General features: G+C 69.5%; 97 protein-coding genes and 4 pseudogenes (2 of these 101 running past the window's edge). 50 read left to right on the top strand and 51 right to left on the bottom strand.

Annotated elements, in window-relative coordinates:
- The 5 genes from WS78_RS14090 to WS78_RS14070 all read right to left on the bottom strand — a co-directional run.
- Window positions 1-1103: the beginning of a bifunctional diguanylate cyclase/phosphodiesterase gene (locus WS78_RS14090; RefSeq protein WP_059574704.1), read on the bottom strand. 1258 nt of this gene lie to the left of the window's left edge; only the first 1103 of its 2361 coding nucleotides appear in the window; the start codon lies at window positions 1101-1103; its stop codon lies off the left edge, out of view.
- A 218-nt stretch (window positions 1104-1321) separates the two neighbouring features.
- Window positions 1322-2215, bottom strand: a complete 894-nt coding sequence (locus WS78_RS14085; RefSeq protein ID WP_038748716.1) for a PhzF family phenazine biosynthesis protein — start codon at window positions 2213-2215, stop codon at window positions 1322-1324.
- Between the two features lie 4 nt (window positions 2216-2219).
- Window positions 2220-2678, bottom strand: a complete 459-nt coding sequence (locus WS78_RS14080) for a RidA family protein (RefSeq protein WP_038748714.1) — start codon at window positions 2676-2678, stop codon at window positions 2220-2222.
- Between the two features lie 60 nt (window positions 2679-2738).
- The gene (locus WS78_RS14075) at window positions 2739-3920 is read right to left on the bottom strand and encodes an aminotransferase-like domain-containing protein (RefSeq protein ID WP_038748712.1); all 1182 of its coding nucleotides are present in this window, start codon (window positions 3918-3920) and stop codon (window positions 2739-2741) included.
- Between the two features lie 58 nt (window positions 3921-3978).
- Complete coding sequence (locus tag WS78_RS14070; protein WP_038748710.1) at window positions 3979-4887, bottom strand: DMT family transporter; 909 nt, start codon at window positions 4885-4887, stop codon at window positions 3979-3981.
- 298 nt (window positions 4888-5185) lie between these two features.
- Between WS78_RS14070 and WS78_RS14060 the strand changes: the two genes are divergently transcribed.
- The 7 genes from WS78_RS14060 (at window position 5186) to mctP (ending at window position 12901) form a co-directional block, all read left to right on the top strand.
- Complete coding sequence (locus WS78_RS14060; protein WP_059574701.1) at window positions 5186-6637, top strand: aminotransferase-like domain-containing protein; 1452 nt, start codon at window positions 5186-5188, stop codon at window positions 6635-6637.
- 132 nt (window positions 6638-6769) lie between these two features.
- Complete coding sequence (htpG, locus tag WS78_RS14055; RefSeq protein ID WP_038748705.1) at window positions 6770-8668, top strand: molecular chaperone HtpG; 1899 nt, start codon at window positions 6770-6772, stop codon at window positions 8666-8668.
- Window positions 8668-9270: a chorismate--pyruvate lyase family protein gene (locus WS78_RS14050; RefSeq protein WP_197419449.1), complete on the top strand. Its 603-nt coding sequence runs from the start codon at window positions 8668-8670 to the stop codon at window positions 9268-9270. The genes htpG and WS78_RS14050 overlap by 1 nt, the downstream gene beginning before the upstream one ends.
- Window positions 9270-9746 carry a DNA-deoxyinosine glycosylase gene (locus WS78_RS14045; protein WP_059574839.1) on the top strand — a complete coding sequence of 159 codons (477 nt, stop codon included), beginning with the start codon at window positions 9270-9272 and terminating at the stop codon, window positions 9744-9746. Before WS78_RS14050 ends, WS78_RS14045 begins: the two co-directional genes overlap by 1 nt.
- 199 nt (window positions 9747-9945) lie before the next feature.
- Window positions 9946-10869 carry a class I SAM-dependent methyltransferase gene (locus tag WS78_RS14040; RefSeq protein ID WP_059574700.1) on the top strand — a complete coding sequence of 308 codons (924 nt, stop codon included), beginning with the start codon at window positions 9946-9948 and terminating at the stop codon, window positions 10867-10869.
- A gap of 245 nt (window positions 10870-11114) precedes the next feature.
- Window positions 11115-11354 (top strand): DUF3311 domain-containing protein, encoded by a 240-nt coding sequence (locus WS78_RS14035; RefSeq protein WP_059574697.1) that lies wholly within the window; start codon window positions 11115-11117, stop codon window positions 11352-11354.
- The gene (mctP, locus tag WS78_RS14030) at window positions 11351-12901 is read left to right on the top strand and encodes a monocarboxylate uptake permease MctP (RefSeq protein WP_038748699.1); all 1551 of its coding nucleotides are present in this window, start codon (window positions 11351-11353) and stop codon (window positions 12899-12901) included. The genes WS78_RS14035 and mctP overlap by 4 nt, the downstream gene beginning before the upstream one ends.
- A gap of 118 nt (window positions 12902-13019) precedes the next feature.
- Here the strand turns inward: mctP and WS78_RS14025 are convergent, their stop codons facing one another.
- From WS78_RS14025 to WS78_RS14005, 5 genes are all read right to left on the bottom strand, one after another.
- On the bottom strand, window positions 13020-13454 hold the full coding sequence (locus WS78_RS14025) for a VOC family protein (RefSeq protein WP_038748697.1): 435 nt from the start codon (window positions 13452-13454) through the stop codon (window positions 13020-13022).
- A gap of 350 nt (window positions 13455-13804) precedes the next feature.
- Window positions 13805-14758, bottom strand: a complete 954-nt coding sequence (gene tal, locus WS78_RS14020; RefSeq protein ID WP_059574696.1) for a transaldolase — start codon at window positions 14756-14758, stop codon at window positions 13805-13807.
- Between the two features lie 281 nt (window positions 14759-15039).
- The gene (locus WS78_RS14015; protein ID WP_059574694.1) at window positions 15040-16257 is read right to left on the bottom strand and encodes a benzoate/H(+) symporter BenE family transporter; all 1218 of its coding nucleotides are present in this window, start codon (window positions 16255-16257) and stop codon (window positions 15040-15042) included.
- 61 nt (window positions 16258-16318) lie between these two features.
- On the bottom strand, window positions 16319-17494 hold the full coding sequence (locus WS78_RS14010) for a vWA domain-containing protein (protein WP_038748692.1): 1176 nt from the start codon (window positions 17492-17494) through the stop codon (window positions 16319-16321).
- 122 nt (window positions 17495-17616) lie between these two features.
- Window positions 17617-18459, bottom strand: a complete 843-nt coding sequence (locus WS78_RS14005) for an AAA family ATPase (RefSeq protein WP_038748690.1) — start codon at window positions 18457-18459, stop codon at window positions 17617-17619.
- A gap of 233 nt (window positions 18460-18692) precedes the next feature.
- On the opposite strand from WS78_RS14005, the gene WS78_RS14000 reads away from it, so the two are divergent.
- Both WS78_RS14000 and WS78_RS13995 read left to right on the top strand, forming a co-directional pair.
- Entirely contained in the window at window positions 18693-19052 is a 360-nt protein-coding gene (locus WS78_RS14000; protein WP_038748688.1) for a c-type cytochrome, read from the top strand.
- A gap of 40 nt (window positions 19053-19092) precedes the next feature.
- Window positions 19093-19461, top strand: a complete 369-nt coding sequence (locus WS78_RS13995) for a c-type cytochrome (protein WP_038748686.1) — start codon at window positions 19093-19095, stop codon at window positions 19459-19461.
- Window positions 19462-19950: 489 nt separating this feature from the next.
- Here the strand turns inward: WS78_RS13995 and WS78_RS13990 are convergent, their stop codons facing one another.
- Window positions 19951-20385: a DUF1841 family protein gene (locus tag WS78_RS13990; protein ID WP_038748684.1), complete on the bottom strand. Its 435-nt coding sequence runs from the start codon at window positions 20383-20385 to the stop codon at window positions 19951-19953.
- 393 nt (window positions 20386-20778) lie between these two features.
- On the opposite strand from WS78_RS13990, the gene WS78_RS13985 reads away from it, so the two are divergent.
- Window positions 20779-21711, top strand: coding sequence for a DMT family transporter (locus WS78_RS13985; RefSeq protein ID WP_038748682.1), 933 nt, complete (start codon window positions 20779-20781; stop codon window positions 21709-21711).
- Window positions 21712-22467: 756 nt separating this feature from the next.
- On the opposite strand, the gene nth is transcribed toward WS78_RS13985, so the two are convergent.
- Complete coding sequence (nth, locus tag WS78_RS13975; RefSeq protein ID WP_038748677.1) at window positions 22468-23112, bottom strand: endonuclease III; 645 nt, start codon at window positions 23110-23112, stop codon at window positions 22468-22470.
- Window positions 23113-23116: 4 nt separating this feature from the next.
- A complete protein-coding gene (gene rsxB, locus WS78_RS13970; RefSeq protein WP_059574690.1) occupies window positions 23117-24019 on the bottom strand; it encodes an electron transport complex subunit RsxB in 903 nt (300 codons plus the stop codon).
- A gap of 257 nt (window positions 24020-24276) precedes the next feature.
- Between rsxB and bspR the strand changes: the two genes are divergently transcribed.
- Entirely contained in the window at window positions 24277-24909 is a 633-nt protein-coding gene (gene bspR / locus WS78_RS13965) for a T3SS transcriptional regulator BspR (protein ID WP_038748673.1), read from the top strand.
- Window positions 24910-25052: 143 nt separating this feature from the next.
- On the opposite strand, the gene WS78_RS13960 is transcribed toward bspR, so the two are convergent.
- Both WS78_RS13960 and WS78_RS13955 read right to left on the bottom strand, forming a co-directional pair.
- A complete protein-coding gene (locus WS78_RS13960) occupies window positions 25053-26531 on the bottom strand; it encodes a polyhydroxyalkanoate depolymerase (protein WP_059574688.1) in 1479 nt (492 codons plus the stop codon).
- A gap of 218 nt (window positions 26532-26749) precedes the next feature.
- Window positions 26750-28582 (bottom strand): glycoside hydrolase family 15 protein, encoded by a 1833-nt coding sequence (locus WS78_RS13955; RefSeq protein ID WP_038748670.1) that lies wholly within the window; start codon window positions 28580-28582, stop codon window positions 26750-26752.
- On the opposite strand from WS78_RS13955, the pseudogene WS78_RS38355 reads away from it, so the two are divergent.
- Window positions 28538-28763 (top strand): annotated as a pseudogene (locus WS78_RS38355) (hypothetical protein). The gene WS78_RS13955 and the pseudogene WS78_RS38355 sit on opposite strands and share 45 nt — an antisense overlap.
- 56 nt (window positions 28764-28819) lie before the next feature.
- On the top strand, window positions 28820-29995 hold the full coding sequence (locus tag WS78_RS13945) for a lactonase family protein (protein ID WP_038748668.1): 1176 nt from the start codon (window positions 28820-28822) through the stop codon (window positions 29993-29995).
- 194 nt (window positions 29996-30189) lie between these two features.
- Here the strand turns inward: WS78_RS13945 and WS78_RS38525 are convergent.
- Window positions 30190-32262 (bottom strand): annotated as a pseudogene (locus WS78_RS38525) (DNA translocase FtsK); the annotation flags it as partial.
- 115 nt (window positions 32263-32377) lie between these two features.
- Here WS78_RS38525 and WS78_RS38520 point away from each other — a divergent pair.
- Window positions 32378-34546: a hypothetical protein gene (locus WS78_RS38520; RefSeq protein ID WP_156437516.1), complete on the top strand. Its 2169-nt coding sequence runs from the start codon at window positions 32378-32380 to the stop codon at window positions 34544-34546.
- Between the two features lie 578 nt (window positions 34547-35124).
- Here WS78_RS38520 and WS78_RS38515 read toward each other — a convergent pair.
- Both WS78_RS38515 and WS78_RS13935 read right to left on the bottom strand, forming a co-directional pair.
- Window positions 35125-36003, bottom strand: a pseudogene (locus tag WS78_RS38515) (DNA translocase FtsK); the annotation flags it as partial.
- Between the two features lie 175 nt (window positions 36004-36178).
- Window positions 36179-36727, bottom strand: a complete 549-nt coding sequence (locus tag WS78_RS13935) for an META domain-containing protein (RefSeq protein ID WP_038748664.1) — start codon at window positions 36725-36727, stop codon at window positions 36179-36181.
- Window positions 36728-37469: 742 nt separating this feature from the next.
- Here WS78_RS13935 and purT point away from each other — a divergent pair.
- From purT to WS78_RS13900, 4 genes are all read left to right on the top strand, one after another.
- Window positions 37470-38684 carry a formate-dependent phosphoribosylglycinamide formyltransferase gene (gene purT / locus WS78_RS13920; protein WP_038748661.1) on the top strand — a complete coding sequence of 405 codons (1215 nt, stop codon included), beginning with the start codon at window positions 37470-37472 and terminating at the stop codon, window positions 38682-38684.
- A 173-nt stretch (window positions 38685-38857) separates the two neighbouring features.
- Window positions 38858-39022: a DUF6726 family protein gene (locus WS78_RS13915; RefSeq protein ID WP_038748659.1), complete on the top strand. Its 165-nt coding sequence runs from the start codon at window positions 38858-38860 to the stop codon at window positions 39020-39022.
- A 55-nt stretch (window positions 39023-39077) separates the two neighbouring features.
- The gene (locus WS78_RS13910) at window positions 39078-39464 is read left to right on the top strand and encodes an MliC family protein (RefSeq protein WP_038748657.1); all 387 of its coding nucleotides are present in this window, start codon (window positions 39078-39080) and stop codon (window positions 39462-39464) included.
- Between the two features lie 537 nt (window positions 39465-40001).
- Complete coding sequence (locus tag WS78_RS13900) at window positions 40002-41450, top strand: DEAD/DEAH box helicase (RefSeq protein WP_059574683.1); 1449 nt, start codon at window positions 40002-40004, stop codon at window positions 41448-41450.
- Between the two features lie 306 nt (window positions 41451-41756).
- On the opposite strand, the gene gluQRS is transcribed toward WS78_RS13900, so the two are convergent.
- Both gluQRS and WS78_RS13890 read right to left on the bottom strand, forming a co-directional pair.
- Window positions 41757-42650: a tRNA glutamyl-Q(34) synthetase GluQRS gene (gluQRS, locus tag WS78_RS13895; protein WP_059574681.1), complete on the bottom strand. Its 894-nt coding sequence runs from the start codon at window positions 42648-42650 to the stop codon at window positions 41757-41759.
- A gap of 31 nt (window positions 42651-42681) precedes the next feature.
- Entirely contained in the window at window positions 42682-43563 is an 882-nt protein-coding gene (locus tag WS78_RS13890) for a sulfurtransferase (protein WP_038748651.1), read from the bottom strand.
- A 540-nt stretch (window positions 43564-44103) separates the two neighbouring features.
- On the opposite strand from WS78_RS13890, the gene dnaE reads away from it, so the two are divergent.
- The 7 genes from dnaE to rfaQ all read left to right on the top strand — a co-directional run bounded on the left by dnaE (window position 44104) and on the right by rfaQ (window position 55864).
- Window positions 44104-47628, top strand: a complete 3525-nt coding sequence (gene dnaE / locus WS78_RS13880) for a DNA polymerase III subunit alpha (RefSeq protein WP_059574678.1) — start codon at window positions 44104-44106, stop codon at window positions 47626-47628.
- 36 nt (window positions 47629-47664) lie between these two features.
- Complete coding sequence (gene msbA, locus WS78_RS13875) at window positions 47665-49455, top strand: lipid A export permease/ATP-binding protein MsbA (RefSeq protein ID WP_038754830.1); 1791 nt, start codon at window positions 47665-47667, stop codon at window positions 49453-49455.
- Between the two features lie 50 nt (window positions 49456-49505).
- Entirely contained in the window at window positions 49506-50597 is a 1092-nt protein-coding gene (locus WS78_RS13870; RefSeq protein WP_038754827.1) for a glycosyltransferase family 4 protein, read from the top strand.
- A 317-nt stretch (window positions 50598-50914) separates the two neighbouring features.
- Entirely contained in the window at window positions 50915-52060 is a 1146-nt protein-coding gene (locus tag WS78_RS13865; protein ID WP_059574676.1) for a glycosyltransferase family 9 protein, read from the top strand.
- Window positions 52057-53355: an O-antigen ligase family protein gene (locus WS78_RS13860; protein WP_059574675.1), complete on the top strand. Its 1299-nt coding sequence runs from the start codon at window positions 52057-52059 to the stop codon at window positions 53353-53355. Before WS78_RS13865 ends, WS78_RS13860 begins: the two co-directional genes overlap by 4 nt.
- Window positions 53352-54605: a glycosyltransferase gene (locus tag WS78_RS13855; protein WP_059574672.1), complete on the top strand. Its 1254-nt coding sequence runs from the start codon at window positions 53352-53354 to the stop codon at window positions 54603-54605. Before WS78_RS13860 ends, WS78_RS13855 begins: the two co-directional genes overlap by 4 nt.
- 86 nt (window positions 54606-54691) lie before the next feature.
- Window positions 54692-55864, top strand: a complete 1173-nt coding sequence (gene rfaQ, locus WS78_RS13850) for a putative lipopolysaccharide heptosyltransferase III (RefSeq protein ID WP_038754816.1) — start codon at window positions 54692-54694, stop codon at window positions 55862-55864.
- Between the two features lie 491 nt (window positions 55865-56355).
- Here the strand turns inward: rfaQ and WS78_RS13845 are convergent, their stop codons facing one another.
- Window positions 56356-57120: a glycosyltransferase family 2 protein gene (locus WS78_RS13845; protein WP_038754813.1), complete on the bottom strand. Its 765-nt coding sequence runs from the start codon at window positions 57118-57120 to the stop codon at window positions 56356-56358.
- Window positions 57121-57615: 495 nt separating this feature from the next.
- Here WS78_RS13845 and WS78_RS13840 point away from each other — a divergent pair, with 495 nt between their 5' ends.
- Window positions 57616-58008 (top strand): RcnB family protein, encoded by a 393-nt coding sequence (locus WS78_RS13840; protein ID WP_038754811.1) that lies wholly within the window; start codon window positions 57616-57618, stop codon window positions 58006-58008.
- Between the two features lie 267 nt (window positions 58009-58275).
- Here WS78_RS13840 and WS78_RS13835 read toward each other — a convergent pair whose 3' ends face one another.
- The 6 genes from WS78_RS13835 to WS78_RS13805 form a co-directional block, all read right to left on the bottom strand.
- A complete protein-coding gene (locus WS78_RS13835; RefSeq protein WP_052145211.1) occupies window positions 58276-58833 on the bottom strand; it encodes an FUSC family protein in 558 nt (185 codons plus the stop codon).
- Between the two features lie 267 nt (window positions 58834-59100).
- Window positions 59101-60363 (bottom strand): MFS transporter, encoded by a 1263-nt coding sequence (locus WS78_RS13830; protein WP_038754805.1) that lies wholly within the window; start codon window positions 60361-60363, stop codon window positions 59101-59103.
- Complete coding sequence (locus WS78_RS13825) at window positions 60360-61334, bottom strand: hypothetical protein (protein WP_038754836.1); 975 nt, start codon at window positions 61332-61334, stop codon at window positions 60360-60362. Before WS78_RS13825 ends, WS78_RS13830 begins: the two co-directional genes overlap by 4 nt.
- Before the next feature lie 669 nt (window positions 61335-62003).
- Window positions 62004-62456: a carboxymuconolactone decarboxylase family protein gene (locus tag WS78_RS13815; RefSeq protein ID WP_038753158.1), complete on the bottom strand. Its 453-nt coding sequence runs from the start codon at window positions 62454-62456 to the stop codon at window positions 62004-62006.
- A gap of 456 nt (window positions 62457-62912) precedes the next feature.
- On the bottom strand, window positions 62913-63806 hold the full coding sequence (locus tag WS78_RS13810; protein WP_059574670.1) for an RNA polymerase sigma-70 factor: 894 nt from the start codon (window positions 63804-63806) through the stop codon (window positions 62913-62915).
- Between the two features lie 152 nt (window positions 63807-63958).
- Window positions 63959-64945: a LysR family transcriptional regulator gene (locus WS78_RS13805; RefSeq protein WP_052145168.1), complete on the bottom strand. Its 987-nt coding sequence runs from the start codon at window positions 64943-64945 to the stop codon at window positions 63959-63961.
- A gap of 109 nt (window positions 64946-65054) precedes the next feature.
- On the opposite strand from WS78_RS13805, the gene WS78_RS13800 reads away from it, so the two are divergent.
- Complete coding sequence (locus WS78_RS13800; protein WP_059574668.1) at window positions 65055-66287, top strand: MFS transporter; 1233 nt, start codon at window positions 65055-65057, stop codon at window positions 66285-66287.
- Between the two features lie 280 nt (window positions 66288-66567).
- Here WS78_RS13800 and WS78_RS13795 read toward each other — a convergent pair whose 3' ends face one another.
- A complete protein-coding gene (locus WS78_RS13795; protein ID WP_059574666.1) occupies window positions 66568-66861 on the bottom strand; it encodes a hypothetical protein in 294 nt (97 codons plus the stop codon).
- 229 nt (window positions 66862-67090) lie between these two features.
- On the opposite strand from WS78_RS13795, the gene WS78_RS35870 reads away from it, so the two are divergent.
- A complete protein-coding gene (locus tag WS78_RS35870) occupies window positions 67091-67543 on the top strand; it encodes a hypothetical protein (RefSeq protein ID WP_156437506.1) in 453 nt (150 codons plus the stop codon).
- Between the two features lie 58 nt (window positions 67544-67601).
- Window positions 67602-67925 (top strand): hypothetical protein, encoded by a 324-nt coding sequence (locus WS78_RS13790; protein ID WP_226377149.1) that lies wholly within the window; start codon window positions 67602-67604, stop codon window positions 67923-67925.
- A gap of 154 nt (window positions 67926-68079) precedes the next feature.
- Here WS78_RS13790 and WS78_RS13785 read toward each other — a convergent pair whose 3' ends face one another.
- On the bottom strand, window positions 68080-68595 hold the full coding sequence (locus WS78_RS13785) for a hypothetical protein (protein ID WP_038753150.1): 516 nt from the start codon (window positions 68593-68595) through the stop codon (window positions 68080-68082).
- 351 nt (window positions 68596-68946) lie between these two features.
- Window positions 68947-69093, bottom strand: coding sequence for a hypothetical protein (locus WS78_RS35865; RefSeq protein ID WP_156437505.1), 147 nt, complete (start codon window positions 69091-69093; stop codon window positions 68947-68949).
- Between the two features lie 496 nt (window positions 69094-69589).
- Here WS78_RS35865 and plcR point away from each other — a divergent pair, with 496 nt between their 5' ends.
- Together plcR and WS78_RS13775 are read left to right on the top strand one after the other, a co-directional pair.
- A complete protein-coding gene (gene plcR / locus WS78_RS13780) occupies window positions 69590-70306 on the top strand; it encodes a phospholipase C accessory protein PlcR (RefSeq protein ID WP_059574664.1) in 717 nt (238 codons plus the stop codon).
- Between the two features lie 57 nt (window positions 70307-70363).
- Window positions 70364-71752, top strand: a complete 1389-nt coding sequence (locus tag WS78_RS13775) for a pectin acetylesterase-family hydrolase (RefSeq protein ID WP_059574662.1) — start codon at window positions 70364-70366, stop codon at window positions 71750-71752.
- Window positions 71753-72194: 442 nt separating this feature from the next.
- On the opposite strand, the gene WS78_RS13770 is transcribed toward WS78_RS13775, so the two are convergent.
- The 11 genes and pseudogenes from WS78_RS13770 to upp form a co-directional block, all read right to left on the bottom strand.
- Complete coding sequence (locus tag WS78_RS13770) at window positions 72195-73583, bottom strand: nucleobase:cation symporter-2 family protein (protein ID WP_038753145.1); 1389 nt, start codon at window positions 73581-73583, stop codon at window positions 72195-72197.
- 180 nt (window positions 73584-73763) lie between these two features.
- Window positions 73764-74301, bottom strand: a pseudogene (locus tag WS78_RS13765) (GNAT family N-acetyltransferase).
- Window positions 74302-74550: 249 nt separating this feature from the next.
- Entirely contained in the window at window positions 74551-76014 is a 1464-nt protein-coding gene (rng, locus tag WS78_RS13755) for a ribonuclease G (protein WP_059574660.1), read from the bottom strand.
- Window positions 76015-76030: 16 nt separating this feature from the next.
- Window positions 76031-76663, bottom strand: coding sequence for a Maf family protein (locus WS78_RS13750; protein WP_059574658.1), 633 nt, complete (start codon window positions 76661-76663; stop codon window positions 76031-76033).
- A gap of 49 nt (window positions 76664-76712) precedes the next feature.
- Window positions 76713-77183 (bottom strand): 23S rRNA (pseudouridine(1915)-N(3))-methyltransferase RlmH, encoded by a 471-nt coding sequence (rlmH, locus tag WS78_RS13745; protein ID WP_038753137.1) that lies wholly within the window; start codon window positions 77181-77183, stop codon window positions 76713-76715.
- 88 nt (window positions 77184-77271) lie between these two features.
- Window positions 77272-77736 (bottom strand): ribosome silencing factor, encoded by a 465-nt coding sequence (rsfS, locus tag WS78_RS13740; RefSeq protein ID WP_038753135.1) that lies wholly within the window; start codon window positions 77734-77736, stop codon window positions 77272-77274.
- A 4-nt stretch (window positions 77737-77740) separates the two neighbouring features.
- Window positions 77741-78493, bottom strand: coding sequence for a nicotinate-nucleotide adenylyltransferase (locus WS78_RS13735; RefSeq protein ID WP_038753133.1), 753 nt, complete (start codon window positions 78491-78493; stop codon window positions 77741-77743).
- Window positions 78490-79413, bottom strand: a complete 924-nt coding sequence (gene hemF / locus WS78_RS13730; RefSeq protein WP_059574656.1) for an oxygen-dependent coproporphyrinogen oxidase — start codon at window positions 79411-79413, stop codon at window positions 78490-78492. The genes WS78_RS13735 and hemF overlap by 4 nt, the downstream gene beginning before the upstream one ends.
- Before the next feature lie 127 nt (window positions 79414-79540).
- Window positions 79541-80818 carry a phosphoribosylamine--glycine ligase gene (gene purD, locus WS78_RS13725; RefSeq protein WP_038753128.1) on the bottom strand — a complete coding sequence of 426 codons (1278 nt, stop codon included), beginning with the start codon at window positions 80816-80818 and terminating at the stop codon, window positions 79541-79543.
- Window positions 80819-80925: 107 nt separating this feature from the next.
- A complete protein-coding gene (locus WS78_RS13720; RefSeq protein ID WP_038753127.1) occupies window positions 80926-81654 on the bottom strand; it encodes a YebC/PmpR family DNA-binding transcriptional regulator in 729 nt (242 codons plus the stop codon).
- Between the two features lie 308 nt (window positions 81655-81962).
- Window positions 81963-82613, bottom strand: a complete 651-nt coding sequence (gene upp / locus WS78_RS13710; protein ID WP_038753126.1) for a uracil phosphoribosyltransferase — start codon at window positions 82611-82613, stop codon at window positions 81963-81965.
- A gap of 237 nt (window positions 82614-82850) precedes the next feature.
- On the opposite strand from upp, the gene WS78_RS13705 reads away from it, so the two are divergent.
- From WS78_RS13705 to WS78_RS13615, 19 genes are all read left to right on the top strand, one after another.
- Window positions 82851-83630, top strand: coding sequence for an SDR family oxidoreductase (locus WS78_RS13705; RefSeq protein WP_038753124.1), 780 nt, complete (start codon window positions 82851-82853; stop codon window positions 83628-83630).
- A gap of 193 nt (window positions 83631-83823) precedes the next feature.
- Window positions 83824-84216: a methylglyoxal synthase gene (locus tag WS78_RS13700; RefSeq protein WP_038753122.1), complete on the top strand. Its 393-nt coding sequence runs from the start codon at window positions 83824-83826 to the stop codon at window positions 84214-84216.
- Window positions 84217-84931: 715 nt separating this feature from the next.
- Window positions 84932-85906, top strand: a complete 975-nt coding sequence (locus WS78_RS13695) for a quinone oxidoreductase family protein (protein WP_059574655.1) — start codon at window positions 84932-84934, stop codon at window positions 85904-85906.
- 436 nt (window positions 85907-86342) lie between these two features.
- A complete protein-coding gene (kdpF, locus tag WS78_RS13690; protein ID WP_038753116.1) occupies window positions 86343-86435 on the top strand; it encodes a K(+)-transporting ATPase subunit F in 93 nt (30 codons plus the stop codon).
- Window positions 86432-88240: a potassium-transporting ATPase subunit KdpA gene (kdpA, locus tag WS78_RS13685; protein ID WP_059574653.1), complete on the top strand. Its 1809-nt coding sequence runs from the start codon at window positions 86432-86434 to the stop codon at window positions 88238-88240. Before kdpF ends, kdpA begins: the two co-directional genes overlap by 4 nt.
- A 67-nt stretch (window positions 88241-88307) precedes the next feature.
- Window positions 88308-90419 (top strand): potassium-transporting ATPase subunit KdpB, encoded by a 2112-nt coding sequence (gene kdpB, locus WS78_RS13680; protein WP_059574650.1) that lies wholly within the window; start codon window positions 88308-88310, stop codon window positions 90417-90419.
- A 12-nt stretch (window positions 90420-90431) separates the two neighbouring features.
- Window positions 90432-91013: a potassium-transporting ATPase subunit KdpC gene (gene kdpC, locus WS78_RS13675; RefSeq protein ID WP_059574647.1), complete on the top strand. Its 582-nt coding sequence runs from the start codon at window positions 90432-90434 to the stop codon at window positions 91011-91013.
- Between the two features lie 258 nt (window positions 91014-91271).
- Entirely contained in the window at window positions 91272-94394 is a 3123-nt protein-coding gene (locus WS78_RS13670) for a DUF4118 domain-containing protein (protein ID WP_059574645.1), read from the top strand.
- On the top strand, window positions 94387-95085 hold the full coding sequence (gene kdpE / locus WS78_RS13665; RefSeq protein WP_038747356.1) for a two-component system response regulator KdpE: 699 nt from the start codon (window positions 94387-94389) through the stop codon (window positions 95083-95085). Before WS78_RS13670 ends, kdpE begins: the two co-directional genes overlap by 8 nt.
- 289 nt (window positions 95086-95374) lie before the next feature.
- On the top strand, window positions 95375-95671 hold the full coding sequence (locus WS78_RS13660) for a putative hemolysin (RefSeq protein WP_038747354.1): 297 nt from the start codon (window positions 95375-95377) through the stop codon (window positions 95669-95671).
- Window positions 95672-95869: 198 nt separating this feature from the next.
- Window positions 95870-96190: a quaternary ammonium compound efflux SMR transporter SugE gene (gene sugE, locus WS78_RS13655; RefSeq protein ID WP_038747351.1), complete on the top strand. Its 321-nt coding sequence runs from the start codon at window positions 95870-95872 to the stop codon at window positions 96188-96190.
- Between the two features lie 191 nt (window positions 96191-96381).
- The gene (locus WS78_RS13650) at window positions 96382-96999 is read left to right on the top strand and encodes a DUF4126 domain-containing protein (RefSeq protein ID WP_038747348.1); all 618 of its coding nucleotides are present in this window, start codon (window positions 96382-96384) and stop codon (window positions 96997-96999) included.
- Entirely contained in the window at window positions 96996-99614 is a 2619-nt protein-coding gene (locus tag WS78_RS13645) for an ABC transporter permease (protein ID WP_059574644.1), read from the top strand. The genes WS78_RS13650 and WS78_RS13645 overlap by 4 nt, the downstream gene beginning before the upstream one ends.
- Before the next feature lie 71 nt (window positions 99615-99685).
- Window positions 99686-100096 (top strand): group II truncated hemoglobin, encoded by a 411-nt coding sequence (locus tag WS78_RS13640; protein ID WP_038747342.1) that lies wholly within the window; start codon window positions 99686-99688, stop codon window positions 100094-100096.
- A 112-nt stretch (window positions 100097-100208) separates the two neighbouring features.
- Complete coding sequence (locus WS78_RS13635; protein WP_038747339.1) at window positions 100209-100940, top strand: alanyl-tRNA editing protein; 732 nt, start codon at window positions 100209-100211, stop codon at window positions 100938-100940.
- Complete coding sequence (locus WS78_RS13630; protein ID WP_038747336.1) at window positions 100937-101563, top strand: DUF924 family protein; 627 nt, start codon at window positions 100937-100939, stop codon at window positions 101561-101563. The genes WS78_RS13635 and WS78_RS13630 overlap by 4 nt, the downstream gene beginning before the upstream one ends.
- Window positions 101564-101826: 263 nt before the next feature.
- Window positions 101827-103221, top strand: a complete 1395-nt coding sequence (locus WS78_RS13625) for an amidase (protein ID WP_038747333.1) — start codon at window positions 101827-101829, stop codon at window positions 103219-103221.
- A 156-nt stretch (window positions 103222-103377) separates the two neighbouring features.
- Window positions 103378-104712, top strand: a complete 1335-nt coding sequence (locus WS78_RS13620) for an MFS transporter (protein WP_059574642.1) — start codon at window positions 103378-103380, stop codon at window positions 104710-104712.
- Between the two features lie 55 nt (window positions 104713-104767).
- Complete coding sequence (locus tag WS78_RS13615) at window positions 104768-105841, top strand: porin (RefSeq protein WP_059574639.1); 1074 nt, start codon at window positions 104768-104770, stop codon at window positions 105839-105841.
- A 77-nt stretch (window positions 105842-105918) separates the two neighbouring features.
- Here WS78_RS13615 and WS78_RS13610 read toward each other — a convergent pair whose 3' ends face one another.
- The 10 genes from WS78_RS13610 to WS78_RS13560 all read right to left on the bottom strand — a co-directional run.
- On the bottom strand, window positions 105919-106857 hold the full coding sequence (locus WS78_RS13610) for a LysR family transcriptional regulator (protein ID WP_059574637.1): 939 nt from the start codon (window positions 106855-106857) through the stop codon (window positions 105919-105921).
- Window positions 106858-107057: 200 nt separating this feature from the next.
- Entirely contained in the window at window positions 107058-108974 is a 1917-nt protein-coding gene (locus WS78_RS13605) for an ArnT family glycosyltransferase (protein ID WP_059574636.1), read from the bottom strand.
- Window positions 108975-109545: 571 nt separating this feature from the next.
- Window positions 109546-110304, bottom strand: a complete 759-nt coding sequence (locus WS78_RS13595; RefSeq protein WP_059574634.1) for an SDR family oxidoreductase — start codon at window positions 110302-110304, stop codon at window positions 109546-109548.
- 312 nt (window positions 110305-110616) lie between these two features.
- Window positions 110617-111204: an LOG family protein gene (locus tag WS78_RS13590; RefSeq protein WP_059574632.1), complete on the bottom strand. Its 588-nt coding sequence runs from the start codon at window positions 111202-111204 to the stop codon at window positions 110617-110619.
- Window positions 111201-111920 carry a TetR/AcrR family transcriptional regulator gene (locus WS78_RS13585; RefSeq protein ID WP_006025081.1) on the bottom strand — a complete coding sequence of 240 codons (720 nt, stop codon included), beginning with the start codon at window positions 111918-111920 and terminating at the stop codon, window positions 111201-111203. Before WS78_RS13585 ends, WS78_RS13590 begins: the two co-directional genes overlap by 4 nt.
- A 237-nt stretch (window positions 111921-112157) precedes the next feature.
- Window positions 112158-112706, bottom strand: a complete 549-nt coding sequence (locus WS78_RS13580) for a diacylglycerol kinase (protein WP_038747312.1) — start codon at window positions 112704-112706, stop codon at window positions 112158-112160.
- A gap of 8 nt (window positions 112707-112714) precedes the next feature.
- The gene (locus WS78_RS13575; RefSeq protein ID WP_038747309.1) at window positions 112715-113749 is read right to left on the bottom strand and encodes a glycosyltransferase family 4 protein; all 1035 of its coding nucleotides are present in this window, start codon (window positions 113747-113749) and stop codon (window positions 112715-112717) included.
- A gap of 21 nt (window positions 113750-113770) precedes the next feature.
- Window positions 113771-114709, bottom strand: a complete 939-nt coding sequence (locus WS78_RS13570) for a UDP-2,3-diacylglucosamine diphosphatase (protein WP_038747307.1) — start codon at window positions 114707-114709, stop codon at window positions 113771-113773.
- A gap of 90 nt (window positions 114710-114799) precedes the next feature.
- On the bottom strand, window positions 114800-115309 hold the full coding sequence (locus tag WS78_RS13565; RefSeq protein WP_197419468.1) for an RDD family protein: 510 nt from the start codon (window positions 115307-115309) through the stop codon (window positions 114800-114802).
- A 6-nt stretch (window positions 115310-115315) separates the two neighbouring features.
- Window positions 115316-115343, bottom strand: partial view of a DUF3106 domain-containing protein gene (locus tag WS78_RS13560; protein WP_059574630.1) — the 3' end only. The gene runs 725 nt beyond the window's last position; 28 of the gene's 753 nt are visible here — the last part of the coding sequence; the start codon falls outside the window, past its right edge; its stop codon occupies window positions 115316-115318.

The following is a 115343-nucleotide window of genomic DNA, read 5'->3' as shown; positions in this document are numbered from 1 at the left end:
GCGAGCCGCGACAGGTTCGACGGCAGCGCGACGTCGTTGCGCAGGCTGCGCAGCGTCGCGTAGCGGTTCGCGAGGCCGGTGAGCAGATCGAATTCGGCGAGCTGGGTCATCTCGCGCTCGCGGCCGAGCAGCTTGCCGATCAGGCCCGTCGCGACGCCGAAGAACGCGAGCATCGCGAGCGTGATGAAGCTCGTCATCAGCAGATAGACGTTGCGCGTGTGGTGGTAGTCGGCGAGCTCGTCCGCCTGCGACAGGCCGACCATCACGCCGAGCGGGTAGCCGTCGAGATGGCGGTACGACACGATGCGCACGATGCTGTCGATCGGATCGACGTAGGTGCCCGACGCGCGCTCGGACACCGGATACACGCCCGACGCGGAGAACGTGCCGGGCACCTTCTGCGCGGAGCCCGTGCTGCGCGCGAGCACGGCGCCCGTGTCGGAGATCACGGCGATCACGCCGTCCTTGCCGAGCGTCGCGTTGTTGTAGAAGTCGTTCGTGAAGTAGGTCGGGTCCTCGGACACGACGACGACCCCGGCGAACGAGCCGTCCGGATGGTTCAGGCGCCGCGTCATCTGCAGCGTCCAGTGCCGGGACACGCGGCCGAGCACCGGCTTGCTGATGTACAGATCGTCGTCGTTGCGGTGCGCGTGCACCTTGAAGTGCTCGCGGTCGGACAGGTCGATCGGCTTCGGATGCGGGTCGGCCGTGTTCGCGGTCAGCCGGCCGCGCGCGTCGAGGAGCGACACCTGGATCAGCGTGTCGCTCGGCACGACGCCTTTCTCGACGGTGCTCGCGAGATTGAAGTGCGCGGGCGACTTCTCGAACTCGTACTTGACGAAGCGGGTGATCTGGTCGACCTGATGGATCGCCTTGACCGTGTGCTGCTCGAGCGCGGTCGACAGGATCGCGGCCGACGCCGCGGCCTCGCGGTACGCGCTTTCCTTCTCGACGGACAGACGCGCGATGATGGCTACCCACAGCAGCGCGAGCGCGAGCGTGCCGAGGAGCGGGATCGCGAACAACGCGCGGCGGCGGCGCGACTTGCGTGTCGCGCGCACCGGCCGCGCGGCGCGGGCGGCGTGTGACCGGGACGAACTCATCGGACGAAACGTGTCCTTGCGCGCATGGGCGATCCGACAGGATAACCGAGTAAACGGGCCGATAAAGAAGACAATAGACGAGGCCCGATATTACTGAATGGTCAGTCTTTAATTTAGCGCGGCCAGGATATCGCTAACCGGGTGAGGAGGGGATCGGTCCCGCGCGCGGCCCGCGCGGAACCGGCCGCGCGGCGGGCGCGGCCGGGTGAACGCGCGGCCTACCGCAGCCGGATGCGGCCGTCGACGAGCGTGACCGCGGCGCCGCCGATCCAGATCTTGCCCGCGTCGTCGTCGTAATCGACCGCGATGCGGCCGTCGCGGCCGAGCGCGGTGCCCTGGCGCGCGGTGTAGCTGCGCCCCGGGCGGCGCCCGGCCTGCGCGAGGAGGCCCGCGATCGCAGCGTTCGCGCTGCCCGTCACGGGGTCTTCGCCTGCGGCGAACGCGTCGCCCGTCATCAGGCAGCGGACTTCGAACGTCGCCGGGCCGTCGGCCGGATGCGGGCCGTATGCGGCGAGGCCGCCCGCGCCTAGCGCGGCGGCGATCGGCGCGAGCGCCTCGCGGTCGGGGGCGAGCGCGAGGCAGTCGGCCGCCGACGCGAGCCGCACGACGAGCCACGGCGCGCCGTTGTCGACCGCCTGCGGCGGCGCGCCGAAATCGATCGCGCCCGTGCGCAGCGCGGCCGTGAGCGCCGGCCAGTCGCGCTCGGGCAGCGGCGTCACGCGCGCGGGCGGCGCGGCGAACGCCCAGCCGCCGTCGCGCCGCGCGAGCTCGACGAGCCCCGCGCCGCATTGCTGGACGAGCCGCCCGGGCGTCTTCGGCTGCCCGCCCGCGTCGAGAAACGCGTGCGCGGCGCCGAGCGTCGGGTGGCCCGCGAACGGCAACTCGCCGCCCGGCGTGAAGATCCGCACGCGGTAGTCGGCGGCGGGATCGGTCGGCGCGACGAGGAACGCGGTCTCGGACAGGTTCGTCCAGCGCGCGATCTCGAGCATGCCGGCGTCGCAGAGCGCGTGCGCGTCGAATACGACGGCGAGCGGATTGCCCTTGAACGGCACCGACGTGAACACGTCGACCTGCTTGAAGCGCACCGTCACGGTGCCGGCAGCGGCGGCCATCGCGTTACGCGACTTCGGCGATCAGCTCGATCTCGACGCACGCGCCGAGCGGGATCTGCGCGACGCCGAACGCCGAGCGCGCATGCTTGCCCGCGTCGCCGAACACTTCGGCGATCAGCTCCGACGCGCCGTTCGTCACGATGTGCTGCTCGGTGAACTCGAGCGTCGAGTTGACGAGGCTCATCACCTTGACGATGCGCTTGACCTTGTTCAAGTCGCCGGTGTGCGCGTGCAGCGTCGCGAGCAGGTCGATCGCGACCGCGCGAGCGGCTTGCTTGCCTTGCTCCGTCGTCACGTCGTGGCCGAGCTTGCCGGCCCACACCTTGCCGTCCTTCTTCGCGATGTGGCCGGACAGATAGACGGTGTCGCCGGATTGCGCGCTCATCACGTAGGCGGCGGCGGGCGCACCCGCGACCGGCAGCTCGATGCCGAGATCCTTCAGTTTGTCGTAGACGTTTGCCATCTGATTCCTATCCTCGTGAGTCAATCGTGAAATCGTGAATGTGTGAACGAACGAGAAGCGTCACAGGCGCTCGCGCAGCAGCTTGCCGAGCCGCGCGATGCCTTCCTCGATCTGCTCCGGCGGCACCGTGACGAACGACAGCCGCAGCGTGTTCTTCTGCGCGTCGCTCGCGAAGAACGGCGCGCCCGGCACGAACGCGACGTTGTTCGCCACCGCCGCCTCGAGGAGCTGCATGCTGTCGATCTGCGCGGGCAGCGTCACCCAGATGAACATGCCGCCCTCCGGGCGGTTCCAGCTCACGCCTTGCGGCATGTGCCGGGCGAGCGACGCGAGCATCGCTTCGCATTGCGCGGCGTAGAGCTTGCGGATCGTCGGGATGTGCTCGTCGAGGAAGCCGTCGCGGATCACCTCGTACGCGATGCGTTGCGTGAGCGACGGCGTGTGCAGGTCCGTTGCCTGCTTCGCCTGCACGAGCTTGAAGTGCAGCTCCTCGGGCGCAATGATATAGCCGATCCGAAGGCCGGGTGCGAGCACCTTCGAGAACGTGCCGAGGTGGACGACGTGATCGGGCGCCATCGACAGCATCGTCGGCAGCGGTTCGCCCGCATAGTTGAGCGCGCCGTACGGATCGTCCTCGAGCACCGGGAACGGGCTCGTCTGCGCGAACGCGGCGAGCGCGCGGCGGCGCTCGACGGGCAAGCGGCGGCCGGTCGGATTCTGGAAATTCGGTTGCGCGTACAACAGGCGCGCGTCCTTCGTGAGCTCGGGCGTGAGCCCGTCGGGCACGAGGCCCGCGTCGTCGGTCGGCACCTGCACGTAGGTCGGCTCGAAGAGCGAGAACGACTGCAGCGCGCCGAGGTAGGTCGGCGTCTCGACGAGCACGCGGCTCGCCGGATCGATCAGCGCTTTGCCGAGCAGATCGAGCGCCTGCTGCGAGCCCGTCGTGACAAGCACCTGCGTCGCGCGCACGCGATAGCGCTCGGCGATCCACTCGCGCAGCGGCAGGAAGCCTTCCGTCGCGCTGTATTGCAGCGCGGCGGCGGGCGAGTCGCGCAGCACGCGGTCGGCGGCTTCGCGCATGCGCTCGGCGGGGAAGGTCGCGGGCGACGGCAGGCCGCCCGCGAACGAGATCACCTCGGGGCGCTCGGTCACTTTCAGGATCTCGCGGATCGCCGAGCTCGTGAGCTTGCGTGCGCGTTCGGACAGGGCCCAGTGGGGCGGCTTGAGATCGCTCGGATTCATGGTCTCCTCGGTCGGTATCGTGGGTCGTGAATGAAAGGGGCGATTATCGCTCGTCAAATCAGGCCGCGCGAGCGGGCTGCGGCGCGGTGCTCACGGCGGCGCGGCGGCCGAGCACGACGGTCGCGATCACGGCGGCGGCGAACAGCCAGGTCGACGAGGAAACGGTTTCGCCGAAGCAGAGCGCCGAGAACGCGATCGTGAAGAAGATCTGCAGGAGCTGCACCTGGCCCACGCGCGCGGTGCCGCCCATCGCGAGGCCCGCGTACCAAGCGAAGAAGCCGACGAACTGCGAGAACAGCGTCACATAGCCGAACGCGAGCCACACGCGCGGCGACACCGGGCCCGGGTGCGCCGCGTGGTGCGCCCACGCGAGCCAGCCGACGGGCAGCACGAGCAACGGCGCGGACACGACGAGCGCCCAGCAGATCACCTGCCATCCGCCGATCTCGCGCGCGAGGCGCGCGCCTTCCGCGTAGCCGAGCGCGCCGAGGCCGACCGCGACGAGCATCAGCAGGTCGCCCCGCTGCAGCGCGCCGCCGCCGTCGCGCAGCGCGTACGCGACGACGAGCGCGCTGCCCACGACGGCGCTCGCCCAGAACGCTTTCGACGGCCGCTCGCGCGACAGCCACGCCGCATACAACGCGACGAGAAGCGGCTGCAGACCGTTGACGACCGCGCCGTGCGAGGCGGGCACGGTCTTCATCGCCCATGCGGAAAACACCGGGTACGCGACGATCACGCCCGCCGACACGACGGCGAGGCTCTTGAACTGCGCGCGGCTCGGCACGCGCTCGCGGCGCAGCCACAGCAGCAGCCCGGCCGGCACCGCGGCGGCGAGCGCGCGGCCGAGGCCGTTCAGGAGCGGATGGAGCTCGGTGACGACGATGCGCGTCATCGGCAGCGTCAGGCTGAAGATCATCACGCCGATCAGGCCGAGCAGCATGCCGCGTGTTTCGCGCGAATTCATGAGGGGGCTCCGTGGTCGCGAGTGGTTGTCATGAGCGGTTGTAGTGAGCGGGAAGCGGGGCGGGCGCACGCGTGAGCGCAGCGTGCCCGCCGGCGTGTCGAATTCGACCGCGAGCGCGGGCGCATCGCCCGTCTCGACGCCGATCAGGTGCGCCGTGCCCGGCCGGAAGTCGGAACCGGTTTTTCGGGCGCGCGTGCGTCACCGCGTCGCATCGCCGTCGAAAAAACTGTAATCGCAGGGGCCAGCACAGTAACGGTACAATCGCCGCGATACTCTTCGGTACAGTTGGAGGCCCGCGATGTCCACCGTCCCGCTCGCGCAGATTCCCGCGCCGCACGATACCGCGACGCTCACGCTCGTCGACCAGCTCGTGCAGTGGGCGCGCCGCCGGATCGACGAGCGCGTGTTCCGGCCCGGCATGCGGATGCCGTCGATCCGCAAGCTCGCGATCGACAAGAGCGTGTCGCGTTTCACGGTCGTCGAAGCCTACGAGCGGCTCGTCGCGCAGGGCTATCTCGATTCGCGGCGCGGCTCCGGCTTCTACGTGCGCGAGCGCGCGCCGGGGCCGCCGCCCGTTGCGGCGGGCGGCGGGCGGGCGCAGCCCGTGCACAACACGATCGACGTCGTCTGGCTGCTGCGCAACATGCTGCATACGGTCAGCCCGGAAAAGGGGCCGGGGCTCGGCTACCTGCCGAGCCGCTGGCTCGACGGCGAGCTGATCACGAGCGCGTTGCGCGCGCTCGGCCGGCAGTCCGGCGCGCAGATGCTCGGCTTCGGCAGCGCTCAGGGCTTCCTGCCGCTGCGCCAGCAGCTGCAGACGCGCCTGGCCGAAATCGAGATCGGCGCGACGCCCGAGCAGCTCGTGCTCGTGTCCGGCATCACGCAGGCGATCGACCTCATCGCGCGCCACTGCGTGCGGCCGGGGGACGCGGTGATCGTCGGCGATCCGGCCTGGTTCCAGATGTTCGGCCGCTTCGCGTCGCAGGGCGCGCAGCTCGTCGGGATGCCGTACACGCCGGACGGCCCCGATCTCGACGCGCTCGAGAATCTCGTGCAGATGTGGCGCCCGAAGATGCTCGTGATCAACTCGGTGCTGCACAACCCGACGGGCACGTCGCTGTCGGCCGCGCAGGCGTTCCGGATACTGAAGCTCGCGGAGGCGTACGATTTTCTCGTCGTCGAGGACGACGTCTACGGCGATCTGTGCCCGCCGAGCTATCCGGCGACGCGCATGGCGAGCCTCGATCAGCTAAAGCGCGTGATCTTCCTCGGCAGCTATTCGAAGACGCTCGCGGCGAACCTGCGGGTCGGCTACATTGCATGCGCGCCGGAGCTCGCGAAGGCGCTGACCGACCAGAAGATGCTCGTCGGAATGACGACGCCCGAGCTCAACGAGCGCGTGCTGTACAAGGTGCTGACGGAAGGGCACTACCGGCGCCACGTCGAGCGGCTGCGCGCGCGGCTCGACGGCGTGCGCGACAAGACCGCGCGGATGCTCGAGCGCAGCGGGATGCGGCTCTTCACGATGCCGGCGGCGGGGATGTTCCTGTGGGCCGACACGAGCGTCGATTCGGACGCGCTCGCCGCGGCCGCGCACGAGGAGGGCTTCCTGCTCACGCCTGGGAGCCTGTTCTCGCCGCAGCAGTCGCCGTCGACGTGGACGCGCTTTAACGTCGCGAACTGCGGCGATCCGGCGTTGCCCGCGTTCCTCGGCCGCTATCTCGACGGCGTGAACCGCCGCGCCTCTTGAAATTCCGTCGAGCGCCCCAACTTGGGGCGCGGTCGAGCGTCGCGAAAGTGTGATGACGCCGCGCGCCGGCTCCTTTGGGGTCGTGAATCGAAAACGTCTGTCGTAATTGACGCAATCAATGGGTAAATCAAGATGACTCAGCAAACCATGAGCTTTCAGGCAGAGGTCAAGCAGCTCCTCCACCTGATGATTCATTCGCTTTACAGCAACAAGGAAATCTTCCTGCGCGAACTCGTGTCGAACGCGTCCGACGCCGCTGACAAGCTCCGTTTCGAGGCTCTGGAAAACAACGCGCTCTACGAGAGCGATCCGAACCTGCGCATCCGCCTGTCATTCGACAAGGCCGCGCGCACGATCACGATCGACGACAACGGGATCGGCATGAGCCGCGACGAGGCCATCGCGAACCTCGGCACGATCGCGCGCTCGGGCACGAAGGAATTCTTCTCGAAGCTCTCCGGCGACCAGCAGAAGGACGCGGCGCTCATCGGCCAGTTCGGCGTCGGCTTCTACTCGGGCTTCATCGTCGCGGACCGGATCACCGTCGAGACGCGCCGCGCGGGCCTGGCCGCGTCCGAGGGCGTGCGTTGGGAAAGCGCGGGCGAAGGCGACTTCTCGGTCGATGCGATCGAGCGCGCCGCGCGCGGCACGACCATCACGCTGCACCTGCGCGACGGCGAGGACGAACTGCTCTCGTCGTACCGCCTGAAATCGATCGTCCAGAAGTATTCGGACCACGTCGCGCTGCCGATCCTGATGAAGAAGGAAGAGTGGGATCAGGAAAAGGGCGAGATGGTCGAGAAGGACGAGGACGAGACCGTCAACCAGGCGAGCGCGCTGTGGACGCGTGCGAAGAGCGACGTCACCGAGGAGCAGTACAAGCAGTTCTACCAGCACGTCGCGCACGACCACCAAGATCCGCTCGCGTGGACGCACAACCGCGTCGAGGGCCGCAGCGAGTACACGCAACTGCTCTTCGTGCCGTCGCACGCGCCGTTCGACCTGTGGAACCGCGACTATCGCGGCGGCCTCAAGCTGTACGTGAAGCGCGTGTTCATCATGGACGACGCGGAGCAACTGCTGCCGCAGTACCTGCGCTTCGTGAAGGGCGTCGTCGACTCGTCGGATCTGCCGCTCAACGTGTCGCGCGAGATCCTGCAGGAAAGCCGCGACGTGAAGGCGATCCGCGAAGGCGTGACCAAGCGCGCCCTGTCGATGCTCGAAGAGCTCGCGAACGCCGAAGACGACGCCGGCCGCGAGAAGTACAAGACGTTCTGGAGCGCGTTCGGCCAGGTGCTGAAGGAAGGCGTCGGCGAGGATCACGCGAATCGCGAGCGCGTCGCGAAGCTGCTGCGCTTCGCGTCGACGCACGGCGACACCGACGAGCAGAACGTGCCGCTCGCCGATTACGTCGCGCGGATGAAGCCCGAGCAGACGAAGATCTACTACGTGACGGCCGACACGTGGCAGGCCGCGAAGAACAGCCCGCATCTCGAAGTGTTCCGCAAGAAGGGCGTCGAAGTGCTGCTGCTCACCGATCGCGTCGACGAATGGATGCTGTCGTTCCTGCACGAGTTCGACGGCAAGGGGCTCGCGAGCGTCGCGCGCGGCGACCTCGATCTCGGCGCGCTGAACGACGACGAGAAGAAGGCGCAGGAGCAGACGGGCGAGGCGATGAAGCCCGTCGTCGACAAGATGAAGGAAACGCTCGGCGACAAGGTGAAGGACGTGCGCGTGACGTTCCGGCTCACCGATTCGCCGTCGTGCCTCGTTGCCGACGACAACGACATGAGCGGCTACCTGCAGCGGATGCTGAAGGCGGCGGGCCAGAACGCGCCGTCGTTCCAGCCGATCCTCGAGATCAATCCGGAGCATCCGCTCGTCAAGGCGCTGAAGGCCGACGGCGCGGACTTCGGCGACTGGTGCCATCTGCTGTTCGAGCAGGCGCTGCTCGCCGAAGGGGGCGCGCTCGAGGACCCGGCAAGCTTCGTGAAGCGGACCAACGCGCTGTTGCTGTCGCGCGCGGCGTGATGGCGCGGATGCGTTTCGACGCGGCCGACGCGCATTGGCGCGAGACGCCGCGCCCCGGCGCGTCGAGCGCGCAGAAGGACTGGCTCACGCGCGGCGGCTCGCTGACCGCGCACCTCGCGCGGCTCGGCCGCGTGACGGTGCGCGTGACGCGCGAGACCGTCGCGACACCGTGGGCCGATGAGCACGCGGCGCTCGCATGCGCGCCGCGCACGCCGGTGTGGGTGCGCGAAGTCGTGCTCGCGGTCGACGGCACGCCGTTCGTCGCCGCGCACAGCATCGCGCCGCTCGCCGCGAGCAAGGGCGTGTGGCAGGCGATGCGGCGGCTGCGCACGCGGCCGCTCGCGGAGCTGCTGTACAGCGATCCCGAAGTGACGCGCTCGGCGCTCGTGAGCCGGCGCGTGATCGCCGGACATTCGCTGTTCGCGCTCGCGTCGCGCGCGCTCGAGCGCGCGCAAATCGCGCCGCACGCATTCGCCGCGCGCCGCTCGGTGTTCGAGCGGCACGGCGAGCCGCTGATGGTGACCGAATGCATGCTGCCCGCGTTGTGGCGGCATCTCGATGCGCCCGGCGCGCGCCGCGCGCGCGGCGGCGAGGCCGCGTGATGTTGCGCGGCTTTCCTCCCGTCGTGGCGCCCGGCACGCACACGCTGATTCTCGGCAGCTTTCCCGGCGAGGCGTCGCTCGTGGCCGCGCAGTATTACGCGCATCCGCGCAATCAGTTCTGGCGGCTGCTCGGGGCGGCGCTCGGCGAGCCTGCGTTGCATGAATTGCCGTACGACGCGCGTCTCGCGCGCGTGCTCGCGCACGGCTTCGGCATCTGGGACGTGCTCGCCGCGTGCCACCGCGAAGGCAGCCTCGATTCGGCGATCCGCCATGCGAAGCCCAATGATTTCGATTCGCTGCGGGAAGTCGTGCCGTCGCTGAAGAAGGTGTGCTTCAACGGCAAGACGGCGGGGCGGTTCGAAGCGATCATTCGCGCGGCGGGGTTCGATACGCTCGTGTTGCCATCGTCGAGCCCGGCCAATGCAACGCTCTCGTTCGACCAGAAGCTGATCATTTGGAAGGGCATCGTCGCCTGACGCGCTGCGCGCGACGCGATCGCCGACGCCGGCCGTCGCGCGTTTCCCGTTCGTTTCGTTTTGCTTCGTCATCCTTCGCGTCGAGTGCCGCGGAATGCGGGGCGAACCGATGCGGCGAGCAACCGTTTCACGTGTGCTCAATGCCGCGAGTGCTATCCTCTCGTTCGCCCGAAGACCCACATCAGTACGAGATTCATCCATGACCCGATTGATCAAGCGCGCGTCCGCCGAGGCGCGCGCGTTCCAGCGCGGCAAGCCGTCTCCGTTCAACGGCTCCGACAAGCTCAAGCCGTCCCGCGCGAAGCGTAGCCGCGCCGCGTTCGACGACGAAGTCGACGGCGTTGCCGTGCTCGACGCGCCTCGCAAGCCGCGCTTCGCGCCCGTCACGTTCTCCGAAGAGCGCGGCGTGCGCTATCTGCATTTCGGCACCGAGTGGGTGCAGGGCGCGATGCGCCTGTCGAAGCCGCATCACATCGAGCTCGAGTACGCGCAGCAGATGATGGCGTGGCTGCTCTTTCTCGAGACGCCGAAGCGCATCGTCCAGCTCGGCCTCGGCACCGGCGCGCTGACGAAGTTCGCGCATCGCTTCCTGCCGCGCGCGCACGTCGAGGCGGTCGAGCTGAATCCGGCCGTGATCGTCGCCGCGCGATCGATGTTCGAGCTGCCGCCCGACGACGCGCGCCTGACCGTCCACGAAGCGGACGCGTGGGATTTCGTCAATGATCCGAAGAATCGCGGCACGATCGGCGCGCTGCAGATCGACCTGTACGACGCGACCGCGCGCGGCCCGGTGCTCGACAGCGTCGCGTTCTATCGCGCGGTGCGCGGCTGCCTGGCCGGTGCGGGCGTCGCGACGATCAACCTGTTCGGCGATCATCCGAGCTTCGTGCGCAACATGAAGCACCTGAACGCCGCGTTCGACCAGCGCGTGATCGCGCTGCCCGAAGTGCACGACGGCAATCGGATCGCGCTCGCGTTCTCGGGCCCGGCGCTGTCGGTGCCGTTCGCGCAGCTGACCGAGCGCGCGAAGCTGATCGAGGCCGAGCTGCGCCTGCCCGCGCGCTCATGGGTGAAAGGATTGAAAGCGTCGCTCGGCGAGCGCGCCGACGTGTTCACGATCTGACGCCGAAGCGGCCGCGCAGGCCGAAGGCCGCGTATGCCGCAGAGGCCGCGCAGGCCGCCCGCGCCGCCGCCGCAAGGGCGGGCGGCAGCGGGCCGGCTCCGGGTTCGCCCTCGTATGACAGGGTATTTCCGACTTTTATACTGACTGACGCCAGGGGAGGCGCAGCTTACCCGTCGTGTCGTTCCTCTCGCACCGCCGTACCCGTTCAGAACATATCAATAACCGGGATGTGAAGAGGAGACGTCATGGCTCACGATGCCGACGCCAACCGGGCCGCGAAACGCTGGCTCTGGCTGCTGGTCCTGCCGCTCGTCGCGATGGTCTGGGTGCCGTCGTACAACAAGATCGAACCGCAATGGCTCGGTTTCCCGTTTTTCTACTGGTACCAACTGCTGTGGGTGTTCATTAGCGCCGTGATCACCGCGTTCGTCTACTTCAAGACGAAGAACTGCTGGAAGGGCGTTCCGCGGGGAGACGGCAAATGAACCTGACCGCGACCTTCGTCTTCGTGCTGTTCTTCGTCGGCGTGACGATCATGGGCTTTCTCGCCGCGAACTGGCGGCGCGGCAATCTCGCGCATCTCGACGAATGGGGCCTCGGCGGCCGGCGCTTCGGCACGATCGTCACGTGGTTCCTGCTGGGCGGCGATCTCTACACCGCGTACACGTTCGTCGCCGTGCCGGCGCTCGTGTTCGGCGCGGGCGCGATGGGCTTCTTCGCGCTGCCGTACACGATCCTCATCTATCCGTTCGCGTTCGTCGTGTTTCCGAAGCTCTGGAGCATCGCGAAGCGCCACGGCTACGTGACGGCCGCCGATTTCGTCAGCGCCCGCTACGGCAGCCGCTCGCTCGCGCTCGCCGTCGCCGTGACGGGCATCGTCGCGACGATGCCGTACATCGCGTTGCAGCTCGTCGGCATCGAAGTGGTGATCGGCGGGCTCGGTTTCGACACGAAGGGCTTCGTCGGCGACCTGCCGCTCATCATCGCGTTCGCGATTCTCGCCGCGTACACGTACACGTCGGGCCTGCGCGCGCCCGCGATGATCGCGATCGTCAAGGACATCCTGATCTACATCACGATCGCCGCGGCCGTGATCGTGATTCCGGCGAAGCTCGGCGGCTTCGGGCACATCTTCGGCGCGGTGCCCCCCGCGAAGCTGCTGCTGAAGGTGCCCGACGCGTCGAGCATGAACGGCTTCAGCGCATACACGACGCTCGCGATCGGCTCGGCGCTCGCGCTCTTTCTGTATCCGCATTCGGTGACGGCGATCCTGTCGTCGTCGTCGGGCAACACGATTCGCCGCAACATGGCGATGCTGCCCGCGTATTCGTTCGTGCTCGGCCTGCTCGCGCTGCTCGGCTACATGGCGCTCGCGTCGGGCGTGAAGGACATGCCGCAATACGCGCCGTACTTCAAGGCGTTCGGCCCGAACTTCGCGGTGCCCGCGTTGTTCCTGCACTTCTTCCCGTCGTGGTTCGTCGGCGTCGCGTTCGCCGCGATCGGCATCGGCGCGCTCGTGCCGGCGGCGATCATGTCGATCGCGGCCGCGAACCTGTACACGCGCAACATCCATCGCGAGTTCGTCAACCGCAACATGACGCACGACCAGGAGACGAACGTCGCGAAGCTCGTGTCGCTGATCGTGAAGGTCGGCGCGGTCGCGTTCATCCTCGGGCTGCCGCTCACGTACGCGATCCAGCTGCAGCTGCTCGGCGGGATCTGGATCATCCAGACGCTGCCCGCGATCGTGCTCGGCCTCTACACGCGCATGCTCGACTATCGCGGGCTCCTGCTCGGCTGGGCGGCGGGGCTCGTCTGCGGCACGTGGATGGCGATCTCGCTGAAGCTCGCCGGCTCGATCTTCACGATTCATTTGTTCGGCTATGCGATTCCGGGCTACGCGGCCGTCTGGGCGCTGGCCGTGAATCTCGTCGTGTCGATCGTCGTCAGCGCGCTCGTGCGCGTGCTCGGGATGGCGCATGCGGAAGACCGCACGCGGCCGGAGGATTATCTCGACGTCGTCGAGAGCTGAAGCGCGCGCCCGCTCCGGCGGGAAACGCAAGCAAAGACGCCCGCGGCGCGCATCGCGCCGCGGGCGTCGTCCGTCGATCGGTTGCGGGAAGCTTCGGCTTCCGAAGCGTTCGCCGCCTTCACTTCTTCATGTTCGGATCTTCGACGTTGATCATCCAGTGCACGCCGAACTTGTCGCGCAGCATGCCGAAGCCGAGCGCCCAGAACGTCTTCTCGAACGGCATCGTCACCGCGCCGCCGCCGCCGAGCAGCGCGTCGAAGATCTTCTTGCCTTCGTCGACGCTCGGAGGATTGAGCGACAGCGAATAGCCGTCGTGCACCTGCTGCGTGCCCGACTTGCAATCGCCGTCCGAGCACATCAGCACCGAGTCGCCGATCTGGAAATTCGCGTGCATCACCTTGTCGGCCATCTCGGGCGGCGTCGGCCGCTCGGGATTCGGCGGCGCGTCCTTGAAGCGCGCGATGAAATTCACTTTCGCGCCGAGCGCGTCGCCGTAGAACTTCAGCGCCTCGTCGCAGCGGCCGCCGAAAAACAGATACGGTTGTACTTGCATCGTCGTCTCCTTGAACTTGGGCTGGGAGGGGCGCAGTCGCACCCGTGCGAACGATTGTAGTGCGTCTGGATGACAGCGACGGGAAGAATGAAAAGGGCCGCAACGCGCGAGCGGGGAAAGCGCTCGGGAGAAGGGCCGCGATCGAACAGGACCTCAAAAGAACCGTGCCGGTGGCGGACGGCCGGGCGTGCGCCACCGGCGCGATGCAAGAGCGCCGCATCGCATCGCGACGCAGCGCTTCGTCGATTCATGCAATGGCAAGCAAAGAAACGGATGCCGGCCCCGAGCCGCGCGGCGGCGGACGTCGACGCCGCGCCGCGCGCCGCACCGCGATTCGGGGCCCGCGCGCGTCAGCGCAGCGCGTCGATCATCCGCTCCAGCTTCACCGCATCCGCCGAGAACAGGCGGATGCCTTCGGCGAGCTTCTCGGTCGCCATCGCGTCGTCGTTCAGCTGGAAGCGGAACGACGATTCGTCGATCGCGACGCGCTCGAGCTGCGCGTCCTTCGCCGCGTCCGGAGACAGCTTGCGCGCGACCGTTTCGGCGCTGTCCTGCAGCTTCTGCAGCAGATCGGGGCTGATCGTCAGCAGATCGCAGCCGGCGAGCTCGGTGATCTGGCTCGTCGTGCGGAAGCTCGCGCCCATCACTTCGGTCGTGTAGCCGAAGTGCTTGTAGTACGTGTAGATGCGGCGCACCGACACGACGCCCGGATCGTTCGCGCCGCCGTCCTTCGCCTCGTCCCACTCGGCGCCTTTGTGCTTCTTGTACCAGTCGTAGATCCGGCCGACGAACGGCGAGATCAGTTGCGCGCCCGCCTCCGCGCACGCGGCCGCCTGCACGAGCGAGAACAGCAGCGTCATGTTGCAGCGGATGCCTTCGCGCTGCAGCACTTGCGCCGCACGAATGCCTTCCCACGTCGACGCGAGCTTGATCAGCACGCGTTCGCGGCCGATGCCCGCCGCTTCGTAGAGCTTGATGAGCTCGCGGCCCTTGTCGATCGAGCGCTGCGTGTCGAACGACAGGCGCGCGTCGACTTCGGTCGACACGCGGCCCGGGATCAGCTTCAGGATCTCGGTGCCGAACGCGATCAGCAGGCGATCGATGATGAAGCCGACGGATTCGCCCGCATGGTCGCGGACCGTTTTTTCGAGAATCGGCCGATAGGCGTCCTTCTGGACGGCCTTCAGGATCAGCGACGGATTCGTCGTCGCGTCCCGGGGCTGGTATTGCGCGAGTTGCTGGAAGTCGCCCGTGTCGGCGACGACGGTCGTGTATTGCTTGAGCTGGTCGAGTGCGGTAGTCATGACGAGTCGAAAGCGAGGCGCGGCGCGCCGGTTCGGTGAGGACGACCGCGCGGCGGGGCGCGGGGCGATGCGTGGCGACGCGGCTTGCGCGGCCGCCGGGCCCTCCATTTTAGGCCCGAATCGGGAACCGGTGCCGAACGCTCGTGCGCGGACGGTTGCGCGGCGCGCGCCGACCGCGCATCGAGCGCGCATGCCGGCGATGCATCGGGATGCCGATCGCGCCGCCGCCCGCGTGCGAGCCGGGCGGACCGAACGCGGCGCGCACGCGAGCCCGGCGAACGTCAGGCGGCGCGACGCGCGTTGAGAATCGCCTGCGTGAGCACGCCCGCGACGAGCCCCCAGAACGCCGAGCCGATCGACAGCAGCGTGAGGCCGGAGGCCGTGACCATGAACGTGACGAGCGCCGCCTCGCGCTGTCGCGCGTCCTGCATCGCGTTGGTGAGGCCGCTCATGATCGAGCCGAACAGTGCGAGCGCGGCGACCGATACGACGAGCGCCTTCGGCAGCGCGCCGAAGAGCGCGGCGATCGTCGCGCCGAACACGCCCGCGACGAGGTAGAACACGCCGCACCAGACGGCCGCCGTGTAGCGCTTCGTGCGATCGTCGTGCGCTTCCGGGCCGGTGCAGATCGCGGCCGTGATCGCCGCGAGGTTGATTCCGTGCGAGCCGAACGGCGCGAGCACGAGCGACGCGATGCCCGTCGTCGCGATGAGCGGCGACGACGGCGTCTCGTAGCCGTCCGCGCGCAGCACCGCGATGCCCGGCACGTTCTGCGACGCCATCGCGACGACGAAGAGCGGAATGCCGATGCTCACGATCGCCGATAGCGAGAACGACGGCATCGTGAACACCGGCCGCGCGAGCGCAACGTGGAAGCGGCTGAAGTCGAGCAGGCCGAGCGCGCCGGCGGCCGCGGTGCCGGCCGCGAGCGTCGCGACGATCGCGTAGCGCGGCGCCGCGCGCTTGACGATCAGGTACGTGAAGAACATCGCGAGCACGAGCGCGGTCTGGAACTGCGCGGCGCGGAAGATCTCGATGCCGATCTCGAACAGGATGCCGGCGAGCAGCGCGGCGGCGATGCCGGACGGAATCCTGCGCATCAGCGTGTCGAACAGGCCGCTCGCGCCGACCGCCGCGAGCAGCAGCGCGCACACGACGAACGCGCCGATCGCGTCCGAGTACGCGACGCCCGGCAGCGATGCGACGAGGAGCGCCGCGCCGGGCGTCGACCACGCGACGACGATCGGCGCGCGATACCGCAGCGACAGCCCGATCGTCGTCACGGCCATGCCGATCGACAGCGCCCAGATCCACGACGAGATCTGCGCATCGCTCAGATGCGCGGCGCGGCCCGCCTGGAACATCAGCACGAGCGAGCTCGTGTAGCCCGTCATCATCGCGACGAAGCCCGCGACGAGCGCGGACGGCGACGTGTCCGCGAGAAGATTGGGCCGCGCGAGCGCGGGCGACAGATTGGAGGCGGGCGGCTGACTGCTCATCGGTGAAACGTCGGGTCTGATGCGTTGGGGGAGGTGAAAGGCGCGGTGCGCGGCGCGTGCGTCACTTGCTCAGCGCGCGCATCGCGGATTCGAGGCCCGCGAGCGTGAGCGGATACATCCGGTCGCCGAGCACGTCGCGGATGATCGAGATCGACTGCCGGTATTCCCACAGCCGCTCGGGCTCGGGGTTCAGCCACGCGAAGCGCGGGAACTGGTCGGCGAGACGGCGCAGCCACACGGCGCCCGCCTCGGGATTGTTGTATTCGACCGAGCCGCCCGGCTGCAGCACCTCGTAAGGGCTCATCGTCGCGTCGCCGACGAAGATCAGCTTGTAGTCGGGCGTGAACTTGTGCAGCACGTCCCACGTCGGCGTGCGCTCCGCGTGGCGGCGGCGGTTGTTCTTCCACAGATGGTCGTACACGCAGTTGTGGAAGTAGTAGAACTCGAGGTGCTTGAATTCGGCCTTCGCGGCGGAGAAGAGCTCCTCGGTGCGTTTGATGTGGTCGTCCATCGAGCCGCCGACGTCGAGCAGCATCAGCACCTTCACGTTGTTGTGGCGCTCGGGCACCATCCTGATATCGAGCCAGCCGGCGTTCGCGGCGGTGCTGCGGATGGTGTCGGGCAGGTCGAGCTCCTCGGCCGCGCCTTCGCGCGCGAAGCGCCGCAGCCGCCGCAGCGCGACCTTGATGTTGCGCGTGCCGATCTCGACCGAGTCGTCGTAGTCGCGATACGCGCGGGCTTCCCACACCTTGACCGCGGTGCGGTTGCCGCTCGACGGCCCGCCGATCCGGACGCCTTCCGGGTTGTAGCCGCCGTGCCCGAACGGCGACGTGCCGCCCGTGCCGATCCATTTGTTGCCGCCCTCGTGGCGCTCCTTCTGCTCGTCGAGCAATGCCTTGAGGCGCTCCATCAGCTTGTCGAGGCCGCCGAGCGACTGGATCTGCGCCTTCTCCTCGGGCGTGAGCTCGCGCTCGAGGCGCTTTTCGAGCCAGTCGAGCGGGATGTCGAACGCGTCCGACGGCAGCGCCGACACGCCGTGGAAGTACGCGCCGAACGCCTTGTCGAACTTGTCGAAGTACTGCTCGTCTTTCACGAGCGTCATGCGCGCGAGATAGTAGAACGCGTCGAGCGACGGCTCGATCGTCTGCGCCTTGAGCGCCTCCAGCAGCGTCAGGTATTCCTTGACGGACACCGGCAGCTTCGCGGCGCGCAGCGAGTAGAAGAAATCGATCAGCATGGGCGGGCCCTCGCGCAATCGCGGCGAGCCGGGCGGCAAACGCGCGTCGCGCGCTCGTTCGCGCTCGTGGCGGCTGAAATCCGGCGGCTCATCTCGCGTGTCTCCTCGCAGCGCCCGCGCGCCTAGCGGTTATGGCGGTTCATGTAGACGAGCCGCTCGAACAGGCTCACGTCCTGCTCGTTCTTGAGCAGCGCGCCCGCGAGCGGCGGCACGATCTGCTTCTGGTCCTTCGAGCGCAGCGCGTCGGGCGGGATGTCCTCGGCGAGCAGCAGCTTCAGCCAGTCGAGCAGCTCGGACGTCGACGGCTTCTTCTTCAGCCCCGACACGCCGCGCAACTCGAAGAAGCTCTCGAGCGCCGCGCGCAGCAGGTCCTGCTTGATGCCGGGGTAGTGGACCGCGACGATCTTCTGCATCGTCGACGGATCGGGGAACTGGATGTAGTGGAAGAAGCAGCGGCGCAGGAACGCGTCGGGCAGCTCCTTTTCGTTGTTCGACGTGATGATGACGAGCGGGCGGTGCTTCGCGCGCACGGTCTCGCGCGTCTCGTACACGTGGAACTCCATCCGGTCGAGCTCGCGCAGCAGGTCGTTCGGGAATTCGATGTCGGCCTTGTCGATCTCGTCGATGAGGAGCACGCTCGGGCGCTCGGCGTCGAACGCCTGCCAAAGTACGCCCTTGACAATGTAGTTCGCGATGTCCTTCACGCGCTCGTCGCCGAGCTGCGAGTCGCGCAGGCGCGATACCGCGTCGTACTCGTAGAGGCCCTGCTGCGCCTTCGTCGTCGACTTGACGTGCCACTGCAAGAGCGGCATGCCGAGCGCCGCGGCGACTTCCTCGGCGAGCATGGTCTTGCCCGTGCCCGGCTCGCCCTTGATGAGGAGCGGGCGCTGCAGCGTGAGGGCGGCGTTGACGGCGAGCTTCAGATCGTCTGTCGCGACGTAGTGCGAGGAACCTTCGAAACGCATGGCGGCGAGCTTCCGGCGAAAAAATCCCAGTATAAGGCAGAAGCGCCGACGGCTTCGCGCGCGCGGTGTATCGTGCGGGGCGCACTCGGCGGGGCCGCATGGTGGACGCATTCCCCGGCGACGCGGTACAATCTGGCCGTTTTTTTGGCCTGCGTGGCGGCCTCACAAGTAAAACGGCGCCGGCCGTTGCCTTTGCGGGCGCCAGTTTCCCCTCAAGCTAGGTTACAAGAGCTATGAATAAATTCGGCAAACATGTCGTTGTCGCAGCGGCGCTCGCGGCGCTCGCCGCCGGCGCGCAGGCGGCCGGTGTGGTCGGCAACCCGAAGGACGGGGCGAGCAAGGCCGCGATGTGCATCGGCTGTCACGGCATCGACGGCTACCGCGTCGCTTACCCGGAAGTCTACCGGGTTCCGCTCCTCGGCGGCCAGAACCAGGTTTATCTCGAGAACGCGCTGAAGGCCTACCGGAAGAAGGATCGCCATTTCCCGTCGATGAACGCGATCGCCGAATCGCTGACGGATCAGGACGTCGCCGATCTCGCGGCCTACTACGCCGCGCAAAAGCCCGATTCGAAGAACAATCCCTACAAGTAAGCTCGCGCTTGCTGATCTCAGCACCGGGATAGGAGCATCCATGAAGAAGCCTCAGACGGCACTCAAGACGGCGGCGGCGCTCGCGCTCGCGGCCGGCTTCGCGATCGGCACCGCGCATGCGGCGGACATCGCGAAGGGCAAGGAACTCGTCGAGTCGCACAACTGCGCGGCCTGCCACGGCGCGAAGCTCGACAATCCGATCAACGCGGAATATCCGCGCCTCGCGGCCCAGCACGCCGACTATCTGGTCTGGGCGATGCGCGAGTATCAGATGGGCCTGACGAACCCGCTCCTCGGCCGCAACAACGCGATCATGCAGGCGCAGGTGCAGAGCCTGTCGGTTGCCGACATGAAGGACATCGCCGCGTATCTCGAGTCGCTGCAAGGCAGCCTCGTGTTCAAGAAGTAAGGACGGATACGTCCGGCATCGCGTGCGTCCGCTCGCGCGGCGCGCGCCCGAAAAAATGCCCCGCTTCGCGCGGGGCATTTTTTTGTTCGGCGCGCAGCGCGCGGATAGCGGCGTGCGATGCGATCGCGAGCGCGGCGGTGCGGGCGATCGCGCAAGCGCGGGGTGAGCGCGGCGCTCGCCGGTGTGCGAGCGTTTCCGGAGCGCGACGCGCGGGCGGCGTGTGCTCGCCCGAGGATGCGCACGGCGCAGCGTGCGGCGGACTCGTTTTTTTGCCCGATTGCGATTGCGGCGCAATCCGTGCGCGCCGATGTTCGCGCGCCGGGCGAAGCCGTGCCGTGTCGTCGCTTCGGCCGTCGCAGCGGCTTTCGAGGGCGGATGGCAGGAGCGGGCGGTGCGAAGCCGCGAAACGGCGCGGCGAAAGCGGATGGCGAAACCGGACGAAGATACCGGAGGAGGCAGCGAAGCGCGACGTGGCGAAGCGCCGCCGCGTCAGCCGCGCGAAGCGCGTTGCAGGATGCGCTGCAGATAGGCGTCGGAGTCGGGCGGCGTGTTCGTCCGTTGCGCTTCCCAGATCGTTTCGCCGAGACATTCCATGATCGCATGCTGCGCGTCGTGCGCCGAATCGCAGCGGGCGGCGAGTTTCTCGTGCGCGGCCCGGATGCCGGGCGGTTGATCGATCGACAATTGCTCGCTGATCGCGAGATGCATCGACAGATGCAGGAACGGATTCGTGCGCCCTTCGTCGGGCGTGTAGTCGTGCGCGGCCGAACGTTCGGCGTCCTCGAGTTCCGCGTGGTATTCGGGATGCTCGACGATCCAGTCGGCCGCCATCGCTTCGAGCGGCGTGAGGATTTCGCCCTTGCGCTGCTTGCGCCAGGCGTCGATGAAGAAGCGACGCACGTCGTCGCGGCTCGGATTGAACATGATCGTAAAGCGGGGTGCGTGTAGCGGGCCGTCGCGGCCGCGCGAATGCGCATTTTACGCCGCTTGCGGGCGGGCTGCCGAAAGTGCGTCGATACGGTGCGCGGGCGACGGGCAGCGCGCATGCGACGGGGCGGATCGCCCGCGCGAGGTTCGCGTGCGGATGGTCGCGGCGCACGGGAAATCGTCCGGCGGCGGCTTGCCGGCGCAGATGCACGGCGATGATTTTCCGTTTCGTCGTGTCCGGCTGGCGAGCGGGCGGTGCGCCCGTGACGCGGGGCATGGAACCCGCCGCGCCGCGTGTTGCGCGGGTGGCGGCGGATTCGGCATAAACACCGCTTATGCGGGCGTTTGAAGCTCGTTAGAATCGAGCGCTTTCACTACTCGTTTCCCGCCATGGCCGCTGCCGCCGGAGCACCTTCCGCCGCCTTGCGCGGTGCGCTGTACGTCGCGTTGTCCGCCGCCGCGTTCGGCGCGATGGCGATCTTCGGCCGCTACGCGTATGCGGGCGGCGCCGACGTGCTCGGCTTGCTGATCGTCCGCTTCTCGATCGCGGGCGCGCTGCTCGCCGTCATCGCGCGACGGCGGCGCGTGAGCTGGCCGCGCGGCCGCGCGCTTTGCGCGATCGTCGGCATGGGCGCGCTGGGCTACGTCGGCCAGTCGCTGTGCTACTTCAGCGCGCTGCAACATGCGCAGGCGAGCCTCGTCGCGTTGCTGCTCTATTTGTATCCGGCGTTCGTCACGTTGCTCGCCGCGTGGTGGCTCGGCGAGCGGCTCACGCGCGCGAAGGCGGTCGCGCTCGCGCTGTGCGTCGCCGGCTCGGCGCTGATGGTGGGCGGCGGCCGCGGCGAGCCGCTCGGCATCGCGCTCGCGCTCGGCGCGGCGGTCATCTATTCGCTGTACATCGTCGTCGGCGCGAAGGCGACGCGCGGCGTCGATCCGCTCGCGACCGTCGCGGTCATCTGCTGCGCCGCTGCCGCGACGCTCGTCGGGCTCGCGCTTGCGCGCACGGCCGCGTTCGACTCGCCGCCGCATTGGCCGCGCGCGGCGTCCGGCTGGGCGGCGCTCGTCGCGATCGCGCTCGTGTCGACGGTCGCCGCGATGCTCGCGTTCTTCGCCGGCCTCGAGCGGCTCGGCGCCGCTCGAACGTCGATGCTGTCGACGCTCGAGCCTGTCGTGACGGTCGCGCTTGCCGCGTCTCTGTTCGGCGAGACGCTGACGCCGCTGCAATGGGCGGGCGGCGTCGCGATCCTTGCGGCGGTGCTGTGGCTCGTGCGTGCCGGCAATCCGGCCGACGAAGCGCCGCCGTCGACGATCGCGAGCGCGTGACGCGCGCGGGGTGGCGCGTGGGGCGTCTTGTCGATCGAGCGGGGCGGAGGGCGAGCGTGGGGAGGGAGTTGACGTCGCTCGCGGAAGGCGCTTTTGCGACGGAGACTCCGCCGGGCGTATCGGGCGCATCGAGTACATCGAGTACATCGAGTACATCGGGCACGTCAGGTGCATCGGGCGTATCGAGCACGTCGGGCACGTCGGGCACGTCGAACATGTCGAGCGTGCCTAGCGACGAGCATGCGGAGTACGCCGGACACATGAACTACGCCGAGCACATCGAGCGAGCCAAGCACGGGGAGCGCGCGGAGCAAGCCGCGTACTCAATTTCGGCGAGCGCGCCCAGCACGCCCCATATGGAGAGCATGCCGAGCAGATCGAGCGGCTATACGCGGCGCTCGGAATTGAGGCGTGCAGGCGGCGGTGTGATTCGCGTACAGAACGGCTGAGCGGACGGTGCGAATGTCGATGCCGCGCGCCGCGGTCTCCTCAACGGCTTCGATTGCGTCGATGCAGCCTGCGGTGAACGGGACGCACGGGGCGCGGAGCCTCGCCACGCGGTCTCATCGCGACTGTTCGAAGCGAGCGAGATTGACGATGTCTCCATCGGCCGAAGGCGCGTTCGAGTCTCGCATCGCCGGATCGGACGAGGCATTTCGACGCACGCGCCTTCGCATCGAACGCCTGCGCGCAGGCGCGAAGCAAGCGCGGAGCAAGTCGAGCGGACCGCGCCGCATCGCATGCGGCGCGCGTTCGTCACTGCACGGGCGCCGGCGTCTTCGGCTTGTATTCGCACAGCGGCTCGATCGCGCAATGCCAGCATTCGGGCCGGCGCGCCTTGCACACGTAGCGTCCGTGCAGGATCAGCCAGTGATGCGCGTCGTGCACGAATTCCTTCGGCGTGAACTTCTCGAGCGCGGCTTCGACCGCGCGCACGTCCTTGCCGGGCGCGAGCCCCGTGCGGTTCGCGACGCGGAAGATGTGCGTGTCGACGGCGATCGTCGGCTGGCCGAACGCGGTGTTCAGCACGACGTTCGCGGTCTTGCGGCCGACGCCCGGCAGGCTCTCGAGCGCCTCGCGCTCGGCCGGGACTTCGCCGCCGAAGCGCTCGAGCAGGATCTTGCACGCCGCGACGACGTTCTTCGCCTTCGTCCGATAGAGGCCGATCGTCTTGATGTAGTCGGCCACGCCGTCCTCGCCGAGCGCCACGATCTTTTTCGGCGTGTTCGCGACCGGGAACATCTTGCGCATCGCCTTGTTGACCGACACGTCGGTCGCCTGCGCCGACAGCATCACCGCGATCAGCAGTTCGAACGGCGTCGTGTATTCGAGCTCGGTCGTCGGATGAGGATTGAGGCTTTGCAGCGTTTCGAAGATCGCGCGTCGTTTGTTGGCGTTCATGCGGTTATGGCTTCGTTTTCGAGGTCGGCGACGCGTCGCCCGCGGCGCTCGATTCGCCGCCGCCGGGCTGGTCGGTCGTGTCTCGCCGTTCGGCGAGGCGCCGGCGCCGCGCTTCGGCCGCGTCGATCTGCGCCTGCACGGCGGCGCTCACGCCTTCGGTATTCTTCGGTCCCGCGCCTTGCGCGGCGAGCTCTTCCTTCTTCTTGCGGGCGCGTTCGAGCGCCGCCGCAATGATCGCACGCTTCTTCGCTTCCGGATCGTGGTCGGCGGACGTGCCGGTGGCGGACGTGCCGGCAGCGGACGCACCGGCAGCCGGCGCATCGGCAGCCGGCGCGGCCACGGAGGCGCTCGCCGCTGCCGCCGCGCGACGCGCCGCCGCACGCGCTTCGGCGGCTTCGCGCTCGCGCTTCTGGCGCGCGAGGCGCGCGTCGTGCCGCGCGCGCGCGGCGTCCGCCTGCTGCTGCGACCACGCGTCCCAGCCGGTCTTCTCGCCCGTGACGGGTATCATCGCGATGCAATCGACGGGGCACGGAGGCACGCACAGGTCGCAGCCGGTGCAGAGCTCGGCGACGATCGTGTGCATTTGTTTCGGTGCCCCGACGATCGCGTCGACGGGACACGCCTGCATGCACAGCGTGCAGCCGATGCAAAGCTGCTCGTCGATGAACGCGACGGGGCGCGGGCGCTCGACGCCGTGCTCCGGATTGAGCGCGATCACGGGCTTGCCGAGCAGCTTCGCGAGCCGCGCGACGCCTTCGACGCCGCCCGGCGGGCATTGATCGTAGCCGGCCGCGCCGGCCGCGATCGCCTCCGCGTACGGGCGGCAGCCGTCGTAGCCGCACTTCGTGCATTGCGTTTGAGGAAGCAGATCTTCGATGCGATCCGCGAGGGTCTTGGAATCGGTCACAGTGACTACGTGGGGAGGCACGCGGGCGCGGCGCGGCGGCCGGGCGTTCGAACGCGGCCAGGATCTCTCTCGAAACGACAATTATCGCCGATTTTTCGCATTGCGCTTAACAACGCATGTGCCATAATCAAAACGCTTTTTCGCGTGACTATAGCAGGGTGTCCCTTAACGATGGCGCGCCCGTTCACGCCGCCGGCGATCGACGCAGGGCCGGCGGCGCGAGCCGGACTACGCGGCTCACATAGCAAAACGCCACTATGAATCAGCCAAAAATCAAAAGAGACCCAGAGGGAACCCGGCGCCGGATCCTGCTCGCGGCGGCCGAAGAGTTCGCGACAGGGGGGCTGTTCGGTGCGCGAGTCGACCAGATCGCGCGCCGCGCCGAAACCAACGAGCGCATGCTCTATTACTACTTCGGCAGCAAGGAACAGTTGTTTACCGCGGTGCTCGAATACGCATTCTCCGCGCTGATGGAAGCCGAGCGGACGATCGATCTGGAAGGCATCGCGCCCGTCGAGGCGATCACGCGGCTCGCCCATTTCGTGTGGGATTACTACCGTGACCATCCCGATTTGCTGCGCCTGCTCAACAACGAGAACCTGCACGAGGCGCGCTATCTGCAGAAATCGACGCACATTCGCGAAATGATCTCGCCGATCGTCAAGACGCTCGACGGCGTGCTCGAACGCGGCCAGAGGGCCGGGCTCTTCCGCACGGACATCGATCCGCTGCGGTTCTACGTGACGCTGTCGGGGCTCGGCTACTACATGGTGTCGAACCGCTTCACGCTCGCGGCGATCTTCGGCCGCGATTTCAGCACGCAGGGCGAGCGTACCGAGATGATCAAGATGAACACCGAGCTGCTGCTCGCGTTTTTGCTGAGGCGCTGAGCCGGGCGGCGCCCGGCCGGTTCCGATCGTTTGCGGCGCGGATGCGGCCGTAGATTCGTCAAATTCCAAAAAAACGCGCGCCGCTCGCGCCCGAAGGCGGGAGGCGGCGCGCGATTCGGCGGGAGCGCGCGGCGGCGCCCGCTTCAGGCGGCCTTGCGCGAGCGCGGCGCGCGCGTCGAAGGGGCCTTCGCCGCGGTGCGCTTGGCGGCGGCCGGCTTCGCCGCGCGGGCTTTCGCCGCCGGGCGCTTCGCGGTCGTCAGACGCAGCGCGGCCGCTTTCGCGGGCGCGGCGCTCGCCGTTTCACTGCCCGATTTCGATTCGCCCGGCTTGGACCGCGAAGCGGGCGCGGGCCCGGCCTGCGGTGTCGGCTTTTTCGGCTGCGACGCGTGCTCGCGGATGAAGTCGCGCAACTGCGGGTAGATGATCGTGCGCCAGCGGCGGCCGGAGAAGATGCCGTAGTGGCCGCACTTCTCGGCGGTGAGGCTGCGGCGTTGCACCTGCGGGATGCCTGTGCACAGCTCGTGCGCGACATGCGTCTGGCCGCTGCCCGAGATGTCGTCGAGCTCGCCTTCGATCGTCATCAGCGCGGTCGAATGAATGTCGGCCGGCTGCACGCGTTCGCCGCGGATGTCCCACGTGCCTTCGGCGAGACGGAACTCCTGAAACACGATGCGGATCGTGTCCAGGTAGTATTCGGCCGCCATGTCGAGCACCGCGTTGTATTCGTCATAGAAGCGGCGGTGCGCCTCGGCGTCTTCCTCGTCGCCGCGCAGCAGGCTTTGGTAGAAGTCCCAGTGCGATTGCGCGTGGCGCTCCGGATTCATCGCGACGAAGCCCGTGTGCTGCAGGAAGCCCGGATACACTTTGCGGCCTTCGCCCGGATAATTCGCGGGCACCGTGTGGATCACGTTGTTCTCGAACCACGAATGCGAGCGGTTCGTCGCGAGCGAATTCACCGACGTCGGGCTCTTGCGCGCGTCGATCGGGCCGCCCATCATCGTCATCGTGAGCGGCGTGTCCTCGCCGCGGCTCGCCATCAGCGAAATCGCCGCGAGCACGGGCACGGTCGGCTGGCACACCGAGATCACGTGCAGGTTGCGCGCGCCGATACGCCGGATGAATTCCTGGATGTAGTCGACGTAGTCGTCGAGATGGAACGGGCCGACTTCGACGGGCACCATCCGGGCGTCGATCCAGTCGGTGATGTAGACCTTGTGATCCTGCAGCAGCGTGCGGACCGTGTCGCGAAGGAGCGTCGAGTGGTGGCCGGACAGCGGCGCGCACACGAGCACGACGGGTTCGTCCTTCAGTTGCCCGACGGCGCCCGAATCGTCCGCGTAGCGCTTGAAGCGCAGCAGGCGGCAGAACGGCTTCTCGACGATCGTCTGCTCGACGATCGGAATGTTGTGCCCGTCCTTGACGATCTGATGAATCGCGAACTCCGGCTTTTCATAATCCTTGCCGAGCCGATACAGCAATTCGTAGCCCGCCGCGAGGCGCGTCGCGCCCGGCACGAGCGAAAGCGGGCTCGACGGATTCGCGAACGATTTGGATGCGGCTTGAGCCCAGGCGGTCAGCGGGCTCAACATCGCCCGCTGGAATTCGTGAAATTGGTAAAGCATGCGAGCTCCCGATGGGAGAACGGTGCGCGAACGCGGCGCGGGGCGTCGCGGCGTGCCGTGTCAGTCAGCAATCGGACCGATTCGCTCGTCGGATCGAATCAGTCGCGACTGATCATATCGGACATTCAGGGGTGTCGCAACGCAGCATACCCGCATTTCCGAGCGATGCCTCGACATCTGACCTTGTCTTACGTTTGTCGCGAAAAGCGTGATCGGCGCTAGCGTCCGGCGACGGCGTCGGCGGGCGTCGGCTGGCCGGCCGCGCGCAGCATTTCCTCCTCGTGATGCATCAGGTTGAACGCCGTGTGCACGAGCCCGACGTGCGAGAACGCCTGCGGGAAATTCCCTACCTGGCGACGCGTCACGGGATCGTATTCCTCGGCCAGCAGGCCGAGGTCGTTCGTGAGCGACAGCAGGCGGCGGAAGAGCGCGTGCGCGTCGTCGATGCGGCCCAACAGGGCGAGATTGTCGACGAGCCAGAAGCTGCATGCGAGAAACGTGCCTTCGCCGGGCGGCAGGCCGTCGTCGTATTCGGTCGTGTGATAGCGCAGCACGAGGCCGTCGCGCATCAGCCCGCGCTCGATCGCGGCGACCGTGTCCGCGACGCGCGGATCGGACGGCGGCAGGAAGCCGACGAGCGGCAGCATCAGCACGCTCGCGTCGAGCGCGTCGCTGCCGTAGCTCTGCGTGAACGCGCGCATCCGCGAATTCCAGCCGTGCGCGCAGACGTCCGCGTGGATCTCGGCGCGCACTTCGTGCCAGCGCTCGAGCGGCGCGGGCAGGCGGAACATCTCGGCCGACTTGATCGCGCGATCGAACGCGACCCACGCCATCACCTTCGAGAACGTGAAGTGGCGACGGCCGCCGCGCGTTTCCCAGATGCCTTCGTCGGGCTCGCGCCAGATCTTCTCGAGGTGCGCGAGCAGCGTCGTCTGCACCGACCACACCGTGTCGTCCGCCTGCAGGCCGCCCACGCGCGCGACGTGCAGCGCCGCCATCACTTCGCCGAACACGTCGAGCTGCAACTGGTTCGCCGCATTGTTGCCGATGCGCACCGGCCGGGAGTCGTGATAGCCCGGCAGCCAGCCGAGCTCCATCTCCGGCAGGCGCCGCTCGCCGGCGATTCCGTACATGATCTGGATCTGCTCGGGCGAGCCCGCCATCACGCGGCCGAGCCATGTGCGCCACGCGCGCGCCTCGTCGTAGTAGCCGCCGCGCATCAGCGCGAGCAGCGTGATCGTCGCGTCGCGCAGCCAGCAGTAGCGGTAGTCCCAGTTGCGCGAGCCGCCCAGTTGCTCGGGGAGCGACGTCGTCGGCGCGGCGACGATGCCGCCCGTCGGCTCGTACGCGAGCGCCTTCAGCGTGATCAGCGAGCGGCGCACGGCGGCCGCGTAGCGCCCGCGCACCGGGCAGCGCGCGGACCATTCGAGCCAGTAATTCTCGGTGCGCGCGAGCATCGACAGCGGCTCGCGCGCGGGCGGTAGCCGCAGGTGCGACGGCGCGTACGACAGCGAGAACGGCACGCGCTCTTCCGCCTTCACGGTGAATTCGGCGATCGTGTGCAGGTTCTCGCCCGACAGCGGCACCGGCGTGCGCAGCACGACCGTGTCCGGGCCGGCGATCGCCTTCACGCCGGCTTCGCGCGACAGCCGCGTGACCCACGGGACCGAGAAGCCGTAGTCGAAACGCAATACGAGCTGCATTTGCATTCTCATCTCGCCGCGCCGGCCGACGACGATCCGCACGAGCTCGGACCAGCCGCTGCCGGGCGGCATGAAGTCGATCACGGTGACGGCGCCTTCGTCGCTCTCGTAGTCGGTTTCGAGGATCAGCGTGTCGCCGCGGTAGCGGCGCGAGGTCGAGCTCACGCGGACGTCGGCGGCGGGCGCGACGAGCCAGCGGCCGTGCTCCGGCGTGCCGACGAGCGCGGCGAAGCACGCGCCGGAATCGAAACGGGGCCAGCACAGCCAGTCGACCGAGCCGTCCCGGGAAATCAGCGCGGCCGTGTGGCCGTCGCCGACGAGGGCGTAGTCTTCGATGAGGGCGGGCATGGGCGACGATCCTCCAACAATCCTTGTCGTTTCACGATCTGGGCACGTTCGCGCCGCGCTGTACGGCGGCAAGCGGGCGCCCGTATACTCCGGCGGGCGGCGCGGCGCGGGCGCTCGAGGCGGCCCGCGTTTCGCAACATCACATCACTTGAGACGAATCGATGCAAGGAGGTTCCGATGACCCGACGCGCTCACGCGCCTTCGCCTTTCGCTTTCCCGCTTAGGTTGAGCCACTGGATGAAAGGTTTCGCGCTCGCGCTGCCGCTTTTCGGCGCCCATGCGTTCGCAGAAGAGGCGAGCGCGGGCCCGGCGGGCGGCGTCTTCAACCTGCTCGTCGGCACCTACACGGGCTCGGGCAGCGAAGGCATCTACGTGTATCGCTTCGACACCGGCTCGGGCGGCATGACGCCCGTGTCGTCGGCGAAGGCGGAGAACCCGTCGTATCTCGTCGCGAGCCGCGACGGCCGCCACGTGTACGCGGTCAACGAGCTGCCGGGCGACGCCGGCCCCGCGAGCGTGCGCGGCGGCGTGAGCGCGTTCGACTTCGACGCGAAGACGGGCGCGCTCACGTTCGTCAACCGCGTGTCGGCGCAAGGGAACGACCCGTGCTACCTGAGCCTGTCGCCGGACGGCAAGTATCTCGTCGCGGCGAACTATTCGGTCGCGTCCGATCCGGGCGGCAGCTTCTCGGTGTTCCCGGTCGAGGCGACGGGCGCGCTCGGCGCCGCGGTGCTGAACGTGCATCACGAGGGCACGGGGCCCGTGAAGGGGCGGCAGGACGGCGCGCACGTTCATTCGACCGTGTTCTCGCCGGACGGCCGGTATCTGTTCGTGCAGGATCTCGGCGCGGACAAGATTTTCTCGTACCGCTACACGCCGGACGGTAGCCGCGGGCTCATCGGCCCGACCGACATGCGCTACACGCTCGCGAAGCCGGGTTCGGGCCCGCGTCATCTCGTGTTCAGCGCGAACGGGCGGTTCGCGTACGTGACCAACGAGCTGAACGCGTCGGTCGGCGTGTACCGCTACGACGACGGCCGCCTCGCGCACGTCGAGACGGTGCCGATGACGGCGCCGGGCTTCGCGGGCAAGGTCGGCGGCGGCGCGCTGCATCTGTCGCCGGACGGGCGCTTCCTGTACGCGACCAATCGCGGCGACGCGAACGACATCGTGATCTATGCGGTCAACGCGGCCGACGGCAAGCTCGCGCTCGTCGGCCGTCAATCGAGCCTCGGCAAGACGCCGCGCGAGTTCGCGATCGATCCGAGCGGCAAGTGGCTCGTGGTCGGCAACCAGGACAGCGACAGCGTGTTCGTGTTCCGGCGCGACATCGCGAGCGGCCGGCTCGAGCCGAATCCGGCGCGCATCGAGCTCGGCAAGCCGGTCGACTTCAAGTTCGTGCCGGCGCGGTGACGCCGGGCGGCGCGCGGCGCGCTTGACCGCCCCGGCGGGGATCGGGGCGGGCGACGGGCGCGGCGTTCGCCGTTGGCGTTGATTCGGGCGCGAAAAAGCAAAACCCCTCGCGGCGTGCGAGGGGTTTTGCTTGCCGCATTGCGTCGCGCGGCGCGGCGCGGCGATCGCGCTGCGCCGCATGCGCGCGGGCGCGCCTATTCGGGCAGCGGCGGCGCGAGCACTTCGCGGCTGCCGTTGATGCCCATCGGCGACACGAGGCCCGCCGCCTCCATCTGCTCGACGAGGCGCGCCGCGCGGTTGTAGCCGATGCGCAACTGCCGCTGCACCGACGAGATCGACGCGCGCCGCGTGCGCACGACGAACGCGACCGCCTCGTCGTAGAGCGGATCGGCTTCCGCATCCGGCGCCTCGCCGAACAAGTCTTGCGAGCCGCCTTCGGCGCTCGGCCCGTCGAGAATGCCTTCCTCGTACTGCGGCTCGCCGAACTGCTTCAGGTATTCGACGATCCGGTGCACTTCCTCGTCCGCGACGAACGCGCCGTGCACGCGCTGCGGGTAGCCCGTGCCGGGCGGCAGGAACAGCATGTCGCCCTGGCCGAGCAGCGATTCGGCGCCCATCTGGTCGAGAATCGTGCGCGAATCGATCTTCGACGACACCTGGAACGCGACGCGCGTCGGAATGTTCGCCTTGATGAGGCCCGTGATCACGTCGACCGACGGGCGCTGCGTCGCGAGGATCAGGTGGATGCCCGCGGCGCGCGCCTTCTGCGCGAGCCGCGCGATCAGCTCCTCGATCTTCTTGCCGGCGACCATCATCAGATCGGCGAGCTCGTCGATCACGACGACGATGAGGGGCAGCGTCGACAGCGGCTCGGGATCGTCGGGCGTGAGCGAGAACGGGTTGCCGATCTTCTTTTCCTTCGCGGCGGCGTCGCGGATCTTCTGGTTGAAGCTCGCGAGATTGCGCACGCCGACGGCCGACATCAGCCGGTAGCGCTTCTCCATCTCGCCGACGCACCAGTTGAGCGCGTTCGCGGCGAGCTTCATGTCGGTGACGACGGGCGCGAGCAGATGCGGGATGCCTTCGTAGACCGACAGCTCGAGCATCTTCGGATCGATCATGATGAGCCGCACGTCCTCGGGCGCCGCCTTGTACAGCAGCGACAGGATCATCGCGTTGATCGCGACCGACTTGCCCGAGCCCGTCGTGCCGGCGACGAGCATGTGCGGCGCCTTCGCGAGATCGGTGACGACCGGGTTGCCGGTGATGTCCTTGCCCATCGCGAGCGTCAACTGCGACGCCGAGTGCTGATACTGGCGCGACGCGAGAATTTCGGACAGGCGGATCACTTGCCGCTTCGCGTTCGGCAGCTCGAGGCCCATGCAGGTCTTGCCGGGGATCGTTTCGACGACGCGGATCGACGTGAGGCCGAGGCCGCGCGACAGGTCCTTCATCAGGCCGACGATCTGGCTGCCGCGCACGCCGAGCGCGGGCTCGATCTCGAAGCGCGTGATCACCGGGCCGGCCGACGCGCCGACCACCGTCACCGGCACCTTGAACTCCTGCAGGCGCTGCTCGATGATCTGGCCGGTATGCGCGAGATGCTCGTCGGAGATCGCCTCGATCGCGTCGGATGCGGGCTCGAGCAGGTCGAGCGTCGGCAGCTCGACGTTCGACGCGGCGGGCGCGTGGAATTCGAACGCGTTCGGGCCGGGCTGGCGGGCCGGGCTGGCGGGCTCGGCCGGGGCAGTGGGGGCGGCGGCCGGCTGCGCGGCGGCGATGGCGGCCGGCGCGGGGGGGATGAGCAGCGTGCCGGGCGTTGCCGGCGCGCCGGATGCCGGTGGTGCTTCCGGCGTTCCGGGGACGCTCGGTGTTCCTTGTGTTCCTTGTGCTCCCGGTGCTCCCGGTGCTCCCGGTACGGCGGCGTGCGACGGCAGCGTCGCGCCCAGCGCGGTTGCGGTCGGCACGGCCACAGCCGGCGTGACGACGGGCGGCGTGACGACCGTCGATGCCGCGACTACCGGCGCAGCGACGGGCGGCGCTGCAACCGCCGGTCCGGCGACAGCAGTCATGGCAGCGGACGGCGCGGACGGGCTCGGGAACGCACCGCTGGTTGCGATGAAATCCGGCCCGGCTGCGTTCGTCGCGTGGCCGTGCGGGGCGGATGCGTGCGTTGCGGCGGCGCTCGGCGTCGACGCGACCGGCGCGATGTTCGGCGACGGAATAGACGGCGTGATTGGCGCGGTGGTCGTGCCTGGAGCGGCGGCGCTTGTCCCCGGGATTGTCGGCGCGCTCACGCTAGACATCGCGAACGGCGCACCTGCGGGCGGCACGATCGGGTTCGACGCGACGGCAGGCGCAGCGGCAACGTTCTGAGCGGCATTGCCTGCCGCGGCGGCCGACGGGGCGACGTTCGTGGCGGCGGCGCTTGCTCGCGGGACGCTCGGCACGCCGGCCGATGACGCAGCCGTGCTCGCCGCAGCCGTGCTCGCGGGCGCAGTCGGCACGGCGGGGGCGGCCGGGACGGCCGGAATGGCCGCGCCGGGGAGCGTTGCGGTTACGCTCGGCGCAATGGCGTCGGGCGACGCCGCAGCGGAAGTCGGTCCGGCGTGGCCGCTGGCGGCGCCGAAGGCCGCCGTCGGAGCGGCCGCCGTCGACGCATCGAACGGCGGCACGGCGGCGGATGCCGCTCGATCGATCGCGGGGGGGCCGGCGGGCGTCACCGGGGCGCTTGTGCTGGCGCTTGCCGTGGCGGCCGGCGCAGCCGCGTCGGCCCCGGCGGCTTCGGCAACCTCGGCGACCCCGGCGGCCTCGGCGACCTCGGCAACCGCGCGGGCGGCACCGAGCATTCCGAATGCCGCACCGACGATGCCGACGGCGCCGCCTGCGGCTGCGTCGCCCGCCGGGGCGGGCGCTGCGGGAGGCGTCGAGTCGACCGGGGCCGACGCACTCGACGTTGTCGATGCGGCCGGCGATGCAGCCGGTGTCGGCGCAGCCCCGTCCTTCGAGTCGTTCGATAAGGGTGCCTCAGCCGGTTCCGGCACCTGGGCAGCCGAAGTTCCCGCCACGGCCTGCGTCTCGCTGCGCTGGACGCTCGTCGCGGGGCGCGCGGCGTCTGCCGAACGGGGGAGGGCGACGGCCGCGCCGCTTGCCGGCATCCCTGTGGGCGCCGGGAGCGAAACGGCGGTGCCGCTCGCGATTGCGGCTTGCGCTGGCTGCGGCTGCGCGTGCGATTCGCTCGGCGTCGTCGCGGACGAAGCGGCCGCTGCGCCGGCATCGGCCACGTTCTCCCACGGTGCGACCGAGTTGCGCATGTCGCCGGCGGCCGGCGATGCGCTCGTCATCGCGTGCGAATCGACCGCCGCAGCCGGTTGCTGTGCGGCTTGCTTGCCGTCGTCGCCGGCGGACGCGATCGGGGTGCGATCCGCGACGCCGTTGTTCGATGTGGCGGCATGCGCGGCGAATGCCGTCTGCGCCGCGAATGGCGACGCATTCATGACGCGCGGCGAGGCGGCTGACCGGGGTTGCTCGTTCGAGGCCGACGCGACGGCGCTCGCGGAGTCTCGGTTCGAGGCCGAGGCTGCGGCGCTCGCCGAGTGCCGGTTCGACGACGGCGTGTCGGCCGCGCCGGGGGCCGGCCCTTGCGGCGCGGCGACGGCCTGCAGCATCGCGTCGCCCGAGTCGGTCGCGGCGTCGGCCGCATGCTTTTCATCGATGGCTTCGGATGTTGCGGCTGACGCGAATTTTGTCGCCGCGACCGGCTGCTCGGGTTCGATGCCGACCGGCGCGGGGGCCGCCGCAACGGGGACAACGGCGGTTGCGGGGTTGCTCGACGAAGCGACGGCGGATGGCGCGTTTTGCTCGACCGAACTACCGGCGTGCGTGCCGGCTTCGGCAGCCGGCATCGTGCCCTGGACAACGACACCCGCGGTAACGGCCGCAACGGCGGGCGCAGCGGCCATGTCGGCGCGATCGCGATGGGGGCCGTTCGTCGCCGACGACGCCGGTTCTTCGGACACGCCGGCCTCGCTGACATGGGCAACGGACGTACTGTCGTCGATGTCGTGGGCGACGGCGGCCGCGGCGGCGGTTTCGACCGGAGCAATCCCGCTTGCGCAACCGGTAATGTCCGCGGCTGCAGCTTCAGTTACCGGGTCGGCGGCGACCATGCCGCCAACGCCAACGCCAACGCCAACGCCAACGCCAACGCCAACGCCAACGCCAACGCCAACGGCATCGGCATCGGCATCGGAAGCGACGCCGACGGCCCGCGCGGCCGCATATTCAGCCGGTGCGGCGGCTTCGGCGACGGAAGGACCCGCGGCGGCGATCGCCGCCGCCGTCGGAACGTTCGATCCTGCCGTCTCGGCATCCCAGTCCGGCGATGTGGTCGATGCCGTCGGCGCGCGCGCCGTTTCCAGCGCCGCGCCGGCATCCGTTGCGCCGGCGAGCGCCGTCCACCGCGCCGCGCTGGCCTCGATCGAGCGCAGCGTTTCGTGCACGCTCGGCGCGGGCGCGATGCGTTCCGCGGGCTTTTCCATCCATGCGTAGAGCGGCGCGCGCGCCGGGCCGGGCGCACGCTTGCGCGCCGGCTCGGCGGCCTGCGTCGGCATCGGCGCGCGGGCGGCGGGCTGCGGCGACGTCGCGGCGGCGTTGCGCGTCGGGCCGGCCGTCTGTTGCGACGGCGTGAACGACATCGGCCGATTGCGGACCGCCGACACGGCGGCGTGCGTCGCCGGGCGGCGCGGTGCGAAGCGGTGGTCGGGCGTGGCCGGGCGCGCTTCCGAGCGTTTGCCGATTGCCGCGACGGCCGCGGTCGAGCCGATCGGCTTCGCGATGCCGGCCGAGGCCGGCACGAACGTCGCGTGCGGCGTGGCGGGCAGGGCGGGCGAGGCGAACAACGCGGGTGAAGTGCCGGTGCCGAGCGGCGCGGCCGCGCCGCCCGCCGAGGCGGCGCTCGCCGTTTTTACGGGCACGCCCGCCGGCATCGTCGCTCCGGCAGACTTCACGGCGCCGGTCGCGGGCGTGGCCGAAACGGGCGTCGGCGCTTTCGCCGCACCCGCACCGCTTCCTTGCATCGCGAAACCGGCGGCCTTCGGCACGCCGCTTGCCGGCGACGTCGAATGGGCCGCGTTCGGCGCGATGTGGACGGGCATCGCTGCGCCGGCCGTTTTCGCCGGCTCGCCCGTCGGCAGGGCGCTGCCTGTCGCCTTCGCGAATCCGGGCCCCGACGCGTCGGGGCCCGCCGCCTTCGTGGCGCCGCTCGCTGCCGTTCCCGCCGTTCCAGCGGCTCCAGCCGTTCCAGCCGTTCCAGCCGTTCCAGCCGCCATCGCGGCGGCCGGCGTCGCGCTCCGCGGCGTCGCGCCCGGCCTGAGCCAGCCCGCGGGCGCGGTCGGCTCTGCGGCGGCTTTCGCCGCGCCGCTCGCCCCGGCATGGCGCCGCTCGCCGCGTTGCGCGTCGTTCGGCCGCCACAGCGTCGGCCGCGAATAGCGGCCGTTCTGTCGCGGGGCCATCGAGTTGACCGTGTGCGCGGTCGTCGGCTGCACGTCGGCCGCGCGTCGCACGCGCCGGTCGTCGTCGCGATGCAGCGCGGCGCGCGGCAGATCCGCGACGCCGCGCGATTCGTCGTCGCCGTGATCGCGCGCGAGGCGGATGCCGAACGACGCGTCGAGCCACGCGTTCACCTGCTGCCAGCGCACGCCGACGAGCCACGGCAGCCCGACGACGAACAGCACGACCATCGCGAGCGGCGTGCCGACGTGTCCGAGCACGCGCTCGAAGCCGCCCGCGAGCGCATGGCCGAGCGCGTTCGTCGTCGCGTCGCCCGGCAGCGCGGTCGCGAGCGTGCAGCTCGCGATCAGCACGCACAGGAAGCCGAGCCAGAGCCGGATCGAGCCGGGGCCCGCGAGCCCGCCGCCGCCCGGCAGCATCGCCTTGATGAGCCGCCAGAAAAGAGGGATGAACCAGACGGCCGAGAAGCCGAACCAGCCGAGAACTACCGTTTGCATGCTCAGAAACAGGAGGAGGACGGGGCGCGATGCGCGAACCCGTCGAGTTTAACCGGTCGACGACGATGTTTTCGGGAACGGCACGCGTCGCCGCGCCGTTCCCGTGCGGCGCGCCGGGGACGCCCGCCGTCCGGTTCGCCGGCCGGGCCGTGCGCCGCGCGTCGCGCGACGCGGCTTATTTGCTGTCGCGGCGCGCGAACGTGAGCGTCGCGCCGTCGTCGGTGACGATGATCAACTGCTGCGGCTCGCGCATCTGCACGCCGGCCTTCGAGACGTGGGCGAGCGCGGCGAGGTAGTCGCGCTCGAGCGCGCTGCGCGCGGGCGCGGCGCACGCCATCCGCGTGCCGACGAGCGGGCCGAAGGCGAGCACGCCGTTCTTCACGTCGTAGGCGCCCATGTAGCGGTTGCAGCCCGAGAAGCCGGCCACGCGCCGCACGCCCGTTTGCGTCGACAGCGCGAGCTTGATCGGCTCGCCGTTGTCGCCGTGCGGGATGTCGCGTTGCGAGCCGTCGGCGTTGCGCCAGCCGACGAGCTCCCAGCTCGTGTCGTCGATCAGTTGGATCGTCGCGGGATTGAACGGATCGGGGGCGGGGGCGCTCGAGTCGGGATGAGTCGGCATCGTGCAGGCGGCGAGAAGCGCGGCGACGGTCAGCGCGCCGAGCGGCGCGCGCAGCGAGCGGACGATGCGAAAGCGCATGCGCGCGGCTGCGGATGAATTGAACATGACCTCGTTCCTCTTCGAATTTTCAATGTTGCGGGCGAAGCCGTAAGGGTAACGCACTAGCGTCGCCGGATGCGAGCGGACAGTCGCCGCACGCGTTCGTTCATGTGTTTTGCGGCGATGATGCGGTGCGTTTCTTGCGCGGTTCGCCGGCAATGCGGCGCGGCGTTGAGGATCGGCCTCGGGTTGTTGCGAGGCGCGGCGCGCCGGCGGCGAAAAGGAACGCGGCGCTCGCCACGAGGGAACGCGGCGCTCGCCGCGAGTTGGGTCGATGCGCCGGGGCCGCGCATGGCTCCGCGATGTCGGCGCCGTCGCGCGCGACGACGGGCCGACCCGCCGCCGGCGGACGGCGAGGCGACATGCTCGTGGCGAAGGCCCGCGAAGTCATGGACGCTGCGGCGAACGCCGCGTGTCGTGAAAAGCGCGGATGATGCGGGCGAGGGCGAGGGCGAGGGCGAGGGTGAGGGTGAGGGCAAGGGCAAGGGCAAGGGCAAGGGCAAGGGCAAGGGCAAGGGCAAGGGCAACGCGGCCGCCGAGCCTCGTGGCGGCGCGGCGCCGGCCGTTTCACCGTGCGTCTCGAGCCACGGCGCGGCGCGGGCGCGCGCAGCGCCGTGTTGCCGGCGCGCCCGCCCGCGCACCCTGTTTCGGCCCGCCCGCGCATCCGCCAATTCGGCCGGCGGCGCGCGCGCCTCGCGTGATAGCATCGCGAGTCGTTTTCGCCATCCATCATCCAGCGGGAAATCTCATGCAGATCGGTCAGCGGCTCGGCACGCCGCTTTCGCCGTCCGCCACGCGCGTCATGCTGCTCGGCGCGGGCGAGTTGGGCAAGGAAGTCATCATCGCGTTGCAGCGGCTCGGCGTCGAAGTGATCGCCGTCGACCGCTATCCGAACGCGCCCGGCCATCAGGTTGCGCATCGCGCGCACGTGATCGACATGACGGACCCGGCCGCGCTGCGCGCGCTCGTCGACGCGGAGCGTCCGCATCTCGTCGTGCCCGAAATCGAGGCGATCGCGACCGATGCGCTCGCGGCGATCGAAGCGGCCGGCGTGGCCGAAGTGATCCCGACCGCGCGCGCGACGCAGCTCACGATGAATCGCGAGGGCATTCGCCGGCTCGCCGCCGAGGAGCTCGGGCTGCCGACGTCGCCGTACGCGTTCGCGCAATCGTTCGACGAATTCAAGGCGGCCGTCGCGCAGATCGGTTTCCCGTGCGTCGTCAAGCCCGTGATGTCGTCGTCGGGCAAGGGGCAGTCGGTCGTCAAGAGCGACGCCGACGTCGAGCCCGCGTGGCAGTACGCGATGGCGGGCGGCCGCGTGAATCACGGCCGCGTGATCGTCGAGGGCTTCATCCGGTTCGATTACGAGATCACGCAACTCACGGTGCGCGCGATCGACCCGGCGAGCCTCGAGACGCGCACCTATTTCTGTGAGCCGATCGGGCACGTGCAGGTCGCGGGCGATTACGTCGAGTCGTGGCAGCCGCAGCCGATGAGCGCGAAGGCGCTCGAGCGCTCGCGCGACATCGCGCATCGCGTGACGAGCGCGCTCGGCGGGCGCGGCATTTTCGGCGTCGAGCTGTTCGTGCGCGGCGACGACGTCTGGTTCTCGGAAGTGAGCCCGCGTCCGCACGACACGGGGCTCGTCACGCTCGCGTCGCAGCGTCAGTCGGAGTTCGAATTGCATGCGCGCGCGATCCTCGGCCTGCCGGTCGAGCCCGCGCTCGCGACGCCCGCCGCGTCGGCCGTGATCTACGGCGGGCTCGACGAGGCGGGCGTCGCGTTCGAAGGTGTGCGCGACGCGCTCGCGGTGCCGGGCGCGGACCTTCGCCTGTTCGGCAAGCCGGAGAGCTTCGTCAAGCGCCGGATGGGCGTCGCGCTCGCGGCGGGCGCGAACGTCGACGAAGCGCGCGAGCGCGCGAAGCGGGCGGCCGCCGCGGTGCGGCCGGTGTCCGCGCGCTGACGGCGGGCGGCACGTATCGCGCATCGCCCGCGTCGGCTCGCGCCGGTACGGGCGGGGCAGCCGCGATCGGCCGGCGGTTGCGACGCCCCCGGCCCGCCGGCGGCAGTCGAGGTTTCGGGCCGATGCCGCGCGCCGCGATTGGGCGTGCGGCGAAGGCTGTAGAGGAGGTGGCAATGAAGTGGATGTTGATCGTCGTGTTGTGTCTGTCGACGGCGGGCTGCGGGCTTGCCGCCGCGCCGTGCCGGATCGCGTCGGCGGGGCTGAAGATCGTGCCCGTCGTCGGCCACGTCGCGGCGGCGCCGACCGACGCGTGCGCGGGCGTCATCGATCCGGACTGACGGACCGGCGCGCGGCGCTCGTGCGGCGCGCGTCCATCGCTTGAAGAGGAAAGGCATGAACAAGGCAACGCAGGCGGCGATCGGCGTCGCCGCTCTGTGCGCGGCGGCGGGTGCGGCGCACGCGGCGCGGCTGACCGTCGAGGAAATCGACGCCGACGCGCGCGAAACCGTCGTCTATCGGTGCGCGAACGAGCCGAAGCCGGTGCGGGTGTCGTACTGGCGCGCGGACAACGGCCAGAGCTTCGCGCTCGTGCCCGTCAACGGGACGCCGCTGTTGTTCGTCGACACCGTGTCGGCGTCGGGCGCGCGCTATCAGGCGGGCCGCTACGTCTGGTGGACGAAGGGGCGCGACGCGAATCTGTACGACGAAATCGCGGACGAGAAGGCGCCGCCCGTGCTCGGCGGCTGCAGCGAGATTCAGAAGAAGCGCAAGAAGGATTGAACGGCGGGAGGGCGCTGCCGCGTGAGGGCGTGCGCTTCGTGCTTGTCGCTCGGTTCTTCGTCGTCGCTCGGCGTTCGGCGTTCGGTATCGGGTTATTGTGATTGGGGGGCCGGCGTTCGGCGTCTGACGTTGCATCCGGCGCTTGGCGCGACGCCGCATCGATCGGCTTGGCCCGCGCCGCGGCCGTATCGCGGCGCCTGAGTGCCGTGCGGCCGCGCGGTGGTTCGGGCGCCTGCCGCAGGCCGTCGTCCGCATCGCCGCCGCACGGATCTACCCGCGGGATCGCCCGCGCGGGACGGGCCGGCGGAACCCTTTCGCGAGGGATGCTACAATGCTGCCCTTTCTGCCGGCACTCCTGCCGGACGAAGCCCCGCGCGCGGAAGCCCCGCGCGCGGCCCGGACGGCCTCAAGCGCCGGCGGCGCCCTGCGGCGCGCCGCGGCTTCGTCTTCATTCCGAAGTGGTTTGCGCAGCGTGTCTCGCGAGCGAGCATGCCGCGCGCTAGATGTCCCGCCGCGCCTTTTGAGCGAAACGCCACCATGTCCGATTCTGTTGCCAAGCCTGTCGACGCGACGTTCGATCAATTCGGCCTTGCCGCCGAGATCCTGAAAGCGATTGCCGATCAGGGCTATACGACGCCGACGCCCATTCAGGCGAAGGCGATTCCGGTCGTGCTGTCCGGCCGCGACGTGATGGGCGCCGCGCAAACCGGCACCGGCAAGACCGCGAGCTTCTCGTTGCCGATCATCCAGCGCCTGCTGCCGCAGGCGAACACGAGCGCGTCGCCTGCCCGCCATCCGGTGCGCGCCCTCATTCTCACGCCGACTCGCGAGCTCGCCGACCAGGTCGCCGCGAACGTCCACGCATACGCGAAGCACACGCCGCTGCGCAGCGCGGTCGTGTTCGGCGGCGTCGACATGAATCCGCAGATGGCCGAGCTGCGCCGCGGCGTCGAGGTTCTGATCGCGACGCCGGGCCGCCTGCTCGACCACGTCCAGCAGAAGACCGCGAATCTCGGCCAGGTGCAGATCCTCGTGCTCGACGAAGCGGACCGGATGCTCGACATGGGCTTCCTGCCCGACCTGCAGCGAATCCTGAACCTGCTGCCGAAGGAGCGCCAGACGCTGCTGTTCTCGGCGACGTTCTCGCCGGAAATCAAGAAGCTCGCGTCGACCTACCTGCGCAACCCGCAGACGATCGAAGTCGCGCGCAGCAACGCGACGGCGACGAACGTCACGCAGGTCGTCTACGACGTCGCCGAAGGCGACAAGCAGGCGGCCGTCGTCAAGCTGATCCGCGACCGCTCGCTCAAGCAGGTGATCGTGTTTTGCAACAGCAAGATCGGCGCGAGCCGCCTCGCGCGCCAGATCGAGCGCGACGGGATCGTCGCGTCGGCGATTCACGGCGACCGTTCGCAAAGCGAGCGGATGCAGGCGCTCGACGCGTTCAAGCGCGGCGAGATCGAGGCGCTCGTCGCGACCGACGTCGCCGCGCGCGGGCTCGACATCGTCGAGCTGCCGGCCGTGATCAACTTCGATCTGCCGTTCAACGCGGAAGACTACGTGCACCGGATCGGCCGCACGGGGCGCGCGGGCGCGTCGGGCGACGCGCTGTCGCTGTGCAGCCCGAACGAGCGCAAGCAGCTCGCCGACATCGAGAAGCTGATCAAGCGCGCGCTGCCGCTCGAGGCGCTCGAGCTCGACCTGCCGCGCCATCGCCACGACGACCGCGGCGGCCGCCGCGAGCGCGACCGTGACGAGCGCCGAGGAGGCGCATCGGTGGGCCGCCGCTCGGCGGGCGGCGAGCGCTCGCATCATTCGCGCCGCGATGCGCCGATCGACGATTTCTTCCTGAAGCCGTACGTGCCGTCGCCTGCGGCGAGCCAGCCGGAAGAGGCGAAGCCCGTGCACCCGGAGAAGAAGGCGCCGAAGCAGCCGCTTGCCGCGCTGCTCGGCGGGTTCGGGATGCCGCGCAAGACGTCGTCGTGACGCGCGGGGCCGAGCGTCGCGCGTGACGGCGCGTCACGCCGGGCTCGGCGCCAAGGCCAATGAGAAACGGGCGGGTGCGTGAGCATCCGCCCGTTTCGTTTTGCATGGCCGATCGAGAGCGGGCGGGCCGAGGGAGAATGGCGGCGGTGTCTCGGTCGGGCCTCGAGAGAACCGCTCCGCGCGGGCTCGGCGGCTGCGTACTGCGTAGTGGGTGAACGAGCGCGATAGCGGCGAACCGGCGGTTGCGGGCAGAGCGATGGGCAGAGCGATGAGGCTACGCGCCGCGGCCGAGCGCCACGCGCCTCGTCATCGACGCGCGTTCGGTCCGAACCGCGCGTCCCACGCGGCGATCGCGGCCGGCTGGAACGCGCCGAGCGACGCGCACGCCGCCTCGTCGAGCGCGAGCCCCAGATGCCGCGCGGCCGCGGCGAGCGGGGGCAGCGGCGCGGCGGGATCGAGCGCCGTCGCGCCCGTTTGCTTGCTGAGCTTTTCGCCGTTCGCATCGACGACGACGGGCACGTGCAGATAGTGCGGCGTCGGCAGCTCGAGGCAGCGCTGCAGGTAGATCTGCCGCGCGGTCGAGTCGAGCAGGTCCGCGCCGCGCACGACGTGCGTGATGCCCGCGTCGCCGTCGTCGACGACGACCGCGAGCTGGTACGCCCACTGTCCGTCCGCGCGCTTCAGCACGAAGTCGCCGACTTCCGTCGCGAGATCCTGCGTCTGCGCATGCTGCCAGCGATCGTCGAACGTGACGACGGCGGTTGCGCCGTCCGGCACGCGCAGCCGCCACGCGCGCGCGGGCTTGCCGTGCAGGCCGTTGCGGCAGGTGCCGGGATACGCGAGCGTCATGTGCCGTTCGTGCGCGGCGCGCAGCGAATCGGCGATCTCCTTGCGCGAGCAGCCGCACGGATAGACGAGCCCCGCGGCCGTGAGCCGTTCGAGCGCGGTCGCGTAGCGCGCGACGCGGGTGCTTTGCCAGACGGGCGGCTCGTCGGGGACGAAGCCGAAGCTGCGCAGCGTCGCGAGAATGTCCTCGGCCGCTCCGGGCACCGTGCGCGGTGCGTCGATGTCCTCGATCCGCACGAGCCACGCGCCGCCCCACGCGCGCGCGTCGAGCCAGCTCGCGAGTGCGCCGACGAGCGAGCCGAAATGCAGCGGGCCGGTGGGCGACGGCGCGAAGCGCCCGCGATAGTTCGTCATCGAATGCGGCGTGCGAAGAAGGCGCGCGGCGTCAGGCGGCGTGCGCCGGCTCGGCGGTGCGATCCGCGCGCTCGCCCGGATGGCATGCGGGGCACGACTTGCCGGGCACGTAGAGCGGCGACTGCTGCGCGTCGGCCGGCACGACCGCGCGGCATGCGAAGCACGTGACGTCGGCTGTCGGCTCGAGGCGCGGATTGAGCGCCGTGCGGTAATCGAACACGAAGCAGTCGCCGTGATAATGCGCGCCGCCCACTTCCTCGAAATACTTGAGAATCCCGCCTTCGAGCTGATACACGTTCTCGATGCCGACGTCCTTCATGTGGATCGCCGCCTTTTCGCAGCGAATGCCGCCCGTGCAGAACGACACGACGGTCTTGCCTTCGAGGTCCGAGCGGTTCGCCTCGATCACGTCGGGGAACTGGCTGAACTTGTCGATCCGGTAGTCGAGCGCGTTGTCGAACGTGCCGACGTCGACTTCGAATGCATTGCGCGTGTCGAGCATCACGACCGGGCGGCCCGCATCGTCGTGGCCCCGGTCGAGCCAGGTCTTCAGCGTGCGCGAGTCGACGGACGGCGCGCGGCCGAGTTCCGGCTTGATCGCGGCCTTCTTCATCGTGATGATCTCGCGCTTCAGGCGCACGAGCATCCGCCGAAACGGCTGCGAGTCGGACAGGCTCTCCTTGAACTGCAGGTCCGCGAATTTGCCCTCGAAGAGCGGATCGTGGCGCAGGTAGTCGACGAACGCGCCGGTTGCGTCGCGGGTTCCCGCGATGAACAGATTGACGCCTTCGGGCGCGAGCAGGATCGTGCCGCGCAGCTCGAGCGCATTGCAGCGCGCGGCGATGAGCGGCCGCATTTGCTCGATCGAGTCGAGCGAGACGAAGCGGTAGGCGGCGAGGTTGACGGTGGTCATGTCGTTCGAAAGGTAAGGCGGCTGCGGCCCGACGGCGCGGCCGCACATGACGGGTGGCGGCGGAGGGCGCTCGGGCGGAAGCGGGCGAAAGCGGAAAACCCGTATTATCCCGCAAACCGCGTGGCTTTCCGCGGTCGGCCGAACGGACGACGTGCGACGACATCGCGCGGCCGCGCCGAGGCGGGCGAGCCGGCGCGCCGCAGCGGGTTCTCGATGCGGCCGGATCGCCGGCTTGCCGGGGCGCGTCCATCCGTTCGCACAATTGCCGAACCGCCGAACCGCCGAACCGCCGAACCGCCGAACCGCCGAACCGCCGAACCGCCGAACCGCCGAACCGCCGAGCAAAACGAAGCGAGGGATGGAAGAACAAACGGACGTCGCCCCGACCGCGCTCCACCGGAATTCGGGCCGCGCGAATCGCCGTCTCGCGCGCCGTCGCCGCCCGCCGGCCCGCGCCGGCGCTCGGCCGAACGGCCAACGTCGCGTTTTTTTGGCCGGCGCGAACGGTGCCGGGCCCCCGGGCCGGATACAATAGCGCCCATGTCAGATCCCCGTTTCGTTCATCTTCGCGTTCACTCCGAATTCTCGATTGCCGACGGCATCGTGCGTCTCGACGATATCGTCAAGGCGGCGGCCGAAGACGGTCAGGGCGCGCTCGCCCTCACCGACCTCGGCAACGCGTTCGGTCTCGTCCGTTTCTACAAGGAAGCCCGCGACGCGGGCATCAAGCCGATCGCCGGCTGCGACGTCTGGATCACGAACCACGACGATCGCGACAAGCCGTCGCGGCTGCTGCTGCTCGTCAAGGACAAGCGCGGCTACCTGAATCTTTGCGAGCTGCTGTCGAAGGCGTGGCTCACGAACCAGTATCGCGGCCGCGCGGAGCTCGACGCGAGCTGGCTCGAAGGCGAGCTCGCCGAAGGGCTGCTCGCGCTGTCCGGCGCGCAGCAGGGCGATATCGGCCTCGCGCTCGCGGCCGGCAACGAAGCGGCCGCGCGCCGCCATGCCGAGCGCTGGGCGAAGACGTTTCCGGGCGGTTTCTACATCGAATTGCAGCGCTACGGCCAGCCGGGCGCCGAAGCGTACATCCAGCAGGCGGTGACGATCGCCGCCGAGCTGAAGCTGCCCGTCGTCGCGACGCATCCGCTGCAGTTCATGACGACCGACGATTTCACCGCGCACGAGGCGCGCGTGTGCATCTCGGAAGGCGACATCCTGGCGAATCCGCGCCGCCAGAAGCGCTTCACGACCGATCAATTCTTCCGCACGCAGCACGACATGGTCGCGCTGTTCGCCGACCTGCCGTCGGCGCTCGCGAACACGGTCGAGATCGCGAAGCGCTGCAACCTGACGCTCGAGCTCGGCAAGCCGAAGCTGCCGCTCTTCCCGACGCCCGACGGGATGTCGCTCGACGACTACCTCGTGCAGTTGTCGAAGGAGGGGCTCGAGAAGCGCCTCGCGCAGCTCTATCCGGACGAGGCCGCGCGCGAAGCGCAGCGCGACACGTACTATCAGCGCCTCGATTTCGAGTGCGGCACGATCAAGAAGATGGGCTTTCCGGGCTACTTCCTGATCGTCGCGGACTTCATCAACTGGGCGAAGAACAATGGCGTGCCGGTGGGCCCCGGCCGGGGCTCGGGCGCGGGCTCGCTCGTCGCGTACTCGCTCGGCATCACGGATCTCGATCCGCTGCGCTACAACCTGCTGTTCGAGCGTTTCCTGAATCCGGAGCGGGTGTCGATGCCCGACTTCGACATCGACTTCTGCCAGCACGGCCGCGACCGCGTGATCCAGTACGTGAAGGAGAAGTACGGCGCGGATGCCGTGTCGCAGATCGCGACGTTCGGCACGATGGCCGCGAAGGCGGCCGTGCGCGACATCGGGCGCGTGCTCGACCTCGGCTACATGTTCACCGACGGCGTCGCGAAGCTGATCCCGTTCAAGCCGGGCAAGCACGTGACGATCGCCGACGCGATGAAGGAAGAGCCGCTCCTGCAGGAGCGCTACGACAACGAAGACGAAGTCCACCAGTTGCTCGATCTCGCGCAGCGCGTCGAGGGCCTGACGCGCAACGTCGGGATGCACGCGGGCGGCGTGCTGATCGCGCCCGGCAAGCTGACCGACTTTTGCCCGCTCTACACGCAGGGCGATGAGGGCGGCGTCGTCAGCCAGTACGACAAGGACGACGTCGAAGCCGTCGGCCTCGTGAAGTTCGACTTTCTGGGCCTCACGACGCTCACGATTCTCGACTGGGCCGAGCGCTACATCCGCCGGCTCGATCCGACGAAGGCCGACTGGTCGCTCGCGCAGGTGCCGCTCGACGATCCCACTTCGTTCCAGATCCTGAAGAAGGCGAACACGGTCGCCGTGTTCCAGCTGGAAAGCCGCGGCATGCAGGGCATGCTGAAGGATGCGCAGCCCGACCGCTTCGAGGACATCATCGCGCTCGTGTCGTTGTACCGTCCGGGCCCGATGGACCTGATTCCGAGCTTCTGCGCGCGCAAGCACGGGCGCGAGAAGGTCGAGTATCCCGACATGCGCGTCGAACCCGTCCTGAAAGAGACCTACGGGATCATGGTCTATCAGGAGCAGGTGATGCAGATGGCGCAGATCATCGGCGGCTACTCGCTCGGCGGCGCAGACTTGCTGCGCCGCGCGATGGGCAAGAAGAAGCCCGAGGAGATGGCCAAGCACCGCGAGATCTTCGCCGAGGGCGCCGCGAAGAACGGCCTCGCGCGCGAGAAGTCCGACGAAATCTTCGACTTGATGGAGAAGTTCGCGGGCTACGGCTTCAACAAATCGCACGCGGCCGCCTACGCGCTGCTCGCGTACTACACCGCGTGGCTGAAGGCGCACCATCCGGCCGAATTCATGGCGGCCAACATGACGCTCGCGATGGACGACACCGACAAGGTGAAGATCCTGTACGACGACTGCGTCTTGAACAACCTTGCGGTGCTGCCGCCGGACATCAACCAGTCGCACTACCGTTTCGAGCCGGTCGCGGAGGCCGGCGGCAAGCGCTCGCGCACGATTCGCTACGGCCTGGGCGCGATCAAGGGCAGCGGCCAGAACGCGATCGAGGAAATCCTGCGCGCGCGCGAGGAAAAGCCGTTTGCCGATCTGTTCGACTTCTGCGAGCGGATCGACCGGCGCGTCGTGAACCGCCGGACGATCGAGGCGCTGATTCGCGCGGGCGCGTTCGATTCGCTGCACGCGAGCCGCGCGCAATTGCTCGCGTCGGTGCCGCTCGCGATGGAGGCCGCCGAGCAGGCGGCCGCGAATGCGCTGCAGGCGGGGCTCTTCGACATCGGCGGCGAGCCCGCGCACCAGCACGCGCTCGTCGACGAGCCCGCATGGGACGACAAGCGCCGCCTGCAGGAAGAGAAGAGCGCGCTCGGCTTCTATCTGTCCGGCCACCTGTTCGACGCATACCGCGACGAAGTGCGCCGTTTCGTGCGCCAGAAGCTCGGCGAGCTGAAGGAAGGGCGCGACAAGGTGGTGGCGGGCGTGATCGCGTCGCTGCGCACGCAGATGACGCAGCGCGGCAAGATGGTGATCGCGCTGCTCGACGACGGCACCGGCCAGTGCGAAGTCACCGTGTTCAACGAGCAGTTCGACGTCAACCGCGCGCTTTTCAAGGAAGACGAGCTGCTGATCGTCCAGGGGCAGGCGCGCAACGATGCGTTCACGGGCGGAATCCGCTTCACGGCTGATTCGGTGATGGATATCGAGCGCGCGCGCAGCCGTTACGCGCAGGCGGTGCGCATGACGATGAACGGCAACGCGGACGCGGCGGCGCTGCGCCGCGTGCTCGAAGCGCACGTCGCGAAGCCCGACGAGACGCCGGCAGCCGAAGCGCCGGCGCCGCGCGGCGGCCGCGACGGCGGGCGGCGCGCGCAGCCCGTGATACCGAACGGCCTCGCCGTGCGGATCGCCTACAGCAACGCGCGCGCGCAAGGCGAGATGCGCTTGGGCGACGCGTGGCGCGTGAAGCCGAGCGACGCGTTGCTCGCCGATCTGCGCGCGGCGTTCGGCGGCAGCGTCGTCGAGATCGTCTACTGACCTCCAGCACGTTTTCCGGATTCATTTGAGGGCATTTTGAGCGTCAAGCCTACCCTAAGCAAACCGATCGGCGGCCAGGACGCGTCGTCGCCCGCCGTCGTGATGCGCCGCCTCTGGCCGTATGTGAAACCGCTCGTCTGGGTGCTCGTTGCCGGCGTGCTCGCGATGGCCGCGGTCGCCGCGACGGAAGCCGGGATTCCGGCGCTGCTGAAGCCGCTTCTCGACCACGGCTTCGGCTCGAAGGGCGACATGACGACGAAGCTGTACGTGCCCGCCGCAGTCGTCGGCCTCGCGCTTGCGCGAGCGCTTGCGCAATACGCGTCCGGCTATCTGCTGCAGTACGTGTCGAATCGCATCCTGCTCGATCTGCGCATCCAGATGTTCGAGCGGATGATCCATACCGGCGTGTCGTTCTTCCAGCGCGAGACGGCGAGCACGGTGATCAACGCGATCGTGTTCGAAGTGAACCAGGTGCTGAGCGTGCTGATGAGCGTCACGATCACGCTCGTGCGCGATTCGCTGACGGTCGTCTTCCTGCTCGGCTACCTGTTCTATCTGAACTGGCGGCTGACGCTCATCGTCGCGATCCTGCTGCCCTGCATCGGCTGGCTCGTCGGCAAGATCAACCGGCGGCTGCGCCGTTTGAATCGCGAGCACCAGATGCTCACGAACCAGCTCGCGTACATCGTCGAGGAGACGGTCGGCGGCTACAAGGTCGTCAAGGTCCACAACGGCGAGCCATACGAGATCGGGCGCTTCAACGAACTGAGCCGCAAGCTGCGCGGCTATTCGATGCGGATGACGGTGTCGGGCGGGCTGGCGCAGCCGCTCACGCAGTTTCTCGCGTCAATCGCGCTCGCAATCGTGCTGACGATCGCGGTGGTCCAGTCGGCGAACGATCAGACGACGGTCGGCGGTTTCGTCGCGTTCGTGACCGCGATGTTGCTCATCATTTCGCCGCTCAAGCACCTGATGGACGTGAACCAGCCGCTGCAGCGCGGGATGACCGCGGCCGAGCTGATCTTCGGGCTGATCGACGAGCCGCGCGAGCCGGAAGGCGGCGGCAAGCCGCTCGCGCGCGCGTCGGGCGCGATCGAGTTCAGCCACGTGTCGTTCTCGTACGGCATGCCGCGCGACGGCCGGCAGACGCTCGACGACGTGTCGTTTACCGTCGCGCCGGGCGAGATGGTCGCGCTTGCCGGGCCGTCGGGCAGCGGCAAGACGACGCTCGTCAATCTGCTGCCGCGCTTTTTCGACCCGTCGTCGGGCTCGGTGCGCGTCGACGGCGTCGCGCTTCCCGAGTACAGCCTGCACGACCTGCGCAACCAGATCGCGATGGTGAGCCAGGACGTCGTGCTGTTCAACGATTCGATCGCGGCGAACGTCGCATACGGCCAGACGCCGGAGCGCGATCGCGTCGAGGCGGCGCTGCGCGCCGCGAATCTGTGGGACACCGTCACCGCGATGCCGGAAGGCATCGACACGCTCGTCGGCGACAACGGGATGCGGCTGTCGGGCGGCCAGCGCCAGCGGCTCGCGATCGCGCGCGCGATCTACAAGGATGCGCCGATCCTGATTCTCGACGAGGCGACATCCGCGCTCGATTCCGAATCCGAGCGGCACGTGCAGGCCGCGCTCGAGACGCTGATGAAGGGGCGTACGACGCTCGTGATCGCGCACCGTCTGTCGACGATCGAACGCTCGGACCGGATTCTCGTGCTCGAAGGGGGCAAGATCGTCGAAAGCGGCAGCCATCGCGAACTGCTCGAGCAGCGCGGGTTGTACGCGCATTTGCATCGCATTCAGTTCCAGCAGGACGCAGGGTGAGCGGCGGACTTCCGGGCGGACGGGTCCCTGGCGAGCCCGATCGCCGCGCGATGAAGATCGGCCTGTCCTGCAATGCGTTCAGGTACGGCGGCGGGCTCGAGCGCTACGCGATCGACCTCGCGCGCGGTCTGGCCGATGTCGGGTTTCGGCCTGCGGTTTTTGCGCGTTCGTTCGATCCGTCGGTGCCGGAGTACGGGCGCGTCGAGCCGCACCGCATCAACGTGTCGTTCCTGCCCGGCAAGTGCCGCGACGCCTGGTTTTCGTGGCGGCTGCGCGTCGCCCGCCGCGCGTCACCCGTCGACGTGCTGATCGGCTGCAACCGGGTCGATTCGTCGGAGATCGCGATCTGCGGCGGCACCCATCTCGGATTTCTCGACGCGCTCGGTCGTACGCCGACCTTCTTCGATCGCCGCCAGATCGCGCTCGAGCGCCGTCAATATGAACGTGCGCGCTTCGTCGTTGCGCACTCGGTGCTGATGCGCGACGAACTGCGTCGTTTCTACGGGCTCGGCGACGACAAGATCCGCGTGTTGTTCCCGCCCGTCGACGCCGCGCGCTTCGCGCCGGTCGGCGCCGCGCGCCGCGCCGAGCTACGCAGGCGCTTCGGCTTCGCCGACGACGAGATCGTGCTCCTGTTCCCGTCGAGCAGCCACGAGCGCAAAGGGCTGCCGCTCATCGAAGCGGTGCTGCGCGACGGTGGGCCGCCCGTCGTCGTCGCGGTCGCGGGCAGGCCGCCGGAGCGGACGTCGCAGCGGCTGCGCTACGTCGGCTACGTGAAGGACATCGAGGACGGTTACCGCGCCGCCGATTTCACGATCCTCGCATCGAAATACGAGCCGTTCGGGCTCGTCGGCATCGAATCGGTGATGTGCGGCACGCCTGTCATTCTGTCGTCGAACATCGGCTGCTGCGACGCGATCGCGCCGTCGGCGAAGCTCGTGTTCACCCCCGGCGATGCGGCCGGGTTGCGCGCGACGTTGGGCGACGCGGTGCAGCGGGCGAGGGCGGGCGCGGCGCACGTCGAATCGAGCGCGGCGGCGCACGCGGCCATCCGGTACGATTCGAGCGTCGCGCGCCACGTCGAGCAATTACTCGACCTGGCCGCCGAGACCGGAGGCCGCGGGCGCGACGAACCGCGATGACGCGCGCTCGCGCGTGGCTTACGGCGTGTCTTTCATCAGGGTATTGGTGCCGGGAGCGCATGGGCCGGATGGTATACTCCGCCAGTTCGGCCCAGCCCGCGATCGCGCTTGCAGCGCATCGCGGGCTGGGCCGCGTGTCCTGGCCCGGCACTGAGAAATGCACGTCGGTTTCGCGGATGTCCTGCGGGGTGACGGGGCCTCTGGTTTGTTCTTCGCAATATGAACCGTGGAAATCCTGCATGACGAAACGGCTTTCGGCCGGCCTCCGGCGCATCGCATCTCAAGTGGCGGAATCGATCAGCCGTTGAATTAATCGAATGAGCAGACTTCACGGCCGGTTCCACATCTTCGCGCGAGCGCTGCCGAGGCTTGCCCTCAAGCCGTTGCACCGCAAGCCCGCGCAACTGCGGCGCATCCTGATCGCGCATCATCTGCTGCTCGGCGATACGCTGCTGCTGACGCCGCTCGTCGCGAAGCTGCGCGAGCAGCACCCGGATGCGCAGATCGTGCTGGCGTGCCCGAAGGCGATTGTGCCGCTTTATGCAAAGCGGCCGTTCGGGGTGGACGCGTTCGCGTTCGATCCGCGCGACGGCACATCGGTCAAGCGCCTGCTCGCGTCGGGGCCGTACGACCTCGGGATCGTCGCGGGCGATAACCGCCACAGCTGGCTTGCGCTCGGCGCGGGCTGTCGCTGGATCGTCGCACATGCGGGCGACGCGCCCGCGTGGAAGAACTGGCCGGTCGACGAGCTGATTCCGTATCCGGACGCGCCCGCCGCGTGGGCCGATTTCGCCGCCGAGCTCGTCGACGGGCCCGCGCCGCGGCCGTACCGTCCGGCCGACTGGCCCGCGCCGCAGGCGAGCGCGCAGTTGCCCGCCGAGTTGCGCGGGCGGCCCTACGTCGTGCTTCATCCGGGCGCGAGCACCACGGTCAAGTGCTGGCCGTCCGAGCGCTGGCTCGAGCTCGCCGCGCGCGTGGAGGCGGCGGGCTATCTGCCCGTCTGGAGCGGCGGGCCGAGCGAGGTCGAGCTCGTGGCCGAGATCGGCCCCGATCCGGGGCAGCCGAATCTTGCCGGCCGGCTCGGCCTCGCCGATCTGTGGCATTTGCTGGATGGTGCGCGGGCGGTCGTATGTCCCGACACCGGCGTCGCGCATCTCGCGCGTCTCGTCGGCGTGCCGACCGTCGCGCTGTTCGGTCCCGGCAACGCCGGCATTCACGGCGCGGGGCGCTATTGGCAGGACGCGCCGTTCGTCGCGCTGACGATCGCGGACATGCCGTGCCGCGACCAGCCGTCGATTTTTCGGCGTCATGTCGAGTGGGTGCGGCGCTGCGATCGAAATGCGTCGACCTGCGTCGCATGGCACGGCGATCATGCGGACTGCATGGGACGTCTTTCAGTGGATGCGGCGCATCGTGCGCTGCAAAACGTTCTGGCGCTTGCGCCGTCAAGTTCAAGTCGATGACGATAATGACATCGCGCGTCGAGCGCGTGCTTTGGATTGCCTGTCCCACGTTGATGTTCGCCGTGATGTTCGGCCACATGAACGGAGTCGTCAACACGACGCTCGCGTTGATCGGCGCGGGCACGCTCGCCGGCATCCTGTCCGCGAACCGGCCGCCGTTCCGGCAATGGCCGCTCGTTCTGCCGATCGTTGCGTGGGCCGCGTGGAGCCTCGCGTCGGTCGGATGGTCGCTGTATCCGCACGTGAGCATGCGCGCATGGTTCGACGAGGTGCTGTATCCGCTCGTCACGTTCTGGGGTTTCTGGTTGTTCGGCTCGCGGGTGGAGCGCCCCGAGCGGCCGGTGCTCGTCGTGTGGGGCGCGTGCGTGCTGCTCGCGTTGCTGAGCGCGTTCTATTGGGGGCGCCTGCAGCCGCCGACGCCGGACGTCTTCCCGATTCGCTTCTACAACCGCGTCGGTCATACGAGCACGCTCGTCGTGTTCGCGATGCCGCTGTTCGCCGCGTTGCTGCTGCGCGCGCGCTGGCGCGCGATCGGCGTGATCGGGCTTGTCGCGTGCGGGTTCGTCGGGCTCGCGAGCCTGAATCGCTTCTTTTGGCCGGCAGCGGGCGCGACGCTCGTCGTCGCGTTCTATCCGCTCTATAGGCGGCGGCTCGGCGCGAGCGTCGTCGCGATCGCGGTCCTCGGCGCCGCGGCGCTCGGCATGCTCGAATACAGCGCGCGCGAGCGCGATCCGACCGCGTCGGCGGCGAGCGCTTCGGCGTCGTCGGCCGCGCGCGACATCACGGTCGCGGGGCAGCGGGTCTACGTGCCGGGCGAGCTGAACGCGCTCGGCGACACGCTGTCGTCCGACACGCGCCCGAAGCTCTGGGCGTTCTACGCGGAGCAGGGCAGGCACCATGCTTGGCTCGGCGTGGGCTTCGGCAAGCCGCTTCCCGGGCACGCGTACGCGGCCGCCGCGCCGCCGTTGCTGCTGCGCATCGAGCCGCAGGCGCTCACGCATGCGCACAACTTGTTTCTCAATACGTGGCTGCAGACGGGCTATATCGGCGTTGCGTTCGAGGCGATGCTGTTCGTGAGTCTCGCGGGCGCGTTCTGGCGCTTGCGGCGCGACGTGCCGGCCGTGTCCGCCGGGGGCCTCGCGCTCGTCGTCGGGATGATTGCGAAGAACACCGTCGACGACTTCATGTGGCAGACGACGATGCTCGCGTTCTGGTCATTCGCGGGTTTCCTGCTCGGCTGCGGCGAACGCGACGCACGCATGCCGCGCGCGTTGCGGAGCGCGGACGCGCGATGACGGTGCCCGCCGCTCCCGCTACGCAGGCCGCCGCGCCGGCGCAAAACGTCGCCGGCCCGAGCGCGCGGCGCGTGCGCATCCTGTTTCACATCGACGATTTCGGCCGAGGCGGCACCGAGACCGCGCTGCTCGGCTGGCTGAACGCGCTCGACCGCAGCGTGTTCGAGGTCGGGCTGTCGGTCACGTATCCGACGCAGGATCTGACGACGTGGTGCGCGAAGGCGATTCCGCCCGACGTTGCGCTGCAGGTGCTCGCTCCCGAGCGATGGATGCATGCGCTCCACCAGCGCGAGCGCGGGCGAAAGCTGCGCGGCGGCGAGAAGCTGCTGCACAAGGCGTCGACGCATGGGTTGATTCGCCCGATCGTCGCCCGCCGCTTCCTGAGGCTCGCGCGCAGCTACGACGTGGTCTGCGATTTCGATTTCTCGCTGCGCCGCATCGCCGGGCAGGGCGGTGCGCCGTGGATCGGCGTCAGCCATTACAGCTTCGCCGCGCGGTTCGGCGACAAGAGCGCGTCGTACATGGCGCGGCGCGTACGCCAGTACGAGCGATATGCGGCACTCGCCGTGCTCACGCCCGACATGCGGCGCGAGGCGGAACCGCTCTTCGCGAATACTCGCGTCGTCGTCACCGCGCTGCCGAACGTGATCGATCCGGCGGCGCTGCGCGCGCGGGCGGACGAGCCGGCCGAGCTGCCGGACGGGCGCTTCATCGTGTCGGTCGCGCGGCTCGACGAAGGGCAGAAGGATCATCGGACCTTATTGCGCGCGTATGCGAAAGTGCGGGCGCGCCGCGCCGACGCGCCGCGCCTCGTGCTCGTCGGCGACGGTCCGGACCGCCGCGTGCTCGAGCGGCTCGCGGGCGAGCTCGGGTTGCACGACGCGGTGCGGTTCACGGGTTTTTGCGCGAATCCGTTTCCGTACGTGCGCGCGGCCGACATGCTGATCCTGAGCAGCCGTTACGAAGGCTTCGGGATGGTGCTCGGCGAGGCGATGGCGCTCGGCACGCCGGTGATCTCGTCCGATTGTCCGACGGGGCCGCGCGACCTGCTCGACGGCGGTCGCGGCGGGCTGCTCGTCTCGCCCGGTGACGCCGATGGGCTCGCGGACGCGATCGAGCGGATGCTCGCCGACGACGCGCTGCGCGCGTCGCTCGTCGCGCATGCGGCGCACAAGGTCGAATCGTTCGGCCCGCGCGCGGCGAACGCGCGCATGCAGGCGCTCGCCGCGCAACTGCTCGAGCGGGCGTGAGTTCGCTCGCGTCGCATGGGCGTGCGACGCGAATTCGCTAAAATGTCCAGTCGCCCGTTCTTCCTGCCTTCACCGTGACCGCTTCGTTGACGCTCCCCCGGCCGCCGCGCACCATTCTCGTGTCCTGTACGCGCCGCCTCGGCGACGTGCTGCTGACGACGCCGCTCGTCCGCTCGCTGAAGGCGCGCTGGCCCGACGCGCAGATCGACATGATCGTGTTTCGCGGCACCGAAGGCGTGCTCGAGCACAATCCCGACATCCGGCGCGTGATCACGGTCGCGCAGCGCGCGCGGCCGAAGGAGCGCATCGCCGACGCGCTGCGCATCTGGCGCAAGTACGACCTCGCTTGCGCGGCGATCAACTCCGATCGCGCGCGTTTCTACGCGTTCTTCGCGGGCCGCAAGCGGATCGGGCTCGTCGATCCCGACCGGCTCACGTGGCTCACGCGCTTCATCCTGAACGGCATCGTGCTCGACGCGCATCGCGACGTGCATACCGTCACGAGCAATCTGTCGCTTGCCGGCGCGCTGGGCGCGACGCCGTGCGCCGACGTCGTCGCGCCCGGCATCGGCGACGATCCCGCCGCGCGCGCGCGCTTCGACGCGAAGCTGTACGCGACGCCCGCGCTCACGCGCGGCGAGCCGTACGTCGTGCTGCATCCGTATCCGATGTTCCGCTACAAGCAGTGGCGCGAGGACGGCTGGGTCGATCTCGTACGCTGGGCGCGCAGCCGGGGCTTCGCGGTCGCGCTGAGCGGCGGCCCCGCGCAGGCCGAGCGCGACTACGCGGCGCGGATCGCGCGGGCGTCGGGCGAGCCGGTGCTGAACATGGCGGGCGAGCTGTCGTTCGGCGAGAGCGCCGAAATGTTCCGGCGCGCGCGGCTCTTCATCGGCCCGGACACCGGCGCGACGCATGTCGCCGCCGCCTGCGGCGTTCCGACGATCGCGTTGTTCGGGCCGTCGAATCCGACGCGCTGGGGCCCATGGCCCGCGCACTGGCCGGCCGGCAACGAGCCGTGGCCGCTGCGCGGCTCGGGGCGGCGCGGCAACGTCTATCTGTTGCAGGGCGAAGGCGACTGCGTGCCGTGCAAGCTCGAAGGCTGCGACCGTCATCTGGAAAGCTGGAGCCGATGCTTGACGGAATTGTCGTCGGCGCGCGCGATCGGCGTCGCGACCGACATGCTCGGTCTCGGCGCGGCGCACGCGCAGGCCGACGGCGCGGTGCCGGTCGACGTCAGCCGGCTCGGCGCGAGGAAGTAGGGGCACGTCTGCCGCGCCTCGCATAACCGGGACGACGCGGCGAAGCATCGGCGAATCTTGCCGACGCGGTTCGTTCGGCGGGCGCAGCCGATCAGGCGCGCGGCGGCACGCAACGCGCGGCCGCGCCGGCGCGACGTTCGCGATTGGCGCCATGCATATGCGGCATGGTCGGCGAAGCGTTGTAATGTGCGGACCGCAGACCGCAGACCGCAGACCGCAGACCGCAGACCGCAGACCGCAGACCGCAGACCGTAGACCGTAGACCGTAGACCGTAGACCGTAGACCGTAGACCGCAGACCGCAGACCGTAGACCGTAGACCGACGCGACCGACGCAATGGCTTGTCGCGCTTGGCCCGGCGACAATGTGCCGGCGCCGATTCTTCGCGCCGCGCCTGAGGCGGCTTCACGCGATGCGGCGTCGTTTCCTGCCGACGCCATTTCCCCGGCGCGCTTGCTCCAGTGACGTCGCGGGCGTCGCTCGTGCGCGCCTCAGTTGCCCGCCTTCTCCGGCCGCGGATGTCCAAGCTTCAGGAAGCGGTAGTAGACCGTCTCGGCATTGAACACGGCGATCATGAAGCCGGCCCGTCCGTCCAGGAAGCCGCGCCGCAGCAGATACGTCCGCGCGAACGCCCATGCGGCGCGGCCGAGCGCCTTCGCGAATCCGCCGCGCTTGCCCGCCTCGCGCCGCTGTGCCGCGCCTGCGCTCGAATATGCGTCGAGCTTGCGCAGCACGGTTTCGAAGTCCTCGTACGAATAGTGGAGCAGTTGGCCGTCGAGCCTCGCGGACGGCCCGTCGAACACGAGCCGCTCGTGGACGAGATCGTCGGAAAAGCGCGCCGATTCGCGCTGGAAGAGGCGCGGCACCCAATCCGGATACCAGCCGCTATGGCGCACCCAGCTGCCGCAGAAGCTCGATAGCCGATCGAGCGCGTAGACCTGCGCGCGCGGCGCGCGGATCGCCGCCTGGATCGACGCGGCGAGTTCGGGCGTGACGATCTCGTCGGTGTCGATCGACAGAACCCAGTCGGTGTCGAGCGCGGCGACCGCGCGATTCTTCTGTGGCCCGAACCCCGGCCAGTCGGCGGCGACGATCACGCGCGCGCCGTGCGCCTTCGCGATTTCGACGGTCGAGTCGGTGCTGCCGCCGTCGACGACGACGACGTCATCGGCGAACGACAGCGCGTCGAGACATTCGGCTAGCCGGGCCGCGGCGTTGAGGGCGATGAGGGCGACGCCGAGAGTGGGTTCTGCCATGAAAGCGATGGGTTGGTGCGAGGCGGGTGTTGAGAGTGAGCGCGAGTATACCCGCGCGGCGCGTGGCGGCCCGCGATGTCGCGCAAGCGGGGGCGCGGCTCGCCGCGTGGGGCGGCTCACGAGGCCGCGGCGCATCGAGCTGGATGGGCGGATCGAATGGACGAGCGGATAGAGCGGATAGAGCGGATAGAGCGGATAGAGCGGATAGAGCGGATAGAGCGGATAGAGCGGATCGAGCGGATCGAGCGGGGCAAGCGAGGCGGTGGCCCCGAGGAATCGGAGGGCCTGATTGTCCGGATGCGCGGAAGGCGGGGGCGAAAGAACGATCGGGCGGCCCGCAACGGCAGCCGCATGGCCGAATCGTACGCGGTTTGCGGCGCCTCACGTTATTTTTCATCACGACCCGCAATTCCGGGCGGATCAGCCGCGATGTGCTACCTTTTTCTATGCGCCCCGGCGCCAACGGCCGGTTGCGCCTTTTCACGGAGAGATTCGATGAAAGCACATCGCATGTTGTGGATTTCGATGGTCGCCGCCGGCGCGCTCGTGTCGTCGCTCGCCGTCGCTCAACCGCACGGCCCGGGCGGGCCGGGCGATGAGCGTCATGGGCCGCCTCCCGGCAAGCATTACGGCCGCGATCATGGCAATCACGGCGAGCGCGGCGATCAAGGCGGCCCGCGTCCCGGCGAGCATCGCGGCGACGAAAACGCCGCATGGCGTCGCGGCGATCGTCTGCCTGACGAATACCGGGACCGCCAGTACGTGATCGACGACTGGCGCGGCTACCGCCTGTCGCCGCCGCCGCGCGGCTATCACTGGGTCGGGATCGGCGGCGATTATCTGCTCGTGCGCATTTCGACGGGCGTCATCCTGCAGATCGGGCCGTAAGCCGGCCGGCGCGCGGCGCGCCGCACGCGGGCCTTCGCGCGATCCGCACGGGGCGGGCGGGGCGAGCGCCGCGCACGTTCCGGTTCCGGGCGGCTCGGGATCGGACTGGCAGCTCCATTGCGGCTTCATTGCGGCACCAGCGCGGCACCAGCGCGGCATCGGGGCGGGCATCCGTCAGGTTGCCGCGCGATGCGAGCCGATGCGGCCTCGTGCCGCGCCGTCATTTCCGCGCGCGCGGCGGCCCATTTTGGGCTTCCCGTCGCGGCTTCAGCTTTTGGCGAACCAGCGCCGCTCGATTTGCGACATCGTCCAGCCGACCGCCATCGCGCACGCGGTGCCGAGCGTCACCTCGCCGAGCCGCACGAGCGGGATGTCCCACAGCGGGCCTTCGCCCGGGAACAGCAGCACGATCGTCGCGGTGATCGCGCCGAGCCGCGCCGCGCTGCCGACGTTCAGACACCAGCAGCAGACGATCGCGGCCACGATCGTCACCGCGTACGCGACGAAGTGGCCGGCGCCCGTCGCCGCGCCCGCGAAGCCGATCAGGCCGCCCACCATCGCGCCGATGAACTGGTCGCGCGACAGGCTGATCGTGTCCGTGTAGTTGTGCTGCGTGACCGCGATCGCGGTGATCGCCGCCCACACGGCCTGCTCGGTGTGCAGCGCGCGGCCGATTCCGTAGGCGAGGCACGCGCCGCTCGCGGCCTGCACCGCCATCAGCAAGCCTTGCAGCAGGCGTTCCTTGAGCGAAAGGCCCTTGAACAGGTCGAGCACCGATTCCTGGATCTGCCGGCGCGCGTCGTTGAATGCTTTGATCGTTTCCATCGGGTTCATGCAGGGATCGGGGAATCAGCAGCGACTGCCGCACGGTCGGCGCGCGCGGGCGGCGGCGCGCATCGATCGCCGCCCCGCCGTCACGTGCGCGCCGAAACGGCGACGCGTCGCCGTTTCGGCGGCTGCGGCGGGCGCACCGTGCGCGTCGCGGCCACATCGAGCATCGTGCGGCCCCATGTCTGTCGTCGCGTTCGTTCGCGCTCGTCGTCGTGTCTGTCGTCGGTCGGCCGGCCGTCGCGCGCGACATCGCCCGCCGCGTTACTGCGCCGGCTCGGCGCTCGGGCGCTCGGCGTCGTCGACGAACGCCGCGTCGCGCGTCTCGGGCATCGCGAACCAGACGAGCAGCGTCGCGAGCGCGCCCGCGGCGGCGAGTCCGAAGAAGCTCGTCGCGTTGCCGAAGTGGTCGGCCGCGAAGCCGGCGAGCGCGGTGCTGAGCGTTGCGCCGACGCCGGCCGCCAGTCCGAAGAGCCCGATGCATAGGTTGTAGCGCCCCTTGCCGCCCGCGACGTCGGCGGCGACGAGCGGCAGCATCACGCCGAACACGGCGGCGCTGATGCCGTCGAGCATCTGCACCGGCACGAGCAGGTATGGGCTCGAGACGCCCGCGAACAACAGCGCGCGCAGCGGCAGTGCGGCGAAGCCGAGCAGCAGGATCGGCCGGCGCCCCCAGCGCTGCGCCGAGCGGCCGACCCAGGGCGAGAGCATCGCGACGATCGCCTGCGGCACGATGATGCACGCGGCGATCACGAGCTGCACGTTCTCGCCCATGCCCGCCGTCACTTCGCCCGCCGCGAGGTTCAGCATCGCCGCGTTCGACAGGTGGAACAGCACGACGCACGCGGCGAAGATCAGCATCCGCTTGTCGCGCAGCAACTCGCGCAGCGTTTCGCGCTCTTCCTCGTCGTCGGTGCCGTCGCGCGGCGCGGCCGCGCGCGGGGCCGCGTGGTGGTGATGGTGCGTCGGCTCGATCATCGCGAGCGCGACGAGCGCTGGCAGCGCGAGCGCCGCCGTCAGCCAGAACACCGCGCGCGCGGAGAAGTACTCGCCCGTGAGCCCCATCAGGCCCGCCGCGACCGCGCTGCCGAGCGACGCCCAGCGGGCGTTGCGGCCGAGCCGGTCGCCGAGGTTCTCGCGGCCGACGAGCGCGAACGAGATTGCCGCCATTGCCGGCACGAGCATGCAGCTCGCGAAGCCGTGGAACACCTCGGCCGCGATCACGGGCACGATGGTCGGGCTCGTGGCGAGCAGCACCGCGGACAGGATGATCGCGGCGATCGCCCAGGCCGCCGCGCCTTTCTTGTTCTTCAGCGCGTCGACGGCCGCGCCGCCCGGCACCTGGCTCACCATCGCGCTGATCGTGCCGATCGACAGCACCATGCCGATCTCGCCCTGCGTCCACTTGTGCGAAGCCAGATACGACGCGATGAACGGACCGAAGCCCGTTTGCACGTTTGCGACGAAGAAGTTGAGCCAGTCGAGGGCGCGCAGGCTACGCGCGCTGACCGCATGCCGGAGCGTCATCGTTTCGCCCCTGCTTGAGCGGCGGCCGGCGCGGCCGCAGGGGCCACGGCCGGCGAGACGGCGAGGATCGGCTTGTCGCCGGCATAGGGCGGCGACGCCTTGAGCTGCGCGTCGCTCAGATCGAGCAGCGCGCGCAGCGATTTGTTCTTCGGCGCGAAGCGCAGCGCCGACCAGTTCGCGGCGATCGTGTGCCGGTCCGGATCGACGAGGCCGCCGACGTCGAGCACGACCGCCTGCGGCTGCGCGTCGCGGCCGATCAGCACGTCGACGACGCGGCCGATCTTCGCGCCGTTCGGGCGTTCGACGTCCGCGTCGATGATGCGCATCTGGCCGGGCTCGGCGCCCGCCTGCGTCGAGCCCGTGAGCGGCACCGTTCTCGGGCGGTCGGCGGGCGGCAGTTGCGCGGCCGCCGGCATGTCGAGGACGATCGGCTCTTGCCTGCCGCCCGGCGTGAAGCGGAACAGCTTCCACGGGAAGCTCACCTTGCGATCGCCGACGCCCATGAAGCCCTGCAGGTTCACGAGCATTTCGCGCGGCGCGCCGTTCGCGTCGGCCGTCATGTCGACCGCGCGGCCGATCACCTTGCCGCTGCGCCGCACTTCGCTGTCGAGCAGCGCGTGCACCTGGCCGCGCTCGATCGCGCGCGTCGTCACGAGCGGCGCGGGCGCAGACGCGGGCACGGGAGGCGGCGGCGCGGCGCGCGCCGGCTTCTTCGGCGGCGCGGCTTCGTGGTGCGGCTTCTTCGGCGGCGCGGCCTCGGCCGGCTCGGGCGCGCTCGCGGGCTCCGGGGCCGCGACGGGCTCGCTCGCCGGCTCGACGGGCACGGCGACCGCCTCGACGACGGGCGCGGGCGCCTGCGGCGCGCGGAACAGCGCGCAACCGGACAGCGCAAGCGTGGCGAGGACGACGGGAGCCGCAGTGGCGACGGGACTGGGGAGACGGAAGGCAGGACGCGGGAATCCGCCGCTCATCAAGAAATACTCCATGAACTGGGGCAGGCCGCGCGGGCGGTCGCTGTCGATGATGGCTGACGCCCCGAGGGCATCGCGGGAGGACAGAGTTTAACCTGTGAGGAATACGTGCCGGGGAAACGGCGCGCGGCGTTCGAATCGAATGGTACGCCCGTGCGGGCAGTGGTGGGGCGGGGGACGGATGGGCGGCGGCGATCGGCGGATGGCGAACGGCGGGTGATTCGCATTCGGCTTTTTGTTTTTCGATGTCTTTTGCCTCGCCCCGCCGAGGGATTTTTCGCGGGCGGGGCGCGAGGCGGCGGCCGCTCTCGATACGGCGGTCGCGAGGCTCGGCATTCGGCGGGGCCGAGGCGTCGCGGCGATTACTGGCCGATACGACGGAACCCGGAACCAGGCGGCGGGCACCAACTGCCGAACGTCGAACGTCGAACGTCGAACGTCGAACGTCGAACGTCGAACGTCGAACGTCGAACGTCGAACGTCGAACGTCGAACGTCGAACGTCGAACGTCGAACGTCGAACGTCGAACGTCGAACGTCGAACGTCGAACGTCGAACGTCGAACGTCGAACGTCGAACGTCGAACGCCGAACGCCGAAACGCCGGAACGTCGAAACGCCGCGAGGCGGTCGTCGCCCTTGCGGCGCGACGACCGGCCCCTGACGTCCGCTCACACCGCTTCCGGAATCGGATTCCTGAAGCTGACGTTGAGCAGGTTCCATGCATTGATGGTCGCGATCGCGAAGCCGAGCTCGGCGATCTCGGCTTCGGAGAAGTGCGCCTGTAGCTCCGCGAACGCCGCGTCGCTCGGGTCCGTGCGCGGAATTCGCGCGACGCTTTCCGCCCATTGCAGCGCGGCGCGCTCGCGTGCGTCGAAGAACGGCGCCTCGCGCCAGCCGGCGACCGCGTTCAGGTGCCGCTGGTCGACGCCGAGGCGCACGAGATCGCGCCAGTGCATGTCGATGCAGTACGCGCAACCGTTGATCTGCGACACGCGCAGGAACACGAGATCGACGAGCCGCTTGTCGAGCGAGCCGCTCCACACGGTTTCGGACAGATGGAGCAGCGCGTTGAACGATTTCGACGCGAGCTTCGGGTACGGAAGACGGGGGGCGTGCGCCATGATCGGTTTCCTCTTGAAGGCGAGGGCCGCCCGATGCGGCCCTCTCGCCTACAAGACGCGTCGCGGCGCGCGTTTGTGACAGACTTTTTGCTGGAGAGAGGGGCGGTGCGGCTCGGCGCGGGTCGAAATCGATGGCCGTTTGGACGATGGGATGGTCTTCGAGGCGTGCCATACCATGCTGGCTATGAGTCGAGCCGAGCGGAGCCGAGCCAAGTCGAGTCGAGTCGAGTCGAGTCGAGCCAACCAAGCCAAACCGAGCCAAGTCAGGCCAAGTCAGGCGCGTCGAATCGAATCAAGCCAAACCGTTCGACAGCGAACTAAGCAGTGAAGCCGAGCCGTAACGCAATGAGCCGTCGCGCAGCGCGCGCGGCGGCACGCGGCGCCGCGGCGGCGACGCGCGATTCGCCGCGCGACATCGCGCACAGACGCGGGCCGCCGCGCGCCCCCCGGCAGCGTTCACGCGTCGCGTGTCGGGATATGCGCAAGCTTGTCCGGGTTGCGCACCGCGTAGATCGCGACGATTCGCGCGCCGTCGGTGACGAACGCCTGCGCCGACTCGATCTGCCCGTCGATGAAGCGCAGCAGGCCCGGCTCGCCGTTGATTTGCACGAGGCGGTATTCGATGCGCCCGACGTTACGCCGGCCGACGACCCAGTACAGATTCGCGATCCGGAGCGCGCCGCGCAGCACCTTGAAGAACGACGGCACCTTGCCGCCGCCGTCGCCGACGAGCTCGACGTCGTCGGCGAGGAGCGCCTGGATCGCGCCGCGCTCGCCGCTCGCCGCGGCCTGCGCGAAGCGCTCGACGAGCTGCCGGTGCCGATCGCGCGACACGTCGAAGCGCCGGTGCGCCTGCTGCACGCGCGTCGACGCGCGATGAACGAGCTGCCGGCAGGCGGCCTCGCTCTTGTCGAGCAGTTGCGCGATTTCCGCGTAGTCGCGCTCGAACGCCTGACGCAGCAGGAACGCCGCGCGTTCCTCGGGCGACAGCCGCTCGAGCACCCACAGCAGCGCGACCGACAGATCGTCGGCGAACTCTGCCGCGGTCTCGGGCGTGCGCTCGTCGACGTCGACGAGCGGTTCGGGGAGCCACCAGCCGACATACGCGTCGCGCTGTGCCTTCGCGGCGCGCAGCCGGTCGATCGACAGCCGGGTGACGACGGTGACGAGCCACGCCTCGGCCGAGTCGAGCGCGCCGTGATCCGCTTGGTGCCAGCGCAGCCATGCGTCCTGCAGCACGTCCTCGGCGTCGGCGCGCGTGCCGAGCATCCGGTACGCGATCGAGAAGAGGCGCGGGCGCAGCGTGGTGAACGGTTCGTCGGACGGCTTCGGTCGGAAGGTTTCGGTGATGTTCGTAGGGGGCTTGAATGGCTAACGGTCCATCCCACCAAGACGGGGCGGGCCGCGTTTTTGTGACAGCGGCGAGCGGGGCGATGCGCCGAAGCCCGGCGCTTGGCCGTTTGTCGGGGGACGGAGCGCATCCGGCGACGGGCGCGCGGCGCTCAAGGCTTGGTCGTCCGCGCGCCGCCGCCCGATTCCGGGGCTGGCTCCGGCTCCGGCTCGCCCGTGCGCTGCCGAACGACGGCGAACAGCTCGTCGCGCAGCCAGCGGTGCGCGGGATCGGCTTGCAGACGCGGATGCCATGCGGCGGCCAGCTTGAAGCCTTCGACTTCGACCGGCAGCGGCAGCAGATCGAGCCGCTTGGCGAAGCGCATCAGGAAGCGCTCGGGCAGCGCGCACACGTAGTCGGTCGCTTCGAGCACGAGCGGCGCGAGATGGTACTGCTGGACCGACACCGCGACGGCCCGCGAGCGCCCCAGCGCGCGCAGGCGGTCGTCCATGAAGCCGTGAAAACCGCCGCCGTCGCCCGACACGATCACGTGACGAAGCGCGCAGTATGCGTCGAGGTCGGGCGGCGCGAGCCCGCGCGGATGTCCCTTGCGCTGCGCCATCACATATCGTTCCTGCAGCAGCGGGCGCGCGACCGTCGTGCGCGGCACCGAGAAATCGGCGGCGATCAGCAGATCGGCCTCGCCGCGCTCGAGCATCGCACCCGCGGCGTCGGCGGGCAGGTTGCGGAACGCGAGACGCACGCCCGGCGCGCGCGTCGCGACGCGCCGCACGAGATCGAGACCGGCCATCACGAAGCCGTTGTCGCTCGCGACGATCTGGAACGTGCGTTCGTCGGTGGACGGATCGAACGCCGCGCCGTGACGCAGCGCGGTCCGCAGCTCGCGCAGCGCGCCGCGCAACGGGCCGCGCAGCGCGAGCGCCCGCGCGGTCGGCACCATCCCGCGGCCGTTCTTCGCGGGCAGCAGCAGCGGATCGCCGATCAGCTCGCGCAGGCGCGCCAGTTGCGCGGACAGCGCCGGCTGGCTCAGATGCAGCCGCGCGGCCGCGCGGGTCACGTTCGCCTCTTCGAGCAGCACGTCGAGGGCGGCGAGCAGCGCGAGATCGGCGCCGCGCCATTCGGTCGACGTATTTCCCATGTGAATGGCTCCAATACGAAGAATCGATTTCAAATATACCAACAGGGTGCGCAGACTGTCGCCAAGCGCGGCTTCGGTGGCCGCGATCGGGACATTTGAAGGGGATTCGATGAAGACACACGAACCCGAGCGTCACGCGCTGCGCGCGCTCGCCAGCGCGAATTTCGCGATGGGCAGCATGTCGTACGGCGTGGTGGGCGCGCTGCCGTCGCTCGCCGCCGACTGGCGGATCGCGCCGGGGCGCGCGGCGCTGTTGATGGCGGCGTTCTCGATCGCGTTCGCGCTCGGCGCGCCGATGCTGCAGATGCTGATCGGGCATCGGCGGCGGCGCGGTGTCCTGATCGCCGGCCTGCTGACGACGTCGCTCGCGACGCTCGCCGGCGCGTTCGCGCCGGGCTTCGGCTGGCTGTTCGCGACGCGGATCGTCGCGGGCGTCGGCGCGGGCGCGGTGAGCCCCGTCGCGACCGCGATCGGCGCCGGGCTCGCGCCGGCCGAGCGGCAGGGCAAGGCGCTCGCGATTGTGTTCGTCGGCGTGACGTTATCGAGCGTCGTCAGCGCGCCGCTGTCGGCCTGGGTCGCGCAGGCGCTCGGTTGGCGCGAGACATTCGGCTGGCTCGCCGCCGTCGCGCTCGGCAGCGCCGCATGGATCGCCTGCACGGTTCGCGACGCGTCGCGCGGCGAGCGGATGCGCCCGGGCGGGCTGCTTGCGTTGCTCGCGCGTCCCGCGACGGCGGCGGGCCTCGCCGTCGTCGTGCTGCAGACGGGCGCGTTCTTCTGCACGTACACGCTGATCCTGCCGCTGCTGCATCGGCGCTTCGGCGCGAGCCCGGGCGACGGCGCGTTCGCGCTCCTCGTGTTCGGCGTGACGGGCGTGCTCGGCAATCTCGTCGCGCAGCGCGTGGCGCGCCGCTGGTCGGCCGATTCGCTGCTCGGCGCGGCGATGGGCGCGATGCTCGTGGTGTTCACGGTGTTCGGGGGCATGGCCGCGCTCGCGACGGCGGGCTTCGCCGGCGGCGCGCGATTCGCGGCGGCGCTCGCGCTGCTCGCGCTCTGGGCTTTGATGCAGGATCTGTTCTATCCGTCGCAGTTGCGGCGCGTCGTGGGTCTCGAGCCGAATTACCGTGCGATGGCGCTCGCACTCAATTCGTCGGGGATCTTCGCCGGCATCTCGCTCGGCTCGGCGCTCGGCGGGCGGGTCGCGGACACGTGGGGCGTGGGCCGGCTCGCACCGGCGTCTGCGGCGCTGACGGTCGCCGCGCTGATTGCATTGGGGATCTCGCGGCGATACGTGGCCGCGCCGCGCACGAGCGCACGCGCGGCGGGGGCGCCCGTGCTCAGATGACGCGCGAATCGGGCGCGCGCGAGCGCAGGCTCGCGAGCCGTCTCGTTTTTTTGTCGACGCGTCAGGCGTTCGGCCGCGCACAGCCGGACGAGCCGGACATGCTTCAGCGTGCCGTTCCGCTGCGGCGTCGGCGTGCCGAGATGCGGCGCGTTGTCGGTCGGCTCGACGTTGCGTGGCCGGAGCCGGGCTCAGACGCCGGATGCTGGCCGCCGTCGCCATCGCGGCCGCAAGTATCGCGACGTCGCCGACTCCGCACGGCTCGTCGCGCGACATCGCGGTATCAATAACCGTGCGTGACGAGCGACAGCACCGACAGATCCGGATGCGTGCCGTCGACGATGCTGCGGCCGATCGACACCGCCTCGTGGAACGCCTCGTCGGCGCTGCGGAAGCTCTCTTCGCCGTCCGCATGGAACGGCACGGTGTGACCGGGCAGCGCCGGATCGGCGCCCGGGTGGCACACGTAGCCGGCGTACGTGTAGCGGTTTGCGTCGGCCTGCGTCGGGGCCGGCGACACGTGGATCTCGAAGCTTTCGTAATCGACGTGTCGAGACGGGAGTGGCGATTCGGACATGGCTGTCTCCTGGGCCGCGTTCGGCGCATCTGGCGCCAGTCGCGCGGCCGTCTTTCGTTGTTGTCCTTTGAAGGAAATTCTAGGCGATGCGGGGCGCGGCGGCGGGTGCGGCGCAGCGTGCGGGGCGACGCCGCGGCTGGCGCGAGCACGTTGCGGGCGGCCGCGAGCGTGCAGCAGGCGGCCGATGGGCCGATGACGGTTCGCCACGCGGCTGCGGCCGGGATGCGCGGTGCATCGCCTGCTGCGCGATGGATTCGCTCACTGCGGGAGGGGCTATGCAACCCGAATTTTCTCGAAGCGTATGGCATGCGGTTGCCGTTGGGGTAACGACGGCCGGATTGGCGATGGCGATGGCAATGGCAATGGCATCCTGCTCGAAGCCGGGCGGCTCGAACGCCGATTCGAGTCCGACCGGCGCGACGGGCGGCGTGCAGCCCGTGTCGATGGCGTTGTCTGGCAGTTCCGGCGCGGCGTCTGGCGGCGCATCCGGTGGCGGTTGATCCACGAATTTCGCCAGTTCGGCGCATGGCGAACACCGAGCACCGAGCACCGAGCACCGAGCACCGAGCACCGAGCACCGAGCACCGAACACCGAACACCGAACACCGAACACCGAACACCGAACACCGAACACCGAACACCGAACGCGCCGCGCGCCTGGGCCGACGCGCGATTCGCCTGATCTGCCGACGCGCACGACGATCGGCTCCGCACCGAGCCGCGAAGACGGGCTGCTCGAGTTGAGCGAAGAGCGTCCGCCGAAAGGCGGCGACGATCGTTTGCTCGACCCTAGCGACTCGTCGATCCGCGGCGGCAGCGCGGCTGTGAAGCGGAGGTCGTTCGATGTCGATGCCGCGCCCGACAATCGGCGCGCGAGACGGGCAATGCCGATCCCGGTAGCGACACGGATCATGGCGGAACGGGCCGGTGCGCATCGGCGGACGGTGATTCGACGCTCGATGAACGCGCGGATGTCGAGCCTGACCGGACAGGCTCGGGTCGCGGTCGACGCGCGATGGTTGGCGGATGCGCGCGCTTTTCTTCAACGCCGTTGCGAAATGTGACGTTGTCGGCGGAACTGCATCGCGGCGGTGGTCGAAACGTCGGCCGATACGCGCGCGCTCGCTCTTGGGGGCGACCTTGCATGCGCTCGGGCGGTTAGGGCGCATCAGGACGCATCAGGACGCATCAGGACGCAACAGGGCGCATCGCGTCGGCTCACGGTGCGATGCGAACGATAGCCGACGTGGAATTTTCGTCGGAGTTATATGTACCTGCATGAATCTTCATTTCTGCAATCACCGAAACCATGCTGCCGGCCGGCAGGACGACGGCCTGCATATCGTCCATTTCGGCATTGGGCAGGAACTCGTAACTGTCGCCTGCGCGTTCCAGCAAGTTTGCGCTCGCGACAAGTTCTCCTTCGTCCTCGTGAAACACGGTTCCGGCTTTCGCATCCACGGGCAGTTTGCGTACGCGCAACTGGTACGTGTCTTTGTTGCTGCTGGTCAACGCGAAAGTGCTGTTGCGCGGGTTTTTCGACTTTGCATGGATCACGAGCAGGCGGAGGTTGTCGTGATAGGGCAGCACCTGCGTGTCGAGCGTGATGTTGTTCTGCCAGTCTGTCGAACCGCCGAGCCAGAAAATCCATGCCGCCCATCCGCCTGCGACGAGAATGGCGATGCACGACAGCACTTTCAGAATCAGATCGAGGATTTCGATGGCTCGTTTCATAACCAATGCCTCCGGTAATCGTCCGCCTGTGCCGCCGCGTGAATCACGCCTTCGCTGTCCCCGCACGCGCAAATTGTCGATCGAATAGCCGCACGGCGTCGCGCGCCGAGCCCTCGCACATATCGGCAGCGGCCGTTCAGATTCGCGATCGCGACGGGCCCGGACGCGACGAGTGAACTGGACGTCGATTGAATCGACACTCAGCCCACCTCGTCGTTCGACATCGGGATGTCGTGCGTCTTCGCGCCCGCGTCCGGCGTATCGAAGGCGGCCTTGCTGCGCGTCGCGACCGCTTGCTTGTCGATGCCCATGTTTGCACCGGTTCCGGTCACGGAATACACCGCGCCGCCGTCAGCGCGAAGGGAACGGCGTCGAGTTCACGATCGTCGGCGTGATGCCGGTGAGATGCCGGTGAGATGCCGGTGAGATGCCGGTGAGATGCGCGATCGACGTGAACGCAGGGCCGGCGCACGTGTACGACTGCGTCGCGTGCATCATGTCGCCGTTCCGCCTGAACGACAACGAGCGTTCGTTCGCGCCGAATGTCGGATCGTCATTGCGCGTATGACTGGCGTATGACCGGCGCTGCGGGCCATGTCGATGGGCGCACCGATCGATTCGACCGCCCGGAGGAAGACGTTCCGCGCGCCGTTGGCCATGCTTGCGAAACATCGCGGCGAATCGTTGCGCTCCATCGGCGCGACGTTCGCTCATTTCGTTTGGACACCGAACGTCGACAGTCGTCGACCGCACACATCACGTACCACGCACCACCATTCATCGACGGAAACCCGATGGCCGACACCCGCCCGTAAAGCGGCGCGCGCCCCGGCGCCGCGATATGTCAGGAAATGCAGGCAATGCGAGCGTCCGATGCGTGTTTTGCGGCTAGTGGATACCTTCTAGCGCGCGCTTTGACCACGGGTATGTTTCGACATAGAACCTACTCGAAAGCAAACTGTGAAGTGTCGCGACGGCCCGATCAGGAGACGCCGTGAAAAAATCGAAAACGCTTTGGCGAACGGTATCGCTGTTGACGATGATCGGTGCCGCTGTTGCGGTATGGCGATACGTGACGCCGTCGCCGGCCGCCGCCGCTTGGCCCGCGCAATCCGGTGCGACGCCGAGCGAACGGGTCGAACCGTCCGCGGGCGCGACGCCGAGCGAAATGCTCGCCGACGCCGGCCCCGCTGAGCGCAAGCTGGATCTCGTCGCACTGCGAAAGAGTCTTGCGGGCCGCGCGGACGCGGAAGCGCAGGTGCAGCGCATCGTTGCATTCGCTCGCTTCCGAGATCGGGTCGCCGCATACGGCGAAGGCAGGAACAGCATGCCGGTTGCGCAAAGAGCCCGATTGGCCCATCAGATTCTTGCGGAATTGCCCGAGCATGTTGCGCGCAACGAAATTGTCCCGGTGCAGGCCGAGGCGATTGGCATCGCGCTGGTTGCCGACACGACGGCGGATTCCGCGACGCGCAGCGCGGCCATCCAGGCGATGCGGCAGCAGTGGGATGCCTATGCGCGGCAGACCGTCGGCCCGTCGCCCGCGCAGGACCCGCGCTATCAGGCCTATGCGCAGCAGAGCCGCGACATCGTCATGCAGGTGCAGGCGAGCATTTCCGATCCCGGCCAGCAACAGGCCGTCATCGCGCAGCGTCTGCAGGCGCTGCGCGTTCAGCTGTTCGACCAGTCGTCCCGTCCCGACACCCGTTGAGCGAGCCGCGCGCTCGTGACCGTGCGCCGTGGCGGCGAAAAAAAACGATCGATAGAGATGGAGGAGCGAATGTCCGTTCTCGAATGCGTCAAACGCGTCTGCGTCGCCGGCCTGCTGAGCCTCGCGATCCTCGACGGGCATGCCGCGAGCGCGGCGATGCAGGATTCGTCGATTCCCTATTATTCGTGGTACGAAGTGACGCTGCCGGAAAGCAGCGGCGCGTCGTGCGGCAACGGCACGCCGATGCGCTTCTACGTCAATCGCGCGCAGTCGGACAGCCTGCTCCTTATGATGGAGCCCGGCGGCGCATGCTGGGATCACGGCACCTGCACCGAAACGGCGGCCGGCTCGCAGGCGGGGCTGGGCGCGCTCAATCCCGGCGGCGTTCCGCGGAACTACGTGAACGGCACCGTGCAGCAGAGCCTGAAGACGTCGTTCCTGTCGCCGTTGATGACGCGAATGGATCTCGCGCATATCCTCGTCGGCGAGCCGAAGGTGGAAACGCAGGATTGGACCCAGGTGTTCGTTCCGTACTGCACGGGCGATATACACATGGGCAGTGCGGTGCGCAGCTACACGTCGCCGTCGGGCGACTGGCGGATTCAGCATTACAACGGACTGAAGAACATGCGGGTGGTCGCGCAGTGGCTCGTCGACCACGGATTCGGCCAGCCGAACCGGCTGCTCGTGTACGGCACGAGCGCGGGCGGCTACGGCACGCTCGGCAACTATGCGACGCTGCGCAACACGTTGCGGCCGCAGATGCACAGCTCGCTGCTCGACGACGCGGGCACCGTCTTTTTTACGCGCTTCGGCGCCGATCCGGCGACGCATCCGTCCGTCGGGCTATACGACAAGGTGCGCGACGAGTGGGGGATGACGGCGCCGGACGGCATGATCACGATCAACAGCCGGCTGACCCGCAACTTCGATCCCGGTAACATGGGCAGCGCGTACGCAGCGTTGTCGGCGACCTATCCGCACGACCGCTTCGGCTTCACGACGTACCGGCGCGACAAGATCATCGCGGCCTACCATTACCGCCCGTTCGTGTCCGCGGTGATTGCGGCGCCGGACGACGCGACCAAGGACGAACTGTCGCTCGCGATGTTCGATCAGGAGCTGAGCAACTTGAAGGAGGTGCTCAATGCGCTGCCGAACTTCGGCTATTTCATGCCGTGGGCGCGCGACGACTTCATCGGCAACCATCAGGTGACGGCGGTCAGCTTCACGGGATCGGGCATCCACGAGAGCGGCATCGACGCGGACGTCGGGACGTTCGTCGCCGATCTGCTCAATCAGCGGGACCCGGCGGATACGCCCGTGATGAAGGCGTATCGCACCGAGCAGTGGTCGGATTTCACGTTGTCGACATTCCTCGCGTGGATCGACAGCATCTTCAACCTGACCGGCGAGGCGGGGCCGATCTCGGGGCATCGGGCGTGAGCGTGCGATGCGCAAGTCGGCGTCGTGAAGCGTGCGATGGCCGCAGGCGCCGTGGCGTTTCGAATGCGCTCGAGCGCCGCACGCAAGCAGTTGGATCGCCGGATCATCGACTCGCTGACTCGCTGACTCGCTGACTCGCTGACTCGCCGAATCGCCGAATCGCCGAATCGCCGCGATGCGTGACGCGCCGCGCGGACGTGTGGTGAATCCTGCGCGATTCGGCGGTTGTCGGCGTTTCACGCGAGGCGTTCGCGCGAGCCGTCGTGGCGAGACGAGCGGGAGGCGGGGCAGCGGGCCATCAGGCGATTGGCGACGCGTTCGGACGCCGATTCGGCGATGACATGTCGACGCACGGATGTGGCGCGGCGACGAACGCGCGCCTTTCCCCGCTCGGCGGCGGCCCGCGAGCCGCCGCTATTGCATCAAGCGCTTCGTCGGCGCGTCATTTCTTCTCGGGCAGGAACCAGTTCATCACGAGCGCGCAGATGCCACCCGTGGCGACGCCCGATTCCAGCACGTTCTTCAGCGCGTGCGGCAGGCTCGTCAGGATCTCCGGCACTTGCGACACGCCGAGGCCGAGCGCGAGCGAGACGGCGATGATCAGCAGCGCGCGGCGGTCCAGCCGGATGCCGGCGAGGATGTTGATGCCGGACGCGGCGACCGCGCCGAACATCACCATCGCGGCGCCGCCGAGCACGGGCTCGGGCACGGCCTGCAGGACGCCGGCGACGACGGGGAAGAGGCCGAGCAGCACGAGCATGCCTGCGATCCAGATGCCGACATGGCGGCTCGCGATGCCGGTGAGCTGGATCACGCCGTTGTTCTGTGCGAACACGGAGCTGGGGAACGTGTTGAAGACGCCGGCCAGCAGCGAATTGGCGCCGTTGACGAGCACGCCGCCCTTGATGCGTCGCATCCACAGCGCGCCCTCGACGGGCTGCCGGGAAATCTTGCTGGTGGCGGTGACGTCGCCGATCGCTTCGAGCGACGTGACGAGATAGATGATCAGCATCGGCACGAAAAGCGACCACGAGAAGCCGAGGCCGAAGTGCAGCGGTGTCGGGATCTGGAAGAGCGCGGCTTCGCGCGCGCCGGTGAAATCGAGACGGCCCATCGCGGCCGCCGCGAGATAGCCGATGGCGAGCGCGATGACGAGCGCGGTGCTGCGCACCCAGACGACGGGCACCCGGTTGAGCAGGATGATGGTGCCGAGGACGAGGCCGGACAGAGTCAGGTTCTGGATGCTGCCGAAGCTGCCCTTGGCGATCGCGCCGTAGCCGCCGCCCATGCTGACGAGGCCGACCTTGATGAGCGTGAGGCCGATCAGCAGCACGACGATGCCGGTGACGAGCGGCGTGATGAGGCGCTTGACGAAGGGCAGGACGCGGGACACGGCCATCTCGACGAACGAGCCGGCGATGACGACGCCGAAGATCGCGGCCATTACCGTCTCGACGGGCGCGCCCTGCTTGACCATCAGGCCGCCGCCGGCGATGAGCGGGCCGACGAAGTTGAAGCTCGTGCCCTGGACGATGAGCAGACCCGCGCCGAGCGGGCCGAAGCGTTTGCACTGGACGAATGTGGCGATGCCGGAGATCACGAGCGACATCGACACGATGAGCGTGGTGTCGCGGCTCGCGACGCCGAGCGCTTGGCAGATCAGCAGGCCGGGCGTGACGATGGGCACCAGGATCGCGAGCAGGTGCTGCAGCGCGGCGACGAAGGCGACCGCCGGCGCGGGGCGATCGTCGGGGCCGTAGACGAGGTCTTGGACGGATTCGGCGTCGTCGGCGCCGGGGGAAGCGGGTTGAGCGAGCGGGGCGGGTTGCATGGCGAAAGTGCCGGTCCGGGTGGAAAGTGCGGGATTTTAACGGAAGGCCCGACCGCGCCCTCCCGGAAAGGCTTCCGGCTGACAGCCCTTCCGGGAGGGCGCGTGCCGAGGGCGTGCGCTCTTGCATCGCGGTTGTATCCCGGTTGCATTGCAGTTGCCACGCGGCGCGACCGGCGATCGCTAATCGATTGCCAGTCGCGAATAGAGCGCAAAGTCCGCCGGGGCGCCTCGCACGATGCGATAGGAGCGGAGCAGCCCCTCGTGACGATACCCGCAGGCGATGAGCACGCGCGCCGATCGCGCGTTGCTTTTCAACACCGTCCCCTGCACGCGGACAAAGCCGTAGTGGCCGAACGACCACGCGGTGACGGATGCGCACGCCGCGCGCGCGATGCCTTTTCCCCAATGCGACGGACAGAGGTCATAAGCGATCTCGGCAGTCCGGTTCACTTCCGAAATCGAGTGAAAGCCTATCGTGCCGATCAATTCCTGCGTGCGATCGTCGACGCGTCGCGAGACGCCGGGTCGATTCGGCCGAGGTGGCGTCGTAACCGTCGAACAGCGGCAGCAGATCGTTCTTCGCGCGCAAGTTCCAGCTCGTGTGCTCGACGACATGAGGGAGCTTCAAATACGCATACCAAGCGTCCGCGTCCGTGCGTTCGAGCTGACGAAGCGATACGCCGGGGTAATCCAAGTGCGGGGCGCGTTCGATTCTCACTTTGAATGGGCCTCGGATGTCGATGCGCCGCCCCTGGCGATTGCGCGCCGGGCGAGCATGCGGCTGCCGTGCCGATCAATGCCGGCGGCGGCGCGGCGATCGGACCGCCGCCGTCCGGATCGACGACGAATCCGCTAGCAAGCTCGTGCTTGCGCTTGCGCGTTCGAACCCGCGCTGGACGGCGGGCTCCGTCGTCGCGACGCAGCGCGCATTCGGGATCGACAGGCGCCCGTATGACGCCGGATGAATCTACATCAGCACGATGTCGTATTGCTCTTGGCTCAAATTCGACTCCACCTGCAACGACACCGGCTTGCCGATGAAATCGATCAGCATCGCGAGATGCTGCGACTCCTCGTCGAGAAAGAGGTCGATCACCTGCTGCGACGCGATCACGCGAAACTCGCGCGGATTGAACTGGCGCGACTCGCGCAGGATCTCGCGCAGGACGTCGTAGCACACGGTGCGCGAGGTCTTCACCTGGCCCTTGCCCTGGCACGTCGGGCAAGGCTCGCACAGCACGTGCGCGAGCGACTCGCGCGTGCGCTTGCGCGTCATCTCGACGAGCCCCAGCTGCGAGAAGCCGTTCACCGTCACGCGCGTGCGGTCGCGCGCGAGCGCCTTCTTCAGCTCGGCGAGCACCGCGTCGCGATGCTCGGCGTTCTCCATGTCGATGAAATCGATGATGATGATCCCGCCGAGATTGCGCAGCCGCAACTGCCGCGCGATCGTGTGCGCCGCTTCGAGGTTCGTCTTGAAGATCGTGTCGTCGAAGTTGCGCGCGCCCACGTAGCCGCCCGTGTTCACGTCGATCGTCGTCATCGCTTCCGTCTGGTCGATCATCAGGTAGCCGCCCGATTTCAGATCGACGCGGCGCGACAGCGCACGCTGGATCTCCGTCTCGATGTTGTACAGATCGAAGAGCGGCCGCTCGCCCGTGTAGTGGTGCAGCTTCGGGCTCACGGCCGGCGTGAACTCGGCCGCGAAATCCACGAGCCGCTGGTGCGTCTCGCGCGAATCGACCTGGATGCGCGTGGTGTCGTCGTTCGCGAAATCGCGCAGCACGCGCTGCGCGAGATCGAGATCCTGATACAGCAGGCTCGTCGGCGGCAAGCGCTGGCCTTGCGCGACGATCGTCGCCCAGGTCTTGCGCAGGTACGCGACGTCGGCGGCGAGCTCGTCGGGCGTCGCGTCCTCGGCGATCGTGCGCACGATGTAGCCGCCTTTCTCGTCGGCCGGAATCACCGAGGTCAGCCGCGCGCGCACCGCTTCGCGTTCGGTTTCGCTCTCGATCTTCTGCGAGATGCCGATGTGCGGCTCCTGCGGCAGGTAGACGAGCGTGCGGCCCGCGATGCTGATCTGCGTCGACAGCCGCGCGCCCTTCGTGCCGATCGGGTCCTTGATCACCTGGACCATCAGCGTCTGCCCCTCGAACACGATCTTCTCGATCGGCTGGTGCACGGCGACGGGCGCGTCGGCCGCGCGCGGCTGCCAGATGTCGGCGACGTGCAGGAACGCCGCGCGCTCGAGCCCGATGTCGATGAATGCCGACTGCATGCCGGGCAGCACGCGCACGACCTTGCCGAGATAGATGTTGCCGACGCGTCCGCGCGACAGCGTGCGCTCGACGTGAAGCTCCTGCACCGCGCCTTGTTGGACGAGCGCGACCCGCGTTTCCTGCGGCGTGATGTTGATCAGGATCTCTTCGTTCATGGTGCGATGGGGCGGTTCAGAAGGCGACGTGCGCCGCGCGCAGCAGCGCCGCGGTCTCAAAAAGGGGCAGACCCATGATACCTGAATGGGAGCCGTCGATTCGCTCGACGAATTCCGCGGCGCGTCCCTGGATCGCGTACGCGCCCGCCTTGCCGAACGGCTCGCCGGTTTCGACGTAGCGCTCGAGCGCGTCGCGCGTCGCGGGCGCGAAGCGGACTTCGGAGCGCGACAGCGCGGGCGGCATCAGCTCGCCCGTCGCGTCGATCACCGCGAGCGCCGTCAGCACTTCGTGCGTGCGGCCGGCGAGGCGCGCGAGCATCGCGAGCGCGTCCGCAGCGTCGGCGGGCTTGCCGAGGATCGCGCCGTCGATCGTGACCGTCGTGTCGGCGACGAGCACGGGCGCGGCCGGCTTGCCGCCCGCGATGAGCCGCGCGCGCGCCGCCGCCGCCTTCGCGACGCACACGCGCAGCACGTAATGGTCGGGCGTCTCGCCCGGCAGCTCGGTTTCGAGCGCTTCGGCGTCCTCGTGCGGCGCGGGCGCGAGCAGTACGTAGCGCACGCCGAGCTGGTCGAGCAGTTCGCGGCGGCGGGGGCTTTGCGAGGCGAGGTAGACGAACGGATAGGACGGGGCGGCGGCGCGATCGGGCATCTTCTGGGTTGTCTCGATGGACACGTGCGGCGCGTCGGGACGACGGCCGCTACGCGCGATGGTAAGGGTGATTCTGCGTGATGCTCCACGCCCGGTAAAGCTGCTCGGCGAGCAGCACGCGAACCATGCCGTGCGGCAGCGTGAGGCTCGACACGCGCAGCAGCAGCTCGGCGCGCGACTTGAGCTCCGGATCGAGCCCGTCGGCGCCGCCGATCACGAACGCGACGTCGCGGCCGTCCTGCTGCCATGCGGGAAGCGCCTGCGCGAGCTGCATCGTGGTCCAGTCGCGGCCGCGCTCGTCGAGCGCGACGACGCGCGCGTGCTTCGGCAGCGCGGCCTCGATCCGCTGCTTCTCGGCGGCCATCACGCTCTCGGCCGTGCGCGAGCCCGAGCGCAGCTCGGGCTTCACTTCGCGCAGCTCGATCCTGAGCTCGGGCGGCATCCGCTTCGCGTATTCGTCGAAGCCGGTCGCGATCCAGCCGGGCATCTTGTGGCCGACCGCGACGATGTGCAGTTTCATGGCGGCGAAAGCAATGAAAACGATGAAAAAAAGAAAGCGACGAAGGCGGTGACGGCGAGAAAGCCGACAGGCGCGACGAAACGGCGCGTCAGCGGCGGCGCGCGGCCGTCGTCTTGCGCGCCGGGCGCTCGGCGGGCGCCTCGTCGTCGTCGGATTCGTCCTCGTCGGCGCCGTCGGCCGCGCGCGCGCCGCGCGCGTTCGCCGCCACGCCGCCGAGCTTCATCCGCACGGGCTTGTCGCCCCAGATCTCCTCGAGGTTGTAGTACTGGCGCAGCGCCGGCTGCAGGATGTGGACGACGGCGTCGCCGCAGTCGACGAGCACCCATTCGCCCGTGTCCTCGCCCTCGGAGCTGACGACGTCGCCGCCCGCTTCCTTGACCTTGTCGCGCACGTTCGACGCGAGCGCCTTCGTTTGCCGGTTCGACGTGCCGGACGCGACGATCACGCGGTCGAACAGCTCGGTCAGATGGCTCGTGTTGAACACTTTGATGTCTTGCGCCTTGACGTCTTCGAGAGCGTCGACGATCACGCGCTGGAGTTTGCGGATATCCATGGAATCAGGGGTGGTAGAGACGATGTTGGAGAATATAGGCCCACACGGCGGCGGGCACGTGCTCGGCCGACGCGTCGGGCACCCGCGCGCGGCGCGCGATGCATTCGCGCAGGTGCGCGCGGATGTCGGTCGCGGCGACGTCGAGCGAAAGCGTCGTGTCGATCAAGAGGCGCCCGGCGGGCGTCGCCTGCAGCACGTCGGCGCCGGCCTGCCGGCTCGCGATCTCGGCCGCGACGGCGGGCGACGCCGCCGCGAAGTCGAAGCCCGGCCGCGTCGCCGCGCACACGTGCGCGAAGTCGAAGAGCCGGCGCCAGTCGCGCCACGTGTCGAGGCGCACGAGCTGGTCGGCGCCGATCAGCAGCGACAGCGACGCGTCGGCGCCGAGCTGCTCGCGCCAGCGCGCGAGCGTCTCGACGGTGTAGGTCGGCCCGGCGTGCTCGATCTCGTCGGTCGCGACGCTCACGGCGACGCCCGGCAGCACGAGCGAGCCCGCCGCGGCGCGCGTCATCGCGAGCCGGTGCTCGGCCGCCGACACATCCTGCTTCTGATACGGCTGGCCGGCCGGCATCAGCACGAGCTCGGTCAGGCGCAGCACGTCGGCGAAGCGGCGCGCGAGCGCGAGATGGCCGTCGTGGATCGGGTCGAACGTGCCGCCGAGCATGCCGATGCGGCGCGGCAGCGGCGGCGGGCCCGCGTGGTCGGGATTCGGCGCGCGTCCTTTCGCGGCGGCGGCGCGGCCGGTGGCGGGGCGGCTCATGCCCAGTCGCGCGGCGCGAGGAAGTCGCTGTAGAGGCGCGCTTCCGGCGTGCCCGGCTCCGGGCGCCAGTCGTAGCGCCAGCTCGCCGTCGGCGGCATCGACAGCAGGATCGACTCGGTGCGGCCGCCGCTTTGCAGGCCGAACAGCGTGCCGCGGTCGAACACCAGGTTGAATTCGACGTAGCGGCCGCGCCGGTACGCCTGGAACGCGCGCTCGCGCTCGCCGTACGGCGTGTCGCGGCGGCGCTCGACGATCGGCAGGTACGACGGCAGGAACGCGTCGCCGACGCTTTGCAGCATTTCAAACGAGCGTTCGAAGCCGAGTTCCGAGAAATCGTCGAAGAAGATGCCGCCGACGCCGCGCGCCTCGTTGCGATGCTTCAGGAAGAAATAGTCGTCGCACCACTTCTTGAAGCGCGGGTACAGCTCGGCGCCGAACGGATCGAGCGCCGCGCGGCACGTGCGATGGAAGTGCCGCGCGTCTTCCTCGAAGCCGTAAATCGGCGTCAGATCCATGCCGCCGCCGAACCAGAACACGGGCGCCTCGCCCGGCTTCGTCGCGATCAGCATCCGCACGTTCATGTGCACGGTCGGGCAGTACGGATTGCGCGGGTGCAGCACGAGCGACACGCCGAGCGCCTCGAAGCCGCGCCCGGCGAGCTGCGGGCGCGCGGCGCTCGCTGACGGCGGCAGCGCGTCGCCCGCGACGTCGGAAAAGCCGATGCCCGCGCGCTCGAAGAACCCGCCTTCCTCGACGATGCGCGTGCAGCCGCCGCCGCGCAGCCGCTCGCCGGGGCCGCGCTGCCACGCGTCGGCGCAAAGCGGCGTGCCGTCGAACGCGCCGAGCGCGTCGGCGATGCGCGTCTGCAACCCTTGCAGATACGCGCGTACTCGGTTGACGTCGTAAGTCGAATCGGTCATCGATGTGGGGCGGCATCCGCATGACGGATGCCGTCGAAAAATGCTTCTGCCGGGCATTCTAGCGAACCCCGGCAGAAGAGAGGGCGCGCCGGCCGGGAAGCCGGCGCGCGAGGAGCGGCGCGGCGCGTCAGACCGTCTTGCGGTTGAGCGCGCGGTGGCCGATGTCGCGGCGGTACTGCATGCCCTCGAAGGTGATCTGGTTGATCGCCTCGTACGCGGCCTGCTGCGCGCCGCGCACCGAATCGGCGAGGCCGACGACGCACAGCACGCGCCCGCCCGACGTGACGAGCTTGTCGCCGTCGAACGTCGTGCCCGCATGGAACGTCACCGAGTGCGCGGTTTCGGCCGGGATGCCGTTGATCCGGTCGCCCTTTCTCGGCGCATCGGGGTAGCCGTGCGCGGCGAGCACGACGCCGAGCGCCGTGCGGCGGTCCCATTCGAGCTCGACCGCATCGAGCGTGCCCGCGATCGCCTGCTCGACGACCTTCGAGAAATCGCTCTTCAGGCGCGCCATGATCGGCTGCGTTTCCGGGTCGCCCATCCGGCAGTTGAATTCGAGCGTGCGCGGGTTGCCGTCGCGGTCGATCATGAGGCCCGCGTACAGGAAGCCCGTGAAGCGGATGCCGTCCTTCTCCATGCCGCGCACGGTCGGCATGATGATCTCGCGCATCACGCGCGCGTGCATCTGCGGCGTGACGATCGGCGCGGGCGAGTACGCGCCCATGCCGCCCGTGTTCGGGCCGCGATCGCCGTCGAGCAGGCGCTTGTGGTCCTGGCTCGACGCGAGCGCGAGCGCGTTCTTGCCGTCGACCATCACGATGAAGCTCGCTTCCTCGCCGTCGAGGAATGCCTCGATCACGACGCGCGCGCCGGCGTCGCCGAGCTTGTTGCCGGACAGCATCATGTCGACGGCCGCGTGCGCTTCTTCCAGCGTCGTCGCGACGACGACGCCCTTGCCCGCGGCGAGGCCGTCCGCCTTCACGACGATCGGCGCGCCTTTCGCATCGAGGTACGCGTGCGCGGCGGCCGCGTCGGTGAACGTTTCGTAGTCGGCGGTCGGAATGCCGTGGCGCTTCATGAACGCCTTCGCGAAATCCTTCGAGCTCTCGAGCTGCGCCGCTTCCTTCGTCGGGCCGAAGATCTTCAGGCCGCGCGCGCGGAAGTGGTTGACGATGCCCGCCGCGAGCGGCGCTTCCGGGCCGACGAGCGTGAACGCGACGCCTTCGGATTCCGCGAAATCGGCGAGATCGTCGAGCGAGCTCAGATCGACGTTCTTCAGGCGCTCGTCCTGCGCGGTGCCGCCGTTGCCGGGCGCAACGTAGACGAGCTGGACGCGCGGCGACTGGGCGAGCTTCCAGGCGAGCGCATGTTCGCGGCCGCCGGAGCCGACGACGAGTAGTTTCATGGGATTCCCCGCAGACTAGAAAATAGGGCGGCCGGCGCGCGCGAGGCGGGCCGGCCGCGAGAAACGGCGGCGGCCGTCTTTCGCGCGAAAGGGCGGCCGCGCAACGCTCATTCCTCGATGACGACGGCGTTCGTGTAGACCTCCTGCACGTCGTCGAGATTCTCGAGCGCGTCCAGGAGCTTTTGCATCTTCACTGCGTCTTCGCCGGTGAACTCGATCTCGTTCTGCGGCTTCATCGTGACTTCGGCGAGCTCGGCCTTCAAGCCCGCCGCTTCGAGCGCGTCCTTCACCTTCGAGAATTCCTGCCAGTCGCACAGCACCTCGATCGAGCCGTCGTCGTTCGTGTTGACGTCGTTCGCGCCCGCCTCGAGCGCCGCTTCCATCAGCGTTTCTTCCGACGTGCCCGGCGCGAACAGGAACTGGCCGACGTGATCGAACATGAACGCGACCGAGCCGTCGGTGCCCATGTTGCCGCCGAACTTCGAGAACGCGTGGCGCACTTCGGCGACCGTGCGGGTGCGGTTGTCGGTCAGCGTGTCGACGATGATCGCCGCGCCGCCGATGCCGTAGCCCTCGTAGCGGATCTCTTCGTAGTTCGCGCCGTCCGCGCCGCCGACGCCGCGGTCGATCGCGCGCTTCACGTTGTCCTTCGGCATGTTCGCGTCGGCCGCCTTGTCGACCGCGAGACGCAGGCGCGGGTTCGAGTTCGCGTCGCCGCCGCCCAGGCGCGCGGCCACCTGGATTTCCTTGATGAGGCGCGTCCAGATCTTGCCGCGCTTCGCATCGGCCGCCGCCTTCTTATGCTTGATGTTGGCCCATTTCGAGTGACCAGCCATACTTTTCTCCGTCCGCTAGCGCGACAGGCCGCGCAGGCGTTTCAATGTGTCTGTCGTTGAGTCCGGCGGCCGCGTGAGCGGGCGAATGCCGCTTGGGCCGCGCGTTATCGAGTGGAACGTGATTTTATCACGCGGCGGTGCGCCGTTTGACGGGCAGACGGCGGGCGAGCGGCCGCCGCGCGGCGCGCGAACCGCGGCGCACCGGGGCCGCGCATCGTGCCCGCGCGCGGGCCCGGCCGCGTGCGCACGGCGCGGCCTGCCGCGCTCGGCTCGACGCACGAGCCCGCGCCGGCCGCCGGCGTTTCCCGTCAGTTTTTCGTGCCGAACAGGCGGTCGCCCGCGTCGCCCAAGCCCGGGACGATGTACGCGTGGTCGTCGAGGTGCGAATCGAGCGACGCGACATAGAGCTTCACGTCCGGATGCGCGTCCTGGAACACCTGCACGCCTTCGGGCGCGGCGACGAGCGCGAGGAACATGATCCGCTCGCCCGGCACGCCGCGGCGCTTGAGCACGTCGATCGCGTGCGCGGCCGAATAGCCCGTCGCGACCATCGGATCGCACAGGATGAAGATCCGGTCTTCCAGATCGGGCAGGCGCACCAGGTATTCGACCGGGCGGTGGTCGTCGGCGCGGTACACGCCGATGTGGCCGACGCGCGCCGACGGAATCAGCTCGAGCAGGCCGTCCGACATCCCGACGCCCGCGCGCAGCACGGGCACGATCGCGAGCTTCTTGCCGGCGATCACGGGCGCGTCGACCTCGACGAGCGGGGTTTCGACCCGCTTCGTCGTGATCGGAAGATTGCGGGTGATCTCGTAGCCCATCAGCAGCGTGATTTCGCGCAGGAGCTCGCGGAACGTGCGCGTCGACGTGTCCTTGTCGCGCATGTGCGTGAGTTTGTGCTGGATCAGCGGATGGTCGAGGATGAAGAGATTCGGAAAACGGCTGTCCTGTTTCATGGAAGCGGCGGCTCAAAGGATTCTGGGACGGCGGGCGTGCCGGGTCGGCAGGCTGCGCGCGGGACAGCCGCAAGTTTACCGAAGATGAACGCTCGCGATCCGGATATTATCGGCGTTTCGACGCGCGCTTGGCGCGCGCGTTCGGTCGCAGGCGGCGGGACGGGCGCGCGTCAAGCGCCGCCCGGCTGCGCGCGGCGGCGGTTTTCGTCATGCAGGCATCGGTAAGGAACACGCTCAATGGATCTGGGAATCGCAGGACGGACCGCGCTCGTGTGCGCGGCCAGCAAGGGCCTCGGGCTCGGCTGCGCGCAAGCGCTCGCGGCCGAGGGCGCAACGCTCGTGATCGTCGCGCGCACGCGCGAGACGCTCGAGGCGGCCGCGGCCGACATCCGCGCGAAGACGGGCGCCGGCGTGACGGCCGTCGCGTGCGACATCACGACGCCGGAAGGGCGCGCGGCCGCGCTCGCCGCGTGCCCGCAGCCCGACATCCTCGTGACGAACGCGGGCGGCCCGCCGCCGGGCGACTTCCGCGATTTCTCGCACGACGACTGGATTCGCGCGCTCGAGGCGAACATGCTGACGCCGATCGAGCTGATCCGCGCGACCGTCGACGGGATGATCGCGCGGCGCTTCGGGCGCATCGTCAACATCACCAGCTCGGCCGTGAAGGCGCCGATCGACGTGCTCGCGCTGTCGAACGGCGCGCGCTCGGGCCTCACCGGCTTCGTCGCGGGGCTCGCGCGCAAGGTCGTCGAGCACAATGTGACGATCAACAATCTGCTGCCGGGCCTGTTCGACACCGACCGGATCGCGACGACGCTCGCCGCCGCGGCGAAGGCGCAAGGCGCCACCGTCGACGAGCTGCGCGCGCGCCGCACGAAGGAGATTCCGGCCAGGCGCCTCGGCACGCCCGACGAGTTCGGCGCGGCGTGCGCGTTTTTGTGCAGCGTCCATGCCGGCTACATCACCGGGCAGAACTGGCTGCTCGACGGCGGCGCGTATCCCGGCACGTTCTGAAACGATTTGAGCCTGTCATGCCGGGCCCGTAAAGTAGCGGGGCGGCGCTAGCACGGCGGCGCGCCGGCCGCCGGTCAGGTTCGGCGCCGCTCGGGCGTGACCGCGCATCAGCGCACGCAAGCGGAGCGGAATCGGCCGCGACCGGCGCGCGCGGTCGGCCCGCGTCGACAGATCAGCAGAAGAGGATTCACAGATGAGCACTCCCCGCATTGCGCTGATCGCGCACGATGCGAAGAAGGACGAAATCGTCGCGCTCGCGGGCGCCTACCGGGCGGCGCTCGCGCAATGCCGGCTCGTCGCGACGGGCACGACGGGCGGGCGGATCGCGCAGGCGCACGGGCTCGAGGTCGAACGCAAGCTGTCGGGGCCGCTTGGCGGCGACCTGCAGATCGGCGCGGAGCTCGCGGACGGGCGCGTCGACATCGTGATCTTCCTGCGCGATCCGATGACCGCGCAGCCGCACGATCCCGACATCACGGCGCTCGTGCGCGCCTGCGACGTGCACGACGTGCCGGTCGCGACCAACGTCGCGACGGCGCGCGTGCTGCTCGACGAATTGATGCGCCGGCTCGCTGCGAAGGCGTGAGCGGCGCGGCGCGCCCGAGCGGGCACGCCGGCGCGGCCGAAGCCGGTGCTGCGGCGGGTCGGGGCGAGCGGGCGGGGCGGCCGGACATCGCCGGCTCTTGAGCGTCGCGGCCTTGTTTTCGTGACTCTCGGGCGAACTGGAGCGGCGCCCGCTCACGCGCATCGAGGCTGCGCGTTGATCGTCTCCGGCGCGAGCAGCGTCCGCGTGGCGTGTCGTCGCACCGTCTCCCGGACGCGCAACCGTTCCTCGGCGGCATCGCCGCAGTTCGCCGGGTGCTCGCCGCATTTCGGCGGCGTCGCCGCCGCGGTTCGAGCGAACCGCCGCTCGCGGGCGCTGCACGGGCGCGCTTGCCGCGTTTGCGCCGTATTGCGCCGTATTGCGCGGCGTCATCCGCCCGCGCGGGCCGACCGCTCGATTCCGGCTCCCGCGGCGCATCCGACGCGCGTCGAAGCCGGGCCCTGCAAGCGTTCCCGCAACGCGCGACAATCGTGCGACGCGACGCGACGCGACGCGAGCGCGCGCCGACAGCGCCGACAGCGCCGACAGCGCCGACAGCGCCGACAGCGCCGGCGCCGTCCGACGCCGTCCGACGCGCTTCGTTCCACCCGCCGGCCGTGGGCGTCGCGCTCGTCCACGCATTGCGCGCGCCCGCGCATCGCCCGGGCGCGCCAACCGATTCCGAACTCAACGCGCATCGCAACCAGGAGGAGCCAGCATGCCGAAGGCAATTCGTTACGACCAGCCGGGCGGCCCGGAGGTCATGAAGAGGGTCGACGTCGACGTCGGCGCGCCGCAGCCGGGCGAAGTCCGCATCAAGCAGCACGCGGTCGGCCTCAACTACATCGACGTCTATTTCCGCACCGGCCTCTACCCGCAGCCGCTGCCGGGCGGCCTCGGCATGGAGGCGGCGGGCGAAATCACGGAAGTCGGCGAGGGCGTGACGACGCTCGCGCCGGGCGACCGCGTCGCCTACGTCGCGCAGCCGCCGGGCGCGTACGCGCAGGAGCGCGTGCTGTCCGCCGCGAAGCTCGTCAAGCTGCCGGACGGCATCGGCTACGAAGACGCGGCGTCGGTGATGCTGCAAGGTCTGACCGCGCAATATCTGCTGCGCCGCACGTACGCGGTCAAGCCGGGCGACACGATCCTCATCCACGCGGCGGCGGGCGGCGTCGGCCTCCTTGTCTGCCAGTGGGCGAAGGCGCTCGGCGCGACGGTGATCGGCACGGTCGGCTCCGACGAGAAGGCGGCGCTCGCGAAGTCGCACGGCTGCGACCATCCGATCGTCTACACGCGCGAGAATTTCACCGAGCGCGTGAAGGCCATCACGAACGGCGCGGGCGTGCCGGTGGTCTACGACTCGATCGGCAAGGACACCTACGTCGGCTCGCTCGACTGCCTCGCGCCGCTCGGGCTTTTCGTCAGCTTCGGCAACGCATCCGGGCCGCTGCCGCCGATCGACTCGAAGGAGTTTTCGTCGCGCGGCTCGCTGTTCTTCACGCGGCCGACGCTGTTCTCGTACATCGCGAAGCGCGAGGATCTCGATCGCAACGCGGCCGAGCTGTTCGACGTGATCGCGTCCGGGCGCGTGAAGACGAGCATCCAGCAGCGCTATCCGCTCGAGAACGTCGCGCAGGCTCACCGCGATCTCGAGGCACGCCGCACGACGGGCTCGACGATCCTGCTGCCCTGATCCGCGCGCGGGCGCGTCCGTGACGCCCCCGCGTGCCGGAGCCGGCGCGCGCGCCTTCCGTTCCGCGCGCCGGCTCGTTGCATGACCGTTCGCAACGGCGCGGCGCCGCACGCGCCGGCTGCCGATGCGCGAACGGCGCGGCGCCCGAGCGCGCCGCATGCCGATTCCGACGATCCGATCCGCAGCGAACGGCGCGACGCGTCGCGCCTTCCCGCGGCGCGGCCTGTTCGCGTTTACGCGCTTTTTACATCCCCCTGCGAACCTTTGACCTGCCCTTTACACGCAATCCTCTAACGTTTCACCGGTCCGATTTGGAACACGGAGAAACAAGAATGGATGCGGTTTACATAGGCGGTCTGGCGCTTTTCACGGGGTTGATGCTCGCGCTGATCGCCGGTTGCGAGAAGCTTGCGCGATACGGTCGCGGGGGGCGTTCATGAGCTGGATGTTGTGGTTGGCGGGAACGGCGACGTTCCTGCTGTTCGCGTATCTCGTCTACGCACTGTTGCGCGCGGAGGACATCGAATGAACGCGAACAATCTGTTGCAGGCGGCGCTTTTCATCGTCGTCCTGATCGCGGCCGCGGTGCCGGTCGCGCGTTACCTGAACCGCGTGATGGACGGCTCGTCGGCCGTCGTGCGCGTGTTCGGCCCGCTCGAGCGCGCGCTCTACCGGATCGCGGGCGTCGACCCGCAGGCCGAGATGAGCTGGAAGCAGTACGCGATCGCGACGATCGCGTTCAACGCGCTCGGCGTGCTGTTCCTCTACGGGCTGCTGCGCGTGCAGGGCCTGCTGCCGGGCAACCCGCAGGGCTTCGGCCCGATGACGGTCGACGGCGCGTTCAACACGGCCGTGTCGTTCGTCACGAACACGAACTGGCAGGACTACACGCCCGAGCAGACCGTCAGCTATCTCGCGCAGATGCTCGGCCTGACCGTGCAGAACTTCCTGTCGGCGGCCACGGGCATCGTCGTCGTGATCGCGCTGATCCGCGGCTTCGCGCGCCACACCGCGAAGACGATCGGCAACTTCTGGGTCGACGTGACGCGCGTGACGATGTACGTGCTCGTGCCGATGGCCGCGATCGTCGCCGCGCTCCTGATGAGCCAGGGCGTGATCCAGAACATGAAGGCGTACCAGGACGTGCCGACGCTGCAGACGACGGCCTACGCGGCGCCGAAGCTCGACGCGCAGGGCAATCCGGTCAAGGACGCGAAGGGCAACCCGGTCACGGTGACGACGCCCGTGAAGGCGCAGACGCTCGCGATGGGGCCCGTCGCGTCGCAGGAAGCGATCAAGATGCTCGGCACGAACGGCGGCGGCTTCTTCAACGGCAATTCCGCGCATCCGTACGAAAACCCCACGCCGTTCTCGAACTTCCTCGAGATCTTCTCAATCCTGATCATCCCGGCCGCGCTCTGTCTCGTGTTCGGCAACATGATCGGCGATCGCCGGCAGGGCGTCGCGGTGCTCGCCGCGATGACGGTCGCGCTCGCGGTCGCGATCGGCATCGAGATGAACGCCGAGCAGGGCGGCACGCCGGTGCTCGCGTCGCTGAACGTCGATCAGACGGCGAGCGCGCTGCAGGCGGGCGGCAACATGGAAGGCAAGGAAACGCGCTTCGGCATCGCGCAGACGGGCATCTTCGTCGTCGCGACGACGGCCGCGTCGTGCGGCGCCGTCAACGCGATGCACGATTCGCTCACGCCCGTCGGCGGGCTCGTGCCGATGCTCCTGATGCAGCTGGGCGAAGTGATCTTCGGCGGCGTCGGCTCCGGCCTCTACGGGATGCTCGTGTTCGCGCTGCTCGCCGTGTTCGTCGCGGGCCTGATGATCGGCCGCACGCCCGAATACGTCGGCAAGAAGATCGAGTCGTACGAGATGAAGATGGTGTCGATCGTCGTGCTGCTCACGCCGCTGCTCGTGCTCGTCGGCACGTCGATCGCCGTGCTCGCCGACGCGGGCCGCGCCGGCATCGCGAACCCCGGCCCGCACGGCTTCTCGGAGATCCTGTACGCGTTCAGCTCGGCCGCCAACAACAACGGCAGCGCGTTCGGGGGGCTCTCGGTGAACACGCCGTTCTACAACTGGATGACGGCGATCGCGATGTGGTTCGGCCGCTTCGGCACGATCGTCCCGGTGCTCGCGATCGCGGGCTCGCTCGCCGCGAAGAAGCGCATCGCCGCGACGAGCGGCACGCTGCCGACGCACGGCCCGCTGTTCGTCGTGCTGCTGCTCGGCACGGTGCTGCTCGTCGGCGCGCTCACCTATGTGCCGGCGCTCGCGCTCGGCCCGGGCGTCGAGCACCTGATGCTGTTCGTCGGCGCGCATTGAACACGCAAACGACACGAGAGGACTCGCGCACAACCAGACAACTGGATACGCGCATCTGAGGATTGCAATGACTCAACATTCCGCTACGCGATCGATGTTCGACCCGGCGCTCGTGCGCCCGGCGATCGTCGATTCGTTCAAGAAACTCACGCCGCGCACGCAGTTCCGCAACCCGGTGATGTTCTGCGTGTACGTCGGCAGCATCCTGACGACGATCCTGTGGATCGCCGCGCTGATGGGGCAGGCCGAGGCGCCCGCGGGCTTCATTCTCGCGGTGACGCTGTGGCTGTGGTTCACCGTGCTGTTCGCGAACTTCGCCGAGGCGATCGCCGAAGGCCGCTCGAAGGCGCAGGCCGCGTCGCTTCGCAGCGCGAAGAAGGACGTGATGGCCAAGAAGCTCAACGAGCCGCATCCGAAGTCGCCCGTGCGCATCACGACGGCGTCGGATCTGCGCCGCGGCGACGTCGTGCTCGTCGAGGCGGGCGACACGATTCCCGCGGACGGCGACGTGATCGAAGGCGTCGCGTCGGTCGACGAATCGGCGATCACCGGCGAATCGGCGCCCGTGATCCGCGAATCGGGCGGCGATTTCTCGTCGGTGACGGGCGGCACGCGCGTGCTGTCCGACTGGATCGTCGTCCAGGTGACGGCGAACCCGGGCGAGGCGTTCCTCGACCGGATGATCGCGATGGTCGAGGGCGCGAAGCGCAAGAAGACGCCCAACGAGATCGCGCTCACGATCCTGCTCGTCGCGCTGACGATCGTGATGCTGCTCGCGACCGCGACGCTGCTGCCGTTCTCGATGTTCTCGGTCGACGCGATGAAGGCGGGGCACGTCGTGACGATCACCGCGCTCGTCGCGCTGCTCGTGTGCCTGATTCCGACGACGATCGGCGGTCTGCTGTCCGCGATCGGCGTGGCGGGCATGAGCCGGATGATGCAGGCGAACGTGATCGCGACGTCGGGGCGCGCGGTCGAGGCGGCGGGCGACGTCGACGTGCTGTTGCTCGACAAGACGGGCACGATCACGCTCGGCAACCGTCAGGCGTCGGCGTTCCTGCCCGCGCCCGGCGTGACGGAGGCCACGCTCGCGGACGCCGCGCAACTGTCGTCGCTCGCCGACGAGACGCCGGAGGGCCGCAGCATCGTCGTGCTCGCGAAGGAGCGCTTCAACATCCGCCAGCGCGACATGGCGCAACTGCACGCGACGTTCATCGGCTTTTCCGCGCAGACGCGGATGAGCGGCGTCGACCTGGCCCCCACGGGCGCGCCGTCCGGCGCGCCGGACCGCGAGATCCGCAAGGGCGCGGCCGACGCGATCCGCCGCTACGTCGAGACGCACGGCAGCCGCTTTCCGGAAGAAGTGCGGCGCGCGGTCGACGACGCCGCGCGCCGCGGCAGCACGCCGCTCGTCGTCGCGGAAAAGCAGGGCGACGCGGCGCGCGTGCTCGGCGTGATCGAGCTGAAGGACATCGTGAAGGGCGGCATCAAGGAGCGCTTCGCCGAGCTGCGCAAGATGGGCATCAAGACCGTGATGGTGACGGGCGACAACCGGCTCACCGCCGCGGCGATCGCGGCGGAGGCGGGCGTCGACGATTTCCTCGCGGAAGCGACGCCGGAAACCAAGCTCGCGACGATCCGCGAGCACCAGGCGGCGGGCCGCCTCGTCGCGATGACGGGCGACGGCACGAACGACGCGCCGGCGCTCGCGCAGGCGGACGTGGCCGTCGCGATGAACACGGGCACGCAGGCGGCGAAGGAAGCGGGCAACATGGTGGATCTCGACTCGAACCCGACGAAGCTGATCGAGATCGTCGAGATCGGCAAGCAGATGCTGATGACGCGCGGCTCGCTCACGACGTTCTCGATCGCGAACGACATCGCGAAGTACTTCGCGATCATTCCGGCCGCGTTCGCGACCACGTACCCGCAGCTCGACGCGCTGAACGTGATGCATCTGGCCACGCCCGCGTCGGCGATCATGTCGGCCGTGATCTTCAACGCGCTCATCATCGTGCTGCTGATTCCGCTCGCGTTGAAGGGCGTGAAGTATCGCCCGCTCGGCGCGGCGTCGCTGCTGCGCCGCAATCTGTTCGTGTACGGCCTCGGCGGGATTCTCGTGCCGTTCGCCGGCATCAAGCTGATCGACATGGTGCTCGCCGTCTTCGGCTGGGTTTAAAGGAACATCGTCATGAAATCACTGTTTCGTCCGCTCATCGTCGTGTTCGTCGTGCTGACCGTCGTGACGGGGCTCGCGTATCCGGCCGTGATGACGGTCTTCGGCCAGGCCGTGTTCCCGTCGCAGGCGAACGGCAGCCTCGTCGAGAAGGGCGGCAAGATCGTCGGCTCCGCGCTGATCGGCCAGCAGTTCGACGCGCCGCAGTACTTCTGGGGCCGCCTGTCGGCGACGAGCCCGATGCCGTACAACGCGATGGGCTCGGGCGGCTCGAATCTCGGGCCGCTCAATCCTTCGCTGAAGGATCAGGTGAAGGGCCGGCTCGACGCGCTGAAGGCGGTGGGCACCGACCTGTCGAAGCCCGTGCCCGTCGACCTCGTGACGGCGTCGGCAAGCGGCCTCGATCCGGAAATCAGCCCGGCCGCGGCCGACTATCAGGTCGCGCGCGTCGCGCAGGCGCGCAAGATGCCGGAAGCCGACGTGCGCCGCCTCGTCGCGGACAATACGGCGGGCCGCCAGTTCGGCGTGCTCGGCGAGCCGCGCGTGAACGTGCTGAAGCTGAACCTCGCGCTCGACGCCGCGCAGGCCGCGCATTGACGCGCATTGACGCGCATTGACGCGCCGCGCCGCCCGCCGCCCGCCGCCGGGCCGCGCGGCGCGTTCGCGGCGGGGGGAGCGCAGGGTGGGGCGAAGCGCGGCGCGGCGTCGCAATCGACGGCGCGGCGGGAACGCCGCCGCCCGCGCCGCGGCCCCGTCGCGCCATCCGGACGACGCGCTCGACGCGTCGTCCTTTCCTTTTTGGGCGTTTTCGAACGACAATGAATTTCAGCCGCCAACCGGAGACCTCGGCCTCGCATGAACCGTCCCGATCCTGATCAGCTTCTCGACAAGATCCAGCGAGAAGAGGAAAAGCAGCAGCGCGGCAAGCTGAAGATCTTCTTCGGCGCGTCGGCGGGCGTCGGCAAGACCTATGCGATGCTGCTCGCCGCGCGCGCGCGCAAGCAGGAGGGCGTCGACGTCGTCGTCGGCATCGTCGAGACGCACGGCCGCAGCGAGACGGCGTCGCTCGTCGAAGGGCTCGACGTGCTGCCGCTCATGCAGATCGAATACCGCGGCCGCAAGATCGGCGAGTTCGATCTCGACGCGGCGCTCGCCCGCCGCCCGCAGCTCGTTCTCGTCGACGAGCTCGCGCACTCGAACGTGCCGGGCGCGCGGCACCTGAAGCGCTGGCAGGACGTGTACGAGCTGCTCGACGCGGGCATCGACGTCTACACGACCGTCAACGTCCAGCATCTCGAGAGCCTGAACGACGTGGTCGGCGCGATCACGGGCATTCGCGTGTGGGAAACCGTGCCCGACCGCGTGTTCGACGTGGCCGACGAAGTCACGCTCGTCGACCTGCCCGCCGAGGAGCTGCTGAGCCGGCTGCGCGAAGGCAAGGTCTACATGGCGCAGCAGGCCGAGCGGGCGGTGCGCAATTTCTTCCGCAAGGGCAACCTGATCGCGCTGCGCGAGCTCGCGCTGCGGCGCACGGCCGACCGCGTCGACGCGCAGATGCGCGAGTACCGCGCGGATCGCTCGATCCAGCGGATCTGGCAGGCGCGCGAGCGCCTGCTCGTGTGCGTCGGCCCGGGGCCCGAAGCGCCGACGCTCGTGCGCGCGGCCGCGCGCCTCGCCGCGAGCCTGAAGGCCGACTGGCTCGCGGTGTACGTCGAGACGCCGCGGCTCGCGCGGCTGCCCGACGCGGCCCGCCAGCGCACGCTCAACGCATTGAAGCTCGCGGCCGAGCTCGGCGCCGAGACGGCGACGCTGACGGGCGCGGACGCGGTCGCCGCGCTGATCGGCTACGCGCAGGTGCGCAACGTGTCGAAGATCGTCGCGGGCGGCTCGTCGAAGAGCGGCTTGCTGCGCCGCTTCTCGCGCCCGTTCGGCGAGCAGCTCGCGGAGCGCGCGGGCGACGTCGACCTGATGCTGATCCGCGCGTCGGCGGGCGAGGACGCGCGCGCGCCGCTCGACGCCGGCGCGCGCGCGTGGCGCGACGCGTTCTCGAGCGTCGTCGACGGCCGCTCGCCGCCGCGCAACTACGGCTATGCGGCGGCGATCTGCGCGCTGATCACGGGCGTCGCGAACCTGCTGCAGAGCCATCTCGACCTGACCAATCTCGTGATGCTGTACCTGCTCGGCGTCGTGTTCTCGGCGGTGCGCCTCGGGCGCGGGCCGGGCGTCGTGCAGTCGTTCCTGTCGGTCGCCGCGTTCGACTACTTCTTCGTGCCGCCGCGCATGTCGTTCTCCGTGACGGACACGCAGTATCTGCTGACCTTCTTCGGAATGCTGCTCACGTCGCTCGTGATCAGCCATCTGACGTCGAGCCTCACGCGCGGCGCGACGATCGCGCAGCGGCGCGAGCGGCGCACGAGCGCGATGTACGCGATGGCGCGCGAGCTCGCGGCGGCGCTCACGGCCGAGCAGATCGTCGAGATCGGCGGCCGGCACGTGTCCGAGGTGTTCCGCGCGCGCGTCGCGATCCTGCTGCCGGACAGCGGCGACAAGGTCCAGCAGAAGATCGAGAACCCGGACGAGGCGGTGACGATCACGGGGGCGGCGCTCGACATCGACGTCGGCCAATGGGTGTACGACCAGCAGAAGCCGGCCGGGCACGGCACCGACACGCTGCCCGCGGCGACGGCGCTCTATCTGCCGCTGAAGGCGCCGATGCGCACGCGCGGCGTGCTCGCCGTCGTCACGAAGGATTCGCGCGAGCTCGAGGTGCCCGAGCAGCAGCGGATGATCGACGCGTTCGCCGCGCAGATCGCGCTCGCGCTCGAGCGCGTCCACTACGTCGACATCGCGCGCGACGCGCTCGTCAACATGGAATCGGAGCGGCTGCGCAACTCGCTGCTGTCGGCGATCTCGCACGATCTGCGCACGCCGCTCACGGCGATCGTCGGGCTGTCGTCGATGCTCGCGAACGCGCGCGGCGCGCCGCGCAACGACGGCGTCGGCCCGCCCGCGCGCGAGGACGAGCTCGTCGAGTCGATCCACGACGAGGCGCTCAGGATGACGGGGATCGTCACGAACCTGCTCGACATGGCGCGGCTGCAGGCGGGCAGCCTGCAACTGAAGCGCCAGTGGTCGCTGCTCGAGGAGACGGTCGGCGCGGCGCTCGGCGCGTGCAAGCGCGTGCTCGCGCGTCATCCGGCGCGCGTGCGGCTGCCGGCCGATCTGCCGCTGCTGCAGATGGACGCGGTGCTGATGGAGCGGCTCTTCGCGAACCTGTTCGAGAACGCGGCGAAGTACACGCCGCTCGACACGCCGATCGAGATCGGCGCGGAGCGCATCGTCGACGACAGCCGGCCGTTCGTGCGCGTGTTCGTCGACGACCACGGCCCGGGGTTGCCGGCCGGCATGGAGGCGCGGATTTTCGAGAAGTTCACGCGCGGCGAGAAGGAGTCGGCGACGCCCGGCATCGGCCTCGGGCTCGCGATTTGCCGCGCGATCGTCGACGCGCACGGCGGTAAAATCGGCGCGCTCAACCGGCTCGGGCCGAACGGCCGGGTCGAGGGCGCGCGCTTCTGGTTCACGCTGCCCGTCGAGACGCCGCCGCCCGAGCCCGGCGCGGGCGACGAGGAGCCGGACGGCGAGCGGTCGGACGACGAGGCGGGCGCGGCGGGCCGCGCGGGTGAAGCGCCCTTCGGCGAGCCGCCGGCGGGCGAGCCGTCCGCCGACGCGTGTTCCCGCGCCGCGCCCGGCGAGCGCGCGGCCGACGATGTACACGCGGCCGTCGAGCGCGAAAGCGGCGAACCGGAAAGCAGCAAACCGGAAAGCGGCAAACCGGAAAGCGGCGAGCACGCATCCGGCGCAAGCGCCGACGCACGTTCCCGTGCCGAGCCGCGCCGAGCCGCGCCGGTGCTTGAGACTGGCCGCGGCGCCGGCGCGCCGGCGCCCGTATCCAACGAACATCCGCATGACCATGAGTGAACCGACCGTCACCGTCGTTCTGATCGAAGACGAAAAACAGATCCGCCGTTTCGTGCGCAGCGCGCTCGAGGAAGAGGGGATCGCGGTGTTCGACGCAGAAACGGGCCGCCAGGGCTTGATCGAGGCCGCGACCCGCAAGCCCGATCTCGCGATCGTCGATCTCGGCCTGCCGGACGGCGACGGCCTCGACGTGATTCGCGAACTGCGCGGCTGGTCCGAGATGCCGGTGATCGTGCTGTCGGCGCGCACGCATGAGGAGGAGAAGGTGGCCGCGCTCGACGCGGGCGCCGACGACTACCTGACGAAGCCGTTCGGCGTGTCCGAGCTGCTCGCGCGTATTCGCGCGCATCTGCGGCGGCGCAATCAGGGGGGCGCGGCCGAGTCGCCGCTCGTGAAGTTCGGCGACGTGAGCGTCGACCTCGCGCTGCGGCGCGTGTGGCGCGGCGGCGAGGTGGTCCACCTGACGCCGCTCGAGTATCGGCTGCTCGCGACGCTCGTGCGGCACGCGGGCCGCGTGCTCACGCACCGTCAGCTGCTGCGCGACGTCTGGGGGCCGACGCACGTCGAAAGCCACCACTACCTGCGGATCTACATGGCGCACCTGCGGCAGAAGCTCGAAACCGATCCCGCGCAGCCGCAGCACATCGTCACCGAGACGGGCGTCGGCTACCGGCTCGTCGGCGCGGGCTGACGCGGCGGCGTCCGCGCGCGGGGCCGCGCGTCGCGCGCAGCTGTGGCCCGCGCGCGCCGCGTTGCGTTCCGTCGCGGGGTGTTCGCGCGTCGCGGGGCGGCCGGGCGACGGCAGACGGTCGACGGTCGACGCCGCGTCGCGTCGCGTCGCGAAGCGTCGCCGCGCGTGCGCGCGGGCAGCCCGTCGACGGGCCCAATCGGGCGCCCCGCCGACCGCGCGCGACGCTGCCTCGCGCGTTTTTCTCTTATGCTGAGCGCTTAACCAACCCAACATAACGAGGAGGTCAGCCATGCTCGTCCGTCTACTGTGCGGTTGCGCATTGGGCATCGGCGCCGCGGCGGCGCTCGCGCAGCCGTTGCCGCCGAATCAGGCGACGACGCTCGCGAATCCGGCGTCGGTGAATTGCGAGAAGCTCGGCGGCAAGGTGGTGATCCACGACGGCCCGCGCGGCCAGTACGGAATCTGCGCGTTCAGGGACGGGCGCGAGTGCGAGGAGTGGGCGCTTTATCGCGACGATCGCTGCGTGCTGCTCGACGCGCACGGCTGGCCGATCGCGCAGCACGGCCGCAAGCCCGAATCGAAGTGACGGGGCGGCATGCCGGCGCGGCGCGATTTCGCCGGATGTCCGATGCCCGGACGCCGATCCTGCGGCGCGCGGGCGCGGCCTCGCGGGCGCGCGCAGCGCGATTGTAAGCTGCTTGTTATACTTCCGACGCCCGGGGACGACCCCGGGCCGCCGATGTACAACGGGGACGACCCCATTTGATTCACGGAGAGTCCCCGCATGCCTTGGCTGTGGCTTCTCGTCGCCGGTCTGCTCGAAATCGCATGGGCCGCCGGCCTCAAATCCTCCGAGGGCTTCACGCGTCTCGGCCCGTCCATCTTCACGATCGTCACCGCGCTCGGCAGCTTCGGCTTGCTCGCCGTCGCGATGCGCGAACTGCCGCTCGGCACCGCGTATGCGGTCTGGACGGGCATCGGCGCCGTCGGCGCGTTCATTTTCGGGATCGTGATGCTCGGCGAAGCGGTGACGCTCGCCCGGATCGCGAGCGCGTCGCTGATCGTCGTCGGGCTCGTCGGCCTCAAGCTGTCGTCGGCCGGCTGAGCGCGCAGGGTTTGCCCGCGTCGGCGGTGCGGCGGCTGCGCGCGGCGCGCGTCTATAATGAAGCGGAATCCATCTGACAACGCCCCGCCGCCGCACGCGAATCGGCGGGGCAGGCGGGTCGATGGGCCGCTTCGCCCGGGTTCGGGCGCGGTCCGCCCTCGAACCGCGCGCATTGCGCAAGGAGGCCGCACATGGTCGAAGCCATTTCGCTCGGCGCGGGGCTCGCGTGGGCGAGCGGCCTGCGCCTCTATCTCACCGTGCTGATCGCGGGCGTGTTCGCGCGCCTCGATCTCATTCATCTGCCCGACACGCTCGCGGTGCTGACGTCGCCTTGGGTGATCGGCGCGGCCGCCGTGCTCGCGCTCGCCGAGTTCCTCGCCGACAAGATTCCCGCGTTCGATTCGCTCTGGGACGCGGTCCACACGTTCATCCGGATTCCCGCGGGGGCCGTGCTCGCGGCGGCCTCGCTCGGCCACGCCGATCCGACGCTTCTCGCGGTCGCGGGCCTCGCGGGCGGCACGCTCGCCGGCTCCGCGCATATCGCGAAGGCGGGCACGCGCGCGCTCATCAACCTGTCGCCGGAGCCGATCTCGAACTGGATCGCGTCGACGACCGAGGACGGGCTCGCGGTCGGCGGCCTCGCGCTCGCGTTCTTCGTGCCGCTCGTGTTCATCGCGCTGATGATCGGCTTTCTCGCGTTCTCCGCATGGGCGCTGCCGCGGCTCTGGCGCGGCGTGTCGGGCGGCTTTCGCGGGATGGCGAACCACATGGTGTCGCGGCTGAATTCGATCGGGAGCAAGCGCGATTGACGGCGGCGGGTAAAGCGATGCCGGCCGGCCGCCGTTTCGGCCCCGTCGACCTGCTGCGCCAGGCGGGGCGGATGACGCTGCGCGATTGGCGCGCGGGCGAGCTGACGCTCGTCGCGCTCGCGCTCGTGCTCGCGGTGGCGGCGCTCACGAGCGTCGGGTTTCTCGCCGACAGGCTGCGTCAGGGCCTCGAGCGCGACGCGCGCCGGATGCTCGGCGCGGACTTCGTCATACGGGCCGATCGTCCGATCGACCCGGCGTTCGCGCGCGAGGCGCGATCGCTTGGCCTCGCGACCGCGACGACCGCGATCTTCCCGAGCATGGTCGGCGCGCTCAATCCTCCCGGTTCGCCCAATTCGCCCAATTCGCCCGCCACCGCGGCCGACGCAGGCGGCCTGCCGCCCGTGCGCCTCGCGGCCGTGAAGGCCGTGTCGGCCGGCTATCCGTTGCGCGGCGCGGTCGAGATCGCGCCCGACGCGAACGCGCCCGGCCGTCCCGCCGGTTCGATTCCAGTCCCCGGCACCGTGTGGATCGACCCGTCGCTGCTCGACGCGCTGCATCTGAAGGTGGGCAATACGCTGCGCGTCGGCGAACGCTCGTTCACGATCGGCGCGGCGATCACCCGCGAGCTCGATCGCGGCTTCTCGTTCGTCAACTTCTCGCCGCGCGTGATGCTGCGCGCGGACGAGCTCGAATCGACGGGGCTCACCGGCTACGGCAGCCGCGTCACGTACCGGCTCCTCGTCGCGGGCGACGACGCGGCCGTCGAACGCTTCGCAAGCTATGCGCATGCGCGCGTCGACGGCGGCAAGCTGCGCGGCGTCGCGCTCGAATCGCTGCAGGAAGGGCAGCCGCAGGTGCGGCAGACGCTCGACCGCGCGCGCCATTTCCTCACGCTCGTCGCGCTGCTGACTTCGCTCCTTGCGGCCGTCGCGATCGCGATGGCCGCGCAGCGCTACATGCGCCGCCATCTCGACGGTTGCGCGGCGATGCGCTGTCTGGGCGCGAGCCGCCGCACGCTGTCGGCGCTGTTCGCGATCGAATTCGCGCTGCTCGGCGTGGCGGGCGGCGTCGCGGGCGCGGCGCTCGGCTACGTCGGCCATCTCGTGCTGCTGCGCGCGCTCGGCAGCCTGATCGACGTCGTGCTGCCGCCGCCTTCGGTGTGGCCGGCGGCGATCGGCGTCGCGACGGGGCTCGTGCTCTTGCTCGGCTTCGCGCTGCCGCCGCTCGCGCCGTTGACGCGCGTGCCGCCCGTGCGCGTGCTGCGCCGCGAGTGGGGCGAGGCGGGCCGCATCGCATGGGCGGGCTACGCGGCGGGCATCGCGCTCTTCGCGGCGCTCCTGATCGCAGCGGCGGGCAACCTGACGCTCGGCCTCATCGTCGCGGGCGGCTTCGCGGGCAGCCTCGTGCTGTTCGCGCTCCTCGCGCGGCTCGCGCTCTTCGCGGCCGCGCGGCTCGTGCGCGACGGCCGCGTCGCGGCGGGGCTCGGCTGGCGCTACGCGCTCGCGTCGCTCGATCGGCGCGGCGCCGCGAGCGCGCTGCAGATCACCGCGCTCGCGCTCGGCCTGATGTGCCTGCTGCTCATCGCGATCACGCGCAACGATCTCGTTGCCGGCTGGCGGCAGTCGACGCCGCCCGATGCGCCGAACCAGTTCCTCATCGACATCCAGCCCGACCAGCGCGACGAAGTCGTCCGCTATCTCGCGGCCAACGGCATCGCGAACCCGGCGCTGTCGCCGATGGTGCGCGGGCGGCTCTTGTCGGTGAACGGCAAGCCGGTGAATCCGGACGACTACAAGAACGACGATGCGCGCCGCCTCGTCGACCGCGAATTCAACCTGTCGTACACGACGCAACTGCCCGGCGACAACCGGATCGTCGCGGGCGACTGGTTCGGCGCATCGAACGCCCCGCAGATCTCGATCGAGGCGGGGCTCGCGAAGACGCTCGGCGTGAAGGCGGGCGACACGCTGCGCTTCGACGTGACGGGCCTCACCGTCGAGGCGCCCGTGACGAGCGTGCGCAAGCTCGACTGGGGCACGTTCCGCGTGAACTTCTTCGTGCTGATGCCGCCCGCGGCGCTGCGCGAGTTCCCGGCGATGTACATCACGAGCTTCCATTTGCCGCTCGCGCGGCAGCGCGTGCTCGACGGCCTGATCGCGCGCTATCCGAACCTGACCGCGATCGACGTCGCGCCGATCCTCGCGCAGCTCGAGCGCGTGCTGCTGCAGGTGATCGGCGCGGTGCAGTTCCTGTTCGGCTTCACGCTCGCGGCGGGCGTGCTCGTGCTGTACACGGCGCTCGCCGGCTCGCGCGACGAGCGCGTGCGCGAGGCCGCGCTGATGCGCGCGCTCGGCGCGTCGCGCGCGCAGATCGTCGCGGTGCAGCGTGCGGAGTTCATCGTTGTCGGCGTGCTCGCGGGCGCGATGGCGGCGGCGGGGGCGCTCGCGGTCGGCGCGGTGCTCGCGTCGCGCGTGTTCGATTTCGCGCTTTCGCCGGACCCGTGGCTCGTGCCGGCCGGCATCGCGGCGGGCGTCGCATGCGCGGGCGCGGCCGGTTGGCTCGGCCTGCGCGGCGTGCTGCGCCGCCCGGCGCTTCAATCGCTGCGCGATGCATGAATCGCGCGCACGCGGTATCTTCGGCGATCCGCTTTTCGTTTTCTTGTTTGTTCCATTCGACTGATGTCCGTATGACCGATGCAACCAATGACGCGCCGTCGCAGCCGACGGCGTTCGAACTCGTGGGCGGCGAGGCGCGCGTGCGCGAGCTCGTCGACCGCTTCTACGACCTGATGGACCTCGAGCCCGAATTCGCGGGCATTCGCGCGCTGCATCCGCCGGCGCTCGACGGCTCGCGCGACAAGCTGTTCTGGTTCCTGTGCGGCTGGCTCGGCGGGCCCGATCACTACATCGAGCGCTTCGGCCATCCGCGGCTGCGCGCGCGGCATCTGCCGTTTTCGATCGCGTCGCACGAGCGCGACCAGTGGCTGCGCTGCATCGCGTGGGCGATGGAGGACGTGGGGCTCGACACGCCGCTGCGCGAGCGGCTGATGCACGCGTTCTACGAAACGGCCGACTGGATGCGAAACCGTCCCGGCTGAAATTCCGGTACGCTTCGGTGCGCGCCGCGCGAAATTGCGCCTGTCGCGGCGCGCGCGCCGCGCCGCATACTGATCGCTTCCGATCACCGATAACGATATCCGAGACTCCCACATGGCCACTCAAGCCCTCTTTCGCGAAGACGCCTATCTGACGCGCTGCGATGCGCTCGTCACGGCCGTCGACGAAGCCGGCATCCACCTCGATCGAACCGTGTTCTATCCGCTTGGCGGCGGCCAGGCGGGCGACAGCGGCACGCTGACGCTCGCGGGCGGCGCGACGCTCTCCGTCGCCGACACGCGCAAGGCAAAGTTCGAAGGCGCGACGCCCGACGACGCTGTGCACGTGCTCGCGCCGGGGCAGGACGCGTTCGCGGCGGGCGTGAAGCCGGGCGATGCGCTCGTCGCCGAGATCGACTGGGCGCCGCGGCTCCGGCGGATGCGGCTGCACACGGCGAGCCATCTGCTGTGCGCGGTGCTGCCGTACCCGGTCGACGGCTGCAGCGTGACCGCCGATTACGTGCGCGTCGATTTCGCGACGGTCGAGCCGATCGACCGCGAGCACGTGGAGGCGCGCCTGGCCGAGCTCGTCGGCGGCGCGCATCCGGTGACGACCGAATGGATCACCGACGACGAGATGGCCGCGCGCCCGGAGCTCGTGCGCACGATGAGCGTGAAGCCGCCGATGGGGCTCGGGCGCGTGCGTCTGTTGCGGATCGGCGGCGTCGACCTGCAGCCGTGCGGCGGCACGCACGTGCGCAACACGGCGGAGATCGGCGGGCTGCGCGTCGCGAAGCTCGAGAAGAAGAGCGCGCGCACGCGCCGTCTCGTGCTGGAGCTCGCATGACGGCCCCGCACGCGGACGGCGGCGCGCGCGAGGCCGCGGCGCTCGAGCCGCGCGCGCGCGACGTGCTCGATTTCTGGTTCGGCGCGCCCGGCGATCGGGCGTTCGGCACGGCGCGCAAGATGTGGTTCGGCGGCGGCCCGGCGCTCGACGCGCGACTGCGCGAGCGATTCGGCGCGCTCGTCGACGCGGCGAAGGCGGGCGATCTCGACGCATGGGCGCGCACGCCGCTCGGCGCGCTCGCGCTCATCGTCGTGCTCGATCAGTTCTCGCGCAGCATCCACCGGGGCACGCCGGCCGCGTTCGCCGCCGATCGCGCGGCGCTCGCGCACGCGAAGGCGCTCGTCGCGTCGGGCGGCGACCGCGCGCTGCCGACGGGCCATCACCGCGCGTTCGCGTATTTGCCGTTCGAGCACGACGAATCGCCCGACAGCCAGCGCGAAGGCGTGCGCCTGTGCGCGCAAATCAAGGGCGAGGCAGGCTGCGCCGGCTATCACGACTTTGCGCTGCGCCATGCGGCCGTGATCGAGCGTTTCGGGCGCTTTCCGCACCGCAACGCGATCCTCGGCCGGCCGTCGAGCGACGAGGAAGTCGCGTTCCTGAAGGAACCCGGCTCGTCGTTCTGAGCGAGTCCGAACGCGCGCGGCCGTGCCCGCGCGCTGCGCGTCCGGGGCGGGCTCGGCGCTCGTCCGGTGCCCGTCCGACGCGCCCGGCCGGCGTCTTCGCGAACGATGCGCCGCGCCGCGAGCGCTCGAAAAACGTGCGCGCCGTTCGATATAAATCGCGCTATCCATCGCGCTTTTTGCGTTGCTATCGTGAGATCCAACGACGGCGGGCGGCCGCCGCAGCCGGCCCGGCCGCCCGTCTCCCACCTTGTGAGGCCGATACCATGCCCGAGCTGCTCGAGCTGACCGCCTGCTCGCTTGCCGAACGATTCGAGAACCGCAGCGTGACGCCCGCCGATTATGCGGACGCGCTCATCGACCACATCGCCCGTTGGGAGCCGCATCTGAACGCGCTGTGCCGCTTCGATCCGCAGCGCGTGCGCGAACAGGCGCTCGCGTCGACCCGCCGCTGGGCGGCGGGCGCGCCGTTGAGCGGTATCGACGGCGTGCCGGTGACGATCAAGGAGCTGATCGCGACCGAGGGCGACCGGCTCGCGCAAGGCTCGGCCGCGGCCGCCGACGCGCCGCCCGCCACCGTCGACGCGCCCGCCGCGATGCGGCTGCGCGAGGCGGGCGCGGTCGTGATCGGCAAGACGACGGTGCCCGATTACGCGATGCTGTCGTCGGGGCTGTCGAGCCTGTACGGCACCACGCGCAATCCGTGGCGGCTCGATCTCAATCCGGGCGGCTCGAGCAGCGGCGCGGCGGCGGCGGCGGCGGCGGGCTACGGGCCGCTGCACGTGGGCACCGACATCGGCGGGTCGATCCGGCTGCCGGCCGGCTGGTGCGGGATCGTCGGCTTCAAGCCGTCGAACGGGCGGATTCCGATCGATCCGTACTACACGGGCCGCTGCGCGGGGCCGATGACGCGCACGCTCGACGATGCGGCGCTGCTGATGCGCTTCCTGTCGCGCCCGGACCGGCGCGACGCGACGAGCCTGCCGCCCGAGACGATCGACTGGGCGATCGCGCCCGCCGACGTGACGGGCATGCGGATCGGCCTGATGCTCGACGCCGGCTGCGGGATCGCGCCGGAACCGGAGATCGTCGCGGCGGTGGAGGCGGCGGCCGAGCGCTTCGCCGCGCACGGCGCGCGGGTCGTCGAGGCGCCGCCCGTGCTGTCGCGCGCGATGCTCGACGGCCTCGACCGCTTCTGGCAGGCGCGCCTGTGGGCCGACCTCGAACGGCTGCCGGACGCGGCGCGCGCGCGCATCCTGCCGTACATCCTCGCGTGGGCGGGGCAGGGCGCGAAGGTGTCGGGCGTCGACGCGGTGCGCGGCTTCGGCGCGACGTTCGAGATGCGCGCGGCCGCCGCACGCCTGTTCCAGTCGGTCGACGCGGTGCTGTCGCCGACCAATGTCGTCACCGGCTTCCCGGCCGAATGGGCGGGGCCGACCGACGATCCGGCGCGGCCGTTCGAGCACATCGCGTTCACGGTTCCGTGGAACATGGGCGAGCAGCCGGCGCTGTCGATCAATTGCGGCTTCGCGCGCAACGGAATGCCGATCGGCCTGCAGATCGTCGGGCCGCGCTTCGCCGATCGCCTCGTGCTGCAGCTCGGCAAGGCGTACGAGGATTGGCGCGGAGAGATGCCGCGCTGGCCCGCGCCGCCTCACTGACGCGGCCGCGCGCCGCGCGCCATGTACCGCGCGCCGCCGTGCGCGTTGCGCCGGCTTTTCGCTTCCCCATCCTGACACCGCATCCGGTTCGGCGGCGGGCGCCGCTCGCGCCGCGCCCGCGGCTGGTATCGTCGCCGCTTCGATCGAGGACACGCCATGGAAGACCTGCTTGAACCCGCGTACCAGCCGGCGTCCGGCGACACGTCCGCGCCGGCCGGCCCGGCCGCGACGCGCGCCGACGCTCGCCGCAACGTCGCGGCGGTCGCGCTCGGCAACGCGGTCGAGTTCTTCGACTTCGGCACCTATGCGACGTTCGCGGTGATGATCGGCCACACGTTCTTTCCGTCGAAGAGCGCGTTCACGAGCCTATTGCTGTCGGTGTCCGTGTTCGGGCTCGGCTTCGTCGTGCGGCCGTTCGGCGCGCTCGCGATCGGCGCGTACGCGGACCGGGCGGGCCGCAAGCCCGCGATGATGCTGACGCTCGCGATGATGGCGGTCGGCACGGGCGCGATCGCGGTGCTGCCGGGATACGAGACGATCGGCGTGGCCGCGCCGATCCTGCTTGTCGTCACGCGGCTGATCCAGGGGCTCGCGTGGGGCGGCGAGGCGGGACCCGCGACGACCTACATCCTCGAGGCTGCGCCGCCCGGGCGGCGCGGCGCGTACGCGTGCTGGCAGGTCGCGACGCAAGGCTTCGCGGCGGTCGCGGCGGGGCTCGCGGGCTACGTGCTCACGCTCGCGCTGCCCGAGGCCGACCTGTACGCATGGGGCTGGCGCGTGCCGTTCGCATTCGGCCTGCTGGTGCTGCCGATCGGCATCTATATTCGCCGCCGGCTGTCCGACACGATCGACGCGCACGGCGCGTACGGCTCGACGCGCGCGATCCTGTGCGAGCTGAACGCGCGGCATCGGCGGCCGATCGCGATCGGCCTGATGATCCTGCTCGGCAGCACGATCACGCAGTATTTCCTCAATTACATGACGACGTTCGCGTTGACCGAGCTGCATCTGCCGGGCGGCGTCGCGATGCTCGCGACGCTTGCGACGGGCGCGGCGCTCGCCGTGTGCTCGCTCGCCGGCGGCAGCCTGTCGGATCGCTTCGGACGCCGCGCGATCCTGATCTGGCCGCGCGTGCTGCTGTTGCTGCTGATCTTCCCGGCGCTGCAACTGATCGTGTCGCATCCGACGCCCGCCGTGTTCATCGCCACGCTGACCGTGCTGTCCGGCCTGCACGGCATGAGCGGCGCGGCGCTCATCGTGCTGATCGCGGAAAGCTTCCCGCAGCGCGTGCGCTCGACCGGATTCTCGATCGTCTACGCGCTCGCCGTGTCGCTGTTCGGCGGCACCGCGCAAAGCATCGTCGCGTGGCTCATCGGCGCCACGGGCAATCCGATGGCGCCGACGGGCTACCTGCTCGTCGCGAACGCGATCTGCATCGCGGCCGGCTGGCTCGCCGCCGAGACCTGGCCGGGCCGCCGCGCCGCGCGGTAGGACGCGCACCGTCGTTCTCCTTTCCTCGATGTCTTCCCGTCACGCAGGAATCCGGATGAAATATCGACGACTCGACGGATTCGCGCGCGCCGGGCGCTGCGCGGCGCTTTGCGTCGGATTCGGCTACGGCGCGGCCGCGCCGGCGCAGAGTTCGGTGACGCTGTACGGCCTGCTCGACGCGGGCGTCCAGTACAAGACGCATGCGAACGCGGCCGGCGACGGCGCGCTCTCGTCGAACAACGCGAGCACGTCGTATCCGTCGCGCTTCGGGCTGCGCGGCAGCGAGGATCTCGGCGGCGGTTATCGCGCGATCTTTCAGCTCGAGAACGGCTTTTCGCTCAGCAACGGCGCGTTCGCGGCGGTGAACACGCCGTTCAACCGGATCGCGCTCGTCGGCCTGACGAGCGATCGTTTCGGATCGCTGACGTTCGGCCGCCAGTACGGCGTCCAGTACGACAAGACGGTGCTCTACGAGCCGACGCTCTTCAACAACTATTCGATCTTCTCGCTGAACATGATTCCGCCCGCGACCGTGCGGCTCGACAATTCGATCAAGTACGCGTCGCCGGACATCGCGGGCGTGAACGTCGAGGCGATGTACGGCTTCGGCCAACAGTGGCCGGGCAACGCGGACGCGGGCCGCTACTGGGGCGTCGCCGCCGAATACAAGCTCGGCGGGTTTTGGGCGCGCGCCGGCTACGAGGAAGTGCGCGGCACCGTGAGCGGCGCGCTCGACCGCTCGGGCGCTGCCGACCGTCGCGCGAGCGTGGTCGCGCGCTACGCGTTCGACCGCTTCACGGTGTCGGGCGGTGTCGTGGCCGTGCGCGGCTCGCTGCAGGCCTCGCCGAACGGCGACATCTACTGGGCGGCGGCGCAGTACATGCCGACGCCGGCGTTGAAGCTGATCGTCGAAGGCGGCCGCTACGCGTTCAAGGAAGGCGGCGGCCGGCCGACGCTCGTCAATGCGTCGGTGCTGTACTGGCTGTCGAAGCGCACCACGGTGTACGTGACGACGGGCTACGCGATCAACGGCGGCGGTAGCGACTTCGGCGTCAACAACTATACGGCGGCGCCCGCGCCGGGAATGACGCAGCTTGCGGCGGGCACGGGGCTCTTCGTGCGGTTCTGACGGCGGCCGCGGGGGCTGCTGCGGGTGCCGCCGCGGCCGTGGCGAGCGCGGCCCGAACCCCTTTGCACGACGAGCCGTCAGCCTTTCTCGCCGAATCCGGCGTCCTGCCGTTGCCGCGCCATCGCTTCCTTCAGCATCTCGACGCACGTGTTCACAGCGATCGACCGCGGCCGATACCGATATACGCAAAGCGCGACGCTGACCTGCCGCAGCTCGGCGTCGGCGATCGGCACCGCATGCAGGTCGGTGTCGTCGGCGGGCGCGGCGCCGTTCGCGCCGGGCGGCGTGAAGCACGGCAGGATCAGCAACGCCGCGCCCTGCCGCGCGAGCGCCTTTTGCGTTTCGAGCGAGCAGGTCGTGAACAGTGGCTCGAGCGTGACGCCGGAGCGCTTCGCGATCCGTTCGAGCGCCTGGCGCACGCCGAACGCCGCGTCGGGAATCGCGAGCGGCTGGTCGACGAGTTCCGCGAGCGTGACGCGCGCGCGCGCGCTCAGCGGGTGCGTCGGCGGCACCAGCACGCGATGCGACAGATCGACGGCGTCGAGAATCTCGACGTCCGCCCGGTGCGGCAGATAGAAGCCGACGCCGAGATCCGCGCGGCCCTGGCAGAGCGCGTCGAGCGTGTGCTGCGCGCTCGCGACCGTGATGTCGAAGCGGATGCGCGGATGGCGTCGCGTGAATTCGGCGAGCACGGGCGCGAGCAGCCCCGACACGATGCCCTCCGACGCATAGACCGACACCGATCCGACGTCGAGATTGCGCCGCGCCGAGATCAGCGTCTTCACTTCGTCGAGCTCGCGCAGCACGGAATCGATGCGCTCGGCGAGGAATTCGCCTTCGGCGGTCAGGCGAATGCCGCGCGGTCCGCGCTCGAGCAAGGGCGCGCCGAAGTGGTGCTCCAGTTGCTCGATCTGGCGGCTGATCGCGGTCGGCGCGACGTGCAGCCGCTCGGATGCCTTGCGCAGCGACGCGCAGTGCGCGAGTTCCTGGAAGTAGCGAAGTGTGCGGAGTTGCATGAGGCCGTCCGGTTGGGCAAGCGCGAGAAGGCGCCGACCGACGGGCGGAGCAATTCCCGTACCGGGCCGGCGGATGCGGACGCGGCCGGGCACGGCCGGGGCCGCGCACGGACGGCGCGAACCGCAACAGCATAGGGCACGGCGAACGCCGCGAAAATGGGGGAAACGGCGCGTGGCGGAGACGCCGCGCGCCGCGGGCATTACGGGCGGGTGCTCGTCGCGGCGGGCGGCGCCGGCGTGCGCACGTAGACGCGCAGCATTTCCTGCTCGTCGCCCGGACGCGCGCCGGACCAGAACGGCTTCCAGTGGCTGCCGAGCACAGGCGGGCTCGCGCGCGTGCCTTGCACGATGAGCCACGTGCACGCGCTTTCGTTCGGTTGCGCGACGGGCTGGTGCCGGACGCCGGAGAAGTAGTAGAGCATCGGCGCTTCCGACTCGCCGAGATCGACGCTCGCCATGCAGTCGCCGTCGTTCCATTCGAGCGCGAGCTGGCGGTTCAAATCTTCGAACACCGAACGATAGCTCTTCGCGACGTCGAGCCAGGGCAGCAGCAGCGTGTAGACGAGCGCCCACGCGACGAGCGCGCCCATCGCCCACGACAGTGCGCCGCGCCACTTGCCCGCGAGCCGCAGCGACGGCAGCAGGCCGACCCAGCCGATCGTGATCGCGAGCGCCGACAGCACGAGCGCGGGCTCGATCGGCATCGTCCAGTCGAGCGGCAGCCAGCGGCCGAGCCAGTGCAGGCCGTCGCGCGAGCCGTTCTGGTCGGACATCAGCGACCAGACGACCCACACGAGCGCCGCGGCGGCGCCGAACAGCAGCCGGCTCGCGTAGTCCCACGCGGTGTGCAGCCGCAGCGGCAGGCGCGGGATCGCCTGCGCGGCGACGAGCGCGAGCGGCGCGATGAACGGCAGGATGTACAGCTGGCGCGACGTCGCGGAAACGTGCAGCACGACCATCCCGATGCCCGCGAACGCGATCGGCAGCGCGACGCGCGGCGCGCGCCATTCGCGCCAGAGGCCGCGCGCGAACGCGACGAGCGCGAGCGGGCCGACCGGGAAGCCGACCGTCAGCAGCGCGCGCCAGATGAAGAGCGGCTTGTCGTTTTCGGCGCCGAGCGTCGGCACGGAGAAGCCGAAGAAGCGGCCGACGTTGTTTTCCCAGAACCAGACGAGGAACAGCGATTCGGAGCGCAGGTACAACGCGGCCGGCCAGATCAGCGCGAACGGCGCGCACACGAGCGCGGCGAGCGCGAGCGAGCGGAAGAACGCGCGGCTGCGGCAGGCCGGATAGAGGATGAGCGCCGCCGCGACCGTCGCGCCGAACACGAGCGGCACGAAGAGGCCCTTCGACATCAGCGCGACGCCGACGCCGAGGCCGAAAAGCGGCGCCGCGAAGCGGTTCGCGGGCGGCCGGTGCGCGGCGTCGGCGTCGTTCGCGCCGCCCGCGTGGCGGATCACGAGTTCGAGCAGTCCGCAAAAGCCCATCGCCGTGCCCGCCATCAACGCGACGTCGGTCATCAGATCGTGCGCGTGTTTGATGACGACGAGCGAGCCCGCGAACAGCGCGACGGTGCCGATCACCGGCAGCTCGAGCCAGCGCGTCGCGCCGGTCGCGATGCGCGCGGCGCGCGCGGCGAAGCCGAACGCGAGCGCGGCGAAGAGGGCGCTTGCGAGCCGCGCCGCGTCGTGCAGCGGCAGATAACGGGAAAAGAGCCACGCGAGGCCGGTGGCGACCCAATCGTACAGCGGCGGCTTTTCGAGGAACGGCTGCCCCGCGTTGGTCGGCACGACGAAGTCGCCGCTTTCGAGCATGTGCTGGATGATGCCGAACGTATAGGTCTCGTCCTGCTTCCACGGATCGTGGCCGAGCACGCCCGGCAGCAGATACGCACAGAGCACGGCCGCGACGACGAGCCATGCGCGCAGGCCGGTGAGCGGTGCGCGCGCGGCGGCGGGGCCGCGCGCATCGGCGGCGCGGCCGCCTGCCGCGCCGGCCGTGTGCGGCGCGCCGACGGCGAGCGCGACGGACGACGAATCGGCTTCGGACGGAAGGGCGTGACGAGTCGACGCGTGCGCGCGCGCGCGCCGGCCGCCGGGCGTTGCATTTCCCTGCATCGGGGTGATCTCTTCGAGTGCGCCGGCCAGGCTGCGTGGGCCCGGCCGATTTCGTGGCCGCGAGGTGGCGGGTAACGGACGTGCTGCGGCGTAGGCCGCGATTATCGTTAGTAGACCACGAGACTATTACGAACGTTTACGAAAATTGTTATGAAACGCTAAAGATTGCGGAGAATTGTGAAGATTTGTGTAACTGACGCCGCGCGGGGCCGTCCCGTAGATCGTGTCAGGCCCGCAATGCACGGCGGCCGACGCGGGTAAGGCCGCCCGGCGGCCTCGGGCTTAGGGGCTTGTCCGAGCGTGCGGGCAAGCGCGGGAAACCGTTCGAAGCCCGAAAGCGTGCTGATTGCGCCGACCGCCGATCACCGTATGCTGTCGCCGCCTGCCGCCTGCCGCCTGCCGCCTGCCGCCTGCCGCCTGCCGCCTGCCGCACACCATCCACCGCGCACCGCGCACCGCGCACCACGCACCACGCACCACGCACCACGCACCGCGCACCGCGCACCGCCCACCGCCCACCGCCCACCGCCCACCGCCGGTCGGCGATCGCCGGTCAGCGGTGCGCGACGCGTCAGCGCCCGCCGCCGACGTCGAGCAGCGCGCCCGTCACGTACGACGCCGCGTCGCTCAGCAGCCAGACGATCGCTTCGGCAATTTCGTCGGCATTGCCCGCGCGGCCGAGCGGCGTCTGCGTGCCGAGCCGCTCGGCGCGGCCGGGCTGGCCGCCGCTCGCGTGGATGTCGGTCGTGATGAGGCCGGGCCGCACCGCGTTCACGCGCACGCCGTGCGGGCCGAGCTCTTTTGCGAGGCCGAGCGTCAGCGTGTCCACCGCGCCCTTCGAGCCCGCATAGTCGACGTATTCGTTCGGCGAGCCGAGCCGCGCGGCGATCGACGACACGTTGACGATCGCGCCGCCCGCGCCGCCGCGATCGGTCGACAGCCGCCGCGCGGCCTCGCGCGCGCACAGATACGCGCCGAGCACGTTGATGTCGAACACGCGCCTGAGGCGCGCGGCGTCCATGTCGGCGAGCGGCAGCGACGGCGCGACGATCCCCGCGTTGTTGACGAGCGCGTCGAGCCGGCCGAACGACGACTGCACCGCGTCGAACATGCCGATCACGTCGGCTTCGTTCGCGACGTCGCCGCGCACGACGCACGCTTGCGCGCCCGCGGCACGCACCGCGTCGGCGGTCGCGGCGGCGGCGGCCGCGTCGCGCGCGTAGTTGATGCCGATCGACCAGCCGCGCGCGGCGGCCGCGAGCGCGGTCGCGCGGCCGATGCCGCGGCTCGCGCCGGTGATGAGAACGACTTTGGACGGCGTGCTCGTCATCGCTTGGACCTCGGCCCGCGCGCGATGCGCTCGGGCGGAAAAGGGGACGGGGCGGGACAAGGCGGCCGCGCTTCGAGTGCGCCGCATTCGCAGCGCGATTGCGCGATCGCTGCATGACGTGGTTGACCGAAGCGCTCGACCGGAGCGCTCAACTGAAGAACCAGCCGACCGAGGCGCTCGACCGAAACAGCTGACCGGAGCGACGGACGCGGCCGGCGGCGCGAAGCGCCGAGCGCGCATCGACACGACTGGAAAAGCCGGGCGATGCGCCGCACCGCAACGCGACGCGCGCCCGCGCGGCGTCGCGCCGGCTCAGGCTTCCTGCTTCGACACGAACGCCCATTTGTCGCGCGCGGGCGGTCGATACTGACCGAGCCGATCGATGAGCGCATCGGGCGCGGCGTCGATGCAAAGCGCGTCAAAGTACGTGCGCTGCATGAAGCCTTCGTCGACCGTGTGCTTGAGGAGCGTGATGAGCGGTTCGTAGAAGGCGTCGACGTTGTAAAGCGCGACGGGCTTGCGGTGATAGCCGAGCTGCGCCCACGTATAGACCTCGAAGAACTCTTCGAGCGTGCCCGCGCCGCCCGGCATCGCGACGAACGCGTCGGCGAGCTCGGCCATCATCTTCTTGCGATGATGCATGTCGGGCACGACGTGCAGCTCGGTCAGGCCGGTGTGGCCGACTTCCTTGTCGAAAAGCAGCTCCGTGATGACGCCGATCGCGCGCCCGCCGGCGGTGATCACCTCGTCGGCGATCACGCCCATCAGGCCGACGCGCCCGCCGCCGTAGACGAGCGTGAGGCCGGCTTGCGCGAGCGCGCGGCCGAACGCGCGCGCCGCTTCCGTGTAGACGGGCTTGACGCCGTTGGCCGAGCCGCAATAGACGCAGACGCTCTTCATTGCTTCGCGTCCTTGCGCGGCGAGCCGTCGCGCGGCGGCAGGTAGTCGTGGAATTCGCGTTTCGGCAGCTTGCCCGACACGAGATCGTCGAAGATCTGCCGCGAGCGGCCGCGCAGATACGGCGCGATCACCGAGATCACGTGCATGCTGACCTGGTGCAGCTCCTCGCGGATCGCGTCCTGATCGTTGTACTTGCGCGGATGCATCACGTACTGATACGACAGCCAGTAAGTGGCGATCACGGCCATGTTGGTTGCGATCACCTCGATCTCGGCGGGCGTCGCGACGAGCTCGCCGTCGGCCGCGAGCAGCTCGCACATCTCGCGCGCGAAGCGCACCTTGTGGCTGATGATCTGCTTGAAGTGCGTCTCGAGCGTGCGGTTGCGCGCGAGCAGATCGTTCAGATCGCGATAGAGGAAGCGATAGGTCCACATGAAGTCGGCCATGTACTGCAGGTACGACCACGTTTCGTCGATCGTCGGCCGATGATCTTCGGGAAAACGCAGGCGCCGTTCGATCTGCTGCTCGAACTGCGCGAAGATGCTGTTGATGATGTCGTCCTTGTTGCGGAAATGGTAGTACAGGTTGCCTGGGCTGATTTCCATTTCCTCGGCGATCGTCGTCGTCGTGACGTTCGGCTCGCCGATCTCGTTGAAGAGTTTCAACGACAACTCAAGAATCCGTTCGCGCGTGCGGCGGGGAGGTTTGGCTTCCATGTCGTCCGGCCCTGTGTTTGCCGGACAGGCGGGCGCTGCGAATACTGCTGCGTGAATCGTAGTCCGGCTCGGGTTGCTGTTTTGAAGGCTGTCGGCCGATTATAAACCGCTACCTTGCGCGTCCGGGGTATTTCGTCATCGGGGCATACCCGGCCGTGTTGCATCGCACACGAAGGCGGAGGGCGCACGGTGCGCGCCGCGCCGGATGCCGCCGGCGGCAGCGGAACCGCCGGCCGCCTAGCCGCCGGCGAGCCGGTGCCAGACGAGCGGGCCGAGTATGAGGCCCCAGGTCGTCACGCACGTGCAGAGCGCGACCGTGACGGCCGCGCTGCCGAGATCCTTCGCGCGCTTCGACAGCTCGTGGCGCTCGAGCGAGATCCGGTCGATCGCCGTCTCGACGCTAGAGTTCAGCAGCTCGACGATCAGCACGAGCAGCACGGTGCCGATGAGGAGCGCGCGCGAGCCCGGCTCGACGGGCACGAATGCCGCGATCGGCAGCATGATCGCCGCGAGCGTGAGCTCCTGCCGGAACGCGCTCTCTTCGCGGATCGCGACGCGAAAGCCGTTGTACGAGTTCTTGAGCGCGTACCACGCGCGCATCAGGCCGCGATTGCCCTTGTACGGATTGTGCGGCAGCGCGAGCGGATCGTCCGGGCCGAGCGGCTCGTGCGCATCGGGCGGCTCGTGCGTTTCAGACGGCGCGAGCCGGACGTGGGCGGGACGCGTCGCGCCGGCGCGCGCGGCCGGCTTTCGCGACGGGCTGACGGGGGGCGCTTTCGCGCGCATGGCAGGTTTCAAACGGCTGCGCCTTCGGTGTGTGGGCAGGCGGATTTCGGCAGCGGCTTCAGGTGCGACGCGAACTGCTCGGACGCCGCTTGCCACGAGAAGCGCTCGGCCCACGCGCGCGCATGCGGCCGGTCGATCTTCAGCGCCTCGAGGCACGCTTCGCGCAGGTCCTCGTTCATGGCCCCCGCGCCGCCGTCTCCGAGCACGTCGACGGGCCCCGTCACCGGATACGCCGCGACGGGCGTGCCGCACGCGAGCGCCTCGAGCAGCACGAGCCCGAAGGTGTCGGTGCGGCTCGGGAACACGAACACGTCGGCGGCCGCGTATACCTTGGCGAGCTCCGCCTGCGTCAGCACGCCGAGGTAATTGGCCTCAGGATAGCGCGATTTGAGCTCGGCGAGCGCGGGCCCTTCGCCCGCGACCCACTTCGAGCCGGGCAGGTCGAGCTTCAGGAACGCCTCGACGTTCTTCTCGATCGCCACGCGCCCGACGTAGAGGAAGATCGGCCGCGCGGTGTTGAGCACTTTCGACTCCATCGGCCGGAAGACGTCGAGATCGACGCCGCGCGTCCACAGCACGACGTTGTCGAAGCCGTACTGCTCGAGGTCGTACTTGACCACGGGCGTGGGCGCCATCACCGCGAGCGACGCGCCGTGGAACCAGCGCAGGAAACGGTAGGTCGCCGACAGCGGAACGCCGAAGCGCGCCTGCACGTATTCCGGAAAGCGCGTGTGGTACGCGGTCGTGAACGGCAGCTTGCGCGCGCGCGCGTAGCGGCGCGCGGCGAGGCCGAGCGGGCCTTCCGTCGCGATGTGCAGCGCGTCCGGCTCGAACGCGTTCAGGCGCTCGCGCAGCCGCCGGTACGGCAGGATCGACAGGCGGATTTCAGGATAGGTCGGGCACGGCACCGTGCGGAACTCGAGCGGCGTGATGAGCTCGACGCGGTGGCCGAGCGCGATGAGCTCGCGCGCGGTGCTCTTCAGCGTGCGCACGACGCCGTTGACTTGCGGTTCCCAAGCGTCGGTGACGATCATGATTTTCATCGCTGGCGGTCCTCTTCGGGATCAGGCGGTGGCGGTTTTCGTCTTGCGCGATTGAGTGGCGGACGGCGTGCGCAACACGGTCCAGTAGACGATCTTCAGCTCGCCTTCCATCGTCTCGACGAGCGCGGACAGGCTCTCGACCCAGTCGCCGTCGTTGCAGTACAGCACGCCGTCGATGTCGCGGATCTCGGCCTTGTGAATGTGGCCGCAGACGACGCCGTCGCAGCCGCGGCGGCGCGCCTCGTCGGTCATCACTGCTTCGAACGACGAAATGAAGTTCACGGCGTTCTTCACCTGGTGCTTCAGGTATTGCGACAGCGACCAGTACTGAAAGCCGAAGCGGCTCCTGATCCGGTTGAACCAGCGGTTCAGCACGAGGATCAGCGTGTACAGCGTGTCACCGAGATACGCGAGCCACTTCGCGTGCTGGATCACGCCGTCGAACAGGTCGCCGTGGACGACCCACAAACGTTTGCCCGACAGCGTCGTGTGGAACGCCTCGCCGCGCACGTGAATCTCGCCGAACGCGAGATCGCAGAACTGGCGCGCGCCTTCGTCGTGGTTGCCGGGAATGTAGACGACCTGCGTGCCCTTCCTCGCCTTGCGCAGGATCTTCTGCACGACATCGTTGTGCGCCTGCGGCCAGTACCAGCCCTTCCTCAGCTGCCAGCCGTCGATGATGTCGCCGACGAGGTACAGATATTCCGATTCGTTGTGCTTGAGAAAGTCGAGCAGGTAGCCGGCCTGGCAGCCGCTCGTGCCGAGGTGGATGTCCGACAGCCAGATCGTCCGGTAGCGGTGCGAGGCGGGCTCGTGGTCGTCGTGCCGCGTGGCGCTCGCGGCGGGAGGGCGGGCCGGCGCGAGCGTGTCGCTCGCGGCCGAGCCGGACAGAAAGGCACTGGCGGCGTGCAGGCCGGCAGGATCACGGAAGAAGGAGGTCGCGGACGTTTTTTTGCCCATGCATGACTCGCGCCGATTGATGTTATCGGCATTGCGCCATGCGGGCGTGACTGTGCCGTGACAGTCACGAGACGTTCTTATTACGGGGAATCAGGCGCGGCGGGGCGCATCGACGATGCGGGTGCCGGCGAGGCGATCATGCGGGAACTGGCGGCTCGGATGCAGCCGTGCGGCGAGCGTCCACAGCGCGAACCAGACGGCCGCGGCCGCGAGCGTGCGCGGCACGGAAAAGCCCGCGAGCGGGTGCAGCGCAAGCGGCGGCAGGAACCACAGCCAGCCGAGCGCGTAGCGCACGAGCGCCCGGCCGGCCGACAGCGGCGCGCCGCGCGCGGTCTCGACGCGCAGCCGCCAGGTCTTCATCGGCAGCGTCTGGCCGCCGTGCGTCCAGAACCAGACGAAGTACGCGCCGACGACGACCGCGATCCACACGGCGAGCAGGTTGTGGCGTTCGAGGCCGTTGCGCTGTTGCAGCGTCACGCCGAACGCGAGGCCGGCGAAGAACACGACGCCGAAGAGCAGCAGGCTTTCGTAGGCGAGGGCGGCGAGCCGGCGCCGCACGCTCGGCGGCGACGGCTCGGATGGCATCGCGGGCGTCGTCACGGACGCTTACGAACCGTTGAAGAGCGACGGCGCC

The organism is Burkholderia savannae (assembly GCF_001524445.2).
Lineage (GTDB): Bacteria > Pseudomonadota > Gammaproteobacteria > Burkholderiales > Burkholderiaceae > Burkholderia > Burkholderia savannae.
The sequence above is the reverse complement of the archived record's forward strand: the minus strand, read 5'-3'. Positions and strand labels throughout refer to the sequence as shown.

Coding starts and splice junctions, on each gene's coding strand:
- WS78_RS14085 (WP_038748716.1), bottom strand. CDS start 2,215: ATGGCCGCCGCTGCCGGCACCGTGACGGTGCGCTTCAAGCAGGTCGAC.
- WS78_RS14080 (WP_038748714.1), bottom strand. CDS start 2,678: ATGGCAAACGTCTACGACAAACTGAAGGATCTCGGCATCGAGCTGCCG.
- WS78_RS14075 (WP_038748712.1), bottom strand. CDS start 3,920: ATGAATCCGAGCGATCTCAAGCCGCCCCACTGGGCCCTGTCCGAACGC.
- WS78_RS14070 (WP_038748710.1), bottom strand. CDS start 4,887: ATGAATTCGCGCGAAACACGCGGCATGCTGCTCGGCCTGATCGGCGTG.
- WS78_RS14060 (WP_059574701.1), top strand. CDS start 5,186: ATGTCCACCGTCCCGCTCGCGCAGATTCCCGCGCCGCACGATACCGCG.
- htpG (WP_038748705.1), top strand. CDS start 6,770: ATGACTCAGCAAACCATGAGCTTTCAGGCAGAGGTCAAGCAGCTCCTC.
- WS78_RS14050 (WP_197419449.1), top strand. CDS start 8,668: ATGGCGCGGATGCGTTTCGACGCGGCCGACGCGCATTGGCGCGAGACG.
- WS78_RS14045 (WP_059574839.1), top strand. CDS start 9,270: ATGTTGCGCGGCTTTCCTCCCGTCGTGGCGCCCGGCACGCACACGCTG.
- WS78_RS14040 (WP_059574700.1), top strand. CDS start 9,946: ATGACCCGATTGATCAAGCGCGCGTCCGCCGAGGCGCGCGCGTTCCAG.
- WS78_RS14035 (WP_059574697.1), top strand. CDS start 11,115: ATGGCTCACGATGCCGACGCCAACCGGGCCGCGAAACGCTGGCTCTGG.
- mctP (WP_038748699.1), top strand. CDS start 11,351: ATGAACCTGACCGCGACCTTCGTCTTCGTGCTGTTCTTCGTCGGCGTG.
- WS78_RS14025 (WP_038748697.1), bottom strand. CDS start 13,454: ATGCAAGTACAACCGTATCTGTTTTTCGGCGGCCGCTGCGACGAGGCG.
- tal (WP_059574696.1), bottom strand. CDS start 14,758: ATGACTACCGCACTCGACCAGCTCAAGCAATACACGACCGTCGTCGCC.
- WS78_RS14015 (WP_059574694.1), bottom strand. CDS start 16,257: ATGAGCAGTCAGCCGCCCGCCTCCAATCTGTCGCCCGCGCTCGCGCGG.
- WS78_RS14010 (WP_038748692.1), bottom strand. CDS start 17,494: ATGCTGATCGATTTCTTCTACTCGCTGCGCGCCGCGAAGCTGCCGGTG.
- WS78_RS14005 (WP_038748690.1), bottom strand. CDS start 18,459: ATGCGTTTCGAAGGTTCCTCGCACTACGTCGCGACAGACGATCTGAAG.
- WS78_RS14000 (WP_038748688.1), top strand. CDS start 18,693: ATGAATAAATTCGGCAAACATGTCGTTGTCGCAGCGGCGCTCGCGGCG.
- WS78_RS13995 (WP_038748686.1), top strand. CDS start 19,093: ATGAAGAAGCCTCAGACGGCACTCAAGACGGCGGCGGCGCTCGCGCTC.
- WS78_RS13990 (WP_038748684.1), bottom strand. CDS start 20,385: ATGTTCAATCCGAGCCGCGACGACGTGCGTCGCTTCTTCATCGACGCC.
- WS78_RS13985 (WP_038748682.1), top strand. CDS start 20,779: ATGGCCGCTGCCGCCGGAGCACCTTCCGCCGCCTTGCGCGGTGCGCTG.
- nth (WP_038748677.1), bottom strand. CDS start 23,112: ATGAACGCCAACAAACGACGCGCGATCTTCGAAACGCTGCAAAGCCTC.
- bspR (WP_038748673.1), top strand. CDS start 24,277: ATGAATCAGCCAAAAATCAAAAGAGACCCAGAGGGAACCCGGCGCCGG.
- WS78_RS13960 (WP_059574688.1), bottom strand. CDS start 26,531: ATGCTTTACCAATTTCACGAATTCCAGCGGGCGATGTTGAGCCCGCTG.
- WS78_RS13955 (WP_038748670.1), bottom strand. CDS start 28,582: ATGCCCGCCCTCATCGAAGACTACGCCCTCGTCGGCGACGGCCACACG.
- WS78_RS13945 (WP_038748668.1), top strand. CDS start 28,820: ATGAAAGGTTTCGCGCTCGCGCTGCCGCTTTTCGGCGCCCATGCGTTC.
- WS78_RS13935 (WP_038748664.1), bottom strand. CDS start 36,727: ATGTTCAATTCATCCGCAGCCGCGCGCATGCGCTTTCGCATCGTCCGC.
- purT (WP_038748661.1), top strand. CDS start 37,470: ATGCAGATCGGTCAGCGGCTCGGCACGCCGCTTTCGCCGTCCGCCACG.
- WS78_RS13915 (WP_038748659.1), top strand. CDS start 38,858: ATGAAGTGGATGTTGATCGTCGTGTTGTGTCTGTCGACGGCGGGCTGC.
- WS78_RS13910 (WP_038748657.1), top strand. CDS start 39,078: ATGAACAAGGCAACGCAGGCGGCGATCGGCGTCGCCGCTCTGTGCGCG.
- WS78_RS13900 (WP_059574683.1), top strand. CDS start 40,002: ATGTCCGATTCTGTTGCCAAGCCTGTCGACGCGACGTTCGATCAATTC.
- gluQRS (WP_059574681.1), bottom strand. CDS start 42,650: ATGACGAACTATCGCGGGCGCTTCGCGCCGTCGCCCACCGGCCCGCTG.
- WS78_RS13890 (WP_038748651.1), bottom strand. CDS start 43,563: ATGACCACCGTCAACCTCGCCGCCTACCGCTTCGTCTCGCTCGACTCG.
- dnaE (WP_059574678.1), top strand. CDS start 44,104: ATGTCAGATCCCCGTTTCGTTCATCTTCGCGTTCACTCCGAATTCTCG.
- WS78_RS13870 (WP_038754827.1), top strand. CDS start 49,506: ATGAAGATCGGCCTGTCCTGCAATGCGTTCAGGTACGGCGGCGGGCTC.
- WS78_RS13865 (WP_059574676.1), top strand. CDS start 50,915: ATGAGCAGACTTCACGGCCGGTTCCACATCTTCGCGCGAGCGCTGCCG.
- WS78_RS13860 (WP_059574675.1), top strand. CDS start 52,057: ATGACGATAATGACATCGCGCGTCGAGCGCGTGCTTTGGATTGCCTGT.
- WS78_RS13855 (WP_059574672.1), top strand. CDS start 53,352: ATGACGGTGCCCGCCGCTCCCGCTACGCAGGCCGCCGCGCCGGCGCAA.
- WS78_RS13845 (WP_038754813.1), bottom strand. CDS start 57,120: ATGGCAGAACCCACTCTCGGCGTCGCCCTCATCGCCCTCAACGCCGCG.
- WS78_RS13840 (WP_038754811.1), top strand. CDS start 57,616: ATGAAAGCACATCGCATGTTGTGGATTTCGATGGTCGCCGCCGGCGCG.
- WS78_RS13835 (WP_052145211.1), bottom strand. CDS start 58,833: ATGGAAACGATCAAAGCATTCAACGACGCGCGCCGGCAGATCCAGGAA.
- WS78_RS13830 (WP_038754805.1), bottom strand. CDS start 60,363: ATGACGCTCCGGCATGCGGTCAGCGCGCGTAGCCTGCGCGCCCTCGAC.
- WS78_RS13825 (WP_038754836.1), bottom strand. CDS start 61,334: ATGAGCGGCGGATTCCCGCGTCCTGCCTTCCGTCTCCCCAGTCCCGTC.
- WS78_RS13815 (WP_038753158.1), bottom strand. CDS start 62,456: ATGGCGCACGCCCCCCGTCTTCCGTACCCGAAGCTCGCGTCGAAATCG.
- WS78_RS13805 (WP_052145168.1), bottom strand. CDS start 64,945: ATGGGAAATACGTCGACCGAATGGCGCGGCGCCGATCTCGCGCTGCTC.
- WS78_RS13800 (WP_059574668.1), top strand. CDS start 65,055: ATGAAGACACACGAACCCGAGCGTCACGCGCTGCGCGCGCTCGCCAGC.
- WS78_RS13795 (WP_059574666.1), bottom strand. CDS start 66,861: ATGTCCGAATCGCCACTCCCGTCTCGACACGTCGATTACGAAAGCTTC.
- WS78_RS13785 (WP_038753150.1), bottom strand. CDS start 68,595: ATGAAACGAGCCATCGAAATCCTCGATCTGATTCTGAAAGTGCTGTCG.
- WS78_RS35865 (WP_156437505.1), bottom strand. CDS start 69,093: ATGATGCACGCGACGCAGTCGTACACGTGCGCCGGCCCTGCGTTCACG.
- WS78_RS13775 (WP_059574662.1), top strand. CDS start 70,364: ATGGAGGAGCGAATGTCCGTTCTCGAATGCGTCAAACGCGTCTGCGTC.
- WS78_RS13770 (WP_038753145.1), bottom strand. CDS start 73,583: ATGCAACCCGCCCCGCTCGCTCAACCCGCTTCCCCCGGCGCCGACGAC.
- rng (WP_059574660.1), bottom strand. CDS start 76,014: ATGAACGAAGAGATCCTGATCAACATCACGCCGCAGGAAACGCGGGTC.
- WS78_RS13750 (WP_059574658.1), bottom strand. CDS start 76,663: ATGCCCGATCGCGCCGCCGCCCCGTCCTATCCGTTCGTCTACCTCGCC.
- rlmH (WP_038753137.1), bottom strand. CDS start 77,183: ATGAAACTGCACATCGTCGCGGTCGGCCACAAGATGCCCGGCTGGATC.
- rsfS (WP_038753135.1), bottom strand. CDS start 77,736: ATGGATATCCGCAAACTCCAGCGCGTGATCGTCGACGCTCTCGAAGAC.
- WS78_RS13735 (WP_038753133.1), bottom strand. CDS start 78,493: ATGAGCCGCCCCGCCACCGGCCGCGCCGCCGCCGCGAAAGGACGCGCG.
- hemF (WP_059574656.1), bottom strand. CDS start 79,413: ATGACCGATTCGACTTACGACGTCAACCGAGTACGCGCGTATCTGCAA.
- purD (WP_038753128.1), bottom strand. CDS start 80,818: ATGAAACTACTCGTCGTCGGCTCCGGCGGCCGCGAACATGCGCTCGCC.
- WS78_RS13720 (WP_038753127.1), bottom strand. CDS start 81,654: ATGGCTGGTCACTCGAAATGGGCCAACATCAAGCATAAGAAGGCGGCG.
- upp (WP_038753126.1), bottom strand. CDS start 82,613: ATGAAACAGGACAGCCGTTTTCCGAATCTCTTCATCCTCGACCATCCG.
- WS78_RS13705 (WP_038753124.1), top strand. CDS start 82,851: ATGGATCTGGGAATCGCAGGACGGACCGCGCTCGTGTGCGCGGCCAGC.
- WS78_RS13700 (WP_038753122.1), top strand. CDS start 83,824: ATGAGCACTCCCCGCATTGCGCTGATCGCGCACGATGCGAAGAAGGAC.
- WS78_RS13695 (WP_059574655.1), top strand. CDS start 84,932: ATGCCGAAGGCAATTCGTTACGACCAGCCGGGCGGCCCGGAGGTCATG.
- kdpF (WP_038753116.1), top strand. CDS start 86,343: ATGAGCTGGATGTTGTGGTTGGCGGGAACGGCGACGTTCCTGCTGTTC.
- kdpA (WP_059574653.1), top strand. CDS start 86,432: ATGAACGCGAACAATCTGTTGCAGGCGGCGCTTTTCATCGTCGTCCTG.
- kdpB (WP_059574650.1), top strand. CDS start 88,308: ATGACTCAACATTCCGCTACGCGATCGATGTTCGACCCGGCGCTCGTG.
- kdpC (WP_059574647.1), top strand. CDS start 90,432: ATGAAATCACTGTTTCGTCCGCTCATCGTCGTGTTCGTCGTGCTGACC.
- WS78_RS13670 (WP_059574645.1), top strand. CDS start 91,272: ATGAACCGTCCCGATCCTGATCAGCTTCTCGACAAGATCCAGCGAGAA.
- kdpE (WP_038747356.1), top strand. CDS start 94,387: ATGAGTGAACCGACCGTCACCGTCGTTCTGATCGAAGACGAAAAACAG.
- WS78_RS13660 (WP_038747354.1), top strand. CDS start 95,375: ATGCTCGTCCGTCTACTGTGCGGTTGCGCATTGGGCATCGGCGCCGCG.
- sugE (WP_038747351.1), top strand. CDS start 95,870: ATGCCTTGGCTGTGGCTTCTCGTCGCCGGTCTGCTCGAAATCGCATGG.
- WS78_RS13650 (WP_038747348.1), top strand. CDS start 96,382: ATGGTCGAAGCCATTTCGCTCGGCGCGGGGCTCGCGTGGGCGAGCGGC.
- WS78_RS13640 (WP_038747342.1), top strand. CDS start 99,686: ATGACCGATGCAACCAATGACGCGCCGTCGCAGCCGACGGCGTTCGAA.
- WS78_RS13635 (WP_038747339.1), top strand. CDS start 100,209: ATGGCCACTCAAGCCCTCTTTCGCGAAGACGCCTATCTGACGCGCTGC.
- WS78_RS13630 (WP_038747336.1), top strand. CDS start 100,937: ATGACGGCCCCGCACGCGGACGGCGGCGCGCGCGAGGCCGCGGCGCTC.
- WS78_RS13625 (WP_038747333.1), top strand. CDS start 101,827: ATGCCCGAGCTGCTCGAGCTGACCGCCTGCTCGCTTGCCGAACGATTC.
- WS78_RS13620 (WP_059574642.1), top strand. CDS start 103,378: ATGGAAGACCTGCTTGAACCCGCGTACCAGCCGGCGTCCGGCGACACG.
- WS78_RS13615 (WP_059574639.1), top strand. CDS start 104,768: ATGAAATATCGACGACTCGACGGATTCGCGCGCGCCGGGCGCTGCGCG.
- WS78_RS13610 (WP_059574637.1), bottom strand. CDS start 106,857: ATGCAACTCCGCACACTTCGCTACTTCCAGGAACTCGCGCACTGCGCG.
- WS78_RS13605 (WP_059574636.1), bottom strand. CDS start 108,974: ATGCAGGGAAATGCAACGCCCGGCGGCCGGCGCGCGCGCGCGCACGCG.
- WS78_RS13595 (WP_059574634.1), bottom strand. CDS start 110,304: ATGACGAGCACGCCGTCCAAAGTCGTTCTCATCACCGGCGCGAGCCGC.
- WS78_RS13590 (WP_059574632.1), bottom strand. CDS start 111,204: ATGAAGAGCGTCTGCGTCTATTGCGGCTCGGCCAACGGCGTCAAGCCC.
- WS78_RS13585 (WP_006025081.1), bottom strand. CDS start 111,920: ATGGAAGCCAAACCTCCCCGCCGCACGCGCGAACGGATTCTTGAGTTG.
- WS78_RS13580 (WP_038747312.1), bottom strand. CDS start 112,706: ATGCGCGCGAAAGCGCCCCCCGTCAGCCCGTCGCGAAAGCCGGCCGCG.
- WS78_RS13575 (WP_038747309.1), bottom strand. CDS start 113,749: ATGAAAATCATGATCGTCACCGACGCTTGGGAACCGCAAGTCAACGGC.
- WS78_RS13570 (WP_038747307.1), bottom strand. CDS start 114,709: ATGGGCAAAAAAACGTCCGCGACCTCCTTCTTCCGTGATCCTGCCGGC.